The sequence below is a fragment of the Rhodanobacter sp. FW510-R10 genome (assembly GCF_058781105.1).
In genome coordinates this window covers 1-115343 of record NZ_JBYSWL010000001.1, presented here as the reverse complement: position 1 = coordinate 115343, position 115343 = coordinate 1, and the positions used below count along the sequence as shown (strand labels likewise).

Below are 115343 nucleotides of genomic sequence, written 5' to 3'. Positions count from 1 at the left end.
GCGCGCTTGCTGGATACCGGCGCCATGCCGGCAACCGACCACGTGTCGGTGCTTGGTGCGGAAGCATTCTGGGTAGCCGGTAGCGTCAAGTTGCAAGGGGAGTACATGTGGGCCAACGCGCATCGCCGGGTGTCCGGCGATACCCGTTTCCAGGGCGCAGGCGGATATGTAAGTGCCCTGTGGAACCTTGGCGGTGAGACCTGGCGTTACGTGGATGGCCTGCCGACAACCCCGGTCGCTGCCGTCACCAGCGCTGGCATGTGGCAACTCGGAGCGCGCTATGACGCGATCGACCTGGACGACGGCCCGGTACACGGCGGTCGCATGCGTACCTGGACGCTTGGCGTCAACTGGTACTGGACCGCGCACCTGAAATTCGTCCTGAACTACGTCGCCGTCCGGAGCCGGCGCGCCGCCGTCACCGATGACCCAGCGATCACCGGCGTGCGCCTGCAGTTCCATTGGTGATGGGATAAACCTTATCCGCGACCACTCGCCCCGCGCGACAGCCGGGCTGTCACCTGCTTCCAGTGCGCCGACCACGCCGCCTGCGCGGGACGCAGGCGGTCGCGTCGCAACTGATGCTCGCGGGTAAACACGACGCGGAAAGCGGACATCACCACGCCAAGCGCACCGAGCGCCGTGGCAGCCGCGATCATGAACATGATCACGATCTGGTAGCGCACGGCCGAGGCGGGTGGGGCGCCCGCCAGCATCTGGCCGGTCATCATGCCCGGCAGGCTCACGATGCCCATCACCATCATCGAATTGACGGTCGGGATCATCCCGGTGTGCAGGCTGGCCGTGACGAGCGGATGTGCGGCTTCCCAACGGCTTGCGCCAAGCGCCAGGTCGGCCTCGATCAGGCCGGCGTCGCGGACCGCGCCGTCCATGAAGCGGTCGAGCGCCAGGGACACGCCGTTCAGGATATTGCCGAGCACCATGCCCAGCAGCGGTATGGCGTATTGCGCGCGATACCATGGCTCGACGTCGATGATGCCGACGAGGGCCGCGCCGGTCACGACATAGGAAGCCGCGAACACACACAGCACGCTGTCAAGGTAGATGCCCGAATAACGGCGCCTGGTGCGGTTGACTGCGGCGATGCCGGCGAGGCTCGCCATGACCAGGCCAATACCGACCACCGGCAGCGGATGGTCGAGCGCGAAGATGTATTCGAGCACCAGCCCGACCAGCAGCAGTTGCACCGACATGCGCACGCTGGCGACGAGCAGGCTGCGCGTGAGCCCGAGTCGCAACCACGTCGACAGTGCGAGGTTGACCATGATCAGCAACGCGGCGAAGGCAAGTTGCCAGTTGCCGATGTCGAGGTACTGCTGGTTCATGGCCCGCTCCCGAGTGGGAGCGCGCGGTCGGTGACCCGCGCCAATTGCGCGGCATCGTGGCTGGTCCAGACACAGGCACGCGCAGCATCACCAGCCATCCAGTCGCGGACGAGCGCTTCGACCGCGGCCGTACGCGCCGGGTCGAGCGACGCGGTCGGTTCGTCGAGCAACAGGATGTCGGGCGCGATCAGGATGGCACGCAGCAGGTTCACGACCTGCGTTTCGCCGCCCGACAAGCGGTCGGTGTCCTGGTCGAGGAAGGCGGCACCGATACCTGCAGCAGCCAGGCAACGGCTGGCGGCGTCGCGTGAATACTTCCTGCCGTGGTGGACGCGGAAGCGGAAGGGTGCTGCCAACGCCGCGTCGACCGTGCCTTCCGGCAGCGCGGGTCGCTGCGCCACGTAGGCGACGCGTGCGCGGTAAGCGGGTCGCCACCAGGCGTCCATCGGCTTGCCATCGAAGCGGATCTCCCCGTCTTGCAATGGCGTGAGCCCGGCCAGGGTCCGCAGCAGTACCGTCTTTCCCGATCCGGACGGTCCGGTGATGGCCCAGCGTTCGCCCGGGCGCACCGACAACGCCAGGTCTCGCCACAGTGCACGACCGGCAACGGAACAGGACAAGCTGCGGGCCACGAGCAAGCCGGCATCGGAGGGGACGCGCATGGACTTCTCGGCGCCTGGCGGGAACGCCTGGATTATGGCAGTCGATATCGCCATCCGAAACCTGCTGCGCGGCCCAGGCAAGGGGGCCGTGCAGGCGCGCCCGCCGGCACGGGTGCGCGCTTGCCTGCGTTGCATTGAGTTCGCTACGATCGGCGGCGGGGAGCGGCCGTCCGGTCGTTACATCACACGCTGCTGGAGCAAAGATAGATGACATCCAAGGTATGCCCGTCACGGGCCCCGTTGGTATGCGCGTGCGCGGCTGCGCTCACGTTGCTTTTCTCTTCGATCGCCACGGCGCAGCAGGCGATCGACCAGGCGTATACGGATCAGGCCAAGAAAGTCCTGCAGGATTCGCGCATCACCACCGAGCTCGTCGATTACCTGCCGGCGTCGGACACGGTGCCTTCGCCGCTCAAGGTCCTGGGCCACGTCATCGGCGAGCCGGGCGTGCTCGACCGCACCACGGACATCTACAAGTATTTCGACGCGCTGGCGGCAGCCTCGCCGCGGGTCAAGGTATGGCGCATCGGCAAGACCGAGGAAGGCCGCGACATGATCATGGTCGCGATTGCCGACGAGGCGACGATCAAGGATCTGGAAAAGTACCGCGACATGGCCGCGGCCCTGGGTGATCCGCGCAAGACCACGCCGGAACAGGCGCAGCAGCTCATCAAGACCGCCAAGCCGATCTACTACATCACCAGCGGCATCCACTCGCCGGAATTCGGCGGCCCGGAGATGCTGATGGAACTGGGCTACCGGCTGGCGGTGGATACCTCGCCGTTCATCGAGAACATCCGCAACCACGTCATCACCCTGATCACCCCGGTGATCGAGCCGGATGGCCGCGACAAGGCCGTCGACACGTATTACTTCAACAAGAAACTAGCCAAGGGCGCGGCCAAGCTGCCGCTGATGTACTGGGGCAAGTACGTGCAGCACGACAACAACCGCGATGGCATGGGCCAGTTCCTGCAGCTGACCCGGCACACCACGCAGGCGGTGCTCGACTGGCACCCGACCGTGCTGCATGACCTGCACGAGGCGCAGACTTACCTGTATTCCTCGACCGGCACGGGCCCGTACAACGAGGCAATCGACCCGATCACGGTCAACGAGTGGTGGAAGCTCGCCACCAACGACGTGCTGCAGATGACCAAGCGCGGCGTGCCGGGCGTATTCACCTACGGCTTCTACGACGGCTGGACGCCGAACTACCTGTTCTTCATCGCCCATACGCACAATGCGATCGGCCGCTTCTACGAGGTGCAGAGCTACGGGCCCGACAACTATGTGGTGCGGCCGCCCAAGACCACCTTGAGCCGCGAGTGGTTCCGCACCAACCCGCCGCTGCCGACCATCAACTGGGGCCCGCGCAACAACACCAACATCCAGGAGTCGGCGATCCTGTTCTCGCTGGCCGACGTGGCCAATGACCGCGAAACGTATATGGATGACTACTGGCGCAAGAACCAGAACGCCGTCAACAAGGGCCACAACGGCCCGATCAACGGTTGGGTCATCCCTGCCCGGCAGCGCCGCAAGGCGGATGCCGCTGCCGCGGTGAACGACTTGCGCCGCCAGGGCCTGGAGGTTTCCGTCGCCAGCAGCGCATTCAATGTGGGCAAGCTCGTGGTGCAGCCTGGCGACTACGTCATTCGCGGCGACCAGCCGTATCGCACCATTGCGGACATGTATTTCGCGGTGCAACGGTTCTCCACCGCCAACCCCACGCCGTATGACGACACCGGCTGGACCTTCCCGCTGATGCGCGACCTCGTCATCGAGCCGGTCGGTGACAAGAGCCTGCTCGACCAGCCGATGACCCTCCTCACCGCTGATGCGGTGGCGGCGGGTGGCATCACCGGTTCCGGCAATGTCATCGTGGTGGACAATACCGCCGACAACAACGTCGCGGCATTCCGCTTCAAGTTCGCCAAGACGAAGATGGAAGCGGCCGAACAGGACTTCACCGCCGCCGGGCACAAGTTCCGCGCCGGCGCGATCGTCATCCGCAACGCAAACCGCGGCGCGCTGGAGCCCGAGCTCAAGCAACTCGGCCTGTCCGCCTGGGCCATGGCGTCGGCGCCCGCGGTGCCGACCCATGACCTGGACGTCCCGCGCATCGGCTACGTGCACAGCTGGCTGCGCACCCAGGACGAGGGTTGGGTGCGTGCGGCGTTGGACACCTATGGCGTGCCCTATACCTACTTCGGCGACATCAAGCTGCGCGAGGGCAAGCTGCGCAGCAAGTACGACGTGATCATCTTCCCGCACGTCGGCGGCACCGTGCAGACCATGGTGGAAGGCATCGCCAAGGTCGGCAACCGCGCCTTGCCGTACCAGAAGAGCAGCGAGTTCAAGTCGCTCGGCACGCCGGATTCCTCGCCAGACATCCGCGGCGGCCTGGGGCTCGACGGCGTGCAGGCGCTGGACGAGTTCGTACGCGCCGGTGGCACGCTGATCGTCGAGGGTGCCACTTCGGCGATCCTGCCGGCCTACAACCTCACTCCGGGGGTGAGCGTCGAGGAGCCGGCAAACCTGTTCGTGCGCGGCAGCGTGATGCGCGGCGTCATTGCCGACGCGCAGAGCCCGATCGTGTACGGCTACGGCACGCCCGAGGTCCCGGTGTATTTCAACCAGGCGCCGGTGATCCGTGCGGTCGATCCGAACAAGGCCACGTCCGGCTTCAGGATGTTCGCCGGTGCCGGCAGGCGCAGCGCCGTGGACGGACAGAACGTCACCCCCATGGCCCAGGGCCAGGAAGTTTCATCCTGGAACGCGGACACGACCGCCGCGGCGGCCGCGGCCGCCAAGCCTGCGGCAGCTTCCGATGAGCCGACGCTGCCACCTTTCATGCGGCCCTCGGGTCCGACGACGACGGATGGCCCGCGCGTCGTGCTGCGCTTCCCGGACAAGGCGGCGGACATGCTGTTGTCCGGCACGCTTTCCGGCGGCGAGGCGCTCTCCGGCCGCGCGCAGGTGGTGGATGAGTCGCTGGGCAAGGGCCACATCGTGATGTTCGCGATCCGTCCGTTCTGGCGCTGGCAGACCCAGGGCACCTACATGCTGGGCTTCAACGCCATCATGAACTGGAACGACCTGAACGCCGGCAAGGCTCCCGGTATTCCGGCCGCCAACTGACGCGAAACAGGCCGACCCACAAGCGACTGCAAGCATCCGCCCGGGCGTCGCGCCACTGACTTCCGGGCGGATTTTTCTGGGTGTACGCAACCTGCCGTGGGTTGCCTTGGCCTGGCGACGCGAGCACGACGTGGTGCTGGAGTCGCCGCGCCGCGCGTCGACCCGGGCGGACGATCTACAGGCCGACCTTTTTCTGCTGCGCTTCGGAGTAGCGCGCGCCCTGGATGTCGATTCCCGAAAGCGCGTCGTCGATTTCGCGCAAGTCCGTCGGCGTGAGTTCGACCTTGGCTGCGCCAGCGTTTTCCTCCAGGCGATGCAATTTCGTGGTGCCGGGTATCGGCACGATCCACGGTTTTTGCGCCAGCAGCCAAGCCAGCGCGATCTGGGCGGGCGTTGCCTGCTTGTGTCCGGCGATGCGGCGTAGCCGATCTACCAAGGCCTGGTTGGCCTCGCGTGCGGCGGGCGTGAAGCGCGGCACGCTATTGCGAAAATCGTTGCTCGCGAACTGCGTGCCGGAACTGATCGTGCCGGTCAGGAAGCCCTTGCCCAGCGGACTGAACGGCACCAACCCGATGCCGAGCTCCTCCAGCGTCGGCAGAATTTCACGCTCGGGTTCGCGCCACCACAGCGAGTATTCGCTTTGCAGAGCTGTGACCGGTTGCACCGCGTGCGCGCGTCGGATCGTCTGCGCGCCGGCTTCGGAGAGGCCGAAATGTTTCACCTTGCCTTGACGGACGAGGTCGTGCACCGTCCCCGCCACGTCTTCGATCGGTACCTTGGGATCGACCCGGTGCTGGTAGAACAAGTCGATGCGGTCGGTCTTGAGGCGCTTCAGCGAAGCCTCGGCCACCGCGCGGATGCGTTCCGGCCGGCTGTCCTGGGCCCTCGTGGAATCGCCGTCCTCGAAACCGAACTTGGTGGCGATCACGACCTGGTCACGGACCGGTGCCAGGGCTGCGCCCACCAGTTCCTCATTGGTAAAGGGCCCGTAGCATTCGGCAGTGTCGAAGAAGGTGAAGCCACGCTCGACGGCTGCGCGGATCAGCTTGATCGCTTCGGGTTTGTCGGCTGGCGGCCCATAACCGTGGGACAGGTTCATGCAGCCCAGGCCAATGGCCGAAACTTCCAGATTGCCAAGCTTGCGTGTTTGCATGTTTGCCCTCTCTTGCAGTTCGGGAATCAAGGCTTGACCATCACCTTGATCGATTCACGCTCGTGCATGGCGCGGTAGCCGTCCGGCACGCCGTCGAGGGTCACCGTGCGGTCGAACACCCGGCCGGGGTCGATGCGGCCTTCGAGCACATCGGGCAACAGTTCGTCGATATAGGCACGCACCGGCGCGGGACCGCCGCCGACGCTGATGTTGCGATAGAACATCGGTTGCGCTTGCGGCACGGTGTCGTAATGCGGTACGCCGACGCGGCCGATGGCGCCGCCGGGGCGGGCGATGCCGACGGCGGTGAGCATGGCCTGACTGCTGCCGACGCATTCGAGCACCGCGTGCACGCCGTGGCCGCCAGTCAACTCGCGTACGCGTTCGATGGCGCCATCGCCGCGTTCGCTCACTACGTCGGTGGCGCCGAACTGTCTGGCCAGCTCGATCCGATCGGGGTGACGGCCCAGGATGATGATTTGTTCGGCGCCCAGGCGCTTTGCCGCGATCACGGCGCATAAGCCGACTGCGCCATCGCCTATCATTGCCGCTGTCTTGCCCTTGCCGACCCTGGCGACGACTGCTGCGTGGTGGCCAGTGCCCAGCACGTCCGACAGCGTCAGCAGCGACGGCATCAGTGCATCGTCTTCGCCGACCGGCAGCGGGAACAAGGTGCCGTCTGCCTGGGGAATGCACAGTGCCTCGGCCTGCGCGCCGCCCACCTCGTTGGAACCGAAGAAGCCGCCATGCACGCACGCGGTCTGCAGGCCTTCTTGGCAAAAGTCGCAGGTGCCGTCCGAATACGCAAACGGCATCACCACCACGTCGCCCGGCTTGATCGTGCGTACGTCCTTGCCGATCGCCTCTACGACGCCGATCGCTTCATGGCCCATACGCCGGCCGTCCTCGCTGGGCGCCATGTCCTGGTAGGGCCACAGATCGCTGCCACAGATGCAGGCGCGGTTCACGCGGATCAGGGCGTCGGTGGTATTCCTGATCGTGGCGTCGGGGACGTGCTCGAGGCGAACGTCGCCGGCGCGATACATCACAGTGGCAAGCATGGGATTAACCTCATGGGGTGGCTGCGGCTTCCTCGAACAAGCGCCTTGCGATCGGCAGGGCGGTGCTCGCCGCCGGCCAGCCGGCGTAGAAGGCGAGGTGGGTGATCGTCTCGATTAGTTCGTCGCGCGTCACGCCATTTTCCAGCGCCCGCTTGAAGTGGAACGGCATCTCGTTGCTCCGGTACATCGATACCAGACAGGCCACCGTGACCAGACTGCGATCACGCGATGAAAGTTGTGGGCGCTTCCACACGTCCCCGAACAATACCTGATCGGTATAGTTGCCGAGCGCCGGCGCGATGTCGGCAAACGGGTTGCGTGGGGCGGGAGTTTCGCTGGACATGCTGTTCACCGGCTGCCCGTGGTGTCGCCGAGATACTCATCGTCGGTGACCTTCTGCAGCCACTCGACGACGCTGCCGGTGGCGTCGGCTTGCTGAATCGCGATGTGGGTCACGGCGGTCGTAGCGGTCGCACCGTGCCAGTGCTTTTTGCCTGGCGGGCAGGTGATCACGTCGCCGGGACGGATTTCTTCGCGCGGTTCGCCTTCGCATTGCGTCCAGCCCAAGCCGGAAGTGACGATCAAGGTCTGGCCGCACGGATGTGTGTGCCATGCCGAGCGCGTACCGGGCTCGAAGGTGACGCTGGCCCCGCTGACCGGTGCGGGGCCGGGGGAGCGGAACAGTGCATCGACCCGCACGCTGCCGGTGAAGTAGTCGGCCGGCCCCGTGCTGGAGGCCTGCGAGCCGTTGCGTTGGATGGGCATGGAAGGGTTCCTCCGTTGACCGGATGCGGTATGGCTTCGGGCCTATCCTCGCACCGCGTCGCCATGCGATTAAGTGGTATAAATCGCATGGACTGATGAATTGAATTCATGCATGCAGTGCACCAACGTCAATGACCTGTTGGCCTTCCTCGCCATCGCACGGGAGCGCAGCTTCACCAGGACGGCAGCCAAGCTGGGGGTGTCGCAGTCGGCGTTGAGCCACAGCCTGAAGCGGTTGGAATCGCAACTGGGATTGCGGCTCTTGAATCGCACCACGCGCAGCGTCTCGCCCACGGAGGCGGGTGACCGTCTGCTGCGGCGGGTCGGTCCGCACTTTGCGGAAATCGACGCCGAACTTGCGGCCTTGAGCGATCTGCGCGACAAGCCCTCAGGCACGTTGCGGATCACCGCCACTGATCATGTCGCCGACACGATCCTGTTGCCTAAGCTCAGGAAATTCCTGGCGGACTACCCGGATGTCAGGGTCGAAATCGTCACCGACATGCAACTGATCGATATCGTCGCGCAGCGTTTCGACGCTGGCGTGCGCGAAGGCGAGCAGGTCGCCAAGGACATGATCGCGGTACCGCTCGGGCCAGCCATGCGCATGGCGGTGGTCGGCGCGCCTGCGTATTTCAAGAAATACCCTGTGCCGAAAACGCCGCGGGAGCTCACCTCCCACCGCTGCATCAACCTGCGCCTGCCGACGCATGGCGGGCTGTATGCGTGGGAGTTCGAAAAGCGCCAGCGCGCCCTCAAGGTGCATGTGGACGGCCAACTGGTCTGCAACCATGCGGCGCAGTTGTTGACCGGCGCGCTGCAAGGATTCGGCCTGGCGTATGTGCTGGAAGACGCGGCGCTGCCCTTTGTAAGCGACGGCAAGCTGATCCGGGTGCTCGCTGATTGGTGCCCGCCGTTTCCAGGCTACCACCTGTATTACCCCAGCCGCCGCCAGCACTCACTGGCATTTGCCCGATTGCTTGACGCGCTCCGTTACCGCACTTGACTGGGTGCCCGCCCGCCGCTCAGCCATCTTCCTCGTCGGGCTCGCCGCGGGGCAGCGCGGTGACCAGGAGCTTGTCGATGCGAGCGCCGTCCAGGTCGACGACCTCGAATCGGTAGTTGCCACCGATGCAGCTCTCGCCAACGTGCGGGATGCGACCGAGCACCGCCATCACCATGCCGGCGGCGGTGTGGTAATCGTGTTCGTCCTCATCCGGCAACTGGTCGATCTGCAGTACCTCGCGCAGGTCCTCGGTGGACACGGCGCCATCGATCAGCCAGCTGCCGTCCTCGCGTTGCACCATCGGCGCTTCGCCACGCTCGCTGCCGGCGTGGCCCACCTGGCTGGCACCGACCACGGCAGCCAGCAGGTCGTTGACCGTGGCCAGGCCTTCGATGTCGCCGTATTCGTCGACGACCAGGGCGAGCGGCGTTTCCGCTTCGCGGAACTCCTCCAGCATGTCAAGTGCGCGTGCCGTGGCCGGGATGAACAGCGGCTTGGCCAGATGATCGAAGAGCTCGGTCTTGCCTTCCGTAAACCCGTACAGCAGGCGCTTGACCTCGACCACGCCGACCACCTCGCTCTCGTCGCCGCGGTAGACCGGGTAGCGCGAATACGGCGTGTCGCGCAGCACCTGGAGGTTTTCTTCGCGTGGCGCGGCAATGTCCAGCCAGGCGATGCGCATGCGCGGGGTCATCACGCTGTCGACATTGCGGTCACCGAGACGCAGCACGCGGTTGACCATGTTGTGCTCCTCGGCGTCGAGCACACCCTGCTCGGCGCTTTCGGCCACCAGCAGGCGGATCTCCTCCTCGGTGACCACGCCGCGGCGTTGCGGCTTGTTGCGCAGCAGCTGCAGCAGCAGGTTGCTGGACGCGTTCAGCAGCCAGACGAACGGTTTGGTGAGACGCGAGAGCAGCAGCATCGGCAGTGCGACCATCACCGCGACTTTTTCCGGCGCGGACAGGGCCAGGCGCTTGGGCACGAGTTCGCCCACCACGATCTGGATGAACGAGATCAGCGCGAAGCCGAGCACCACGCCGATGCCCCGCGTGTACGGCGCCAGCCAGGCCAGCGCGGTGCCCTGCAAGCCCTCGGCGATGTGCCTGCCAAGGGCGTCGCCGGCCACCGCACCGGTGATCAGGGTGACCAGGGTGATGCCGACCTGGATCGTGGACAGGAAGTATTCGGGGGCTTCTGCGTGCCGCAAGGCAATGCCCGCGTAGCGGCTGGTACGCGCCATGTGCTTGAGCCGGCTCTTGCGCGAGGCCACCAGAGCCATTTCGGACAAGGCGAAGAAGCCGTTGCACAGCGTCAACACGAAGACGAGCGCGAGTTGAATCAGCATCGCGGTGGCGCGGATCTTGGGGGCATGGGTTATAGAGTGTAAACGCAGGCGCGGCGCCAAATCGTGTTTTGGCCGTGTCGCGATTGGTGCGAAGCAGCACGCGCGTCCTGTACCATGGCCGACATTCTCGGCTGGCCTGGTCCCAAAGCATGTTCTCCCTGCAGGCAATGTTCGGCAAAGGCGAGCGGTTCTACGAGCTGCTCGAACAGAGTGCCATGGCGGCGTGCGAGAGCGCCGACGCCCTGCAGGCCTTGCTGACGAATGGCACCGGGGCGCCGTTGATGGCCGCGTTCAACGCCAGCCATGTGCGCGAGAAGGAACTGGCGATGCGGATCAGCGAAGAGCTGATGAACACCTTCGTCACCGCGCTCGACCGCGAGGACATCGAAGCGCTGAACTCGGCGCTGTACAAGATTCCCAAGACGATCGAGAAATTTGCCGAGCGCTACGAGATTGTCGCCGAGCGGGTTGCCGGCGTGGACTTTGCGCAGCGCGCGAAGGTCCTCACCCAGTCCACCAAGGTGGTGGCGGAAATGATCGCGCAGCTGCGCCGCAGCCTGCAGATCGACCCGATGAAGAAGCTGCAGGATCGCCTGCAGGCGCTGGAATCGGAAGGCGACCGCATGCTGCTGGCGCCGTATCGCACGCTGTACATGGAGGGTGGCGACGTGATGCGCGCGATGCTGGCCAAGGACCTGTTCGAGCTGATCGAGAAGGCGATCGACAAGTGCCGCGACGTCGGCAACATCGTGTATTCGATCGTGCTGAAGAACTCCTGACCGTGGCGGGTGCTGCCGGGGAACGCGCATGAGCCTCAGCCTGGTCATCGCCGAAGTGCTGTTTGCGCTCGCCTTCACCTACATCAACGGCTTCCACGACACGGCCAACTCCATCGCCACCGTGGTCGCCACCAAGGTGCTCTCGCCGGGACAGGCCGTGCTGCTGGCAGCGGTCACCAACCTGTTTGGCGCGCTCATAGGCACGGCGGTGGCGGCCACGATTGCCTCCGGCCTGCTGAATGCCGGCGTGGTCGACATGGGACCGCAGCTGATCATCTGCGCGCTGTCCTCGGCCATCATCTGGAACCTGGTCACCTGGCGATTGGGCCTGCCGTCGAGCTCCAGCCATGCGTTGATCGGCGCCTTGATTGGCGCGGCGCTGGCAGTCTCCGGCAACCGCATGGAAGCGGTGATCTGGGATGCCGGCGGCTGGTTCACCGGCACCGGGGTCATACCCAAGGTGATCCTGCCGATGGTGTATTCGCCGATCGGCGGTTTCATCATCGGCCTGCTGCTGATGGGGTCGTTGTACGCCTTGCTGGCGTGGTTTGCCGGGCGCCGCGGCTGGCTGCGTCGGTTGGGGCGCACGTCCTTCGTCAATGCATTCTTTGGCAAGGCGCAAATCTTCTCGGCCTCGGCCATGGGCGTGGCCCACGGCATGAACGATGCCCAGAAGAGCATGGGCATCATTGCCCTGGCGCTGGCCGGCGGCACCGCGGCGCACGAGTTCGACCACCTGCCGCAATGGCTCGGCTTCCTGCAGATCACCGAGGACGTGCACGGCGCCTTCATCATCCCCACCTGGGTAAAGGTGGTGGCGGCATTGACGATGGCGGCGGGTACGGCCGGTGGTGGCTGGCGCATCATCAAGACGCTCGGGCACAAGATGGTCAAGCTGCACCCCATCCACGGTTTTGCGGCGGAGACCAGTTCGGCCGCGATCATTTTTGCCGCCTCGGTATTTGGCATGCCCGTGTCGACCACGCACAACGTATCGGCGTCGATCATGGGCGTGGGCGCCGCCAAGCGCTTCAGTGCGGTGCGTTGGACCGTGGTTCAGCGCATGATCTGGGCCTGGGTGTTGACCCTGCCGATCACCGCCGCACTCGCCTATGCGCTCATCGTAGCGGTGTCGTTGATCAAATAAAGGAGACGGGACGGGTCAAGTCGCCACTTGATTTGCCCCGTCCTTTCACGTTCCTTCTACCAGCATGATGCCGGACAGCCATCGGCGTGTGTACGCCGCCATTGCCGCGATCCCGCGTGGTCGCGTCGCCAGCTACGGGGCCATTGCCGTGCGCGCCGGCCTGCCTGGCCGTGCCCGGCTGGTTGGGCACCTGTTGCGGCAGACACCCGATGGCATGCAGCTGCCATGGCACCGTGTGCTGCGCGCCAGCGGCCACATCGCGCTGGCGCCTGGCAGCGCCGGCTTTCGTGCGCAGTGCCGGCTGCTGCGCGCGGAGGGGGTCGAAGTCAAGCATGGACGCGTGGCATTGTGGCGGTTTGGGTTGGACGCGGACCTGGACCGGAAGTTGTGGGGGCTGCCGCCGGAATAAAGGGGCCCGTGGAGCGGAGCAAGGGCGGTGGATGGGAGTGGACTGACGCGGGGAAAGCGGGTGCGCCGGCTTGGCTTCGGGGGGTGGGGTGTCTAGCATGGCGGGGATGGATGCGGCGCTCGAACTGTTGCAACGTGTGTTTGGTTACCCGGCGTTCCGCGGCCAGCAACAGGCGGTGGTGGAGCACGTCAGCGCCGGCGGCGATGCGCTGGTGCTGATGCCTACCGGTGGCGGCAAGTCGCTGTGCTACCAGATTCCCGCCATGCTGCGTGCTGGCACCGGCATCGTGGTATCGCCCTTGATCGCCTTGATGCAGGATCAGGTCGATGCGTTGCGTGCGGCCGGGGTGGCGGCGGCGTACTTGAATTCCAGCCTGGATGCGCGCGAGCAGCGGGAGGTCGAGAGCCAGCTGCTCGCAGGCGGACTCGACCTGTTGTACGTGGCGCCGGAGCGTCTGCTCACCGGGCGCTTCCTCTCACTCCTGGAGCGCACGCCGGTGGCGCTGTTTGCCATCGACGAGGCGCATTGCGTCTCGCAGTGGGGGCATGATTTCCGCCCGGAGTATCGCGAGCTGGCGGTGCTGCCGCAGCGCTTCCCGCAGGTGCCGCGCATTGCGCTGACCGCAACCGCCGACCAGCGTACCCGCGACGAGGTGGTCGAGCGGCTGGCGCTGCAGCAGGCGCGGCGCTTTGTGGCCAGCTTCGATCGGCCCAACATCACCTATCGCGTCGTGCCGCGCACCAATGCCAAGCAGCAGCTGCAGGCGTTTTTGGACGGCCATCGCGGCGAGTCCGGCATCGTGTATTGCCTGAGCCGGCGCAAGGTGGACGACGTGGCGGCCTGGCTGGCCGAATCCGGTGTGGCGGCTTTGCCTTATCACGCCGGGCTGAATGCGGCCACGCGCGCGGCAAACCAGCAGCGCTTCCTGCGTGAGGACGGCGTGGTGATGGTGGCCACGGTGGCGTTCGGCATGGGCATCGACAAGCCGGACGTGCGCTTCGTCGCGCACCTGGACCTGCCGCGCAGCATGGAAGGCTATTACCAGGAGACCGGCCGCGCCGGCCGCGATGGCCTGCCTGCCGAGGCGTGGATGATCTATGGCCTGTCCGACGTGGTGACCATCAGCCAGATGATTGCGCAAGGCGAATCCGGAGACGAGCGCAAGCGCGTGGAGCGGCAGAAGTTGGAGTCCCTGCTGGCCTATGCGGAGGCGACCGGCTGCCGTCGCCAACGGTTGCTGGGCACGTTTGGCGAGACCTATCCCGGATCGTGCGGGCGTTGCGACAACTGCCTGGATCCGCCGCCGACCTGGGACGCCACGCTGGTTGCCCAGCAAGCCATGTCGGCGGTCTACCGCAGCGGTCAGCGCTTCGGGTCCGGCCACGTCATCGACATCCTGCGCGGGGTGGCGAGCGCGCGCGTGCGTGAGCTGGGACATGACCGGCTGGGTGTGTTTGGCATGGGCGCCGAGCTCGACAACCGACGCTGGAGTTCGGTGTTCCGCCAGTTGCTGGCGCTGGGCCTGCTTGAGGCCGATGGTGACGGCTTCGGCACGTTGCGCCTCACCGCGGCAAGTCGGGCCGTGCTTTCCGGCACGCGTCGGGTGCAATTGCGCGAGGACGTCTGCGCGCGGCGCCGCGCGAAGCGTCGCGGAAGCGGGCACGCGACCAGTGCGGCCGGCAACCTCGGTATTGCCGCGCACGAGCAACCGCTGTGGGAGGCACTGCGCGCGCTGCGCCTGAGCCTGGCCAGGCAGCAGGGCGTCCCACCCTACGTGGTGTTCCACGACGCCACGCTGCTCGCGATGCTGCGTGAGCAGCCCAGCAACGCTGGCGAGCTGGCTGCCATCAGTGGCGTCGGTGCCACCAAGTTGGCGCGCTATGGCGAAGACTTCCTCGCCGTACTCAACGCCCCCCACCTCGCCGCGCCTTTTCCTTGAGCTCGGCATCGACTGCGCGTGCGGGCGTATCCACCGGGCAGCCCCAGGGCAGCGGCTTGCCGTCGCGATAGAGCTTGATGCAGGTGGCCACCCCGGGCGCCGAGCCTGCTGCGACCGGCGCCGCCAAGGCCTTTGCCGGGGCCATGTTCAGGCGTTCGTCGCCGACCTTCGGCGAGACCGTGGGCGGCGGGACCATGCAATCGGGCGTAGGGATGCCAAGCACGGTCTTGCACTGCAGGTGGACGCCGCGTGGCAGGCTGACTTCCTTGGTCTTGACCACGGTATCAACCACGCGGCGCACGGCGGCGCCACCTGCCGATTCGTCGAGCGGCGGGAAATACGGTTCGAACGGCGTGGGCTCGTAATGCAGCGGATCATAGCCACGCATGATGTGCGTATCGCCTTGCAGGTTGCCCGCCACCACCGGCTTGCTGCTGGCCGCGGCGGCAGGGAGCAGGATGCGCCCATCGGTTGTGTACAGGCGCAGCGGACGCGGCGAGGCAGGTGCCGCGGCCGTGGCGGCTGGCGCCGGCGCGGCTGCAGGTGCCGCGGCGACGCCGGGGCGTGCCGGTGATTGGGTGCGGACTGGCGGCGTCGGCGGTGGCGGTGGCGGCATGAGTTCGATGGATACGAAGCGCACCTGCAAGGGCGTGTCGGGCGTTGCCGTGAGCTCCGCCCGCGAAGTGTGCAGGCTGCGCTGCGCGATCAGCGCAAACAGCACGTGCAGCAGGACCACGGCTGCCAACAGCCACCAGTGCGGGGCCTCCGGCGCATACCAGCGGTACCGCCAGCGACGGGCCCGCAAGCGTCGGGTCGTGGCTGGATTCCACAGTGCCGCGCCGTCGGCCTCGGCATCCGCGCGGGGCCAATCGTGGTCGGCATTCTCATGTGGCGGGACTTGGGCGATGGTCGGCTCTCGGTGGCGCACACGCCGGTGCAGCATGGCGCAAAGTGCTTGAACTGTGTACGACTGGCGCTGCCGGATGGACTGGACCCGGGACTGCCGGTGCCCAGTTTCGGCTCCTGGGCAGGAGGGATGGCGAGCCGTCCGGCGTACCAGGGCGATGCCGTTGCCTGACGCCGATTGCATTGGCGCCGTGCGCGCATGACACTAGGCAGCCGGGCATCGCCAGGTGCCCGTCCCGTTCCGTACCTCGTGGGTTCCCGTGACTGCAACCGTTGCCGCATCGCTGGCTGGCGATGCTCCGTGGATCGTGATGAAGTTTGGCGGCACCAGCGTCGCCAACGCGGCGTCCTGGGGCCGCATCCGCAGCTTGATGGAAAGTCGCCGGCGCGAGGGCGGACGCGTGCTGGTGGTGGTCTCTGCCGTGTCGGGCGTGACCGATGCGCTGCGCCAGCTCGGCAAGTGCGTCGAACACGGCGACCGCGAGGCGCTGGCTGCGGCCATTGCGCAGCGGCATCGGGATCTGCTGGCGTCCATGCAACTGGCCGAGCCCATCGGCTTGACCAAGCTGTTGGCGGAGCTCGCCGAACTGGCCGCGGGCGGCTCTCCCGCCGCCGAGGCGCGCGCCTACCAGGCGCGGGTCCAGGCCTTTGGCGAACTCCTCTCCAGCACGCTGGGGGCGGCGTTCCTCGACGCCCATGGCTGGCCCACCCGCTGGCTGGATGCGCGGGACTACCTGTGCGCGACCGCGTTGCCAAACCAGAACCTGCGCACACGCATGCTTTCGGCCACGGTGGCCACCGTGCCCGATCCGGCGCTGGCGGCGCAGCTTGCCGCGCAGGGCGATGCATTCATCACCCAAGGCTTCATCGCGCGCGACGAGGAAGGACGTACCGTCCTGCTTGGTCGCGGCGGCTCGGACACCTCGGCGGCATGCTTTGGCGCCCTGCTGGGCGCGCAGCGCGTGGAAATCTGGACCGACGTCGCCGGCATGTTTACCGCCAACCCGCGCCAGGTGCCGGGTGCGCGCCTGCTGCAGCGGTTGGATTACGAGGAGGCGCAGGAGATCGCTTCGACCGGCGCCAAGGTGCTGCATCCGCACTGCCTGCAGCCGCTGCGCGAGCCGCGCGTGCCGTTGCTGATCAAGGACACCAACCGGCCTGAGCTCGAAGGCACGGTGATCGGGCCCGAGGTGCGTACGCATGCGCCCAGCGTCAAGGCGATCAGCGCGCGCAAGGGCATCACCCTGGTGTCGATGGAGTCGGTGGGCATGTGGCAGCAGGTGGGCTTCCTGGCCGACGTGTTCGCCCATTTCAAGACCCATGGCTTGTCGGTGGACTTGATCGGTTCGGCCGAAACCAACGTCACGGTGTCGCTCGACCCCACCGAGAACCTGCTTGATTCCGATGCGATCGCCGCGCTGGCCACCGACCTCGCCAAAGTCTGCCGGGTCAAGGTGATTGCCCCATGTGCAGCGATCACCCTGGTCGGCCGCGGCATCCGCTCGCTGCTGTATACGCTGTCCGACGTGCTGGCCGAATTTGGCCACCTGCGCGTGCACTTGATTTCGCAGTCCTCGAACAACCTCAACCTCACCTTTGTGGTGGACGAGGGCGTGGTCGATACTTTGCTGCCGCACCTGCACGAGTTGCTGATCACCGCCGGCTCGCTGCGCACCGACGACGACGCGTTGTTTGGACCGAGTTGGCAGGCCTTGTACGGCGCGGGCGACACAGCCGCGACGGTGCCGGCGTGGTGGCAGGAGCGTGAGCGCGAACGGCTGCTGGCCCTGGCCCAGGAGTCGACCCCGCGCTACGTGTACCACCTGCCGACCGTACTCTTGCGGGCCCGGGCGTTGCAGGCGCTGGATGTCGTGGATCGCTGGCACTACGCGGTGAAGGCCAACCCCCATCCCGCGATCCTGCAGGCCTTGGCAGCGGCGGGCTGCGGCTTCGAGTGCGGCTCGCCGGGTGAGTTGCGGGCGGTGGCTGCCGCGGTGCCGGACGCGAGCAGCCTGCTGTACATCCCAAGCTTTGCCGCGCGCGCGGAGCTTGCCTTTGCGCTCGGCACCCGCGCCGTGGTCACGCTCGATGCGCTGCACCCGCTGCAGCACTGGGGCGAACTGTTCCGGGACCGGGAGATCATGCTGCGCCTGGATCTCGGCAGCGGCCTGGGCGATCACGGCAGGATCCGCGGCGGTGATTTCGGCAAGTTCGGCCTGCCGCTGGACCAGTTGCCGGCCTTCCTGCAGTTGGCGCAGCGCCATGGTGCCAGGGTGGCGGGCCTGCATGCCCATGCCGGCTCGGGCGTGCTCGATGCGGCACATTGGGGACGGATTTACGCGCAACTGGCCAGCCTGGCCGAGCATGTCGGCAGCGTCAGCGTGCTCGACGTGGGCGGTGGCCTCGGCGTGCCCGCGCATCCGGGCGAGCGCGAGCTCGATCTCGATGCGCTGGGCCGGGCGCTGCGTGAAGTCAAGGACGCCTATCCCCAATACCAGTTGTGGATGGAACCGGGACGCTACCTGGTCGCCGAGGCCGGCGTGTTGCTGGCGCGGGTCACCCAGCTCAAGATCAAGGGCAACCTGCATTACCTTGGCCTGGATGCGGGCATGGACAGCCTGATCCGCCCGACGTTGGACGGTAGCTGGTACCGCATCGTGAATCTGACCCGCCTGGCCGAGCCGGCGGCCATGCAGTACCAGGTGGTGGGGCCGATCTGCGACGGCGGCGACATCCTCGGCAGCGACCGCCGCCTGCCCGCGGCCCGCGAGGGCGATGTGATGCTGGTGGCCCAGGTTGGCGCGTACGGCAAGGCCATGGCCTCGCGCTACAACCTGCGTGACGCTGCCGACGAGATTGTGATCGAGTAGCGCCGTGCCGGAGAAGACCGTGGTGCAAACCCTGCAGCAGCTCCACCAGACCCGCGCCTTCCGCTTCGTGCGCTGCGCCTATGCCGATGGCGTGGCCGAGCTGGTGTACGCGCTCGACGATGGCCCGGAGCTGGTCGAGCGCGTGCGCTTCCCCCAGGCGCCGCTGCCCGCGCCGGAACGCCAGGCCGCGTTCGCCGCGGCGCTGCGCCTGCTGCACCTGGTCGCCGGCATCAGCTACTACAAGACGGCGGTACCGCCAGTCATCGAAATTGCCGACGGCGGCCTGGACGACGCCACCGCGGACTTGGTCGAGGCGTTGTACGTCCATGGCCTGGCCGAGTTCGCCTATCGCAACGGCCTGGACTTGCGCGGCAAGGTGGTCTTCCCGCGGGCGGCAGCTGCGGTTCGCCCGCCCGCCGCGACCGCGCCGGCCTTGCGCTTGCCGCGGCGCGCCCTGGTGCCCATCGGCGGCGGGAAGGATTCGCTGGTGGTGATCGAGGCGCTCAAGTCCATTGGCGCCGACGCCACCGTGGCCTGGGTCGGCACCTCGCCGCTGATTGCCGCCTGCGCCGAGCGCACCGGCCTGCCCCTGCTCAACATCGGGCGCGAGCTGGCGCCGGAGTTGTTCGAGCTCAACCGGCTGGGAGCCTGGAACGGGCATATCCCGGTGACTGCGGTGAATTCGGCCATCCTGGTGCTGGCCGCCATACTCTACGGCTACGACGCGGTGACGTTTGCCAACGAGCGCTCGGCGTCGGCCGCCACGCTCGAGTATGGTGGCCAGCAGGTCAACCACCAGTGGAGCAAGGGCTACGCGTTCGAGCGCTTGCTCGGCGCCTGGGTGCATGCGCAGGTGGCCGCCGACCTGGATTATTGCTCGCTGTTGCGGCCCTTCTCCGAATTGGCGGTCACCCGCGCGTTTGCCCGGCTGACGCCGTACTTCGATGTCTTCTCCAGTTGCAACCGCAATTTCAAGTTGCTTGGACCCAAGCCGGCCGACCGCTGGTGTGGCTGCTGTCCGAAGTGCCAGTTCGTGTTCCTGGCGCTGGCGCCGTTCCTGCCCAAGCCGCGGCTGCTGTCGATCTTTGGCCGCAACCTGCTGGACGATGAGGCCTCGAGTGCGGGCTTCGATGCCCTGCTCGAATTCCACGAACACAAGCCGTTCGAATGCGTGGGCGAGGCAGCCGAGGCACGCGCCGCAATGGCGGCGTTGAGTCGGCGGCCGGAATGGCAGGAGGATGCGCTGGTCGCGCGTTTCCGCCGGCAGATCCTGCCGCAGCTCGACCCGCAGGCGCTCGGCCTGGAGCCTTGGCTCGCCCCTTCCGCCGAGCACCGCGTACCACCCCACCTGCAAGCAGCCTTGACGGCCATCGCCGGATGATCCGCCTTCCGCCCGCGCCCCGTGGGCGCCCGCGCGCGACCGTAGGGAGTCCCTTGTGGGCCAGCGCTGCTCTCGTTTCGGCTGGCGCCCGGTCTTTCAGATCAAGAGCGTTTCGTGCGCCTCCGGCGCGCGAGTTACTTTTCTCTGCTTGGCCAGAGAAAAGTAACCAAAAGAGAGGCCACCCCGCTTGGCGCTTTCCACCCATCCCTGGGTGGAAAGTGCGTGAGCCGGAGCCGGGCTTTTCGGCGGTACGTCCATGTACCGTCGAAAAGGCATCGGCTTCCTGCCGATGCCCGCTACGCGGCCTGATCGTCTCCGTCTCACCGCCGCACAGGGGCCCCGAACAGCGGGCGCGCTCCTGCGCGCACTCCTCGAAAGACCGGCAAGGCTGCGGCATTCGCTCTTTGCGGCGGCGGAGCCGGCGCGCACCGAGTGCGGGCCAGGATGGGCCGCCTGCTTTTCGGGGTCCCCTGTGCGGCGGTGAGGCTGGGACGACAAGGCCCGCAGGGTGCTCGGCAGGCGAGGGCATGGATGCCCGAGTTGAGGCAACGCACGGAGCGGTTGCCCGAGGCCGAGCATTTCTCGACAGTACAGGGATGTGCTGCCGAGAAACCCGGCCCAGCCTCACGGACTTTCCGGGCAGGATGCCCGGAAAGCGCCAAGCGGGGTGCCCCTCTCTTTGGTTACTTTCTCTCGGGCAAGCGAGAGAAAGTGACTCGCCCTCCGAAGGAGCACGAAACGCTCTTGATCTGAAAGACCGGGCGCCAGCCGGAACGAGAGCCTCGCCCGTCCGCAAGGGACTCCCTACGGTCGCCAGCGCGCTCCCGCAAAAGGGAGCGAGAGCGATGATTGTGGGGGGATGGAAGGTGGGGAAAGCCGAGGCGGGGGCTGGAGGCGTGAGTGCGCATCGCTGAGTTGACCGGGCGGCGGGTGGCGGTGTGGGGCTTCGGCCGGGAGGGCCGCGCCGTGCTCCACGCGCTGCGTGCGCGCCTGCCGGAGCAGAGAATCACTTTGCTGTGCAGTGCCGCCGAGGCCGAGGCGGCCCACGCGTTCGATCCTGCACTCGAACTCCTGATTGGCGAGCCCGACGCTGCGGCGCTAGGTGCGTTCGACGTGGTGGTGAAGTCGCCTGGTATCTCGGCGTACAAGCCGGCGCTCCTGGAAGCACAGGCGCGTGGCACGCAGTTCACCTCCGGTACGGCGCTGTGGTTTGCGGAGAACCCCGACGCGCGTGTCATTGGCGTCACCGGCACCAAGGGCAAGAGCACCACCAGCGCGTTGATTGCCCATCTGGCCCGCGCCCTTGGCGTGCGCACCGCGCTGGCCGGGAACATCGGCTTGCCGCTGTTGCAGCTGCTTGGGCAACAGGCGGAGTTGTGGGTGCTTGAATTGTCCAGTTTCCAGACCGGTGATGCCGGTCCCATGGAGCTGGGGGTCGTGACCAGCCTGTATGAAGAACACCTGGATTGGCACGGCACGCTGGAGCGCTATATCACCGACAAGCTCAAGCTGGCCGCGGCGTCACGGCGCCTGCTGGTGAACGGTGGACAGGACTGGCTGTTGGAGCGCACGGCCGCCCATCGTGCGCGCAACACGTTTGGTCCGGGTTCGGCCTGGCATGTGCAGGGCGGTTTCATCTGTCGCGACGGGCAGCGCGTGTTTGCCCTGGCACAGTTGCCGATGCCGGGTGCGCACAATGCGGGCAACGCCTGTGCGGCGCTGGCGGCGCTGGAGCTGGTTGGCCTCGACGCGCTTGCCGCGGCGTCCGCACTGGCCAGCTTTCGGCCGCTGCCGCATCGCCTGCACCTGTTGGGCGAGCGGGAAGGTCGTACGTGGATCGATGATTCGATCAGCACCACGCCGCTGGCGACGCTCGCGGCCTTGGAGAGCCTGCACGGTCGCGCGGTCACCGTGCTGGTGGGCGGCTACGACCGCGGCCTGGACTGGGCGCCGTTCGTGGCGCGGGTACGCGCCGCGCCGCCAGCCGCCATCGTGTGCATGGGGGCGAACGGCGCGCGCATTGCGGCAGCCTTGCACGCGGCGCAGGTTTCCTCCCCGATGAGCCAGGCGGCGGACCTGGCCGGTGCGGTGAGGGCCGCCAGCGCCGCCACGCCGCCCGGGGGCGTGATCCTGCTTTCGCCTGGCGCACCGAGCTTCGACCAGTTTCGCAACTATGCCGAGCGTGGCCGGACTTTTGCCAGCCTCGCTGGCTTCAATGGCGAGCTCCTGGCAGACATCCCCGGCCTGGGCATCGCGTGAGGGGACCGCCATCGATCGGCTCAGGGGTCCGAGTCGCGCAGCTACCCCAGGCTCAAGCAGGCGTGCTGGTGGCAGCGTATCCTGAGCGCCCGTGATGCGTGGCCGGCCGCAGCCAACTGCCGGTTGGTCGGGGCGCAATGGTGGCGGACGCCCGAGGTGGCCGGCGGCGGGAATCCCCGCAGGCGCGAACGCCACGCCCGCCAGGGCCGCCAAGGTCGCGGCCCTGACGCAGCTCGCGGCTGGCACTCACGAACCTGGCAACTGGCATGGACGACATGGCATCTAAAGCACGACCCGCGATGACCGGGCCCGACCTGGCGCCCACCCTGGACGCCGCGCCGCCGATCGCTGCGCGACGCTCGCCCACGCGCTACGGCGTGCTCGGCGCGGTCAGCTTCGTGCATGTGCTGAACGACATGATGCAGTCGGTGATCGTCGCGATCTACCCGCTGCTCAAGGGTGAGTTCGACCTGACTTTCTTCCAGATTGGCACGATCACCCTGACCTTCCAGCTCACCGCGTCACTGCTGCAACCGGTGGTCGGCGCCGTCACCGACAAGAAGCAATTGCCGTACTCGCTGCCGGTGGGCATGTTCTTCACCCTTGCTGGCCTGCTGGTGATGTCGGTCGCGCCGACCTATCCCATCCTGCTGCTGTCGGTTGGCTTGATCGGATGTGGCTCGTCCGTGTTCCATCCCGAGTCTTCGCGCGTGGCGCGCATGGCCTCGGGGGGCAAGTATGGGCTGGCCCAATCGGTGTTCCAGATTGGCGGCAACGTGGGCCAGGCGCTGGGCCCCTTGCTCGCGGCCGGCATCGTGCTCAAGTTCGGGCGTGGCCACGTGGGTTGGTTTGGCCTGGCGGCGCTGCTTGCGGTCGTCGTCCTCCTGCAGGTCAGCCGCTGGTACAGCCGGCACATCAATGAGCGCGTGCGCAAGCGCCTGCCCACCGACCAGCCCTTGTATCCCAAGCCCGTGGTGCACCGCACGCTTGGCGTGCTGATGGTGTTGATGTTCTCGAAATTCTTTTACCTGGCCAGCATCAGCAGCTATTACGAGTTCTACCTGATCCACCATTTCGGACTGTCGATGACCGCCGCGACGAACCTGTTGTCGGTGTTCCTGGTCGCCGTGGCCGCCGGCACGCTGATCGGGGGACCGATTGGCGACCGCATCGGGCGCCGGCAGGTCATCTGGTTTTCGATCCTGGGCATTGCCCCGTTCACGCTGCTCCTGCCGCACGTGGGCCTGGCCTGGACCGTAGGCCTGACCGTGATCATTGGCGTGGTGCTGGCCTCGGCATTCCCCGCCATCATCGTCTACGCGCAGGACATGATCCCGCATCGCATCGGGATGGTCTCGGGCATGTTCTATGGCCTGTCGTTTGGCCTGGGCGGCATTGGCGCGGCAGTGCTTGGCCTCGTCGCAGACGCCTACAGCATCGAGTTCGTCTACCAGGTCTGCGCGTTCCTGCCCTTGCTCGGCCTGTTTGCCGTATTCCTGCCGGACATCCGGCCGTCCGAACCCATCTACGTGGTGAAGGGCGCTACACGCACCTGATTCGAGCCGCGGAACTGCGTGCAACCCAGGCTGGCCTGGTGCATGACCTCCTCATTCCAGGGCCACGGGATTGCCCAATCCAACGAGCCCACGCCCTGAGCTCCTCCCTTTCCTTCCGCCGCGGCGCGGTTCCGGGGGGCACCGCGGCGGAAGGATCCATGTCGCGCCTCAGGGGATCGCGATGATGCCGATGTTTGCGGCCTGGGCCTGGCTGTTGAACGCCGGGATCTCGGTGGCAACGAAGGCCTGGTACTGGGCCTGCAAGGGCGCCCAGCGCGCGTCCAGTGCCGCCAGCTGGGCCTTCATGCCGGCTGTCACGTTGGGCGCATTCGTGTCCATCTCACCCTTCAGGAAGATGTAGTCGGCGCTCAGCATGTTCACGTAGTTGATGATGTCGTCATTGCTCTCGGCCTTGCGCTGTACGAGCTGCCCGTCCCAGTCCGAGAGCCGCCTGGCCAGGGCCTTGCCCGCGGTGGCGACATCCGCGGCGGCGGATTTCTCCGCCAGGATGGCAACCAGGCCGTCGATCTGCTCGCGCGCCGAAGCCATCCGGTTGACCGCCGCGTGGATTTCGTTGAGGCGTGCCTCGATCGCCGACATGACGACGTGTTGCTCCTGGTATTCGGCGTCGGTCGCCTTGAGGCCCGGATGCGGGAGGACCGTGAAGGCGACGGTCTTCGCCTGCGCCCCCAACTTCAGGGTGGCGTGATAGACGCCCGGTGCGGCTTTGTGTCCGGCATAGCTGCCCTCGATGAAGACCTTGGGTGCGCCAAGCACGGTGGGCCAACGCATGTCCCAGACGAAGCGGTGCATGCCCTTGGTCTTGGGCAGGAGGGGATCGGCCTTCGGGCCACCCGGATAGGTGACGAAGTGGGCGTCCTCGGCCGCGGTGTAGCTGCGCACGAGCTGGTTTGCCGCATCGAAGATCTGCAGCGTCAGGGTATCGCCAGCCTCGAGGTCCTCCGGCAGGCTGTAATAGATCACCACGCCCGTGGGCGCATTGGTGCCGAACGGGTCGTTCTGCTTGACGTTGCCTTCGTCGAGCACGGCGTCGAACGTGCTGCGCCCGGAAACACGTACGGCGTCATCGGGCTTGAAGAGCTGCAGCCCCGTCGCCGCGGCATCGTATTGCCGCAGTACGTCGAGGTCGTCCAGGATCCAGAAGCCGCGGCCCTGCGTCGAGGCCACGAGATCACCCTGGCGGATCATCAGGTCTGTGATCGTGACGATGGGCAGGTTGAGCTGCAGCGCGCTCCAGCCTTGCCCCCCGTCGTAGGAGATGTAGAAGCCCGTTTCCGTGCCGGCGTAGAGCAGGCCGGGGCGCACATCGTCCTCGCGCACGACGCGCGTCGCGGCGCCGTAGGGAATGCCGCTGGAGATATTGGTCCAGGTCTTGCCGTAGTTGGTTGTCTTGTAGATGGCCGGCGTGAAATCGTTGAACTTGTAGCGCGTCGTCGCGATGTATGCCGTCGCGTTGTCGTGCGGCGACACCTCGATGCTGTCGATCAGGGTTTCCTTGAGCCCTGCCGGGGTGACGTTGGTCCAGGTCTTGCCGCCATCACGGGTCAGGTGCACCAGGCCATCGTCGCTGCCGGTCCAGATGACGCCGGGCTCTTTCGGATTGAGCTTGACGTAGGCCAGCGTGCCGTAGTTTTCACCGCCCGCGCCCTCATTGGTGTACGGCACGCCACTCATGCCCAGCGTGGCCGGATTGTTGCGGGTCAGGTCGGGCGAAACCTCCTGCCAGGTGTGGCCCATGTCGGTGGTCTTCAGCAGGTGGTTGGCGCCGTGGTAGAACGCGTTTTCGGCCGCTGACCACACCACGGGCGCGTTCCATTTGTAGCGGTATTTCATGTTCCTGGGCTGCAGCGCCTGATACTGGATCGGCGCGACCATGACCTTGCGGGTCTCGCCCGTATCGTTGTCGATGATCTCCACCGTGCCCTGGTAGCTGCCGCCCATGACATAGCGCGGATGATCCGGATCGAAAGCCAGGAACGCGCTTTCACCGCCAGCCGAGGGGTGCCAGTTGTGCTCGTCGATGCCGGCGCCGTCGATGTTGCGGCTCTGGATCTTGACCGTGCTGTTGTCCTGCTGGCCGCCGTACACGTTGTACGGGAACAGATTGTCGGTGTTGACGCGATAGAACTGCCCGGTCGGCATGCGGTTCTGGGGCGCCCAGGTGGCGCCCTGGTTGACCGTGATCGCCGCACCGCCATCGTTGGCGATGATCATGTTGCGGTTGTCGCCCGGATTGATCCACAGGTCGTGGTAATCACCGTGCGTGCCGGAGAGGTTGCTCCAGGTCTTGCCGCCGTCGATGGACCGCAGGCCTGGGGAGTTGAGCACGTAGACCGTGTTCTCGTTTTGCGGGTCGGCAAACACCTCGATGTAGTACCAGGCGCGTTGCGTCAGCCGGTGGTCCTTGCTGACGCGCGTCCACTTCCCGCCGCCGTTGTCGGACACGAACAGGCCGCCTTGTTCCTTTTGCGTGTCGCTTTCCACCAGGGCGTAGACTTTCTGCGGATTGCTGCGGCTGACCGATACGCCGATCTTGCCCAGCTCCTTTGGCAGTCCGTCCTGGATCGGGTGCCAGGATGCGCCGCTGTCGGTGGACTTGTACAACCCGCTGCCCTTGCCGCCGCTGATCACCTGCCAGGGCAGGCGCCGGTGGTCCCACATGGCGGCATACAGGACGCGTGGATTGCTCATGTCCATGCTGAGGTCCGCGACGCCGGTGTTTTCGTCCACGTACAGCACTTTCTTCCAGGTGGCGCCGCCGTCGGTGGACTTGTAGACGCCGCGCTCGGCCGTCGCGCCGTGCAGCGCGCCCTGCGCGCCGACGTAGACGATGTCCGGATTGTTGGGATCGATGCGGACGTCGGAAATGTGCCGGGTAAGCTCCAGGCCCATATGCTTCCAGGTCTTGCCCGCGTCAGTGGACTTGTAGACGCCATCGCCATACGAGGTGCTCACGCCGCGCACCGCGTGCTCGCCCATGCCCACGTAGACGACGTTTGGGTCGCTCACCGAGACCGCGACCGCGCCGACCGACCCGGTCTTGAAATAGCCGTCCGAGATGTTGCTCCAGTTCACGCCGGCGTCCGTGGTCTTCCAGACGCCGCCGCCGGTCGTGCCCATGTAGTAGGTCAGGGGGTCGCCGACGACGCCAGTCGCCGTGACCGATCGGCCGCCGCGGAACGGGCCGATGCTGCGCCAGACGACCGGGCGGAAGTGGTTGTCCAGGCTGGCGACCTTGCTGGCCGGCGTCGTGGTGCCCGGCCTTTGCTGGGCTTGCGCGTACGAGACCAGGCCCACGCCGAGGCCAAGGAGGAGGATCAGGGATGGTTTCATGGCCGTCTCTCTTGAGGAAGGTTCGCCTGGGTGCAAGCCAACCGACGTGGATGCACCTGTTGCGCCCTGGCGCAGGCCGCGGCCAGGCGCCGAGGTGGTGGGGTCAGAACTTGACCGTGGCGCGGGCCCAGTAATAGCGGCCCAGCATGTCGTACGTGTTCGTGTCGGTGTTGGTCGTGCTCAGCATGTTGTTCTGGTAGGTCAAGGGTGGCGCCTTGTCCGCCAGATTGTCCACGCCGATGTCGAAGCGCGCATTGATCGCGGGTACGGCATAACCCAGCTGGATCGAGTGGTAGAGCACCGAGGCCATGGTGATGTCCACGCCCGGGAGGACGGCGTCGGCATTGGATTCGGTGACGCGATGGATGTAGCGCGTCTGCGTCTGCGCGTTCCAGTTGCCGCGGGACCAGTTCAGGGTGAGCGTGCCGCGCCAGCGCGCGATGTTGCCGAATTGCTGGGTATAGGTACCGGCGTAGTTGATCGAGCGTGCGCCGGGCAGGCCGGGGGTGGCGCTGTTCTTGTAGGTGGAGGTGTAGCTGGAGTTGAGGCCGAGGCGGAAGTTGCCCGGATCGACGTCGCCCAGGTTGAAGTGCGGAATTGCGTAACGCAGGCTGTAATCGATGCCGCTGGTGCTGAGGTTGCCCAGGTTCACCGCCGGCGTGGCGATGTAGAAGATCTGCCCGGGCTGCCGCGTCGTGGTGTCGTAGCGGTGGATGAAGGGGCAATACGGGCTGGAGTTGTTGTTCCAGCACGCATTCAGCACCGTGCTCGACTGGATCGTGGTCAGCGTATCGAACAGGTAGATGTGCCAGAAATCCACGGTCGTGGACAGGCCCGGCAGCCACTCGGGATCGTAGACCAGCCCGACGTCGATCGATTTGCCTTGCTCCGGCTTCAAAGCGGAACCGGCGGCAATCGCGCCAGAGGTACGGGTCGGCAGCTGGAACACGACGTTGCCACCCCAGTTCACCGGCACGTACTGGCAGGCCGCGGCGTGTTGCGCGAGCTCCGCCGCGGTCCGGTGCGCGCAAGGATCGTTCGCGCTCGGGCTGCTGGTGGCCAGGCCGTCGTACAGCATGTTGAGGTTGGGCGCGCGGAACACCTCGGAGATCGTGCCGCGGACCAGCAGGTCGGCGACCGGCTTCCACTCGATCGCCACCTTCTTGTTGGTGGTGACGCCACTCAGCTCGTAGTCCGAGGTGCGCACACCAAGATCCAGGTTCAGCGAGTGCACGAAGGGCTTGTCGGCCAGCAAGGGAATCAGCGTCTCCGCGTACACCTCCTTGACGTCGGAGCTGCCGCGCCCGGGCGACTGGCAACCGCCGACCGCGCAGGTGAGCGTCACCGGGTCCAGGATGGAGCCCGCGCTCACCGTGTAGTTCATGAGCTCCTTGCGGTACAGGATGCCGGCGGACAATTGCATGGTGCCGGCCGGCAGGCTCCACAAGTCGCCGCTGGTCTCGAACTGGGCCTGCTTGGTGGCGCGGGTCAGGACGTACTTCGGCGTCTTCTTGGTCCCATCGAGCAGCTTGCTGACGGCCGGGTCGCCCTGGTTGAAGATGTTGGCGCCGTTGTTGACCGCAGCCTGGATTTCCTTGGCCACGAGGTTCCCGGGTTCGGTCATGGTCCGGTTGGTGTGGCTGTAGTTGAGCGTCGCATCCCAGATCCAACTGCTCTCGCCAAAGTTGCCGCGCAAGCCGGTGTTGACCTGGCCGGTGTCGGTGGTGAATTTGTGCGTGCGCGGGCCGATACCGGTCAGGCGGGTCTGGAAGCGATAGCCGCTGTTGGCGTCGCCGGGGATTGGATTCAAGCTGAAGGTGACACCAAACGGGTTGATCGGGTTGCTGGCCAGGATGCTGAAATTCGCACTGGTCTGCAACGGCACCGAGGCGTCCTGCCCGGCCGATTCGGTGTGGTTGTAGAACGCATCGACGAACGCCGTCACGTTGTCGGTGATGTTGTAGCTGCCGAGCACGAAGCCGTTGGAGCGCTGCTGGGCGGTCTGCAGGTAGCCTTGCGGCTGGTAGTTGAAGTTGTCCGCGGCCCCCTGGTAGCAGCGGTAGTCATCCAGGCTCTGGCCGTCGCCCCGGAAGCGCGTCACGTAGGTGGTGCCGGTCGAGTTGATCTTGCAGCCATAGCGGCTGGCGACGGCTGCGGGAAGCTGGATGCGGCCGTTGGGAATACTGCTCGAGCCCGATTGAACGACCTTGCCGCCGGAGAGGTAGAGCACCGTGTCGGTGTACGGGCGCCGCGAGTTCATCGACGGCAGGTACTTGTTGTAATCGATGCCGCCGACGATGTTGTACCGGTCGCCGGTCTTGCCCACGGTCAGGTTGGCGCCATGGCGCTGCGAGTCGCCATGGCTGGAGATACCGGTGTCCGCGCTGAGCTGGGCGCCGCTGAAATCCTTGCGCAGGATGAAGTTGACGACGCCGCCGATGGCGTCAGAGCCGTAGACCGTGGAGGCACCTTCGGCCAGCACGTCGGTGCGCTCGATCATGTTTTGCGGAATCATGTTGAGGTCGGCGTTCGCCATGCGCTGGCCGTTGACCAGGACCAGCGTGCGTTCGACGCCCAAGCCGCGCAGGGACACGCGCGAGGCGCCATTGCCGGCTTCGTCGTTCGGTCCGGCGGCGCCGCCGCCATTGCTGTTGTTCTGCGGGTTGGTGGCCTTGCCGGAGATGTTGGGCAGGGCCTGCAGCACGTCGCCCAGGGTCGGCTTGCCGCTTGCGGTGATGCTCGCGCGGTCCAGGGTCACCACCGGACTCGCCGTCTCGATGTCGACGCGTCGGATCAGCGAGCCGGTGACCACCACGCCCTGCAGGTTGCGGGCTTCGGCCGGTGCGGCGGGCTGGCTGGACTGAGGCGCATCCTGCGCAGTCGCGTCCTCCGCTGCGAGGGCGACGCCGGTCATGCCCAGCGCCCCGGCCGACAACGCCAGGCGCACCGCCAGGGAAAGACGCTTCATGTCGTGTTTCATGTGCTTGCCCCTATCTGAGGATGGCTTGGAAAGTGTGGAGTGGTTGGCTCTCTGCCCATGCCGCACGACGACTGCCTCGACCGGCGCCTTCGTCAGGCGTGGTGCGTACCGCCATTGCTGTCTTCGCCGCGTCCGCCTCGCCGGCTCGCCGGTCACGGTGCAGGCTCGCTGGTCGCATGATCATCCCCGTCCTTCAAGTGAACGCCCCGGTCGTTCCACTCGTTTGTACACGATGGGTAGGCGTGATGAAAGGTGCGACGCAGCACTTGTGTGTATACATATGGGGAGGATTGCGCGGGGGCACGTACGGCAGTCTGGACGTCTGGAGCAGACTGGCGGAACTGGGCTTGCGCGTTGGTCCATGACCGGACAGTGGGGTGCCAAACCCGCATGTGGAGGCGGTTTGGCCTGTCAGTCCCGGGCCCGCATGCGGCCTGTTCCGCCGCCGCCAGGCAGTCGTGTATTCCGGGGAAAAGTTACGGCGATGGCGCGTCGACAAGTCCCGCGGCGAGGGCGTGCGTCGCACGAAGGTTGCTGCGGCGTATTGCCGCAGGGTGACTGCTGGCCCTTGCCGGCAAGGCGCGAGCGGGGGCCACGCGCGAATGCCGTGGATCACTTCTCGATACGGTAATTGAAGCTGGCGCGGCTGAATTCGGTGGCTTGCTGCGCCTCGAAATTCCAGCGCTGGCTGAGCCGGTAGCGCAGCGAGATCACCTGGCCGGGCTCGAACAAGCCGACGCCGTAACCAAGGTACAGCCGCGGTGAGAGGAACTTGCCGACGGTGAAGGCCGAGTTGCCGCCCAGCGCCTCGTTGCTGGACACACCGATGTCGTCCACGCCGATCCTGGAGCCCACGCTCTTGGCCAACAGGTCGCCGGCAGCCGAGCCGAGCGCCTGCGCGGCGGCGCCGACCATGTTGCCCTCGCCGCCCTTCACCTGCGACAGGGGCTTGCCGGTGACCAGGTAGGACAGCGCATCGGATTGCTCCATCACCGGGTTGGAAAACACCGTGAGGATCGGCCGCTGCGCGGTGCCCGAGACCAGCAGCCCGACTTCCTGGCCCTCGTCGATGGTGGCGTTTGGATTGAGCTTGCGCACCGCGCGGATGTTGAGTCCGGGGTTGTCGATTGGCGTGCTGGCAAACAGCAGTTGCCCGCGCTGGATGTGCAGGTTCTGTCCGTACGCCTTGTACGTGCCATCCACTCCGATCTGTCCCTGGCCGGTGGTATCACGGCCGGGCCGCTCGCTTACCGTCAGCACACCGCTCAGGCGCCCGTCCAGGCCCATGCCGATCAGGTGCGTGCGGCGGCCGAGCTCGACCTTGACCTGCGCGCTGATCGGCAGCTTGCTGGCCGCCTGCTCCTGCTGCTTCTCGTCGACCACCACCACGTCCGGCGACGCCTTGGTGGAGCCCGCACCCGGCAGCTTTTCCAGGTTTACGTCGGCACTGTCCAGCGCCACCGTGCCGCTGACGCCGATGCCTTCGGCGTCCTGGCGGATGACGAGGTCAGGCGAGATCACCACGTTCGCGGCGGGGATGTCGGCCGCAGTGAAGGCGCTCCCCTTGAGCATGATCGCAGTCTGCGCGCTGGCACCGAGCCCGGTTTCGCCTGTGATCGTAAGCGTGCCCTTGCCCGACTGCACGCTGCCGTCGATGCGGAACTGGCCCGCGTCGCGGGTGGTGACCGCCAGCTGACCCTGGTTCAGCTTGAGGCCGGCGGAAGGTACCTCGGCGGCGAAGCCCTCGACCCGGGCCTGGCCGGTGATGGCCGGCTGGTCCAGGGTACCGGCAAAGTGGAAGTTGCCGTCGAGGTCGCCCTTCACGTTCGCCAGCTCGGCGGTCAACAGTTCCAGCGGCGCCAGGCTGTCCAGCTGCAGCGCGAGCTGGCCGCCCAGTTCGCGCTGCGCTCCGCTGACGCTGACCTGGCCGTCTAGACGGCCGTCGTCGTCGAGACCCGCGTGCACGCTGAGCAGTTGCTGCTGCGGTCCCAGCTCGGCGTTCAGGACGAGATCGCGCCAGCCGAGCAGGGGACGGTCGGCGCGGTCGACATAGGTGATCGTGCCGCGGCTGGAGGTGATCGAGGCCGTGCCGCTGAGCACGCCGGCCGCGCTGCGCCGGATCTGGCCGCTGCCTTCGAGGCTGCCGTCGGCGCGCATCGGCAGGTCGGCGTAGCCGCTGGCATTGAGCAGCAGGGCCAGCGGCATGGCTTGCATGCGGTAACTGGCGTCCAGAGTGCCGGCCCGGTCCCGGGTCGCGGCGACGCACAGCAACGGCTCGCCCGCGCTCAGGCACAGCTCGGACAGTGAAAGCGCGCCGCCGTCGTAGGCCAGTTGCGCCGGCCGCTGCAGGCGCCAGCGCGGCAGCCCCTGCGGTTCCAGATCCAGCGTGGACAAGGTGCCATGCCACGCCTGGCCCTGGCGGCTGCCTTCGAGGGCAAGGTCCCCGGACAGCTGGGTGCCGCGCGCTTCAAGCCGCAGACTGTGCCTGGCCTCGGTGCCGTTGGCATCCAGTCGGATGTGCTGGAACGCCAGGCCGCCGGCGTGGAGGCCCGTGGCTGCCAGGTCGAGTTTCCCTCCAAGCTGGCTGATGTCGGGCACGTTCGCGTCCAGTTGCAGGCTGTCGACCGTGTTGGCCTGGTAGGCCAGCGCCCGGCCACGCAGCTCGCCGTCGACGCTGAGCTTCGGCGGCAGGCCACGCACGTTGAAATGGCCGCCCAGATGGCCGCTGGCGCCCGGCAGCCAATCGCCGAGTGAGGCGATCGCCAGCTCGAGGTCGATGTCGTTGCGCGCACCGGGCCGGGCGGTGAGGTGCACCGTGCTGTCGCCGGAGGCGAGATCGAGCTTGCCGTCGAGTACCTGGTTTGGCGCCAGGTGCAACTTGCCGCTGCCGCGCAGCGTGCGATGGCGCAGGCGGCCGCCGAGCTGGCGGATCTCCAGGCTGGCATCGGGTTGGCCCTGGGGCAGCGTGCCGTGGGTGACGATGTCGGCGTCGAGCGCGCCGTTCCAGCCGGCAAACAACTGGCCTGGATCGAGCCGTTGTGCGGTAGCTTCAAGCTGCCAGCCCAGCACCGGCTGCAGGGTCAGCGTGCCCTGCGCCTGCAGGCTGCCCTGTGGCTGCTGCAACGCCAAGGTGTGCAGGGTGAGCTCTTGCGGCGTGCCGTCGAGCTTCAGCGTGAGCTTGGCCAACTTGCCCGGTGGACCGACACGGACGTTGCCATCGGCATGGAATTGCCCGGTGCTGCCCTTGACCTGCACGCTGCCCTGGCTGGCCAGCGCCTGGCCGGCGAGGTCCGGCGGCAGCAGCAGGTCCTGCCAGCGGATCGCCAGGTCGCCGCTGATCGGCTTGGCGTCAAGCTGCAGCGTGCCGCTGGCCTGCACTTGCCCCTCGATTTGCGGCGAGCCCAGCGCCAGCTCGTCCAGGTGCAGCGTGCCGAAGTCGTCGCTGAAGCGCGCGCGCAGGGGTTGCAGCAGCAATTGGTAGTCGTTGAGGTCGAGTGTGCCATGCAGCTTTCCGCCGTGGCGGTCGCCACTGCCTTGCAGGTCGGCGCCCAGCGCCGTCAGCGCGCTGTCGCCGAGCAGCGGCTGGGGGTCGAACTTTGGCGCCAGCAGTTTGGCCGTCCACGGATACGGCGCGCGCTGGGTGAGGTCCAGTTGCAGCTGGGCGACCATGGGCTGCTTGAGCGCCAGCTCGGCGTGGCTCTGCCGGCCGTCGCTGCGGGCGCTGAGCTTGCCGGCATATTCGGTGTCGCCGAGCTTCCAGGCGAAGTCGATGCCGCCGGTGCCCTGGTTGCGTGTGCCGACCACCAGGCGGCCGTCGAGGTTGGCATGGCCGTTCGGCGCGCGCAGCGCGAGCCGTTCCAGCACGACGCCGTCGGCGGTCCAGCTGCCGGCCAGCACGAGGCTGTCGGAGACAAAGAGCGGCTTGCCATCCTGCACGATCTCGAGCTTGCCGACCTGCCCACGGTCGAGCATCACGTCCACCGGCGCGGCCAGCGAAAAGCCCCCGCCGCCGGATGGCGTGTCCGCGCTGGGTGCAGGCAGGGCCAGGTGCACGTCCTCCGCCTGCAGTGCAAGGATGTGCACGCGCCCGGCCAGCAGCGGCCAGGGGCGCAGGTCCAGGTGCAGCTTGCCGACGCGGACGTCCAGTCCCTTGCCGTCGGCGTAGCGCACGCCGGCAAGATCCAGCGGACCGACCAGCTGTCCCCGTGCTTGCTGCACGCTGAGCGCGCCGTCGGTATAGCCGCTGGCGCGCGCCAGGGCAAAGCGCAATCCGGCGCCGGTACCAAGCAGCCACCATGCGCTGCCGCCGAGCAGGACCAGCAGCACCAGCACGCCAGCGCCGACCCAGCGCAACCAGTGGCGACGGGGGCGGGGTGCCTGGGCGGCAGTGTGGTCGGCGGTGTTCATCGCTCAGAAGTCCGGGCCGATCACGATGTGCAATTGCACGCCGTGCTCGTCCTGGTTGCGGATGGGCGTGCCCAGGTCCACGCGGATCATGCCCACGGGCGAGAGCCAGCGCACGCCGAGACCGGCGCCGATCTTTGGCCGGTAGTCGGTGCCGTTGAAGGCATTGCCGGCGTCGACAAAGGCGGCAATGCCCCAATTGCGCGTGAAGTAGTGCTCCACCTCGGTGCTGGCGACCAGCAGGTTGCGGCCACCAATGACGCGGTCGTAGCGGTTGCGCGGGCCGATCGACTGGTAGCTGTAGCCGCGCACCGACCGGTCGCCGCCGGCGAAGAAGCGCAGCTGCGGCGGCAGCGCTGCGAAATCGTTGGTCCAGGTGGTGGCGGCGCTGCCGCGCAGGATCAGGCGGTTGTTGCCGGCGAACGCACGGATCCATTTCGCATCCCCCAGCACCTGGCTGAAGCTGGCATCGGACAACAGCGTGCCGGCGGTCGTGCGCGCGGCGAGTGTCACCGACCAGCCGCGCCGCACGAAGCTGGGGTTGTCGCCCTGTTTGCGCGACAGCGAGGCCTCGGCAAATACCTCCGTGCTGTTGCCGCGCTCGATACCCAGCGTGTTGTCTGCTTCGCCGCCCCGCTTGCCCACGGTGAAGGTGCCCGAGAGCGCATGCACGCCGAGGGTGCGGGTCCAGCCGTGCCAAAGCCGTGCCTCATTGCCGACCAGCGCCAGCGTGCGCGACTGTGAGGTGGCGGTGTTGGCGTCGCGGAAGTTTGCGCCGAAGTTGTAGCTGCGCTGGTTGTCGCCGGGCATCGGAATCGAGTACAGCGAGGACAGCGTCTTCAGCTTCTGTGCCAGCACCAGCTCGTTCTTCCATTTGTGGCCGCGCTGGTTCACCCAGCGCCGCTCCATGCCGGCGCGCACGCCAAAGCCGGTGTCGGTGCCGATGAACGGACCACCCGTGTAGATCGAGCGCTTGGCCGGCGCGAGCTGGACGTCGACGTCGACCGTGCCATCCTTGGCGTGATCCACGTCGGGCAACACGTTGACCACCGAGAAATAGTCCGCACCGGTCAATGCCAGCTGCAATTGCAGGAGCTGGTTCTGGGTGAAATAGTCGCCCGGCTTGAACGGTACGTAGCGGTCGAGGAAACCGTCGCTGAACTGCGAGCCCGCGAAGTGCACCTGGCCGAAGCGGTAGCGCGGACCCACTTTCCAGGCGAGGTGGATCGCCGCGCTGTGGGCCCCCCGCGTCACTTCCACCCGGTGCGTGGTCAGCCGCGCGTCGAGGTAGCCGTACGCGGTGAGCTGGGCGCTCAGGGTATCGCGGGCGTCCTCGTAGGTGCCGTCGTTCAGGGGCTTGCCGCGCATCTGCTCGATGGCGCGGCGTGCATCCCGGATCCCCGGTATCTTTTCCGCATCGCCATCCAGCGCCACGTCCACCGTGGTGACCAGCACCGCCTCGCCTGCCCGCACATGCAGGGTGACGCGCCAATCATCGCCAGTCTGTTGCAGCTCGCCGGTGGTCTGCGCGTCGTAATAACCATAGGGCCGCAAGGCCTCACGCACCTCGTCCGGGGCGCGCTCGTAGAGGCGACGGACCTGCGCCGCGCTCACCGTGCGCGTGCGGTACGCGGACAGGCTCAGGCCGTCGATTGCGGCGGCATGCAACGGGTCGTCGATGCCGTCCACCACGAGCTGCACGTTGGCGTGGGCCAGGCCCGTCAGCAGGAGCAGTAGCACCAGCAGCAGGCTCCGGCGGCGGTGAAGGCGGTGCATGCGCGGCTTCTGGCCCCTGGCAAGGCGTGTCGACAGAGGCCTTACTTTAGCGGCTCCCCCGTCAATGACATATGACGGCGAAAACCGGGGTCGGAGTGCACTTTCGCCCGCGGGGACGTCGGGTTCCGTGAGCTTCAGAGGCGAAAGTGCACTCTCACCGCGGTTTTCAACCCGCCTTGTCGCCGGAGCGGTGGGCGATCCAGGCGACCGCCACGGCGGAGAGGTAGGGCAGTGACTGCGCGGCGAGGATGAACATCCACAGCGTGCCTTCGACGAAGCGCGTGCCGTAGCTCGTGGCCATGCCGACGATGGCGAGGATCAAGGCCACGGCCATCAGCAGTTCCTCGCGCGCCGGGGCAAACGCGGCGAGGCTGGACTGGCCGAGGCGGCGGCTCTTGGCGGTGACCACGAAGGCGGTCTTCTTGCGCGTCAGCCCATGCAGGATGCCGCGTGCGATTGCGTGCGACAGGCTCATGCTGGCGACCGAGGCCATCAGCGTGTCGCGCCAGCCGCAGGGCACGCGCGCGCGATAGAGCACGATGCCGAAGATCATCTTGGCGAAGAAGAAGCCGATCACCGGGATCAGGAACAACTGCATGGGCAGGCTGAAGAGTGCCGGGAATGCGATCATGCCCGCGGTCCAATACAGCGCCATCAGGGTGAAGATCAGCAGCAGCGCATCGGCAAACCAGCTGAACCAGCCGGTGAGGAAGTGGAAGCGCTGGCCGCTGGAGAGCGGTCCCTTCTGCGTCATCCAGTCCCAGCGGCCCTTCAGGATCTGCATGGCGCCGAACGCCCAGCGGTAGCGCTGGCTCTTGTAGGCCTTGAAGTCGGCAGGGGTGAGGCCCTTGCCCATCAGCTCGTCGACGTAGACGAGCTCGTAGCCGGCGTGCATCAGGCGCAGGCCAAGCTCGGCGTCCTCGCAGATCGTCCACTCCGACCAGCCGCCGGTGCCCTCCAGCGCGCTGCGCCGGACCATGGTCATGGTGCCGTGCTGGATGATCGCGTTGCGCTCATTGCGATGGTGCATGCCGATGCGGAAGAAGCCGTCGTACTCCCAGGCGGTCATGCGCCGGAACGGGTTGTTCTCGAATTCGCGGTGGGCCTGCGGGCACTGCACCACGGCCACCTTGGGGTCGTGGAAATAGCCGGTGAGGCTGGCGAGCCAGTCCTTGCGCACGACGTAGTCGGCGTCGATCACCGCCACCACGTCGGCGCTGGGCTCGGTTTCCTTCAGGCCGAAGTTCAAGGCGCCGGCCTTGTAGCCCGGCCAGGGTTCCAGGTGGAAGAAGCGGAAGCGCTTGCCCAGCTTTTCGCAATGTGCCTGCACGGGCTTCCAGATGTTCGGATCCTTCGTGTTGTTGTCGATCACCAGCACTTCGTAGTTCGCGTAGTCCAGCGCGGCCAGCGAGTCGAGCGTGACGATGACCATTTCCGGCGGCTCGTTGTAGCAGGCCAGGTGAATCGACACGAATGGCTGGTGTTCCGGCGGGTCGGGCTTGAGCATGCCGGCGTCGCGTATCCAGCGGCGCCGCCACAGCACTTCGGTGAACTCGAAACCGTTGATCAGCAGGATCGCGATGATCGCGATGGTCGCCGGGAACAGCAGCGTGAGCATGGTCCAGTCGATCCAGCTCAGGTAGAACGCGAACGGCAGCGTGGCAGCCCACACGACCAGCGCGCAGGCCAGCTGGATCAGCACGGCGAAGAACACCCGGCCCATCAGCTTGAAGCGCGCGAAGCGGCGCGCGAACAGGATCATCGGCAGCAGTGCCAGCAGGCTTGCCGCCAGTGCCTTCCACGGCCAGGCCGTGTCCTCGGTGACCGGGCCGGTGAACGGGAACTTCAATTGCCGGTCGGCGTTCCACATGCCCCAATAGGCGCCAGTGCGGCCCTCGCCGAGGTTCTCCTTCCACGGCTGGTCGAACGCCTCCATCACGTAATAGTCGATGTGGCTGCCCTTGGCGACGTTGAACCACTGGCGCAGGAAGATCGCCTCGTTGGATACCGACGGCGTGGCGAAGTGGAAGCGGTCGCCGTTGGACGGCCAGCCAATCTCGCCGACCACGATCAGCTTGTGCGGATACAGTTGCTGCAGGTGGTGATAGCGGGCCAACGCATCGCTGATGGCGTCCTTGCGCGCAATGCCGTTCCAGTACGGGAACAGGTGCACGGTGATGAAGTCCACGTGTTGCACCAGCTCGGGGTACTTCTCCCAGATGTGCCAGGGCTCGGCCGTGGATACCGGCTGGTGCAGGGCCGCGCGCACGCGGTCGAGGTAGGTCATGAGCTTCTGCGGCGTGATGTCCTCACGCAGCAGCACCTCGTTGCCGACGATGGCCCGGTTGATCGTGCCCGGGTAACGGCGCGCCTGGGCAATCAGGGCTGCGATCTCGTCCTCGTTGTTGTCGAGCCTGCGGTCGATCCAGGCCCCGGCCATGACCTTGAGGCCGTAGCGCTCGGCAAGCCGCGGTACCTGCGGGTTCTCCAGCATCGAGTAGGTGCGGATGCGCGGTGAGTAGCGGCTGATCAGGCGCAGGTCGGAATCGATCTGCGCATCGCTGGGAAAGTCACCGGTGAGCGGGTTCTGGTAGCGCCGGAACGGCGAGAACGCAAAGCCGCTGATCGGGCCATGCCAGTCCGCCGGGCCGTGTGGCAGATTGCTCCACCACCACAGGCCCATGTTGAGCGCGGCAATGAGCAGCGCCAGCACGAGCGCGCTGAACAGCGCGTAGCGGCTGGTAGAGGGGGTGGCGCTGACGCTCAACGAGTTTCCCGGACAAAAAAGCCTGCGCAACAGGCGGTACAGCCCCGCGAGCTTACCCAAAGCATGGCATCGGGCTCAATGAATTCCGCCAGCGGCGGTCAGCGCAAGGTCAGCGGACCTGGCGTGCAAATGGGCGACGCGTTGCCGGCAGTCATCCATTGCTCACGCCGCGCGGCGTACGCTACACGCAAGTCGACAATGGTGCCTATGAGACCCGCTCATGCCGGGATGCCTGCACTGGCCTGGGCAGCCTGAATGTACAGGCCTTCTGACCGCGCTTCAGTCCGATCCAGGCAAACTCGAACTCGAACCCAAGCCGTCGGGCACGGGTGGAGGGGGACATGAATGATGTCGACATCATCCAGGCGGCCTATGCCGACGTGCTGGCCCGGCTGTTCTCCGTCTACTTCGATGCACTGGTGATGGCGGCGGGTGATCCGGCCATGCAGGCAAAGGCAGCGAACGCGTTTCAATCCGGCCTGATACTCGCGCGCAAGGCGCGTGATGCGGCTGCTGCCGCAGTCACCCGTCCGGGCGCATCCGGCTGAGCCGTCACTCATCGTGGCGTCGCGAGGCGCCAGTGCGTTGCCGCAAGTCTGGCCAGGACGGCGTGGTCGCGATCCTGCGAGAGGCCGGCTGCGATGACCGGAACCCGCGCGGCGCGGCGGACGGGGGTCGGCAGTCCATCGTTGCCAGGCGCGCCGTGGTAGGCGGCTGGCCCTCAGTGGAAATCCCGTGAGCGCGTATCCAGCGTGCCGAGGAGCAGGCTGAGATCCTGCAGTCGCCGCGCGATCAGGTGGCTGACGCCATCCACGCTTTCCCACTGCCCTTCCACGACCAGCAGGCGCGCCTGCAGCAGGGCGCGGCGCTGCGTCTCGGCCACATGTCGCCACACGATGACGTTGATCGGCCCGTGCTCGTCTTCCAGGGTCACGAAGATGGTGCCGTTGGCCGTCTGTGGTTGTTGCCGCGAGATCACCAGGCCGGCCGCCCGCACGCGGCTCTTGGACGGCTGCCGGCGCAGCACCTGGCCGTCGAGGCAATGGGCCGCCCGCAGGCGCGTCCGCAGCTGCCGCAGCGGATGCGGGCCGAGGCTCAGGCCGAGGTGCGCGTAGTCGGCCTGGGTGTCTTCGGCCTGGGTGGGCAGCGGCAGGTTCACCGCCGGCTCGGCCGGGTTGACCAGGCCGGGTAGCGGCAATTGCGTCTCGACGCCAGCCACCGCCCAGCGGGTGCGGTGGCGATGGCCACTCAGGCCGCGCAGCGCCCCGGCGTCGGCCAGGGCATCGCGCTGCCGGCGCTCGAGGTCGGCCCGCGTGCACAGGTCGGCAAGATCGACGAACGGACGCTGTTGGCGCGCCGCGACCAGGCGTTGCGCCGTAGCCTGGGGACAGCCGGACACCATGCGCAATCCCAGCCGCAGCGCACGTGACCCGGTGTCGTGCGGGTCGGGTTCCAGCGTGCAATCCCAGTCGCTGTAGCGCACGTCCACCGGCCGCACGGTGACGCGGTGGCGCCGTATGTCCTGCACGATCTGGCTTGGCGCATAGAAACCCATCGGCTGCGCATTGAGCAGGGCGCAGGCAAACGCCGCCGGATAGTGGCACTTCAGCCAGGACGAGGCATACGCCAGGTTGGCAAAACTGGCCGCGTGCGACTCGGGAAAGCCGTAGGAGCCGAAGCCCTTGATCTGGTCGAAGAGGTGCGTGGCGAAGTCCAGGGTGTAGCCATTGTCCAGCATGCCCTGCACCAGCTTGTCGCGATGCGCTTCCAGGCCGCCATGGCGCTTCCAGGCCGCCATCGAGCGGCGCAGCTTGTCGGCCTCGGCGGCGGTGAAGCCGGCCGCCTCCATGGCCAGTTGCATCACCTGTTCCTGGAACAGCGGCACGCCCAGCGTGCGGCCCAGCACGGCCTCGAATGCCGGCGACGGATACTCGATGGCCTCTTCGCCGTTGCGTCGCCGCAGGTAGGGATGGACCATGTCGCCCTGGATGGGGCCGGGTCGCACGATCGCCACCTGGATCACCAGGTCGTAGAAATTCGCCGGCCGGTGCCGCGGCAGCATGGCCATCTGCGCGCGGCTCTCGATCTGGAACACGCCGACGGTGTCGGCGGCCTGGATCATGCGGTAGGTGGGTGCGTCGTCCCGATGGAGCGTCGCGATGCCGGCGATCGTTTCGGTCACGCCGTATGCGTCGCGCAGCAAGGTGAAGCATTTGCGCAGGCAGGTCAGCATGCCCAGCGCCAGGCAGTCGACCTTCAGCATGCGCATGTAGTGCAGGTCGTCCTTTTCCCACTGGATGACGGTGCGCCCAGGCATCGCCGCGTTCTCCACCGGCACCATGTCGCCCAGCGCGGTGTTGGAAATCACGAAACCGCCGACGTGCTGCGACAGGTGGCGCGGCATGCCGCGCAGCTCGCCGGTGAGCCTGAGCACGCGGCGGATGACCGGGCTGGCCGGGTCGAAGCCATGCTCGCGCAGGCGTTGCTCCAATCCGGCCTCGCCCCAGCCACGCGCGAAGACATGGCTCAACTGGTCGACCTGGTCCGGTGGCAGGCCCATGGCGCCGGCCACGTCGCGGACCGCGCTGCGGCTGCGGTAGCAGATCACCGTGGCCGCGAGTGCGGCGCGCTCGCGCCCGTACTTGGCGTAGATGTACTGGATGACTTCCTCGCGCCGCTCGTGTTCGAAATCGACGTCGATGTCGGGCGGCTCGTCGCGATCCTCGCTGATGAAACGCGCGACCAGCAGGTGGTTGACCTCCGGGTCCACCTCGGTCACGCCCAGCGCATAGCACACCGCCGAGTTCGCAGCCGAACCACGGCCCTGGCAAAGGATGCCCTGGCTGCGCGCGTAGCGGACGATGTCCCAGACGGTCAGGAAGAACGCTTCGTATTTTTTTGCCGCGACCAGCGCCAGCTCGGCCTCGATGAGCTGGCGCACCCTTGCGCTGGCGCCTTGCGGCCAGCGCCAGCGGATGCCCTCCTCGGCCAGTTGGCGCAGCCAGCTGGTGGGCGTGTGGCCTTGCGGCACCAGTTCGGCCGGATAGTCGTAGCGCAGTTCGCCCAGGTTGAACGTGCAGCGTTTGGCGATGCGCACGCTTTCGCGCAGCGAGGCCGCGGGATAGATCCCGGTCAGGACCTCGCGCCGGCGCAGGTGGCGCTCGCCGTTGCGGAAGAGCAGGGTGCCGGCTTCGGCAACCGGCACGTGGTGGCCGATCGCGGTGAGCGTGTGCTGCAAGGCCAGGCGACGGCGCACGTGCATGTGCACGTCGCCGCTGGCCACCAGCGGCAGGTCCAGCGCCTGGCCGAGCGCCTGCAGCTCGCGCAGGCGCGAGGCGTCGTCAGGTCCGCGGTGCAGTTCCACTGCCAGCCACGCACGCGCGCCAAAGGTCGCCCGCAGCCACCGGCCGTGGGCGGCGTCCAGGTTCGCTGGCGGCGTCCACAAGGCCAGCGTGCCCGGTAGCCCGTCCTGGAAGTCTGCGCGGGTGAGCCGGTAGCTGCCCTTGGCCGAGGCCCGGCGTCCACGCGTGATCAGGCGGCAGAGTGCGGCATAGCCCTGCCGGTTTTCGCAAAGCAGCACCAGCTTCGGGCCGTCCTCGAGCTGGAACTCTGCGCCGACGAGCAGTTGCAGGCCGGTTTCGTTGGCGGCCTGCCAGGCGCGCACGATGCCGGCCAGCGAGCATTCGTCGGTGATGGCCAGCGCGCGGTAGCCGCAGGCCTTGGCGCGCTCAAACAATTCCCTCGCGCTGGAGGCGCCGCGGCCGAAGGAAAAGTCGGACAGGCAGTGCAGCTCGGCGTAGTCACTCATGGCAAGGCGGTTCATGCGAACCAGCCATGCAGCATCCAGCCGGCTTGTTCGCCGGGTTGGCAGTAGGCCCAGGCCCGCTGGCCAAGCGAGGTCTCGATCACGTAGTAGTCGCGGCGCGCCTCGCCGCCATCCCACCAGCCGGTCTCCAGCCGCTCGGGACCGGCGAGGATGCGCGGCGGTGGCCCGCGCAGCGGCAGCGGGTGCTGCAGCAGCCAGGTTGGTCGCGGATGCGGTTCGGCGTGGACGTCGCCGGTTTCGGCAACGACCTGCGCGCGTTCGGGGCGCGGATCGGTGGTGCTGGCCAGCCGGTACACCGCGCGGTCGCCCAGCCGCGCGCGCAGGCGTTCGCGCAGTTGCGCGATGGACAGGGTCTGGGCCGGCCGTTCGTCGAACAGGTCACGGCCGGCAGGCACGAAGGCTGGCAGGTCGCGCGCGAGCAGGCGCAGGGCAAGCGCGGGTGCGGTCAACTGCAGTTGCTCCAGCCGCCCGCGCGCCAGTTCGAACAGCATGCCGGCATCGCGCTCGGGCGCCAGCAGGCCGACCGGCACGTCGGTCGACCCGTTGTCGCGATGCTCCAGGCGCAGGACGAAGCGTTGCACACCGCCATCCCGGGCGGCGAGGTAGGCGGCCAGGTCGCCGCACATGCGGCGCAGCGGAAACAGCAGCGCGGCGAGATCCTCCACCTCGTGGCTGAGCTCGATGCGCAGGTCAAACACATCCGGCGGACGGTAGGGGTCGAGCCCGGCCGGGCCCTCGCCGAGCAGCCGTTCGAGCGCCTGCAACAAGTCGGCACCGAAACGCCGGCGCAGGCCCGCACGCGGCAGCGCCAGCAATTGCCCCAGGGTGCGGATGCCCATGGCCGGCAGGGCCTCGAGCGCCGACGCCGGCAATCGACTCCTGGCGATCGGCACGTCGCGCAAGGCGTGCGCCAATTGCCCGGGCGAGTGCACCGCCAGGCCGTCGCCGATGCCGGCCAGCACGTGGGCGGCGTGGGGCGTGGGGGCCAGCGCAATGCGATGGCGAAATCCCAGCGCGGTGAAATCGGTCCGCAGCATGGCCTCGAAGCGCGGCCAGGGACCAAACAGGCGCAGGCTCCGGCTTGCCTCCAGCACGATGGCCTGCGGCAGCAGGCTGACCTCGGAGCTGTAGCGATAGGCTACCGCCGCCAGGAAGCGTTGCCAGCGGGCGGTCGCGCCGGCGTCATGGGGCAAGGCCTCGAATTGCGCCAGCAGGGCATGGGCTGCCGACAGGCGCTGGCCGACGCGCAAGCCGGCGGCGCGTGCCGCGGCATTGAGCGCCACGATGCTGCGCGCATGGACGGCGCCATCCACCAGCACCAAGGGGCCATCCCCGGTGCGGCGGCGAAGGATGCTGTCCAGCGCGACATGCGGCAGCAGGATGCAGGCCCACAACATTGTCGGCCGCCATCAATGCAGCGGATGCCACAGTGGAAACGGCTGCTCCGGTACGCTGCCGCCGCGACACTTGCGCACCCACACGCGGCCCTGTGGCCGGGCTTCCAGTTCCAGCCGCAAGGCGGCCGGCGAGGCATTGGCCAGGTGGCGGCGATCGCGGAAGGCAAAGGCCAGCGCACGACCGCCATCGGCGGCAACCTGCAGCCGGCGCAGTGCCCGGTCATTGGCTTGTTGTGGCCACGCCAGTACCGCCGCGCAACTGCCCGAGCGCAGGCATTGCTCCATGGCCCACAATCCATCGGCCCCACTGGCGGCGACGATCTCGACCCGTCGCATGTCGACGCCGTGCTGCTGCCAGCCGGCCACGCAGGGCGCATAGGGGGGCGCCACCAGCACCACGGGCCGCGGTCCGCGGGTCAGCCGGGCCAGGGTCGGCAACAGCAGGCGCAGCTCGCCGACGCCATCGGCCGGCAGCAGGATTTCCGACAAGGCGGCGTCGGGCCAGCCGCCGGCCGGCAGGGCAGCATCGAGCGCGGCCCAGCCCGTCGGCTGTTCACCGGCGGGCGGCGGCGCCGCCCGGCCACGCCAGACCTGGCGCGTCTGCAGCAGCGGCGACAAGGCGCCCACGGCAGTCATCAGCCACCCCGCAGCAGGCCTGCAAACAAGCCTTCGATGGCAAAGTCTTCGGTCGGGTCCACGTCGATGGGCGTGAAGCCGGGGCTGTTCGGCAACAGGCGGATCACCCCGCCTTTCCAGTACAGCCGCTTGATGGTGAAGCGGTCGCCCTCCACGCGCGCCGCCACCACCTGGCCGTGGCGGGCCACGGGCGTGGCGTGCACCGCCACCAGGTCGCCATCGAGGATGCCTTCCCCGCGCATCGAATCGCCGACCACCTTGACCAGGTAATCCGGCCGCAGCCGGAACAGCGCACGCGACACGCGCAGGCTGCGCTCGACCCGCGACTCCGAGTACAAGGGTTCGCCGGCGGCAATGCGGCCGATCAGTGGCAGTTCCATCGTCTCCATGTCCACGGGTTCGGACTCGTGCAGCAGGCGGATACTGCGGGCCTGGTTGGGAGCCATGCGCAACCGGCCCTTTGCTTCCAGCGCGCGGACGTGCTTGAGCACCGCGCTGACGCTCTCGATCCGCAATGCCTTGCCGATTTCCTCGAGCGTGGGTGCTTGCCCGTGGCGCCCGATGTGGTTGCGGATGCAGGCCAGGACGTCTGCCTGGCGCTGGGTGGGCTGGATGCTCATGGTCTCTATTTTCACCTGAAATGGTGAAAATGCAATGTGCGGGGCCCTGATGCCCGGGCGCCGCCGTGGATCGTCCATCGGGGTTGGCGAAGGTCGGTGCCGGGATATGCGGGACTGCCGCCCCGGCATCGCCAAAACCGTGCCGGCGATGCCGCAGGGAGGGCAGCGGTACGCACGGCGGCAGGAATGGCGGGACTTTCGGCATATTGTCCGCTACGCCGGCGGACGGCCATCATGCCGTGGACAGGATGACGCGCCTGGCATGCTTGCGGCTCGCGTATCCCGATCCGGGATGCGCCGCATTTGCCGGTTACACTCGCGGCGCTCGATTGCGTCCGTGGCTGTCGCTGGTGGTCACCTCAGCATGCGACAAACGCTGTGGCTTGGAGCGGTGCGCGGAGCATCGTCGCCCCACTGGCATCTACCTTGGCGTTGCAGCACTTCCCATCCATCTGGCAGGAGATCCCCGCCCCATGTCGATCCGAAAGTTTGCGCAGACCTGGTCGTTGACGTCGCTGGCGCTGGTGGCGCTGGCGTTGCCCTTGGTGCCAGTGCAGGCGCAGCAGTCCGATGCCGCGCTCTACAGTGGCGTGCAGTGGCGCATGATTGGCCCATTCCGCGGCGGCCGCACCGTCGGGATGTCCGGCGTGCCGGGCCAGCCCAACGTGTTCTACATGGGCGTGAACAACGGCGGCATCTGGAAGTCCGAGAACTTCGGGCGCACCTGGGAACCGCTGTTCAAGGGCGACGAAAGCAATTCAGTGGGTGACCTGGCGGTGGCCAAGTCCAACCCGAACGTCATTTACGTGGGCTCGGGTGAGGGCCTGATCCGGCCGGACTTGTCCACCGGTGACGGCATGTACAAGTCCACCGACGCCGGCAAGACCTGGCAGCACCTGGGTTTGCGCGACGGCCAGCAGATTGCCTCGATCGTGGTCGATCCGCAGGACGAGAACGAGTTGTTCGTGGCGGTGCTTGGCCATCCATACGGCCCGAACACCGAGCGTGGCGTGTACCGCTCGACCGACGGCGGCAAATCCTTCCAGCAGGTGCTGTACAAGAACCCGGACGTGGGCGCGGTGCAGGTGGCGCTCGACCCGGCCGACCCGCATACGGTGTATGCGGTGCTGTGGGCCACGCGGCATGCACCGTGGACGGGCCAGAGTGCACTCAATGGCGTGCCGGGCAGCGGCTTGTTCAAGTCCACCGATGACGGTGCCACCTGGAAGCAGATTGGCCAGGGCCTGCCCACGGTGGCGCAGGGCCTTGGCCGCATCGGCATTGGCATCGCGCCGAGCGACCCACAGCGCATTTATGCCCAGGTGGAGGCGCCGCCCGCATTTGCCGGCACGTATCGTTCCGACGACGCGGGCCAGAGCTTCCGGCGCGTCAACGATGAGCCGCGCATCCACGGCCGTGGGCAGGATTTTGCCGAGGTCGCGGTGGCGCCGGACAATCCCGACGAGATCTACGTCGCCAACACGTCGTTCTATCGCTCGCTGGACGCCGGCAAGACGTTCGAGGCGATCAAGGGTGCGCCTGGCGGCGACGACTACCACCGCATCTGGATCAATCCGGAAAACCCGAAGATCATCGCGCTCGGCGTGGACCAGGGCGGCACCCTGAGCGTCGATGGCGGCAAGACCTGGAGCTCCTGGTACAACCAGCCGACGGCGGCGGCGTACCACATCATCACCGACAACGAATTCCCCTACAACGTCTACGCCTCGCAGCAGGAAAGCGGCTCGGTCGGCATCACCAGCCGCAGCAATGACGGGCAGATCACGTTGCGCGATTGGCACCCGGTGGGCGTGGAGGAGTACGGCTACGTTGCGCCCGATCCGCTCAACCCCAACATCATCTATGGCGGCAAGGTGACCCGGCACAATCGCATCACCGGGCAGACCCAGTTCGTCGGCCCGCAGATCGGGCGTGGTGGTGAGTACCGCACGAACCGCACGGCACCGCTGCTGTTCTCGCCAGCCGATCCGCACGTGCTGTTCTACGGTACCAACGTGTTGTTCAGGACCAGCAATGGTGGCGAGACCTGGGACAAGATCAGTCCGGATCTCTCGCGTCCGAACGCGGGCAAGCCGGCGAGCCTGGCGCCGTTCAACGCCAAGGTGGACCCGCGTGACCATCGCGGCGTGATCTACAGCATCGGGCCCTCGTTCAAGAACGTGGACACGATCTGGGCTGGCACCGACGACGGCTACATCTGGGTCACCCGCGACGGCGGCAAGCATTGGGACAACGTCACGCCCAAGGGCATGACCGGCTGGAGCAAGGTCACGCAACTGGTGGCCTCGCACTACGACGACCAGACCGCGTATGCCTCGGTCAGCCGCTTCCGCCTGGACGACTTGAAGCCCTACATCTACCGGACGCACGACGGCGGCAAGACCTGGCAGCTCATCGTCAATGGCCTGCCGGACAACGCCTCGGTCAACGTGGTGCGCGAGGACCCGGTGCAAAAGGGATTGCTGGTTGCCGGCACCGAGCGCGCGGTGTGGTTCTCCGCCGACGACGGCGAACATTGGCAGTCGCTGCAGGGCAACCTGCCGCAGACCTCGATGCGCGACCTGGTGATCCACGACGACGACGTGGTGGTGGGCACGCACGGGCGCTCGTTCTGGATCCTGGACGACATCACCCCGCTACGCCAGATCGCCGCGGCCAAGGCGGCGGCGTCGGCCTACCTGTACAAGCCCGCCGCGGCCTACCAGGTGCTGCGCAACACCTATACCGATACGCAGATGCCGAAGGAAACCCCGGCCGGGCAGAATCCGCCCGACGGCGCAATCCTGGATTACTACCTGAAGACGGCCGCGAACGGGCCGGTCACGCTGGAAATCCACGACGCGGCTGGAAGACTCGCCTTCCGGTTGTCCTCGACCGACCAGCCCAGGGCTGTCGATCCCGCGAGCCTGAATTTCCCCACCTATTGGCTGCGTCCCCCGCAGCTGCTGTCGGCCGCCGCCGGCCGGCATCGTATCGTCTGGGATCTGCATTACCCGGCGCCCAAGTCCGACACCCATCGCGCGCCGATCTCCGTGATCCTGCACGACACGCCGCTGGGCCCGCTCGGGCCCACGGCCGTGCCGGGCCAATACACGGTGACCCTGAGCGTGGGCGGCCAGACGTATACGCAGCCGCTCACCTTGCGCATCGACCCGCGGCTCGACACGCCGTTGGCTGGGCTGACCAAGCAGTTCGAGGTGGCGACCCAGCTGGTCGCTGACATGGATCGCGTCTACGCGGCCATGCACCAGGCCGGGGCCGCAAACGCCGATGCGCTGCGCCAGTTGCACACGCAGCTGGGGGGTGTCTACGGCTCGATCTACGGTGGCCAGTACGGCGCAGTCTCCGCCTTGGCCGCACCGACGGCCGTACAGGTATCCACGGCAGCCGAGCTGCACCAGAAGGTCGCCGCTGCCCTGGGGCCCGGCAGCTGATGCATGAGTTTGGTTTGGATGACGGAGATGGAAGCCAGGACCATGACGATCGCGATGCATGAGTGGTACCAGACGGACCCGCAAGCGCATCGCCCGCCCGCAAGGGTCTGTCTGCCTCCGCAGGCAGGCCCGCGCAACGCCGGCGGTGCCGCCGCCGGCCGGCGTGGCGTGGCGCGTGTGGCATGGCTGGCGGCAGCGGCGTGCATGCTGTTCGGCATGGCCCCGCTTGCGGCCGGCGCCCAGCCCTACGACGCCAGCCTGGTCTCCGGCCTGCAGTGGCGGTTGATCGGTCCGTTCCGGGGCGGCCGCACCGTTGGCGTTGCCGGCGTACCGGGCCAGCCGAACGTCTTCTACATGGCCCCGAACAACGGCGGCGTCTGGAAGTCCGAAAACTACGGCGAGACCTGGGAGCCGCTGTTCAAGGGCGATGAAAACAATTCGGTGGGCGATCTCGCCGTGGCGCCGTCGGATCCGAACGTGATCTATGTCGGTTCAGGCGAAGGCTTGCTGCGGCCGGACCTGTCCACCGGCGATGGCATGTACAGGTCCGCCGACGCCGGCAAGACCTGGCAACACCTGGGCCTGCGCGACGGCCAGCAGATCGCCTCGATTGCCGTGGACCCGCACGACGCCGACCGGCTGTTCGTCGCGGTACTGGGGCATCCGTACGGGCCGAACGCCCAACGCGGCGTGTTCCGCTCGATCGACGGCGGCAAATCCTTCCAGAAGGTGCTGTACAAGAGTCCGGACGTCGGGGCGATCCAGGTTGCCCTGGATCCGGCGAATGCCCAGACCGTCTACGCCGTGCTCTGGGCCGGACGCACGCCGCCGTGGTCGATGAAGTCCGAGAACACCTCGATCAACGGCCCCGGCAGCGGCTTGTTCAAGTCCACGGACGGAGGCAATACCTGGCGGCAGATAGGCCAGGGCCTGCCGACGGTGGCGCAGGGCCTGGGTCGCCTCGGTATCGGTATCGCACCCAGCGATCCCAAGCGCATCTATGCGCAGGTCCAGGCATCGCCGGGCCTGGATGGGACCTACCGTTCCGACGACGCGGGCCAGACTTTCCGCCGCGTCAACCATGAGGAGCGCATTTACGGGCGCGGGTCGGACTTCGCCGAAGTGGCGGTCGCTCCCGACAATCCCGATGAGATCTATGTCGCCAGCACCTCGTTTTACCGTTCGCTGGACGCCGGCAAGAGTTTCGAGGCAATCAAGGGCGCGCCCGGCGGTGACGACTACCACCGCATCTGGATCAATCCAGCCAACCCGCAGATCATCGCGCTCGGCGTGGACCAGGGGGCCACCCTGACTGTTGACGGCGGCAAGACCTGGAGCTCCTGGTACAACCAGCCGACCGCGTCCTCCTACCACATCATCACGGACAACCAGTTCCCGTACCGCGTCTACAGCTCGCAGCAGGACAGTGGTTCGGTCGGCATCCTCAGCCGCAGCAACGACGGCCAGATCACGTTCCGCGATTGGCACCCGGTCGGCGCCGGCGAGCACGCCTACCTGGCTCCCGATCCGCTCAACCCGAACATCATCTATGGCGGCGATGTCACCCGCTACGACTGGACCACGGGCCAGGGCCAGTTCGTCGGCCCGCAGCTGGACGGCGAGTACCGCACCAACCGCACGGCCCCCTTGCTGTTCTCGCCGGCCGATCCGCACGTGCTGTATTACGGCACCAACGTGTTGTTCAAGACCATCGACGGCGGACACAGCTGGGAGAAGATCAGTCCCGACCTGTCCCGCGCCGATCCGGGGATTCCCTCCACCCTGGGGGTCTTCGGCAGGCGCGAACGCTCGCTCGACCACCGCGGCGTGATCTACAGCATCGGGCCCTCGTTCAAGACCACGGACACGATCTGGGCCGGCACCGACGACGGCTACATCTGGATCACCCGCGATGGCGGCAAGCAATGGGACAACGTCACGCCCAAGGGCATGACGCCGTGGAGCAAGGTGTCGATGCTGGTCGCCTCGCACTTCGACGACCAGACCGCCTATGCCGCCGTCAACCGCTTCCGCCTGGACGACTTGAAGCCCTACATCTACCGCACCCACGATGGCGGCAAGACCTGGAAGCTGATCGTCAACGGCCTGCCGGACAATGCCTCGACCAACGTGGTGCGCGAAGACCCCGAGCAGAAGGGCCTGCTGATCGCCGGCACGGAGCGCGCCGTGTGGTATTCGGCGGACGACGGCGAGCATTGGCAGCCGCTGCAGCTCAACTTGCCGCAGACCTCGATGCGCGACCTGGTGATCCACGACAACGACGTGGTGCTGGGCACCCATGGCCGCTCGTTCTGGATCCTCGACGACATCACGCCGCTGCGCCAGCTTGCGGCTGCCGCGGCCGCGGACCCGGTCTATCTGTACAAGCCTGCCGCCGCCTACCAGGTATTGCGCAACACCTACGCCGATACGCAGATGCCGAAGGAAACACCGGCCGGGCACAACCCGCCCGACGGAGCGATCCTCGATTACTACCTGAAGACACCGGCCACCGGCGCGGTGACCCTCGAGGTTCGCGATGCGGCCGGGCGACTGGCATTCCGCCTGTCCTCGACCGACCAGCCCGAGCAGGTCGATCCCACCAAGCTGAATTTCCCGACTTATTGGCTGCGGCCGCCGCAGGTGCTCTCGGCAAACGCCGGCATGCACCGGGTGGTCTGGGATCTGCACTATCCGGCACCGCAGTCCGGCAGCCGGCGGGGGCCGATTTCCGTGATCCTGCATGACACGCCGCTGGGCCCGCTCGGACCCTCCGCGGTGCCTGGCGAGTACCAGGTCACGCTGACGGTGGACGGAAAAACCTATACGCAGCCGCTGACCTTGCGCATCGACCCGCGACTCGACACGCCGGTGGCCGGGCTGGCCCGGCAATTCGACGTGGCGACGCAGCTGGTTGATGACATGAACCGGACGCACGCCGCCCTGCAGCAGGCCGGAAAGGAAAAGGTGGACGCCCTGCGGAAATTGCAAGCGCGGCTCGTTGCCGTCTACAGCGCCATTTATGGCGACCAGCATGGCGCGGTGTCGATCCTGGCCGCACCGACGGCCGTGCAGGTCTCCGCGGCAGCCGAGTTGCACCAGCAGGTGGCCGCGCTGGGTGGCGGCGGATGATGGTATGCGTTGAGGGCAGGGTGCTGGTGGCGGAGACCGAACGGGAGTCAAGGTGATGACAGAGCGCGAATGGTGCGGAACGGACGTTGTCGTGCGACATGGTGTGCTGGGTGCGGCATGGCTGGTGGCAGCCGCGATCATGGCGTTTGCCATGGCGCCGATGGCGGCCAGCGCGCAGGCCTACGACGCCAGCCTGCTGTCCGGGCTGCAATGGCGCCTGCTGGGGCCGTTCCGCGCCGGACGCACCGAGCCGGTGACCGGCGTGCGCGGACAACCGAACGTGTTTTATTCCGGCTCCGTGGGCGGCGGCGTGTGGAAGACCGATGATGCCGGGGTCACCTGGCAGCCGATCTTCGACGACGCACCGATCGCGTCGATTGGCGCGATCGCGGTGGCGCCGTCCGACCCGAACGTCATCTACGTCGGTACCGGCGAATCCGATCCGCGCTCGCAGATTTCCTACGGCGATGGCATGTACAAGTCCACCGACGCGGGCAAGACCTGGACCCACATCGGCCTGCCCAAGAGCATGCACATCAGCCACGTCATCGTGGACCCCGCCAATCCGCAGCGCCTGTTCGTTGCCGTGCTCGGCAACCTCTACGCCGCCAATCCGGAGCGCGGCGTCTACCGCTCCACCGATGGCGGCGCCACCTGGCAGAAGGTGCTGTACAAGAACCCCGACGTCGGCGCGATCGACGTGGTCTTTGCGCCCGACGATCCGCAGGTGATCTATGCGGCGTTGTGGGCGACGCGGCGCCCGCCCTGGAACGTGTATCCGCCGTCCAACGGGCCGGGCAGCGGGGTGTACAAGTCCACCGACGGCGGCAACACCTGGACCCATCTCACGCAAGGGCTGCCGACCGCCGGCCTGGGCAAGATTGGCTTGGCCGTGGCGCCGACCGACAGCAACCGCGTGTATGCGATCCTGGATGCCGACCAGGGCGGCCTGTACCGCTCCGACGACGCGGGCGCCACCTGGCACCTCGCCGACGGCGAGGCGCGCATCTGGGGCCGCGGCTGGTATTTCGACCGGGTGACCGTGGATCCGAAGAACGCCGACAAGCTCTACGTGATGAACACCTCGGTGTACCGCTCGACCGATGGCGGCAAGAGTTTCGCGGCGATCAAGGGCACGGCGGGCGGTGACGACTACCGGCGGTTGTGGATCGACCCGGACGACCCCGACCGCATGGTGCTCAGCAGCGACCAGGGCACGATCGTGAGCGTCAACGGCGCGCGCACCTGGAGCTCCTGGGACAACCAGCCGACCGGGCAGTTTTATCACGTGATTGCCGACAACCGCGATCCGTTCTGGGTATATGGCGCGCAGCAGGACAGCGGCCCGCGCGGCGTGGTCACCGATGTGGCTGAGGGGCGCCTGACCTACCGCGAGTGGGCATCGACCTGCACCGGCGGCGAGAGCGACATGCTGGCGGTCGACCCGGACAGCGTGGCCGACCTGTATGCCACCACGCTCCTCTACGACCTCAACGCCAACACACTGACCCGCTGCGACCAGCTCACCGGCGTCAAGAAGGTGATCACTCCGTGGACGGCCTATCCCGGCGAGCAGTTCCGGCACACCTGGACCTTGCCGACGGTGTTTTCGCAGGCGCCCGGGCATGCGCTGTATTTCGCCAACCAGTTCATGTGGAAGAGCACCGACAAGGGCGAGCACTGGCAGCGCATCAGCCAGGACCTCAGCCGCGCCAAGCCCGGCATCCCGGCCAACCTCGACCCCACCACGGCTGCCGATACCACCTACCAGCAAAAGACTGGCGATTCGCACTGGGGCGTAATCTATTCAATCGCGCCCTCGCCGCTGCAGGCGGACACGGTCTGGGCCGGCACGGACGATGGCCTCATTTGGGTGACGCATGATGGCGGCGCGCATTGGCAGGACGTCACGCCCAAGGGCCTGAGTGCGTGGAGCAAGGTCATCATGCTCGATGCCTCGCACACCGATGCCGGAACCGCGTATGCGGCGATCGACCGCCACCGGCTGGACGACTACACGCCGCACGTGCTGCGCACCCGCGACGCCGGCAAGACCTGGCAGGAAGTCATAGAGGGCCTGCCGGGCAATGCCTATGTGCAGGCGATCAAGGAGGATCCGGATCGTCCCGGGCTGCTGTTTGCCGGCACCTCGATTGGCGTCTACGTGTCGTTCGACGCGGGCGACCGGTGGCAGTCCTTGCAGTTGAACCTGCCGGTGACCGAGATCCGCGATTTTGCCTTCCGCGGAAATTCAGTGGCAATCGCCACGTTTGGCCGCTCGCTGTGGATCCTGGACGACCTCTCGCCGCTGCATGAGCTCAGCCCCGCGATCGCGCGCTCTGCCGTGCACCTGTTCAAGCCGGAAGTCGCCGTGCTGCGGCCGGGTGCCGACCACGACCAGCGCGACACCAATCTTGCCGTGGCCACGAACCTGACCCCGATCGAGGTGGCCTCGGGCGCGCCACGAATGAAGGGTGCGCTGCTCGACTATTACCTGAAATCCGCAGCCAGCGGTCCGGTCACACTGGATATCCTCGACGCCAGTGGCAAGGTGATCCGGCATTACTCCAGCGCCACGAAATATCCCGCGACCGATCCCAAGAGCCTGAACGTGCCGGCCGTGTGGATCAGCACCCCGCCGCCGCTGCTGGCCACCGCGGGCATGCACCGCTTCAGCTGGGATCTGCGCGCCATCGCTGCCGACGGTCACGAGTCGACCGCCACCGACGCGTTTGGCGGGCACCGCGTGCTGCCTGGCACGTACACGGTGAAGCTGACCGTGGATGGCCAGGGCTACACCCAGCCGCTGACCGTCGAACAGCACGCCGGCACACGCCAGGATCCGGCGGCGCTGCAGGCGCGCACGACGATGGTGCAGCAGGTCATTGGCCTGCAGACCCAGGTGGCCCAAGCCCAGCGCGACGTGGCGCAGTTGCGCAAGCAACTGGCCGCCTTGCACGGGCAGGCCGGGGCCTCGGCCGCGTTGGCCAAGGCCGTGGCCAAGGTGGATGGCCAGGCGCGCGAGATCGAGGGCCACGCGCCACCGCCGCTGCCGGATACCACCGGCGTCGGCGACGCGGCGCCGGCCTCCGACAGCCTGCTCGGCCTGGCACAGATGCTGGGCGGCTTGTCGCGCACCACGCAGGAGAGCAGCGGCACGCCGACGGCGGCTGGCCTCGCCGGCCTGGACAAGCTGCGCCAGGGCGTCGACGCCGCGCTGTCGCGCTGGAACCGGTTCCAGGACGAGGACGTGGCCCAGCTCAACACGAAATTGCAGAAGGCAGGCCTTCCAGCCGTAAAGACGGCTTTTGGTGGATAGGCAGGAATGGTGAAATGGCGAAATGGTGTCAGGGGCCAATGGCACTTATGTAAACCTGAGACCTTCATTGCCGTCATCCCCGCGAAAGCGGGGATGACGAAAAGTAGGGTCCTGCGCCTGTGTAAGTGCCATTGGCCCCTGACACCATTTCGCGCCCAAGTGTGGATGAGAGCGAGGACTGACCAATGAACAAGTGGATGCCGCGGTTGCTGCTCGCCATCATCGTGATGCTGGCGGCGGGTGGGGCCGCGGCCAGCGTTGGCCCCGGCGCTGGAGTCACGCGGGCGACGCTGGACAACGGCTTGCGCGTGGTCATCGTGCCCAATCGCCTGGCGCCGGTGGTCACCACCGAGATGAATTATCTGGCCGGCTCCGACGAAGTGCCGGCCGCCTTTCCGGGCACGGCGCACGCGGTGGAGCACATGATGTTCCGCGGCAGCCCGGGCCTGTCCAAGGACCAGCTGTCGGCGATCGCCGCCAGCATGGGCGGGGCGTTCAATGCCGACACTACCCAGGGCGTGACCCAGTATTACTTCGTCGCTCCGGCCCAGGACCTGGAGGTGGCGCTGCACATCCAGGCGCTGCGCATGCGTGGCGTGGACATGCGCGAGGACCAGTGGCAAAAGGAGCGTGGCGCGATCGAGCAGGAAGTCGCGCGTGACCTGTCCAACCCGGCGTTCAAGTTCTACGAACAGATGCAGGCGCAGTTGTTTGCCGGCACGCCGTACGCACACACGCCGCTCGGCACGCGCGCGTCCTTCAACCAGACCAGCGCCTCCATGCTCAAGCAGTTCCACGACACCTGGTATGCGCCGAACAACGCGATACTGGTGATTGCCGGCGACGTCGACCCGGCCGCCGCGCTGGCCCAGGTGAAGATGCAATTCGGCGACATCCCGCGCAAGACGATCCCGGCGCGGCCCGCATTTGTGTTCCAGTCGGTGCAGGCCAGGACCATGCAACTGCCGACCGACAGTCCCTACGGCTCGGTGTATATAGTGTGGCGCCTGCCGGGTATGCGCACGGCCGATTACGCGACCGCCATGGTGCTGGGCGATGCCCTGGGTTCGCAACGCGCAGCCTTGTTCGGCATGGGTGCTGACGGCACGGCGCTGTACGGCGGCTTTGGTACCCAGTTCATGCCGCAGGCGGGCTTCGGCCTGGCGGTGGGCATTTTCCCCAAGGGCGCGAATCCGCAACCAGTGTTGGCACGCATGCGCAAGATCATGGCCGACGCAGCGGCCACGGGCATCGATCCGGCCCTGGTCGAGGCGGCCAAGCGCAAGGCCATTGCCGGGCTGGAGTTCCAGAAGAATTCCGTGGCTGGCCTGGCCAATGCGTGGTCGAGCGCGCTGGCGTTCCAGGAGCTCGAATCGCCCGCGGCGATGAAGCAGGCGCTCGAGGCGGTGACGCCGAATGCCGTCAACGCACTGGCCAAGGCGACCTTCGTTCCGGAGCATGCGCTGACCGCGGTGCTCACGCCGGAGAGTTCCGGCAAACCGGTTGCCGGCAAGGGCTTCGGCGGCGCCGAGAGTTTTGCCTCCGCGCCCGACAAGCCGGTGACCCTGCCGGACTGGGCGCGCCAGGCCCTGGCCAAACTCGAGGTGCCGCGCTCCAGCCTGGCGCCGGTGTCCACCACGCTGGCCAACGGCCTGCGCCTGATCGTGCAGCCCGAGACGATCAGCGACACGGTCCAGGTCTATGGCGGAGTGCGCACCAACCAGGACCTGCAGGCGGCATCCGGCGAGGAAGGCGTGGCCGATGTGCTCGATGGCCTGTACCCCTTCGGCACCACCAGCATGGACCGGCTGCAGTTCCAGCAGGCCCTCGACGCGATCAGTGCACAGGAAAGCGCGGGCGCCTCGTTCTCGCTGGCCGTCCCGGCGCAGCATTTTGCCGAGGGCATGCAGCTCCTGGCGGAGAACGAGCTGCACCCGGCGCTGCCGCCCAAGGCGTTTGCCATCGTGCAGAAGCAGGTGGCGGGGATGACCGCCGGCCAGTTGCAGTCACCGGATTTCCTGATGTCGCTGGGCCTGGCCAAGGCGTTGCTGCCGGCCGGTGACCCGGCGCTGCGGCATGCGACGCCGCAAAGCGTGATGGGCCTCAGCCTGGCCAAGGTGCAGGCTTACATGCAGAGCGTCATGCGCCCCGACCTGGCGACCATCGTCATCGTCGGCAAGGTCGACCCGGAGGCGGCCCGGCACGTGGTGGAGCAGACCTTTGGCGGCTGGGCGGCCAGCGGTCCCCAACCGGATGTCGACTATGCCGCCGTGCCGCCAAACCGACCAGGGCAGCTGCACGTGCCGGACAGCAGCGCGGTCCAGGACAGCGTGGAACTGGCGCAGACCGTCGACGTCACCCGCGATGACCCGGAGCGCTTTGCGCTGGACCTGGGCAACGAGGTGCTGGGCGGCAGCATGTACGCGTCGCGCCTGTCCGACGACCTGCGCAAGAACGGCGGACTGGTGTATGGCGTCAACTCCAGCTTCTCCTTCGACAAGCATCGCAGCACCTACACCGTTTCCTATGGCAGCGATCCGGCCAAGGTGGCGGCCGCCCGTGCCATGGTCGTGCGCGACGTGGCGCAGATGCGCTCCGCACCGGTCACGGCCGATGAACTCAAGCGCGCCAAGGGCGTATTGCTGCGGCAGATTCCGCTCGGCGAGTCGAGCTTCGGCATGATCGGCCGGCAACTGTTGCAGCTCGCCCAGGAGGACAAGCCGCTGGACGAGGCGACGATCGCCGGCCGGCATTACCTGCAGCTCACCGCGGCCCAGGTGCAGCAGGCCTTTGCCCGGCACGTGCGCGACGACGCGTTCGTCACCGCAACCAAGGGCCCGGCGCCAAAAGACTGACCCCCTTTCGCCCCGTCGAACTGGCCCGTCGGCAGTCCTGCGAGAGCGCACTGCTGTCTGGAACAATTCCGGGAACCCATGTGCCAAGGTCGTGCCGCTGTCTTTGTTGTCATTCCCGTGGAGCGACCCCTCGGCGTCATTCCCGCTTGCGCGGGAATGACGCCAGGTAGGGTTTCGGCGTCCTGGCACGATACCGTAGATGAAGCAAAGGCGGTTCCGAAAACGTTCCGGACAGCAGTGCGCTTTCGCGGGAATGACGCCAGGTAGGATTTCGGCGTCCTGGCACGATACCGTAGATGAAGCAAAGGCGGTTCCGAAAACGTTCCGGACAGTAGTGCGCTTTCGCGGGAATGACGAGTGAGGGTCGCCGGAAGGCGAGCGCGCAGATGTGCAACAATCGGGGGCGCATGGGGGAGGGGCGGCTGCTCGCCGGCAATGACGGTCGACGGCCATGGGTTTGCAGCCAAGAGGGGATGAGCGATGTCGGCTATGAAGATGAGCGCGAAGGCGCTGGGGATGTTCGTCGTGGCGGCGGCCGCGAGCATGGTCGCGGTTCCTGCCGCGCATGCGCAGACGTCTGACCGCGCGGCCCTGAAGCAGCAGGCGGCGGCGTACGTCGACGCGAACGCCAGGCTGGTGCAGCAGATCGTCGACTCCACCTTCAGCTTCCAGGAGATCGGCTACCACGAGAGCGAGACCCAGAAGTACCTCACCGGCATCCTGCGCAAGCACGGCTTCGAGATCCAGTCCAACATCGCCGGCATGCCGACGGCGTGGCTGGCGACCTGGAGCCACGGCTCGGGCAAGCCCACGATATCGCTGAACAACGACGAGGACGGCCTGCCGGGCCTGTCGCAATGGCCCGGCGTGCTCAAGGAGGATCCCATGATTGTGGGCGGCCCGGGCCAGGCCGAGGGACACAACAGCGGCCTGGGCGGCATGGTCGTGGCGGCCCTCGCGCTCAAGGACGTGATGACGAAGAACAATGTCTCCGGCACGATCCAGGTCTGGCCCGGCATCGCCGAGGAGATCGTCGGCGGCAAGGCGTGGTACGTGCGTGCCGGCGTGTTCAAGGACGTCGACGCCGTACTTTCCACCCACGTCGGTTCGGCCTTGAAGACCGAATACGGGCGTACCGCCGGCACCGGCCTGATCTCCGTGATCTACACCTTCAACGGCAAGTCGGTGCACGCCGCCGGCGCGCCCTGGGAAGGGAAGAGCGCATTGGCTTCGGTCGAGATGATGGACGTCGGCATCAATTTCATGCGGCAGTTCTTCCGGCCGAGCTCGCGCACGCACAACGTGCTGCCGTTCACCGGCGACCAGCCGAACATCGTGCCGCACCTGGCCACCAACTGGTACTACTACCGCGAGGTGACGCCGGAGTGGATCCTGTCCGACTATGCGGCAGGCAACCGGGCGGCGAAGGCGGCGGCGGACATGTTCGGCACCACGTTCACGAGCAAGGTGGTGGGATCGGCCTGGCCGTCCTGGGCCAACAAGCCGTTGGCCGAGGCGGTGTACAAGAACATCCAGGCGGTGGGCTTGCCACAGTGGAGCGAAGCCGACCAAGCCTATGCCAAGGGCGTGCAGAAACTCGTCGGCAAGCCCGAGATTGGCTTGACGACCAAGCTCGATGAGCTTGGCACGGGGACGGAGCATCCGTCGGGTGGCGGCTCCGATGACATCGGCGATGTCATGTGGTCGGTGCCGAGCGTGCGGCTGATCTTCCCCAGCAATATTCCCGGCATTGGCGGGCACAACTGGGCGGCGGCGCTGGCCGGCGCGACACCGATCGCGCACAAGGGATCGGTGGCCGAAGGCAAGGTGCTGGCGATGACCGCGCTGGACCTGTACCTGGATCCCGGGCTCGTCGCGCAAGCCAAGAAGTATTTCGACGAGGAACAACCCAAGCTCGCCGAGAAGGCTTTTGGCGCGGACAAGCCGGTGGTGTACGCGTCATTCCTGCCGGCCGACGCCGCGCCCGCGATCCACATCAACGACGCCTCGATGAAGATCATGCGGCCGCTGATGCAGAAGTTCTATTACAACCCGGCCAAGTACGGCACGTATCTCGAGCAGCTCGGCATCAAATATCCGTGCCTGACCCAGGGTTCCACGTGCGGTGCACCGGCCTCGCTGACCCCCGACGCCTGACGGGATAAAGGGGTCAGAGTCACTTTTCGACGGTGGCGCCACCGGCGTGACTCTGGCCCCCTGGGTCGTGCACCGCATCGTGGCCGCATCAGAACCGCAGCCGCGCGCCGATGTTCAGGCTGTCGACGCGCTGGCTCGAATCCGAGAAGCGGCCGTCGTAGCTGATCCAGCCCGAGAAGTCGGGCGAGAAGTCGGCGGTCAGGCCGGCGCTCACGCTGCCCCAGTTCTTGTCCGGGGCGAAGCCCGGCAGCGTGAAGGTGCCCGACATGCTGACCAGGCCCGCGGTGACATCGGTCGGACCGGCGTCGTCGTGGTTCCACGCCACGCGTGCGAATGGATGCAGCTGCGTGCCGCCGGCCTGCAGGTTGGCCGTCATCTGCCAGCCCAGCGTGCCGATCAGCGAATGCCGATGCTGCCTGCCGAAGGTCATCGCGGCCGCATCGGTGCCGTTCTCACCGAAGCCGTTCACCGCGATGCGCTGCCAGGTCACGTCGGCATACGGGCCGGCCTTCCAGTTGCCGAAGTCTAGCCACCAGCCGCCGGTCAGCGCGAACCCGGCATGCGACCCCGAGGTGTCGCCACTCTCGTTGCGCACCGTGGGGCCGATCGGGATTTTGCGCTGGATGTCGTTGTAGCCAAGGTGCCCGAAGCTGCCGATCGCCCCGAAGTAGGCTCGTTGCCAGCTCCACATCGCGTAGCCGGTCGCCAGCAGGTCCTGCAGCCTGAAGCCGCCGGCATGGCCGGCGAAATCATCGCGCTGCCGGCCGACGCTGAAGGCGAGCCCCGCGGTTAGGGCATTGGACGGATGGACGTCGCCGCCGACGCTCAGGGTGTGGACGTCGTTGCTGCTCTTTGGCGAATCGACCTGCGCATCCAGCCGTTGGCGTGCATAGTCGTAATTGGCCCACACGCGCAGGCCGTTGCCGGGCGCATGCCCAAGGCTGGTCCTGGCCTGGTCGAGCACCGCGCGGTTGACGCTCGCATTCACCTGCAGCGGCGCCTCGCCCAGCAACGATATCTGGCCCGGCGCGATCACGATCGATTCCGCGTACTGCGCCAGCATCGCGTGGGCAGCGCTCGACGGATGCGCGAAGTCTGCGAACAGATGGGAATTTTCGGCACCGGGCGCATACGTGTACGGCGCACCTGAACCCTGCGGCCCGCACTGCAACGACTCGCCGCCGTCACTGCACGCCGCGGTGGTCACGTCGGTGAACCCGTAGCGCGCCGGGTCGGCGACAAATTCGTTGAACAGGACGAAGGTATTGACTGGAATGATGTCGAGGCCGGCATGGGCCAGTCCCGCATCGACCGCCTGGTTGTAAAGGCGGGTCATGTCGCTGAGCTCGGCGGCTATTTCCGGCCCGAACGCAATCACGTCCGGCGAGAGCCCGAGGTCCGGCAACGCAAACACCATCAGGTGGCGTGCGCCGGCCTGCTGCAACCGGCTGATCATCCCGAATTCGGCCTGTGCGGCTGCCTGCAGGTTGGACTCGGCTTCCTGCGGCAGGATCGTACCGTCGCCAACCTGCTCGAAAGCGGTGAACACGTCATTGGCGCCGGCCTCCAGCACATACAGCGCGCGTGGATCGGCTTTGCCCGCGGATGCCTGAAGGTGCGCATCGAGCTGTGCCGGTATCGAAGTCACGAACGACAGGTCATCGGGCTGCTCGAGCAGCACCCCGGCCATCGCGTATGCGTAATTGGTGCCGCCCAGCAGGGAAGGGCGAATGGGTGCGTCGAAATGGTTGGCGATGTGCTCGACGGCGACGAGTCCGGGATTGGTCGTGAAGCGTGACACTTCGGGGAAACCCAGCGCGGTGGAAAAATTGCCGGTGTCGCTGAAGCTGTCGCCGAAGACGACCACCTGCCCGAACAGGCCCGCAGGGGCCGTGGCCGCGGGTTCCGCCGCGGACGCGGCGCCGGTCCCCCACGGGCTCGTGAATCCGGCCATCGCTGCAAGCCCGATGGCGATCGAAAGTGCGATGCGTTGCATGGTGGTTTCCTCTTTTCATGGACGGTCCTGGCCGTCGGCAAAGCGCCGAAGGCATCCCCTTGGGCAAAGGCGCAAACGGTCAACCGATCCGGCCACGTTGTCGCTAGACTCTGCCTTGCGCAGGCAACGGAGTGGGCCGTGAACGCGGTTTCTTCAGACGTCACCAGACTCCTGAAAGCCTGGACCGGGGGCGACGAGGCCGCATTGGCCCAACTGATGGAACAGGTCTACGGGGAGCTGCACCGCATCGCGCACCGTTACATGCGCAATGAGCGCAAGGCCGACACCCTGCAGACGACGGCACTGGTCAACGAGGCGTACCTGCGCCTCACCGATGCCGCGGCGATCGAATGGCGCGACCGCGCGCAGTTTTTCGCCCTCGCCGCCCAGATGATGCGGCGCATCCTGGTGGATGCAGCGCGCGCCCGCGGCGCGCGCAAGCGTGGCGGCGGCGCCGTGCAGGTGGCGCTGGACGAAACGGCGGTCGTTCGCGGCGAACCCGACCAGGACCTGCTGGCGCTGGATGATGCACTCACCGCGTTTTCACGCATGGCCCCGCGCCAGGCCAGGATTGTCGAGTTGCGCTATTTCGGCGGTCTGACCGAGGACGAGATCGCCGCGGCACTGGATGTTTCGCCGCGCACCGTCAGGCGCGACTGGGAGCTCGCGAGGGCATGGCTGTTGCGGGAGCTGAGTCACTGACGGACGCCGGCGCATGATCCCCGATCGTTTCCAGCGGATTGCCGACCTGTACCATTCGGTACGCGAATGTACCGCCGAAGAGCGTCGCGCGATCCTCGAGCGCGTCGAACCCGAGCTGCGAAGTGAAGTGGAATCGTTGCTCGCGCAACCCGCCGGAGGCGGCTTCCTGGAACGCCCACCCGCCCTGCGTGCGCCGGCGTGGGTGGCGGACGCAGTGGACACGACGCTGGCCGAAGGCACCGAACTCGGCCCCTACCGCATCACCCACAAGCTCGGTGCGGGCGGCATGGGGGAGGTCTATCGGGCGGTCGACACGCGCCTGGGCCGTGCCGTGGCCCTCAAGCTCACGCGGGGCCGCTTCAGTGCGAACTTCCAGCGCGAAGCGCGCGCGATTTCTTCGCTCAACCATCCCAACGTCTGCGTGCTCTACGACGTCGGCCCCGACTTCATGGTGATGGAGCTGGTGGAAGGCACCATGCTCGCGGCGCGCATCGCGCAAGGCCCGTTGCCCCTGCACACGGCGCTCGCGTACGCCGCGCAGATCCTGGCCGCGCTGGCGGCAGCGCACGCCAAGGGCATCGTCCATCGCGATCTCAAGCCGGGGAACATCATGCTGGCGGCATCCGGCGTCAAGGTCCTCGACTTCGGGCTGGCGAAATTCGTCACCGACGATACCCTCACCGCGGCCGGCAACGCGATGGGAACGCCCGCGTACGTTTCGCCGGAACAACGGCAGGGCGGCCCCGCCGATCCGCGTTCCGACATCTATTCGTTTGGTTGCGTGCTGTACGAAATGCTGACCGGCAGCCGCGCAGGCGCGCGCCGCGGGCGCATCGCGCCGCGCAAGCTGGAACGCATCGTCGGACGTTGCCTGGAAGATGATCCCGCGCGGCGCTTCCAAACCGTCGCAGACCTGCAACTGGCCCTGTCGGCCCTGGGCGCGGGCGGCACGGCCGTGCTGCGGCCCGGTCGGGCCTGGGCGGTCGCCGCGGCTTGCGCCGCGATGGGTGCGGTGGCCGCCGCCGCGTGGTTGCAGTCCGGGTCGTCCCATGCACTGACCGACAAGGACACCGTCGTACTGGCCGATTTCACCAACCGCACTGGCGATCCGGTGTTCGACGGCGCGCTGCGGCAAGGCCTTTCGGTGCAGCTGGAACAGTCGCCGTTCCTCAGCATCGTCCCGGATGGACTCGTCCGGCAGACGCTGGCGTTCATGGGCAGGAAACCCGATTCGGCGCTTACGCCCACGGTGGCGCTGGATCTGTGCCAACGGGTGGGGAGCGCGGCGGTCATCGAAGGTTCCATCGCGCAGATCGGCACCCCCTATCAGCTTGCGGTCCGCGCCGTGGATTGCGCGAACGGCGAGACCCTGGCGAGCGTGGAGAGCCGGGCCGCGGACAAGGATCACGTCCTTGCCGCGCTGGGCAACGCATCCTCGCGGCTGCGCGCGAGGATCGGCGAATCCATGCGCACGGTGAAGAAATACGATACGCCGCTCGAACAGGCCACCACCGCATCCCTGCAGGCGCTGAAAGCGTACAGCGATGCGATGAAGCTCATTGCGAACGGCACCGATGCCCCGTCCTCCATCCTGCTTCTCCAGCGCGCCATCGAGCTCGATCCGCAATTTGCCCAGGCGTACGGAATGCTCTCCATCGCGTACACGACGCAGGGCGAATCGCGGCTCGCCGCCGACTACGCGCGCAAGGCCTACGCATGGCGCGACAAGGTCAGCGAACCGGAGAGATATTTCATCATTTCGCGTTACGGCAAGTCGGGCAGCGGCGACATCGAGATGGCGATACGCGCCTGCCTCGCCTGGATCCAGGCCTACCCGCGCATGGCCATGCCGCGCATGGAGCTTGGCGGTTCCATATATCCCGTGGCCGGTGAATACGAAAAGGCCGCGGCGCAGCTCATGGAATCGATTCGACTGGTGCCGAGCCAGACCGTTTCATACTCCTTCCTGATGGATGCCTACATCGCGTTGAATCGTTTCGACGACGCCAAAAACGTCCATGAACGGACACGCGAGCTGAACCTGTACTCGGGCTTCTACGTGTTCAATCGGTACCAGCTCGCGTTCCTGCTGCACGATCCTGCCGGGATGGCGCGCCAGCTCGAGGCCATCAAGGGCGAGCAGGGCATGGAAGGCCAATTGCTGGCCTGGGACGCCGAGACCGCCGGTTATTACGGACAGCTCGGGGTGTCACGCGACAGGTCGGATCGGGCAATCGAAGCAGCACGGCACGCAGCCGGGAACGAAAGCGCCGCGGCGTACCTCGCGATGTCGGCGCTGCGCGAGGCGCTGTACGGCAATGCGCAAGAAGCCGAACGTCGCGCTGCATCGGCCCATCGGCAATCGCCGGCCCGCGACGTGCAATTCGGCGCCGCATTGGCGTTCTCATACGCCGGCAACCAAGCGCGGCTCAGGGAGTCCATAGACCGGCTCGCCAACGACTATCCGGAAGACACGCTGGCGCAACGAAATTACCTGCCCGTGCTACGCGCCAGGCTCGCGCTCGGTCGCAGCAAGGCCGCCGAGGCGCTCGCGATCCTGAAGCCTGCCGCGACGTACGAATACGGCATGACCAGGTTCAGCGTATTCGGCTGGACGTCGATGTATCCCATCTACGTGCGCGGCGAGGCTTACCTTGCCATGCATGAATCCCGCAAGGCGGCGGCCGAGTTCCAGAAAATCCTGGATCATCCGGGGCTCGCGCTGAACTACCCGATCGGACCGATGGCGCGGCTGCAAAAGGCGCGGGCCTTGGCCGCTGCCGGCTTGCACACGGATGCCGTCAGTGCCTACGAGGATCTACTCGACCTCTGGAAAGGCGCCGACGCGGATCTGCCGGCGCTGAGGCAGGCCGTGGCCGAATCCGCCCGCCTGGACTGAAGCGGTCCCTTCTTCGGTGCCGGTATCATGTGCGGCCCGATGAAGCATTCACGCGCGCACGACGAACCCGGCCATCGCGATCCGCAGCTGCAGGCCCTGGGCCGACAGCTGGAGGCGGTCTCCAGCCGCGACCTGCACCGCCTGCGGCAGCGCTGGCACCGGCTCGCACGCGAGCCCGATGCGGGCAGGCTCGCGGCCCTGGCGGCGGACATCGAGCGCTCGGCGGCGCGGCGGCGCGGGCGCGTGGCGGCCAAGCCGCGCATCACGCTGGATGTGGCCCTGCCGATCAGCGCGCGCGGCGACGATATCGTCGCCCTGATCCGCAGGCACCAGGTGGTGGTGATCGCCGGCGAAACCGGTTCGGGCAAGACCACGCAGCTGCCCAAGCTGTGCCTTGCCGCCGGGCGTGGCGAGGCCGGCATGATCGGCTGCACCCAGCCACGGCGGCTGGCGGCGCGTTCGATGGCGCGGCGCGTGGCCGAGGAGCTGGGCACCGCGGTCGGCGACCTGGTCGGCTTCCAGGTGCGCTTCACCGACCAGGTGTCCGAGCGCAGCCTGGTCAAGTTCATGACCGACGGCATCCTGCTGGCCGAGACCCAGCATGATCCCTGGCTCGGCGCCTACGACACCCTGATCATCGACGAGGCGCACGAGCGCAGCCTGAACATCGATTTCCTGCTTGGGTATCTCAAGCAGCTGGCTGGCAAGCGGCCGGACCTCAAGATCGTCGTCACCTCCGCGACCATCGACACCGCGCGTTTCGCCGAGCACTTCGGCGGTGCGCCGGTGGTGCAGGTGGAGGGTCGCGCCTACCCGGTCGAGGTGCGCTGGCGGGGAAATGGTGTCAGGGACAATTTTCATCCGATGCGCGCCGAGGAGTCGACGTCTACTGAGACGAAAATTGTCCCTGACACCATTTCGGACACCATTTCGCACGTAGCCGCGGTGCTCGACGAGATCACCCGTTCCGACCCGCGCGGCGACGTGCTGGTCTTCCTGCCCGGCGAGCGCGAGATCCGCGATGCGCACTTGCTGCTCTCGCGCCGCCAGTACCGGGCAACCGAGATCCTGCCGCTGTATGCGCGCCTGTCGACCAAGGACCAGGACCGCGTGTTCAAGCCAGGGGTCCTGCGCCGCATCGTGCTGGCCACGAACGTGGCCGAGACCTCGCTCACCGTGCCGCGCATCCGCTACGTGGTGGACACCGGCACGGCGCGCATCAAGCGCTACAGCCGGCGCAGCCAGATCGAACGCCTGCATGTGGAGCCGATTTCCCAGGCGGCCGCCGAGCAGCGCAAGGGGCGCTGCGGTCGCGTCGGGCCGGGCATCTGCTACCGGCTGTACGACGAGGCTGATTTCGCCGCCCGGCCGGCGTTCACCGACCCGGAACTGCTGCGCTCCTCGCTCGCCAACGTCATCTTGCGCATGCTCGCGCTGAAGCTGGGTGCGGTCGAGGACTTTCCCTTCCTTGACACCCCTGATCCGCGCGTGGTGGCCGATGGCTATCGGCGCCTCGCCGAGGTTTCCGCGATCGATGACGAGCGCCGGCTCACGGCGATCGGCCGCACCCTGGCGCGCTGGCCGATCGACGTGCAGTTGGCGCGCATCCTGGTCGAGGCGCAGCGCCTGCACGGCCTGCGCGAGGCACTGGTGATCGTGGCCTTCCTGAGCGTGCAGGACCCGCGCGAGCGGCCAGCCGAGGCACGCGCGCAGGCCGACACGGCGCACAAGGCGTTTGCCGATACCCAGTCCGATTTCGCGGGGGCGCTGAACCTGTGGCGTGCCTACCGCACGGCGCATGAGGAGCTGACGCAATCGAAGCTGCGTGACTGGTGTTCGCGCCATTTCCTCAGCTTCCTGCGCATGCGCGAATGGAGCGAGCTGCATCGGCAGCTGCTGGCGATGGCGCGGGAGTTGGGCTGGTCCGTCGACCCGGCGACGCCTGCCGCTGACGGGCAGGTTGCCGGTCCAAGGCCAAAGGGGGGACAAAAAAAAGGTCAGAGTCATCTTTCTCCGGATGGGGCGCTGGATACATTGTCACCTCGGGCGAAAAATGACCCGGACCCCCTTTCCCAGGCGCGGGTCTACGAGGCGATCCACCGCAGCATCCTCAGCGGCCTGCCCACCCTGGTCGGGCGCAAGGACGAGCGCGGCGCCTACCTGGGGCCCCGTGAGCGCAAATTCCAGATCTTCCCGGGCTCGGCGCTGGCGAAGACCCCGCCGAACTGGCTGTGCTCCGCGCAGATCCTCGACGTCGGTGGCCGCGTCTGGGCCATGACCAACGCGCGCGTGGACCCACTGTGGATCGAGCAGCAGGCGGCGCACCTGCTGCGCACCAGTTGCCGCGATCCGCATTGGTCAAAGCGCCGCGGCGCCGTGCTCGCGTTCGAGCAGGTCAGCCTGTTTGGCCTGGTCCTGGCCGAGCAGCGGCCGGTCCTGTTCCACCAGGACGCGGCGCTCGCGCACCAGATCTTCGTGCGCGATGCCCTGGTTCGCGGTGAGGTCGCCGAGCATGCGGGGTCACGGGCCACGGGCGGCATGGCCACATTGCTGCGGGCCAACCGGCGCGTATTGCAGCAGGCCGAGGAGCAGGAGGCCAAACAGCGACGTGGCGGCCTCCTTCGGCACGAGGACGATCTGGTCGCGTTCTTTGCCGGCAAGTTGCCTGCCGAGATTTCTTCGGTGCGTGCGTTCGAAGCGTGGTACCGCAAGGCTCCGCCCGCCGCGCAGGCCGCCCTGCACTGGTCGCTCGAGGACGTGCTCGCCGGTGCGGCCGGGCCCGACGCGGCCGCGTTTCCGCCCCAACTGGTGGCGGGCGGACAAGCCTATCGGCTGGAGTACCGTTTTCTGCCCGGCGACCCCGCCGATGGCGTGACCCTGCACGTGCCGCTCGCCTTGCTGAATGCACTGCCGGCGGCGCGCTGTGAATGGCTGGTGCCCGGCCTGCTGGTCGACAAGGTGGCCGAGCTGATCCGCGGGTTGCCCAAGGGCCTGCGCCGCAACTTCGTGCCGGCACCGGATTTTGCCCGCGCCTTCGCCGCCGCCGAGGCGCCGCGTGACGAACCCCTGGCCCGGGTACTCGCGGCGTTCCTTGCGCGCACCACCGGCGTCGCGGTGGGCGCCGTGGATTTCGCCGCGGTGGGCTTGCCGGCGCACCTGCGGATGCGCTTCGAGCTGCATGACGAGGCCGCCCGGGGGCACGCGCCGCGGGTGCTGGCGGATTCCCGCGACCTGGCCGGGTTGCGGGCACGCTGGCAGGCGCGGGCGCGCACGGCGTTTGCCGGCAAGACCGACCTGGAGCTGAGCGGCACCGAGGCCACGAGCTGGGACTTTGCGCACATCCCGGATCAGGTGGCGGCTGCCGGCGGGCTGACCGCGTATCCCGCCCTGGTGGACCTGGGCGATGCCGTGGCCTTGCGGGTGTTCGAAGGCGCCGAGGAGGCGCGTGCCGCGCATCGCGCCGGGGTCAGCCGCCTGTTGCGCCACGCCCTGGCTGGCGCGGCCAAGGCAGCGCGCCGGCGCCTGCCGATCCACCAGTCGCTTGCGCTGCAATACCTGCCGCTCGGCACCCAGGAAAGCTTGCGCCACGACCTGGTCGAAGGCGCATTTGCAGACGTGCTGGCCATCCACGAGCTGGCCGGCGTGCGCGACGCCGATGCGTTTGCCGACTTGTGCGCGCAAGCGCAGCGCGAGCTGGTGGCGGCGGGCATCGAGCGCCTGGAACTCGCTGAGGCCATCATCGGGGCGCATGCACAGTTTCAAGCCTGGCGACGCCCAACGCGGCAGGGGTTTGCCCGCGAGAGCTACGCGGACCTGGAGGAACAGCACGATGCCTTGCTGGCGCCCGGCTTCCTGCGCACCTTGCCGCGCGCGCGCCTGGCCCAGCTGCCACGTTATCTCAAGGCGATGCGCCTGCGTGCCGAGCGCCTGCGCCAGGACCCGGCAAAGGACCGACAGCGCCTGTCCCAGGTCTTGCCGTACTGGCGGGCCTGGCTGCGGCACCAGGCCGCTGGCGCCGATGCCGAGGCGTTGGACGATTTGCGCTGGTTGCTCGAGGAGTGGCGCGTGTCGCTGTTTGCGCAGGAGCTCAAGACTGCCGAGCCGGTGTCGGCCAAGCGCCTGGCGCGCGCCTTGGCGCGGCTTACTTGACGCGTTGCACGTGGACCAGCAGGTTGCAGCTGGGCACGTCCATCAGCCAGTTGCCGAACAAAGTGGGCTTGATCTTGACCTGCGGGCTGTCGGCAGCGTTGCACATGGGCTTGTCATCGCCGACCTGCTGCCATTGCTGACCGTTGTCGAGGCTGAGCAGAGTGTCGCCACTGAAGCCGGTGAAGGAACCGACGACGCGCGCCTGGAAGGCCTGGCGCTTGGTACTGGGCCGCCTGGTTCCGGCTAGCGGCTGGATCGCCGGCTCGGCCGCCGCGGCGCTGCTGACGTCGGCTGCGGCTGCAGCTGGTGAGGCGGCGCCGGCACCGACGCTCGAGCCCTCGTGCGTGGCCAGCCACTGGTTGAGCGTCGCCAGTTCCTGCGCCGACAGTTTGTTCAAGCCCGCGTCATAGAACTCCGCTGCACTCATACGCTCCTGCAGGTTGCCGGCTTGCTGCGCGAAGGCGGGCAGCACGGCGGACGCCAGCAGCAGCGTCGCAATGGCGGTCACCGGGCGGAAACGGATCCTCATGGGCTGGTCCTCGGCAAGGATGGCGTTGGCAATACCGCGAAGTGTGCGCGGTAGCGGGCGTCGTGCCAAGCGCCCGCGCTCCCAGCCCAGCGTGGCATGGCGCGGGCTCATACAATGTCCGGGTGTGGGCAGGCGTCGAGGAGAGGTGGGTCATGGTGCGCGTCGCTATCCCGGCTACGGATCTGGAGCGCTGGCGCGCCAGTGCCGAAGACGGCCTGCCGCCGCTGCTCGCTGCGGCCTGTGACGCGGGCATTGCCGCCGGGACGCTCGACGAGCGTGAATGCTGCGACGTGCAGGAATCCCTGGCACGGCTCGGTTGTGACGAACCGACGCGCGCGGCCGCGCTGTGGTTTGCGCTGGCCCTGGCCGACCCGGTGCGCTGGCAGGCCGAGCGCGCCGCGCTGCCGGCCGAGGTGCAGCGCCTGGTCGACGGCCAGCAGGCGGCCGAGCGGGTGTGGGCGCTGCATGCACAGCAGCGCACGCCGCAGGCCGCGCTCGAGGGCTTGCGTCGCCTGCTGCTCGCCATCGTACGCGACCTGCGCGTGGTGTTTACCCTGCTGGCGCGCCAACTGGCGCAGATGCGCGTGGCGGACCGCCTGTCACCCGACCGCGCCCAGGCGCTGGCACGGCTGACCCGGGACATCCATGCCCCGCTGGCGAACCGCCTCGGCATCTGGCAGCTCAAGTGGGAGCTCGAGGACCTGGCGTTTCGTACCTTGCAGCCGGACATCTATCGGCGCATTGCCGGGCTGCTCGATGAGCGGCGCAGCGACCGCGAGCGCTTCATTCGCGAGGTGATCGCGCAGTTGCAGCAGGCGATGGCGGCCGCCGGGGTGCAGGCCGAGCTGGGCGGCCGGCCGAAACACATCTATTCCATATGGAAGAAGATGCAGCGCAAGGACCTGGGTTTTTCCGAGCTCTATGACATCCGCGCGGTGCGCATCCTGGTGGCCACGGTCACTGACTGCTATGCGGCGCTGGGCGTGGTGCATACACAGTGGCAGCACCTGCCGGCCGAGTTTGACGACTACATTGCCCGGCCGAAGAACAATGGCTACCAGTCGCTGCACACGGCCGTGCTCGGTCCCGGTGGCCGCACCCTGGAAGTGCAGATCCGCACCCATGAGATGCACCGGGCCAACGAGCTCGGCGTGGCTGCGCACTGGCGCTACAAGGAAGGCGGCAGCGGCGACGCCAGCTTCGAGGCCAAGATCGCCTGGATGCGCAAGCTGCTGGAGCCGCACGACGCGGCCGATGGCGAACTCGGCGAGGAACTCGCCACCGAATTGCTGGAAGACCGCGTCTATGTGCTGACCCCGAAGGGCGAAGTGTTCGACATGGCGCGTGGCGCCACCGTGCTGGACTTCGCCTACCTGGTGCACAGCGAGGTCGGCCACCGTTGCCGCGGGGCGAAGGTCAACGGGCGCATCGTGCCGCTGACCTTCCAGCCGCGCAGCGGCGACCGCATCGAAGTCCTCACCGCGAAGGTTGCCGAACCCAGCCGCGACTGGCTCTCCCCGCACCATGGCTACCTCAACACGCCGCGGGCGCGGGCCAAGGTGCGCTCCTGGTTCCGCCACGTGGCCATCGACGCGAATCTCGCCGTGGGCCGCGGCATGCTCGAGCGCGAACTCAAGCGCCTGGGCCTCGGGCACGCCGACATTGCCGGCCTGCCGGCGCAGCTCCGTGTCAGGAACCAGGATGAGCTGCTGGTGGCGCTGGCCTTGGGCGAGATCACCAGCGGGCAGATTGCGCGCGCCATGCAGGACCTGGTCGAGCCGCCAGCGCCTGCGGCGGCTGCCAAGAGCGCGCCCGCCGCGACGCCGGCGCGCAGCACCGCGCCGGAGGCTGCCGCGCTCAGCATCGACGGCATCGGCAACCTGCTGACCGCCCTGGCACGCTGCTGCCAGCCGCTGCCTGGGGATGCGGTCAAGGGCTACATCACGCGCGGTCGCGGGGTGACCGTGCACCGCGCCGGCTGCCGCAGCCTGGCGCGGCTGGCGCTCCGCGAGCCCGATCGGGTGGTCGACGTTACCTGGGGTGCGGTCGGCACGCGCGCCTACGAAGTGGAGATCGTGGTGCGCGGCTACGACCGCCGCAACATGCAGCGCGACGTCACCGATGTGGTCAGCAACTCCGAGGCGCGTATCGTGGCCTCGTCCAGCCGGGTGTTTGCCGACAGCGGCGAGGTCGAAGTGCGCTTTACGCTGCGCGTGCATGATTTCGGCCAGCTCTCGGAGCTGCTGGACAAGCTCGCGGCGCTGCCCAACGTGATCGACGCGCGACGTATCGGCACGGGCTGAAAGCGCGATGTCCGACAGCCCGGCACGGGTCTCGCACAAGCTGAATGGGCGCGTGCAGGCTGCGGTTGCCCTGCGCGGGTCGATGCTAAGCTCACCCGGCACCGTGCAACGAACCACCATGACGCGACGTCGAGATCCCTACGAAGAGCGCCCGGCCGGGCGGACCGAACCGACCCTTGGCGACTTGTCCGGCCTGGATGCAGAGCAAGCCGAGCCGGCGGCCAGCTTTTCCGCCACGGCCGGCGAGCGCCTGGCTCCGGCGCCACCACCGCCGCGGCATCGGCGCACGTGGGTGGTCGTCGTGCTCCTGCTGCTCGCGGCGGTGGTTGCCGTGGCCTGGATCAACCAGGGCCGCCTGCGCGGCATGGTGCCGCGCACCGCACTCAACGATGTGCTCGGCCGCGCCCAGCAGGCACTGCAGCAGGGTCACCTGGTCGGCAGCGACGGCAGCAGTGCGCGCGAATTGTTCCAGGCCGTGCTGGCCATGGAGCCGGACAACGACGCGGCGCTCAAGGGCCTGCAGCAGGTTGGCCGCGACCTGGTGGCCGATGCCGATGCGTCCTTGCGCGCCGGTCAAGTCCAACAGGCCGCGCTCCAGGCTGCGCAAGCCCGCGAGCTGCTGGGCGGCGGCAGCGACCTGGACCAGCTCGACCGCCGCATCCAGGCGGCACGCGCACCGGGCCCGGCAACCCCCGACCTGGTGGCGCGGGCGCAGCAGGCACTGGCGGCCGGCAAGCTCGGTGGGGCTGATGGCGCTGCGGCGCTGTATGCGGAAATTGCCCGTGCCGATCCGGGCAGCGCCGTCGCCCGGCACGGCTTGGACCAGGTTGGCGTCGCGCTGGCGACACGCGCGCAGCAGGCCCTGGACGCGCATGAGCTTGCTGCTGCCGATGCCCTGATCCAGCAACTGGCCACGCTGCAGCCAAGCAACGGCGCCTTGCCTGGGTTGCGGGCGGCGTTGACCCAGGCGCAGGGTGCGGCGCCCGCCGGCGCGACGACCGCGGCGGTAGCCGGTACCGCTGCGGCCACCGCGCCAGCGCCATCTTCGCCCTCCGCACCGCCGGCACCGGCGGTGGATGCGAACGCGCTGGCCGCCGAACTCGACCAGGCCCAGGCGGCCCTGCGCGCCGGCCGCATTGCCGGGGCCGGCGACGATACCGCGCTCGCGCATTACCGCGCCGCGCTCAAGCTCGATCCGGACAACGCGGCGGCCCGTGACGGGTTGCGCCTCGTGGCCAGGGCGCTGACCGTGCAGGCCAATGTAGCCATCGACCTGCATGACGGCGCGCGCGCCGCCAGCCTGCTTGACCAGGCGGCAGCCCTGGATCCGGATTCGGCCCAGGTGGCTGCGGCGCGCGCCCGGCTGGGGCCGCCGCAGCGCGGCGATACAGCGGTAAAGATGGCTGGCGACGACGCCAACGCCGGGCTGGCCATGGCCGCGCCCATGGAGTTGACGCCGCAGCAGCGCGCCGAGATTGCCGACCTGGTGCGCAAGGCCAAGGCCGCGACCCAGCGTGGCGACATCATGATGCCGCCTGGCGACAGCGCCTACGACCTGTATCGCAGCGCGCTCGCCATCAACGGCAATGATCCGTCGGCATTGCAGGGCATGCACGACCTGCCGGATCAGGTGCGGGCGCGCTTCCAGGGCGAGTTGTCGGCCGGCAGGCTGGCCGCGGCCAACAACGCCTTGGCCGATTATGCGGCCCTGAGTCCAAACGATGCGCGGCATGCCGCCATGGCGACGCGGCTGGCTGGTGCCTGGCTCGACCAGGCCCGCCAGCGGCTGGCCCAGGGTGATCGCGCCGGGGCAGCGCAAGCGCTGGATCGGGCGCGGCGGCTGGCGCCCAATGACCCGCGTGTGGCCGAACTGAGCGCGCAACTGGCGAGGTCCTGAAGCGGCATGGCCGTACTGGTGTTTGGGGCAAGCAGCCAGATCGGACATTTCCTGTTGCCGCGCCTGCTGGCCAGCGGCGAGCCGGTGTTGGCTGTCAGCCGCGCGCCGCGGACGTCGTCGGCAGAGCTGACCTGGCTGCAGGGCACGCTCCCGGATCGGGTGCCCGACGTGCCCGTGCTGTCGGCGGTGTTGTGTTGTGGCCCGCTGCCCAACCTGGCGGCCTGGCTGGAGCGCGCGCCGCTGGAGCATGGCCCGCGCGTCGTGGCGCTGAGCTCAATGAGTGCCGAGGCCAAGCGTGGTTCCAGCGTCGCCGCCGAGCGTGCGCTGGCGCAGCAGTTGCTGGCTGGCGAGGCGGCCCTGGCCCGGGCCTGCGACCGCGCCCACTATGCCTGGACCGTGCTGCGGCCGACGCTGGTCTACGGCGCCGGGCTGGACCACAGCTTGACCCCGCTGGCGCAGCGGGCCGCACGCACCCGGGTCTTTCCGCTGCCGGCCGGACGTGGACTGCGTCAGCCGGTGCATGCCGATGACCTGGCCCAGGCCATGTTGGCCGCGCTGGAGTGCCCGGCCGCGGCCGGGCGGGTGCTGGCCATCGGCGGCGGTGAGCGCCTGTCGGCCCGGGACATGCTGGCCCGCGTGCGGGGGAGCGTGCCGCGCCGCAGCGTGCCGTTGCCGCTGCCGCGCTGGCTGTTGCGCTGCGCCGGTGGCGTGATGCCGCGCTGGCGTGGACCGCTCGCCCGCCTGCAACTCGACCAGGTCGCCGACAATACCGAAGTGCAGCAACTGCTCGGCATCCAGCCGCGCCCGTTCCACCCCGACGCCGCCACGTGGGGCCTGCCGCCCTGAGCACTGCGTCATGCTCGACATGGGGGCTCGAAACGCGCAAGGTCACGCTTGGCCGGGTCCTCGAAAAACTTGTCTGCGTGTTACGATGCACGTGTTACGTAACACGAGAGGCGACCATGAATGAAGCAACCTTCACCTTTCGGGTTGACGAGGCGCTGAAAGCCGATTTCACCGACGCGGCGAAAGCGCGCGATCGTACGGGCGCGCAACTGCTGCGTGACTTCATGCGCGTCGTGGTGAGCCAGCAGCAGAATGCCGCTGAATACGACGCCTGGTTTCGGCGCGAGGTAAAGGCCGCCCTGATGGAAGCCGATGACCCGGCCACGCGCTGGATCTCCAACGCGCAAGTAGAACGGGATGGCGCGGCATGGCGCCGCCGCCTGCAGGCCGGCAGCAAGGGCAAGCGTTGAAGCTGGTCTGGCTGCCACTGGCGCAGCAACTGCGGTTTGCGCAACTGGACTACATCGCCGAACAGAATCCGCACGCGGCGTTGCGGGTGGATTCCGAAATCACGCGACAGGTGCGCAGCCTGCAAGACCATCCTGACATGGGCCGCGTGGGGCGGGTCAAGGGTACGCGCGAACTGGTGATCCAGCGCACGCCGCTCATTTTGGTATATCGCGTTCGGCCTGGGGACTCACGCATCGAAGTGCTGCGCGTGCTGCATGGGGCGCAACAATGGCCACCGGTGCGGGATCCAACGCTGTAGCGCAAGAGGCGCCGTTGCGCGCTTTGTCACCGCCGATGCGGCCGTCGGCAATGGCTATATGCAGGCCCCACCTGCGTTCACGGCCCAAATCGGTCGCGTTATTGATCGATCCGCCGTAGCTTGACTATGGCAAAAGTTGTACGCGACCAGCCGGGCGGTGCGCGGCGCAGGTTTCAGGTTGCCCTGGTGGCGAAGTGTGTAGCTCAGGGCAGAAGGTGGTTGCTGCCAGGCAAGGCGCCGTTCATCCGGGCGCGGGGCGGGTGGCCCTATCATTGGCGGCTGGTTTGCCGGGTTTTTCGACGTTGCTGACTCTCGAGCGCATCAGATCGATCGCGTCGCGCTGCTGGCGCTGGCTGCGCATTCCGGCGTGGATTGCGCTGGGCCTCGGTGTCGGCTTCGTGCTGCCGTATGTGCTGGTGCTCAACCAGCGCGTGCAGGATCGCTTCAACGACCTGGTGTTTGCCGTACCGACGCGGGTGTACGCGCGGCCGCTGCTGCTCGCGGCGGACACCCCGATGACGCCGGCGGCATTGAAGCTGGAGCTGACCTTTGCCGGCTACAGCGAGGACGGCCACGGCCAGGTGCCGGGCAGTTGGACTGCCAAGGGCGGGAGCTATCTCATCTCCTCGCGCGGCTTCGCTGGCCCGGACGGAGGCGAGTTGCCGCGGCGCATCCGCGTCGTGCTGGCCAAGGGCGTGGTGCAGTCGGTGCGCGATGCGGCCAATGGCAAGGTGCTGGCCGCCGTCCACCTCGATCCGGCGCGCATCGCCACGCTGTACGGTGCCAAGCAGGAGGAGCGCCGCTTTGTGCGCCTGGCCGACGTGCCGCCGCTGTTGCTCAGCGGCTTGCAGGCAGTGGAAGACCGCAATTTCAAGCACAACATTGGCATCGACTTTGGCGCCATCGCGCGTGCCGCGTTTGCCAACCTGCGCGCCGGACGCACCGTGCAGGGCGGCTCGACGCTGACCCAGCAATTGGTGCGCAACCTGTTCCTGAGCCGTGAGCAGACGCTCACGCGCAAGATCAACGAGGCCTTGATGGCAATCCTGCTCGAGGCCCACTACGACAAGGGGCGCATCCTCGAGGCCTACGTCAACGACGTGTTCCTTGGCCAGCAGGGCGCGCAGGCCGTGCATGGTTTTGCCGCCGCGTCGGAGTTTTATTTCGGGCGTCGGCTGCAGGATCTGCGGCCGCAGGAGATTGCCTTGCTGGTCGGCCTGGTCAAGGGACCGAGCTATTACGATCCGCGTCGTGCCCCGGAGCGCGCGCTGGCACGCCGCAACGTGGTGCTCGGGGAGTTCTCCACCACTGGGCTGCTCGACGCCGCCCAGCTCAAGGTGGCGCAGGCGGCACCGCTGGACATCGTCCGCGATGGCCGCCTGCCGCAGGACCGTTTCCCGGCATTCATGGACCTGGTGCGCAAGCAGATCACGGCGGACTTTGACGACGAGGCGCTGCGCGCCGGCCGGCTGTCGATCTTCACCACGCTGGACCCGGCGGCCCAACTGTATGCCGAGCAGGCGGTGGGCAGTGCGCTGGAAAGCCTCGGCAAGCGCGGCAACGGCATCCAGGCGGCTGGCGTCGTCACCGATGCGCACAGCGGCAGCGTGCTCGCCGTGGTCGGCAGCCGCGTGGCCGCCGATCCGGGTTTCAATCGCGCGCTCGATGCACGGCGACCGATCGGTTCGGCGATCAAGCCGTTCGTCTACCTGGTCGCCTTGACCCAACCGGGGCAGTGGAACCTGGCTAGCCAGCTCGACGATGCCCCGGTCAGCATGCGCCAGCCGGACGGGACGCAGTGGACGCCGCACAACGACGACAACGAGGTGCATGGCCAGGTGCCGATGGTCGATGCGCTGGCGCATTCGTGGAACCTGGCCACGATCCATCTCGGCCTTGCCGTGGGCGTGCCGCGGGTCAAGGCGTTCCTGGAGTCCTTCGGCCTGGCCAACGTCAATCCCAGCCCGTCGCTGCTCATCGGTGCGCTCGACCTGGCGCCGGTGCAGGTGGCGCAGTTGTACCAGTATCTGGCGGCGGATGGCCATGCCTTGCCGCTGTTGGCGGTGCGCGGCGTGCTCGACGGCAGCGGGCGCACCATCAAGCGCTACGAGGTGCAGGGCGGCAAGGGCGAATACCAGGAGGCCGTGCGCCTGGTCACCTGGGCCCTGCAGCAAGTGGCGGTGTACGGCACCGCGCATTCGATCGGCGACAGTGGCCTCGCCTGGCTGCATGCCGCGGGCAAGACCGGCACCACCAACGATATGCGCGACAGCTGGTTTGCCGGCTATACCGCCGATCACCTGGCGGTGTTCTGGATGGGCCGCGACAACAACAAGCCGACCACCTTGTTTGGCGCCACCGGCGCCTTGCGCGCCTGGCGGGAGCTGTTCACCCGGCTGCCCACGCGGCCGTTGCCGAGCGCGCCGGGTGACGGGCTCGAGATGGCCTGGGTCAATCCGGTCGATGGCAAGCGCATCGACCAGCAATGTGCCGGGGCGATCGAGGTGCCGGTGGTGGCCGGGTCCTTGTCGCCGGAGGCCGAGAACTGTTTCTGGCAACAGGTGTTTGGGATTGGTGCGCAGCCGGCAAGCCCCGCGAGCAGCGGGCCTGCGGCGGCGCCCGGCAATGGGGTGGAGCAATGAGCAGTTTGGGAAGGCTGGCGGTGCGCCCGCTGTTGGTCGCATCGATCGTCCTGGGCACGGTGAGCGGATGCGGTTGGTTCGCGGCGCAGCCGCCGCCACCCGCTCCGCCGCCGCTGGCGCCGGTGCCGACTTACGACCTGGTCGCCGCGGTGCGCGCGGCGGGTGAGCGCGAAAAATCGGTGATCACGGTCAACGGCCTGGTCGATCCCGGCGTCGCCGCATTGCAGGACACGGCCGCGCGCGAGGAGCAGGCGGGGCACTTCGACCAGGCGGCGGCGACGCTCGACCAGGCGCTCAAATTGAGCCCGGACGCGCCGGATGTGCTGCAGGACCGCGCCGAAGTGGCGATCCGGCAAAAGGAGTTCCCGCAGGCCGAGGCGCTGGCGCGCAAGTCCTGGTCGCTTGGGCCCAAGCTGGGCTCGCTGTGCGCGCGCAACTGGCAGACCGTCGTGGAGGTGCGACTGCAGGCGCGGGATGCCGCCGGCGCCGCTGCGGCGCGCAAGTCCGTCGCGGCGTGCCACAAGCCCGGGGTCACGCGGTACTGACGCGCTGCCGGGGCGATGACCATACGCGATGAGGTCGGCATGCCGGACCCCTGGCAACTGCTCGGGGCCGACGGGCCGTTTGCGCGCGAGCTGCCGAACTTCGTCCCGCGCGCCGCGCAGCAGGAACTGGCGCTTGCCGTGCAGCAGGCGATTGCCGGGCGCGAGATCCTGGTGGCCGAGGCCGGCACCGGCACCGGCAAGACCTTCGCCTACCTGGTGCCGACGCTGCTGGCCGGCGAGCGCGTGATCATCTCCACCGGCACCAAGACCCTGCAGGACCAGTTGTACTTCCGCGACCTGCCGCGGGTGTGCAGCGTGCTGGGGGTCAAGCCGCACACCGCGCTGCTGAAAGGGCGCTCCAACTACCTGTGCCAATACCGCCTGCAGCAGACCGTGGCGGACAGCGCGTCCTTGCCGCCCGAGCAGCTCGGGCAACTTGCGGCCATCCGCGCGTGGGCTGCGCGCACCGTGCGTGGCGAGTGCGCCGAATGCACCGAGGTGCCGGAGTCCTCGCCGCTGTGGCCGCGGGTGACGTCCACCGCGGAAAATTGCCTGGGAGCGGAGTGTCCGTTCTACGACCAATGCCATGTGTTCAAGGCCCGCCGCGAGGCGCAGGAGGCGGACGTGGTGGTGGTGAACCATCACTTGTTGTTTGCCGATCTGGCGCTGAAGCAGGACGGCTTTGGTGAGATCCTGCCCAATGCCGCCGCGTTCATCCTGGACGAGGCGCACCAGTTGCCCGAACTGGCGGCGCAATTTTTTTCGCGCAGTGTGAGCGCGCGGCAGTTGGCCGAGTTGGCGCGCGATGCGCTGGCCGAATGTGCCGGCGTGAGCGGCGCCATCAGCCTGCTGCTCGATCCCATCCAGGCCTTGCAGCTCGCCGAGCGGCGTCTGCGCCTGGCCCTGCGCGGCCTGCCGGCGCGAGGCCCGGTGCCCGCGCTCCTGGCTGACGCGGAGGCGGCGACGGCGCTCTCCACCGTACGCGAGGCGTTGCTGGGCCTGCGTGAGGTGTTGCACACGCAGGCCGAGCGTTCGCGCGGCCTGGCCAATCTCGACGAGCGCGCGACATCCTTTGCCACGCGCCTGGAGCAGGTCGCCGCGACCGCGCCCACAGGCGGCGAGGACGATGACGCGCAGGTCGATCATGGCGGGCAAGCAGCATCGGCCGCGGACGTGCGCTGGTACGAGCAATCGCCGCATGGCTTCGTCCTGCATGTCACGCCGCTGGACCTGGCTGCGCCGATGCGCGCCTTGCGCGAGCGTACGCAGGCGGCGTGGATCCACACCTCGGCGACGCTTGCCATTGGTGGCAGCTTCGAGCACTTCAATCGCCAACTCGGCCTGGATGCGCCGCACACCCTGCTCCTGGAGAGCCCGTTCGACTACGCGCGGCAGGGCCTGTGCTACCTGCCGCCGCAACTGCCTGATCCGCGTGCACCCGACTACACGGCGGCCGTGATTGCCGCCGCGTTGCCGGTGCTCGAGGCTTCCGCCGGGCGCGCCTTCCTCCTCTTCACCTCGCACCGGGCGCTGCGCCAGGCTGCCGAACTTCTGGAAGGCAAGGTGCCATGGCCGCTCTTCGTCCAGGGCAGCGCCCCGCGCTCACGCCTGCTCGAGGCGTTCCGTGCCAGCGGGCATGGCGTGCTGCTTGGCGCGGCGAGTTTCTGGGAAGGCGTGGACGTGGCTGGCGAAGCCTTGAGCGTGGTACTCGTCGACAAATTGCCATTCGCCGCACCGGATGATCCGGTGCTGGCAGCCCGCCTGGCCGCGCTGGAGCAGGCGGGCATCAACCCGTTCATGGGCTGGCAGGTGCCGAGCGCCGTCATCGCGCTCAAGCAGGGCGTCGGCCGCCTGATCCGCGACCGGCACGACCGCGGCGTACTGGTGCTCTGCGATCCGCGCCTGTCCGGCAAGGGCTACGGCAAGCTCTTCCTGGCCAGCCTGCCGCCCATGCCACGTACCCGCGAGCTCACCGACGTGCAGGCCTTCTTCGCCGACGATTCTGTCGCGATCGGCCACGGGCAATCTGACTAGGTCGCCGCCCTGACCCGGGTGACCCGCTGGTGGTGCAAGCCCATTCGCGGGCGACATACTCCGGTGCTTTGCGCGATTCATCTGCAACGGCTGGCCATGGCTACCTGTCCCGGAAAGGTGCGCTGGGACAAGCGCGACCAGTTTTTTCGCCGGCGTGCGCCTGGTCGAGTTTGATGAGTCGCAAGGGTGCTTTCCATTCCAGCGAGACTGGATGGGCCGCATTGGTGGGCTTGCCCGGTCATGCTACAGTGTGCATCGCAAATGCGATACATGAAGTTCCGCCATGAAGACCGCCACCCTGCCGTCACTGCGCGTTGAACCCGAACTGCGCAAGGCCGCCGAAGACGTGCTGCGCGAAGGCGAGAGCCTGTCCAGCTTCATGGAGCAATCCCTGCGCGACGAGGTGAACCGTCGCCGGATGCAGGCCGAGTTCATCGCCCGCGGGCTGGCGGCGCGGAAAGAAGCCAAACGCACGGGCGTGTACTACACCGTCGAAGAGTCGATGGCGGGGCTGGACGCCATCCTTGCCCGGCACAAGCCCCGCAAGTCGTGAGCCACCGCGTTCGGATCAGCAAGGCCGCGCAGGAAGATCTGGAGCGGTTGCTGGACTTTCTTGCGCCGGTGGATTACGCCGCAGCGCTGCGTGCGCGCGTGGCAATCAAACGGGGCTACCGTTTTCTTGCGGAGATGCCATTTGCCTGCCGCAAGGTGGACGTTGCCAATCCCTTGTTGCGCGAGTTGCTGATCCCATTCGGCAACGCCGGCTACGTCGCCCTGTTCGAGATCGAAGATGACACCACCCTCACCATCCTCGCCGTACGCCATCAGCGCGAAGACGACTATCACTGACCGGCGGGTGCAACCCATATCCAACGTTCGCAGAACCATCGTGATGCGGCCTGCGCAACTTCCCCGGCATCTGGAGCCGCCGCACTGCTGAAGCTCCGTCATCCCGCGCAAGTGCACTGCCGTGCGGAATAAGCGCATGGCCGGCAGTTTGCAAGCAGCCTTCATGACGACAGCCGCTCGATTGCCTGGGCGGGCGTGATGATGGCCAAGCCGCGCACTGGGGCAAGCACCAGCAGATCGGCGTCGCCGGTGACCAGCACTGCAGCTTTCGCGGCCAGCGCGAGTTGCAGGAACGACAGGTCCTGTGCATCGCGGCAGGTGGGTGTCCGGGGCGGCGGGTCGGGGACACGGAAGGTTTCCGCCCACGGCAGGTAGTCGGCAAGCAGCTCATGCTGCTCTTCGGGCAGCAGCTTGAACTTGGGGTAGGCGAGCACCCGGATCAATTCAGCCACGGTCGGGTGGCTGGCCAGTGGCATGAAGCGCCGCGCTTGCCATGCAAGCCGCAGTCGTCCACTGACGCCGCCGGGGCGTATCAGCGCCGACAGCACGACGTTGGTGTCGAGAACCCAGTGCAGCGTGCCGCGAACAGGCAGATTCACGGCTTGCGTTGCTTCGCGAGCCTGCGCTTGCGCGCAGGTTCCGCGGCGTATCCGGCTTTGGGTTCGGCGATGCGTGCAGCCTTGTTCGCCGATCCAGTCCCGCGCGCCCACGCCACTGCCGCGGCGAGGTCGGCCTCGCCGAGATCGAGTTTCGCCAGCTTGGCACGCACGGCGTCGGCGCGCTGGATGCGGACGGGCGTCAGCACGAGCTGGCCAGCACGCGCCTCCACTTCAAAATACTCGGGGCTGCCGGCAGCCTCGACGGCGGCCTTGGGCAGCGTCAACTGGTTCTTGCTGGTGAGCTTGGCGAGCATGCTGTAGGCCGCAAGTAAGATATCCTTACTCTATGGTCGTTGGCCGCCAGATGCAAGTCGGGACTGGGAGCGTGTCCGGTAGAAGCCGTCTGGGCTGTGAATCCCACGCCCGAACCCCTCTACCACGTTCCTAATCGAAAACCACAAGGTCGGAGACACTTCACGGGCTGATCCGTCTCTGCTCTTTTGTGCTTTGCCGCTTGGGCGGCCATGGCCTACAAGCGCCGTGGGGCCCGGCGACTGTCTGCGCATGGGGTCGCGCATTACCTTGCCGGCAATCGGTATTGGTGGAGCGCGCGATGTGGCGACGATGGCTGGCTTGGATGGGTATCGGCGGACTGTGCGTCGGCACCGCGTACGCACAGGATTGCCCGCGCTGGTCGTCGACGCGGGCGCGAGAGGAAATGACCGCGCTGGCGGCACGCGTCGATGCCTGGAACCACGCCTACCGCGTCGACGGCCGATCGTCGGTGGACGATGCGGTCTACGACCAGGCCCTGCGCCGGCTTGGCGAGTGGCGTAGCTGCTTTCCGGCACAGGCGCCGGACATGCCGTCCCAGCTCGCCGATGCCGGTGGTGCGACGCTGGCGCCGGTCGTGCAGACCGGCCTGGAGAAGCTCGCCGATGCGGCCGCACTCGATGCGTGGCTGCGCGCCCGCGCCACTGGCGATCTGTGGGTCCAGCCCAAGGTCGATGGCGTGGCCGTGACGCTGTTGTACGTGGATGGCCAACTGCGCCAGGCAACCAGTCGCGGCGACGGCGTCCATGGCAGCGACTGGACGGCCAAGGCCACGCGCATCGAGGCCATTCCACGACGCCTGCCGCACGCACTGCGACGCGTGGTCTTGCAAGGCGAGTTGTACTGGCGCGTGCCCGGGCATGTGCAGGCGCGGGACGGCGGCGCCCACGCGCGCTCCGCGGTGGCTGGTGCCCTGGCGCGGACCACCCTGGATGCGGCCACCGCGCGTCGCGTCGGCCTGTTCGTATGGGATTGGCCTGATGGGCCTCCCGGGATGGCGCAGCGCCTGGCCGGCTTGCGCGCCATGGGACTGGAAGGCAGCGTGGCCTGGACGCAGCGCGTGGCGACGCTGGCCGACGTGCAGCGCTGGCGCGAACGCTGGTACCGCCAGGCGCTGCCATTTGCCGCCGACGGGACGGTCGTGCGCCAGGGGCGCCGCCCGCCGGCGTCCACCTGGCAGGCGCGTCCGCCGACGTGGGCGGTGGCCTGGAAGTATCCAGCCGCGCAAGCGCTGGTCGAGGTGCGCGCGGTGACATTCAACGTGGGCCGCAGCGGTCGCATCACGCCTGTGCTGGAGTTGGTGCCGGTGCGACTGGGGGACCATCGCGTGCAGCGCGTCAGCGTCGGTTCGCTGCAGCGCTGGCAGCAAATGGATATTCGCCCTGGCGACCATGTGGAAGTCGCCCTCGCCGGGCTGACCATTCCGCGCCTGCAGTCAGTCGCATGGCATGCGCGCGAGCGCATGGCGGTGGCGGTGCCCGATCCGCGCACGCACGACGCATGGAGTTGTTGGCAGCACACGCGAGGTTGCGAACGACAGTTCCTCGCACGGCTGCTGTGGCTCGGCGGTGCGCAGGGTTTGCAGCTCGATGGCGTGGGCCGGGGCGCATGGCAGGCGCTGGTCGATGGCGGTGTGATGCATGATCTGCTGGACTGGATCGAGTTGACGCCGGCGCAACTGATGGCCGTCCCCCAACTCACGCCGGCCCAGGCGCAGGCCCTGCATCACGCGTTCGCCAGCGCGCAGCGGAAGCCGTTCGCGCGGTGGCTGCGTGCGTTGGGCGCGCCCGCGGTGGGCGTGCGCGACGGGGAGGACTGGCGCGCGTTGAGCTCACGCGATGTGGGAGCGTGGAAGCGCGTGGATGGCGTTGATGCGACCAAGGCCCGGCGGCTGGTGCAGTTCTTCGCCCAGCCCGCGGTGCGAGCACACGCCGCGCGCCTGCATGCCGCTGGCGTGCCGGGCTTTTAGCTTTACCGCCCGGTGCCCGCGCATCCGGGCCGTCAGCCGCTATCATGGGCAGTCATGAATCTACTTGCGATCGAAACCACGACTGAAGCCTGTTCTGTAGCGCTGGTCCACGGCGACGAGCTCCTGGCGCGCAGCGAGCTGGCGCCGCGGCGCCACACCGAGCTGGCCTTGCCGATGGCCGACGCGCTGCTCGCCGAGGCTGGCCTGGCGCGTACGTCGCTGGATGCGATCGCGGTGGGGCGCGGTCCCGGCGCCTTCACCGGGGTGCGCATCGGCGTGGCGCTGGCGCAAGGCATGGCGCTGGCGCTGGACCTGCCGGTGGTGGCGGTATCGTCGCTGGCGGCGCTGGCCCTCGAGGCCGAAGTCGACGATGCGGCGATCCTGGCCGTGATCGACGCGCGCATGGGTGAAATCTATGCCGGCGCGTACCGGCGCGATGCCGAGGGCGGACTGGTCGAGCTGATGCCCGAGGCCGTGCTCGAACCGGGGCGGTTGCAGTTGCCGGAAGCGCCGGCGTGGCGCGTGGTCGGCAGCGGCTGGGCCACCTATGCCGACGTGTTGCGGCCCTTGCTGGGCGATCGCTTGCGCCAGGCCGATGGCGCGCGCTATCCGCAGGCGGCGCGCGTGGCCGAGTTGGCGCTGCACGAATACCAGGCGGGCCGCGCCGTGGCGCCGGAGCTTGCCTTGCCGGTCTACCTGCGCGACAAGGTGGCCTTGACCCTGGCCGAGCAGCACGCGCACTGAAGCAAGGGCGTGCCCTCACCCCGGCCCTCTCCCCCAACGATGAAGCCGTCGGGAAGAGGGAGTCTACTGTGGCCGTCTGGACGGCTACAGCTGATGGCCCAGCCATTGCACGGCGAGGCTGCTGAGGGCCACCGCGACCCATGTGCCGAGGCCGAGCAGGATGGGCCGCATGCCGCTGGACACCATGCGGCGGATGTCGGCGGACAAGCCCACCGCCGTCAGCGCCACGATGATCAGGAACTCGGCGCCGGCGTGCAACATGGGCTGCATCGCAGCTGGAATCAGCCCGGTCGTGCGGATCGCCGAAGCGACGATGAACCAGAGGATGAACCATGGGAAAATCCTGGCCAGGCTGAAGGTGCTCCCGCTGGCCTGGGAGGTACGGCGCTCGCGCGCGGCGACGACCACGACCAGCACGAGGCATACCGGGATGATCAGCGTCGCCCGCGTCAGCTTGACGATCGTGGCGAAGTCCCCGGCGGCCTTGCTGTAGCTGTAGCCGGCAGCCACCACCGACGAGGTGTCGTTGATGGCCGTGCCGGCCCACAGGCCAAAGCCCAGGTCACTCATCTGCAGCAGGTGGCCGAGCAGCGGAAACAGCAACACCGCAATCACGTTGAACAGGAAGATCGTGGAGATCGCAAACGCGGTGTCGTGGTCGTCGGCGCGAATGATGGGCGTGGCGGCGGCAATCGCCGAGCCACCGCAAATGGCCGTACCTACGCCGATCAGGACCGCGAGCTTGCCGCGCACGTGCAGCCAGCGCCCCAGCAGCCAGGCGGCAAGGAACGCCACGCTCATGGTGACCAGGGTCACCGCCAGCGACTGGAAGCCGGTCTTCGCCACCTGGTCCAGGCTCAGGCCGAAGCCAAGCGCGATGATCGACCATTGCAGGACCTTCTTGCCGGTAAACGCGATGCCAGGAGCGCAGCTGGCGGGCAGGGCAAGCGTGTTGCGCACCACGATGCCGAGCACGATGCCAATCACCGGTCCGCCAATCAGCGGGGCGGCTTTTCCCAGGACCAGCGCCAGCACGCCGATGGCGGTGGCCAGCACGAGTCCCGGGGCAAGCATCCGGCCCGAGGTCTGCTGCACGGAGGTCGCGAGCGTAGGCGAAGCCATGTGTGGGTCCGGCAAAAGCAGGCATTGTGCGCAGCCCGTGGAATAAATAAAAGTTTCAATTAATTATTGGACATATAATTATCGCTGATGAACAGGATCAGCCCGCGCCAGCTCGAAGTCTTTGTCGAAGTGGCCTTGCACGGCAGCGTGCGGCGCGCGGCGGACAACCTTCATCTCAGCCAGCCGGCGGCGAGCATGGCGCTGGCACAGATGGAGCGCCAACTGGGAAGCCCGGTCTTTACCCGCGAGCGTGGCCGCTTGAGCTTGAACGCGCGCGGCCGCGAGCTCCTGCCGCTGGCCCGCGAGCTGCTGGACCGGCATGCCGAATTTGGCCGGCGCGCAGCGCAGGGCAGCCAGGCGCTGGGCGGGGAGCTGCACATTGGCACCAGCAATACCGTGGGCAATTATCGCGTGGGCGAGCTGCTCGGAACTTTCGTGCGCGCGCATCCGCAGGTGGCCGTCCGCCTGCAGGTGGCAAACACCGAGCGCATTGCTGCTGCCGTGCTCGAGCACGCCCTGGACGTCGGTTGCGTCGAGGGCCCGGTGGCGGATCCGTTATTGGAAGTGCGGCCCTGGCGCGATGATGAGCTGGTGGTCTGCGTGGCACCGGACCATCCGCTGGCCCACAGGCGCCGTCTCGCCGCTGCCGATTTTGCCGGCGCGCGCTGGGTGCTGCGCGAGCGTGGCTCGGCCACGCGGGCGATCAGCGAACGGGCGCTGTCCCGGCTGCCCCCGGGCCAGACGGTGTTGGAGCTGGACCAGATCGAGGCGATCAAACAAGTCGTGGTGGCTGGGCTTGGCATCGCCTGCCTGCCCAGGATCGCGGTCGAGGACGCGCTCGCCGCCGGCCGCCTGCGGGCCCTGAAGACGCCGTTCCTCGACCTGCGCCGGCAGTTGGCGCTGCTGCTGCATCGGCAGAAATACCGCGGCGAACTGCTCGACACCTTCCTGCGCAGCCTTGGCGTCTAATCGACGGGTGGCGGTGGCAACGCCTCGGTGGTGATCGCGTCCAGCAATTGCGCCACCGTCTCGTGCGTGGGTGCGCGCAGCAATTGCCCGGCATGGCGGCGCAGGCGCGCCTGGTCCAGCTTGGCCATGCGGTCGCGCACCTGCAGGATCTGCGCCGGGTGCATGCTGAACTCCTCCAGCCCGAGCGCGAGCAGCAGGGCGGTGAAGTCGACGTCGCCGGCAATCTCGCCGCACAGGCTCACCGGCTTGCGCGCGCGCCGCGCGCAGCTGATGACATGCGCGACCAGGCGCAGCAAGGCCGGCTGCAGCGGGTTGTAGATATCGTCCAGGGCATCGTTGTTGCGGTCGGCGGCCAGCACGTATTGGGCCAGGTCATTGGTGCCGATGGCCAGGAAATCGGCGTGTTCCAGCAGCGCGCGCACGTTGATGGCCGCGGCCGGCACCTCGATCATGGCGCCCAGCGGCATGCGTTCGGGAAGGTCGACATTTTCCTGGCGCAGTTCCTCGCGCGCCAGGTTGAACAACGCGCGGACCGCCAGCAGTTCGTCGGGCTGGGTCACCATCGGCACCAGCACGCGTACCGGGCCGTAGCAGCCGGCGCGCAGGATGGCGCGGATCTGGGTGGAAAACACCGCCGGGTAATGCAGCGACAGGCGCACGCCGCGCAACCCAAGCGCCGGGTTGTCCTCGCCGCGCATGGCCAGGCCTGCCGCGTCCGCCTTGTCCGCGCCCAGGTCGAGGGTGCGGATGGTGACCGGCGCGCCGCCCATGCCCAGCACCAGGTCACGGTAGGCGTTGAATTGCTCGTCTTCCGCTGGCGGCCGCTTGTGCTTGAGGAACAGGAACTCGGTGCGGTGCAGGCCGATGCCGTCGCTGCCGCGGGCGCGTGCCATGGCGATGTCGGCTGGGGATTCGGCGTTGGCCAGCAGGCGGATGCTGACGCCATCGCGGGTGCGCGTGGCCTGGTTGGCGAGCCTGGCCAGGCGCCGGCCTTCGGCGGCCAGCCCACGCTGCCAGCTGCGGTAGCGGGTCAGATCCTGCGCCGCCGGGTGGATCACGGCCTCGCCGCGTTCGGCGTCGAGCATGATCAGGTCGTCGTCGTGGATCGACGACAGCGCGTCGCGGGCGCCGACCAGCATCGGCAGCCCCAGGCTGCGCGCCAGGATGGCGCTGTGCGAATAGGCGCTGCCCGCGTTCGCCACCACGCCGAGCAGGCCGCTGCCAGCCAGTTGCGCCATGTCGGCCGGGGCAATGGAATCGGCGACCAGGACCTCGCCGACGCGGGCAGCCAGCTTGCGTTCCTCCGGGCTGGTTTGGCGTTGCAGGGCGGCAATGACGCGATTGATGACCTGCTCGACGTCCTCTTTGCGGCTGCGCAAATAGGGATCGTCCATGGCGGCAAAGGCAGCCGACAAGCGCTCGCGCTGCTTCTTCAGCGCCGCACCGGGGCGATAGCGACCGACCCGCACCATGTCTTCCAGGCCGCGCAGCAGCTCGGCGTCGTCCAGCAGCAGGCTGTGCGCGTCGATGAATTCGTTGACCTCGCGGGCGAGCGTGCCGGTGAGCTTTTCGCGCAGTTCGCGCAGTTCCTGGCGCGCGGTTTCCAGGGCGCGTTCCAGCATGCGCCACTCGGCTTCGATCTCGTCCTCGGCCAGCGGCCGGGTGTCCACGGCGTAGCGGCTGGGTTGCGCGAGCCGCGCGCGCCCAAGCGCCATGCCGCGGGCGGCCACCGTCCCGCTGAGCACCTGCCTCATGGCGCCCCCCATCCGACGCGGCTCGCTTCACCGCGTTCGCCGCCGCTCTCTTGAATCAAGAGCGTTTCGTGCGCCTTCGGCGCGCGAGTTACTTCTCTTTTGCTTGTCCAAAAGAGAAGTAACCAAGAGAAAACGACACCCCGCTTGGCGCTTGCCGCCCATCCCTGGGCGGCAAGTCCGTGAGCCGGAGCCGGGCTTTTCGGCGGCACGTCCATGTACCGTCGAAAAGGCATCGGCTTCCTGCCGATGCCCGCTACGCGGCCTGATCGTCTCCGACTCACCGCCGTGCAGGGGACCCCGAAGAGCGGGCGGGCCCTTCCTGGCCCGCACTCGGTGCGGCGGCTCCGCCGCCGCGAGAGCAAGAAAAGCGAGAAGTGCCGGAGAAACGGGAAGCCGCAGGCTGGCCGGTTGTTCGAGGAGTGCGCGCAAGAGCGCGCCCGCTGTTCGGGGTCCCCTGTGCGGCGGTGAGGGTCGGACGACAAGGCCCGAAGGGGGCTCGACAAGGATGTCGAGCCTTTTTCGACCGGACAGGAGTCCGGCCGAAAAACCCGGCCGGCCCTCACGGACTTTCCGGGCAGGAAGCCCGGAAAGTGCCAAGCGGGGTGGCCTTTCTCTTGGGTTACTTTCTCTTTGGCCACACAAAGAGAAAGTGACTCGGGCACCGAAGGTGCACGAAAGCTCTTGATCGACCACCAAGGTAGAACTCGAACGACGAGAGCATCGCCCACGAGCGGGATCCTGCGAAAGAAAGGGGTGGGGGGCGGGAGGCGAAGCATGTCAGGCACCCTCGTCGAAATTGCGGGTGAACAGCGCGAGCACCGCTTCCATCGCCTGGGCCTCGTCCGGGCCGTCGGCGCGCACGGTCAGCGTCGTGCCTGGCCCGGCCGCCAACAACATCACGCCCATGATGCTTTGCGCATTGACCTCGCGGCTGTCCCCGATCAGCCACACCGTCGAATTGAAGCCGTGTACCAGTTGCACGAGTTTGGCCGATGCGCGCGCGTGCAGGCCAAGCCGGTTGCTGACGGTGATTTGCTGCTCAAGCATGGTCGATCAGGATACCTCCGCGGCCACCGCTGGCGGCGATGTTGGCCAGCTCGTCCAGCGACTTTTCCGCATAGTTCAGTACCCGCAGCAGCATGGGCAGGTTGAGCCCCGACACGCAGCGCAGGTGCACGCCAAGGTCGGCCAGGGATAGGCCGATGTTGCATGGCGTGGCGCCGTACAGGTCGGCCAGCACGAGCACGCCGTCGCCATGGTCGAGCTCGCGCGCGTGCTGGGCGGTGGCGTGGCGCATCACCTCGGGGTCGGCGCCAGGGGCAATCTCCACCGCTTCCACGCGCAATGGCAGGTGCGGCATGACGTGGCGGGCCGCGCCGATCAGCGCCTTGCCCACCGCTTCATGGGTCATGAGCAGCACGCCTACGCTCAAGCCGGCGCACCCGCATCGAGGCCTGCAACTGGTTCACGCCGCATGCGCCCTACTCCAGTTCGCGATGGAAGGTCAGCACGCCTTCGCGCTGGCCACGATAGTGCGCGGCAAGCTTTTCCACCAGATACACCGAGCGGTGCCGACCGCCGGTGCAGCCAATGGCGACGGTCAGGTAGCTGCGGTCGTCCATTTCGAAACGCGGCAGCCATGCGTCGAGCCAGCGCCGTATGTCATCGAAGAATTCCTGCACCAGCGGCTCGCCTTCGAGGTACTCGCGCACCGGCGAGTCTTTGCCCGAGAGTGGGCGCAGCGCCGCTTGCCAATGCGGGTTGGGCAGGCAGCGCGCGTCGAACACGAAATCCGCGTCGGGCGGCAGGCCGCGGCGGAACGCGAAGGACTGGAACATCAAGGTCACGCCCTTGGTGACCTGGGCGTAGCCGGTCGCCACCAGGCGGCGCAGCTGGTGCACGTTGAGCTCGCTGGAGTCGATCACGGTATCGGCGATCGCCATCAGCGGTCGCAGCAACTTGCGCTCGACGGCAATGGCGTCGCCGAGCGACAGGCCGCGCGCGGCCAGGGGATGGCGCCGGCGCGTCTCGGAAAAGCGCTTGATCAGGATCGCGTCGCTGCAGTCGATGAAGATCAGGTGCAGCTTGACGCCGGCGGCAGCAAGAGCCGACAGCACGCTGGGTATTTGCGCCAGGTCGGTGCCGCGGGTGCGCACGTCCATGCCCACGGCGATGCGGCGATGCGCGTCGGCGCCGCCTTGCGCCACGGCGCCGACCAGCTGGGAGAGCAGGGCCGAAGGCAGGTTGTCGACGCAGAAGAACCCGAGGTCCTCCAACGTACGCAGGGCCACCGTCTTGCCGCCGCCGGACATGCCGGTGAGCACCACCAGGTGGGTTTCGTCGGCTCCCGCTGGCGTGAGGCGTGCATTGGGTTCGGTGCTGGACATGGGCGTCACCACGGTGGCAGCCGGCGCAGGTGGCGCGCCTGGCGGTCGATGAAGGATTGCGCCGGGTCGATGCCCTGGCTTTTCAAGGCATGGTTGCGCACGGCCGCCTCGACCAGCACCGCGAGGTTGCGGCCAGAGGCGACCGGGACGGTGATCAGCGGGATGGCGACGTCCAGGATCTCGCGCTGGCCGACGTCGCCGGTGAAGCGGGTCATGGCATCGGCGTCGTCCTCGTCGCCCTCCCGCAGCGGTTTCAGGTGGATGATGAGGCGCAGGTATTTGGACGCCTTGACCGACATGTGGCCGAACATCTGGCGGATGTTGAGCACGCCCAGGCCGCGCACTTCCAGCAGGTCCTGCAGCAGCTCGGGGCAGGCACCGTCGATGAGGTCGGGGGCGATCAGGGTGAATTCGGTGGCGTCGTCGGCGACCAGGCGATGGCCGCGGGTGATCAGTTCCAGCGCCAGTTCGCTCTTGCCCGAGCCGGCTTCGCCGGTGATCAGCACGCCGATGGAAAACACTTCCAGGAACACGCCGTGCAGCGTGGTCTTGGCTGCGAGCTGGCGCGCCAGGTGGTACTGCAGATAGGTCAGCAGCTCGTGGCCGCGCTTTTCGCTCGACCACAGCGGCGTGTCGGTCTCGTCGGCCACGTCGCGCAGGTCCGAGGGAATCGGCTGGTCCTTGGTGATGACCAGGGCCACTGGCTGGTGGGCGACGATCTTGTGCAGCACTTCCCAGCGTTGCCGCGAATCCAGTCCATCCAGGAAGCTCAATTCTTCCGAGCCGATGATCTGGATGTTGTTCGGGTAGATGACGTTGAGGTAACCAATCAACGATGGGCGCCGCTTGCGCGCCACGCCTGGCTCCAGGACCCGGGTTTCGCCGCGCATGCCGGATACCCAACGCAGCGCCATGCGTTCATGGGCGCTGTCAAACAGCTGTCGCGCGCTGATCCGATCCAAACCGGGGTCCTCATGCTGCGCGGTTCGCAGCGTTCCGCGCCGGACCTATTGTGCCAGCTTGCGGTCAGGCACGCCGCCGGGCCGGTCGGTGCCTGCAGACGCGGGCGCTGGAAAGGGTATGGGCGGCGCCCGCGGACAAGCCCGGATCAATCTTTGTGGGAACCCGCCAGCGGGCTCCCACGTTTCCACGCGTGTTTCAGGGAGCCCGCACGTCGGCTCAGCCGTATTCGCGTTCCTGCCGGGCTTCCCGCTGCCGCTTGTCGGCAACCTTGTCCCGGTATTTGCGCAGCTGCGCCGCAAGCTTGTCGAACAGCACGTCGATCGAAGCGTACATGTCGGCCTCCATTGCCGTGGCGTGCACCACCGTGCCAGTGGTGGTAAGCGTGCCGTCAGCGCGTTGGCGACCGCTGTCCATGGTCAGTACGATGGCGAGGCTGAGCAATTTGTCGTCGAGCCGGAGCAGGCGGTCGAGCTTGCTCGTCGCATGCTCACGCAAGGCCGGGGTTACTTCGATCTGCTGGCCGCTAAGCTGGAATTGCATGGAGGCGCCTCCTTTGGTGCTGCACTGCCGCATTGCGCGGCGGGTCTGCAGGCATCGATCAGGTCCATGCCTGCCGTGGTGTCAGCGTACGGTTCTGATCATGAGAACCCCGACAGCGGTGTCAAGTTCCCCGTAAGGGTGGCGGTGCTCAGCGGGCCCGCTGGCGTTCGCTGGAACTGGGGATGCGCAGGCCCTCCCGGTATTTGGCCACGGTGCGGCGTGCCACCTGGATGCCGCGCTTGTGCAGGGTCTTGGACAGGCTCTGGTCGGACAAGGGTTTGCGCGGGTCCTCGGCATCGATGAGCTTGCGCAGCATGGCCTGGATCGCGGTGGCCGAGGCGTTGCCGCCGTCTTCGGTGGAGACTCCGCTGGAGAAGAAGTACTTGAGCTCAAACGTGCCGCGCGGCGTGTGCAGGTATTTGCGCGTGGTGACCCGCGAGATGGTCGATTCGTGCATGCCGACTTCCTCGGCGACCTCGCGCAACACCAGCGGATGCATGGCCTCCGGGCCGTAGTCGAGGAAGGCACTCTGCCGGCGCACGATCGCACTGGCGACCTTGAGCAGGGTCTCCGCGCGCGATTCCAGGCTCTTGATCAGCCAGCGGGCCTCCTGCAGCTGGCCGCGCATCCAACTGGCGTCCTGGCCCCGGGCCTTGGCGATCAGCCCGCAGTAATGCTGGTTCAGGCCAAGCCGGGGCTGGCAATCCGGATTCAGGCTGACCACCCAGCGCGTGCCCTGCTTGCAGGCATACGCATCCGGTGCGACGTATTCCACCGGCACGGCGTCGATGGCCGCACCGGGGCGCGGATTGAGGCTGCGGATCAACCGTGCCGCCGCGGCGGTGTCCTCCTCGCTGGCGTGCAGCTTGCGCGCCAGGCGCGCAATATCGTTGCGGGCCAGCAGCTCCAGTTCGCTGTCGACCAGGCGGATGGCCAGGTCGCGCTGCGGCGTGTCGGCGGCGAATTGCTCGAGCTGCACGCGCAGGCAATCCTGCAGGTCCAGGCTGCCGACGCCCAGCGGGTCGAAGCCCTGCAGGTGGCGGCGTACCGCCTCGATCTCGGCTACGCTGGCCTCGAATTGGGCCGGCAGTGCCGCGAGCACCGGTTCCAGGCCACCTTGCAGGTAGCCATCTGGATTCAGGGCGTCGATCAGCACCGTGGCAATGGCTTGCTGGCGGGCGTCGAACCCGGCCAGGTTGAGCTGCCAGAGCAGGTGCTGCTGCAGCGTTTCGGCCGCGGCGTTTTGCGGCTCGAAATCCTCGTCGGCGTAGTTCCCGCCGCTGGTCGCCACGCCGCCACCGGCAAAGTCGACCGGCATTTCGACCTCGCCGCCGCCATCGGCCCATTCACCGGTGTTGTCGGGTGCGTCGTCGACGTTGGCGCTGCTGGAATTGTCGGCTGCCGGGGTCGCCGCGTACAGCTCGCCGTCATGCTCGCGCTCCACCGCCTCGGCTTCGGACTCGGCATCCTCCTCGTCCTCACCGAGTTCGAGCATGGGGTTGCCTTCGACGATCTGGCGCAGCTCAGCCTCGAGTTCCAGCTGCGACAATTGCAACAGGCGGATTGCCTGTTGCAGTTGCGGCGTCAGGGCCAGCTGCTGATTGATACGAATTTGTATAGCGGGTTTCATGCCAACTTCGTTCCAGGGGCATGGGTAATCCTAACCCGTGCTTCCGGCAGCGGCTACCGGGCCGAATGCGGCCCTAAATGGTGTCAGGGACAATTACGCGGGGAAACGACGAACCACCGTTGCCCAGGGTGTAATTGTCCCTGACACCATTTTCAAAGATGGAATTCGTGGCCGAGGTAGACCTCGCGTACCCGGTCGTCGGCAAGGATGTCCTGCGGCGAGCCGCGTGCCAGCACCGTGCCTTCGTTCAGGATGTAGGCGTGGTCACAGATACCCAGCGTCTCCCGGACGTTGTGGTCGGTAATCAATACGCCGATGCCGCGGTCACGCAGGTGCAGCACGATGCGCTGGATTTCCCCCACCGAGATGGGGTCGACGCCGGCAAAGGGTTCGTCCAGCAGCATGTAGCGGGGACTGGCGGCAAGCGCACGGGCGATTTCCACCCGGCGTCGCTCGCCACCGGACAGGCTGATGCCCTTTTGGCCGGCAATGTGCTCGATCTTGAGCTCGGCAAGCAGGCTGGCCAGTTCCTCGCGCCGCTGCTTGTCGCCCAACCCGCGGCGCAGCTCGAGCACGGCCATGATGTTGTCGGCGACGCTGAGGCGGCGGAACACCGAGGGCTCCTGTGGCAGGTAGCCGATGCCCAGGCGCGCCCGCGTGTGCATCGGCAGCGCGGTGATGTCGCGGTCGTCCAGGGTGATGCTGCCGGCGTCGGCGGCGATCAGGCCCACGACCATGTAGAAGCAGGTGGTCTTGCCCGCGCCATTCGGTCCCAGCAGGCCGACCACCTCGCCCTCGTCGATGGCGAACGCGAAGTCGCGAACCACCTGGCGCGTGCGGTAGCTCTTTTGCAGGCCCTGGGCCGAGAGCATGGCGTCAGCCCCGGCCGCGACCGGCCGGGATACCGGCGGCCGCAGCCGGTGCGGCGCTGCCGGCCGCCGCCGGTGCGGGCGTGGCCGGCGGCTGCACCGAGCCGCTTGGCTTGGGCAGGAAGATCATGTGCACCATGCCGTCGCCCGCGCTGTCGCCGGTCATCTGGCTGGTCTGGGTGTTGTAGGTGAGCTTGTCGCCGCGCGCCGTGCCGCGGCCCTGCTGGCTCACCATGGCGTCGCCGGCGAGCACGGCGATGCCGCGCACGCTGTCGTAGTCGATGCTGGCGGCATGGCCTTGCATCAGGTTGCCGCTGTCGTCGAGCTGTTGGATACGTGCCGGCGCACCGGTGACCAGCACATGGCTGATCTGCGTGTTCGCATCCAGGAACACCTTGGCCTGGTCACCGGTGGCACGCAGCGTGCCCTGGGTGATGACGACGTTGCCGGCCAGGGTGCTGACGCTGTTGGGTTTCTGGTAGCCGTCAAAGTGCCGTGCCTGGACCTGCATCGGCTGGCTCCGGTCGCTTTGCCTGGCAAGTGCCGGCCACATCAGCAACGGGCCCAGGAGCACACACGTGAGCCTAATTCCGACGCTGGCGCGGCGGGAACGTGGCGTGGACATCATCAAGCAGCTCCAGGTGTTGTTGGTTGAGGTCGGCGCGCATGCCGACCCCACGGATTCTAGTGGCGCCCTCGGTCAACTGCGCTGGCGCCGCAGTAGCGAGCTTCTTGTCCTGCGGCCAAAGCTTCACGTCCGCGGTGTGGATTTCGGTCTGTGGGGTGTCGTCGTAGGCAGCGCGCCGCACGACCACGGCTCCGCCCAGCGTGGCCAGGGTGGCGCCCTGGTTGACCCAGCCGCGCTCGGCTTGGCCCTGCCAGTCCGGGATCCCCGGCCGGCCTGCCGGCAACTGGAAAACCGGCGTGTCCAGGTACAGCGAGGCATCGGCCTCGCGCCGCTCGATGCGTGGCGACTGCAGGTGCAGGCTGGGCTGGCCGGTCTTGTCGTAGGTGCTGATGCGCGCCTCGTGCAGGACGTAGCCCGAGCGCGGTGGGCCTTCGAGGGCGGTCCCGGCCGGTGCCGGGCCAAGCCAGTGCAGCAACCATTGGGCGAGCCCGGCCGCCACGGCCAGGCCGAGAGTGGCGGCCGGGATGCGCCGGTCGCGCAGCCACGCGCCCGGCTTCACTGCCACCGGGCCAGCTCGTCGGTCACCTTGCCCTGCGCCTGCAACAGCAGGTCGCACACTTCGCGCGCGGCGCCCATCCCGCCGGGACGGGACGTTTGCCAGTGCGCGTACGCGGCGAGCCACGGGTGCGCATTCGCTACCGCCACCGCGAGTCCAACCGCGCGCATCGGACGCAGGTCGGCCAGGTCGTCGCCGACGTAGCAGGCCTGGGCCGGTTGCAACCGCAGACCGTCGAGCAGTTCCAGCAGGCAGGTACGCTTCTCCGCCTGGGCCTGGAGGACGTGGCGGAGGCCGAGATCGGCTGCGCGCATGGCCACGGCCTCGCTCTGCCGCGCGGTGATCAGCGCCACCTCGATGCCGTGGGCCAGGAGGCACCGCAGTCCAAGGCCGTCGTGGACGTGGAACTGCCTGCCGTCGTGGTCGCCGCCGCCATAGGGCAGCTTGCCGTCGGTCAGGGTGCCGTCGACATCGAAGACGGCCAGACGGACGCGGGCTGCGCGGGCAAGCACGTCAGCGGATACGTCAGCGAGGTAGGGAGGATTGGGCACAGCCTTGGTGTCTGCGGCTTCAGGGGGCGGGAGCGGGCGTGCCTAGACCACGCGCGCACGGAGCAGGTCGTGGATGTTGAGCGCGCCGACCACGCGGTGTTCGGCGTCGACCACCAGCAGGGCGTGGATCTGGTGCTTCTCCATCAGTTGCGCGGCCTCGGAGGCGAGCTTGTCGGCGTTGATGGTCTTTGGCCCGCGGGTCATCAGCTCGGCCACGGTGACCCCACGCAGGTCGATGTCCTTGTCGTCCAGCGCGCGACGCAGGTCGCCGTCGGTGAACACGCCGAGCAGGTGATCCTGCGCGTCGACGACGGCGGTCATGCCCAGGCGCTTGCGGGTCATTTCCATCAGCGCATTGGCCAGGCTGGCATGGGGCGGGACGCTCGGGATGTCGGCGCCGGTATGCATCACGTCGCCGATGCGCAGCAGCAGGCGCCGGCCCAGGGCACCGGCCGGGTGCGAACGCGCGAAATCGTCGGAGGTGAAGCCGCGCGCCTCCAGCAACGCGATCGCCAGGGCATCGCCCAGGGCCAGCGCAACCGTGGTGCTGGTGGTGGGCGCGAGGCCCAGCGGGCAGGCTTCACAGGAAATGCTGCCATCCAGGCAGATGTCGGCCAGGCCGGCAAGCGAGGAGGCCAGGTTGCCGGTGATCACGATGAGCGGAATGCCCTGGCGCTTGATCACCGGCAAGATCACCAGCAGCTCGTCGGTCTCGCCGGAGTAGGACAAGGCCAGCACCACGTCCTGGGGCATGATCATGCCCAGGTCGCCGTGGCTGGCTTCGCCCGGATGCACGAAAAACGCCGGGGTGCCGGTCGAGGCCAGGGTGGCGGCAATCTTGCGCGCAATGTGGCCGGACTTGCCCATGCCGCTGACCACGACCCGGCCCTTGCAGGCCAGGATCAGCCGGCAGGCCTCGACGAACTCCGGGCCGATGCGCGAGCCCAGTGCGACGATGGCGGCCGCCTCGGCTGCAATCACGTCGCGTGCGCTGGCGGCGACGAGCTCGGGGTTCAGCAGGCCGCTGGCCGGGCTGTCGATCACGGGGGTGGCGCGTGCGTTCATGCTGCCTCGGGGTAGGTTGCCTGGTCCGACGTTCCAAGCGCCGGCCAACTCCATTACCATTGGCCGTTGCACATTTTAGCGTCATCGGCACGCACTTTCCGCTTTTGCCGGCGCCGCAAGGGCATCACCGATGGATTCGAAGAGTATCCAGGCAATGATCGAGCGCGGCTTGGCTGGCGCGCAGGTGCAGGTGCACAGCGCCGACGACGTGCATTTCGAAGCCACCGTGGTGTCCAGCCAGTTTGCCGGGAAGCTGCCCCTGGCGCGGCATCGGCTGGTGTATGCCACGCTCGGCCCCCACATGGGAGGTGTGATCCATGCCTTGGCGCTGCGCACCATGACCCCCGAGGAAGCGGCGCGACGCCCTTGATGCGGCCGTGGCGCGCCGATCCCACTGAAGGAACACGATGGCCAAGATCCTGATCAATGGCGGCACGCCGCTGAACGGCGACGTGAATATTTCCGGCGCCAAGAACGCGGTGTTGCCGATCCTCGCCGGCTGCCTGCTGGCCGACGAGCCGGTATGCATCGGCAACGTGCCGCACCTGCATGACGTCACCACGTTCATCGAGCTGCTCGGCCAGATGGGGGTGCAGCTCGAGCTGGACGAGCGCATGGGCATGCACGTCGATCCACGCACCACCAATACCTGCGTGGCGCCGTATGACCTGGTGCGCACGATGCGCGCCTCGATCCTGGTGCTGGGGCCGCTGGTGGCGCGCTTCGGCCAGGCAGAGGTGTCGCTGCCCGGCGGCTGCGCGATCGGCTCGCGCCCGGTCGACCAGCACATCCGCGGCCTGCGGGCGCTCGGCGCGGAGATCAGCGTCGAGGGCGGCTATATCAAGGCCTCGGCGCGACGCCTGCGCGGGGCGCGCATCGTCATGGACCTGGTCACCGTGACCGGGACCGAAAACATCATGATGGCGGCAGCCCTGGCCCAGGGCACCACGATCATCGAGAACGCGGCACAGGAACCCGAAGTGGTGGACCTGGCGCATTGCCTGATGGCCATGGGCGCGCACATCGAGGGCGCCGGCACCTCCACCATCGTGATCGACGGCGTCGAGCGGCTGCATGGCGCGGAGTACGCCGTGCTGCCCGACCGCATCGAGACTGGCACCTTCCTCGCCGCGGCGGCGATGACCGGCGGGCACGTCCGGGCGCGGCACGCGCGCCCAGAAACCCTGTCGGCGGTGCTGGGCAAGCTGGAGGAGGCCGGGGCGCAGATCAACGTTGGCGAGGACTGGATCGACCTGGACATGCAGGACCGCGAGTTGCGCGCGGTGGACATCAGCACGGCGCCGTACCCGGCCTTCCCCACCGACATGCAGGCCCAGTTCACCGCGCTCAACTGCGTGGCCAAGGGCACCGGCGTGGTCACCGAGACCGTGTTCGAAAACCGCTTCATGCATGCCCACGAGCTGCAGCGCCTGGGCGCGGACATCCACCTGGACGGCAATGCCGCCGTGGTCCACGGCGTGCCGCAACTGAGCGGTGCGCCGATCATGGCCACCGACCTGCGCGCCTCGGCCTGCCTGGTGCTGGCCGGGCTGGTGGCGAAGGGCGACACCGTGGTCGACCGCGTCTACCACATCGACCGCGGCTACGAGAACATCGAGGAGAAGCTCGGCGCGCTCGGCGCCCACATCCGCCGCCTCCCGAACTGAGCGGCGACGGCAGCCCGCTGGCCGTGGTTCGTCGCGCCTTTTAGCGGCTGGGTCGCCCCCCCAGGGAAGCTCTGAACAATTCGCTCTTGATCGTCATTACCGCGAAAGCGCACTGCTGTCCGGAACGTTATCGGCACCGCGTTTGTCTTATCCCCGGAATCGCACCGGGACGTCCAAACACCGCCCGTCGTCATTCCCGCGAAAGCGCACTACTGTCCGGAACGTTTTCGGAACCACACTCGCCCCACCACTCCGGCGTCATTCCCGCGAAAGCGGGAATCCAGCGCCTTGGCCCTTACGGACACCTAAGGGCACTGGATCCCCGCTTTCGCGGGGATGACGATGGGGAGGTTGAGGTCCAGGGTAAGACAACAGGGGTGAGCCGTCATTTTTGAGTCCGGGTTGCACGCGACAGCTGTCCAGCCTTGCGTGGCAACGTTTTCGGTGGCGAGGTACGAATTTATTCCGGACAGCAGTGCGCGAAAGCGGGAATCCAGTGTTTTGGCTCTTGCGGGTCGCTTGAAAGCACGGGATCCCCGCTTTCGCGGGGATGGCGCCGGGAGATAACGTTGAGGGCAAGGTGGACGGGTAAGCCAGCGTAGTTTGCCGCCATCAAGCGGTTGACGCGCGGCGACATCAAGATTTCCACCTCGGAACGCAACGCACTGAAATACATGATCGAGAAGATGGCTAAGGCCGGCTTTGAGCTGCCCAAGGCGACCGATCGGTAGAACATCACCTGAGACTCCAGGCGCCCTGGCTTATTGAATCGCCCTGGTAATCCCCCGGAAATTTGCAGAGGCCAGAAGTGGAATTTTCTCGTAGTCTAACCCGAGGGAATTCCTTACGGCCCATGTTCGACCAGATCGGCAATCTCGACCAGCAAAACTAAAACTCGCCCAAGCCCGCCATCTGCTGCTGCCACGGCTGATGAGCGGCGAGCTGACCGTTTGAACGCGGTTGCGGCGCGATGAAAGCGCGGCACAAGCCGTTGCTGCGTGGTGATAAAGTACTTAGGGAAGGTCTGAATAATTGCCGTCATCCCCGCGAAAGCGGGGATCCAGTGAGGTTAAGTTGTTGAAATCAAAGACACTGGATTCCCGCTTTCGCGGGAATGACGATCAAGAACGAATTGTTCAGAGGTTCCTTAGGGGCAGATGCCGCCGGGTGATCCGATGAACCAAGCTGCCAAGAATGTCGAAACCGCCGCGCTGTTGCTGCCGGAACCGCAACGCACGGCGCTGGTATTGAAGCTGCTGGACAGCCTCGAGACCCGGCCGTCGGCGGATGCCGGTCAGGTTGAAACCGCGTGGCTCGAGGAGGCCAATCGACGCTATGCGGCCTATCTGGCGGGGGACGAGCCGGCCATCCCGGCGGAGCAGGTGTTTGCGGAGCTGAAGGCCGAGGACCGTTGAAGCCGGTCGCATTCCTGGCTTCGGCGCGCGCCGACCTTCGCGCTGAACGCAGCCATTACCGACGATCGCCCCGCGCCTGGCGCGCCGCTTCCAGGCGGCGGTGGAGATGGCGGTCAAGCGCATGTCGCGCCAGCCCCTGCTCATGGAAGCAAAGGATCACGATATCCGGCGCTGGCCGGTAGGCGAGGGATTTCCGCATGGCTTGCTTCATCGCGATGGCCGCGAAGTCATCCTTGTGCTCGCGGTGTTTCATCCGCGCCGCAACCCAACGATCTGGAAGGACCATGTCCCTGGCTGAGTCCATCAGGGGCCCATGTTCCCGAGCCCGGCGAGGGCTGAACCACCCCTCCATGTGCAAGCTGCCCCGACCGGCGCGCGCTCAGGAAGACTTGAAGCTCACCAGCACCATGACCAGGTCGCCGCCGTCGTGCTGGGCGAGCTTGACCGGCAGCGGGTAGCGCTTTGGCGCATACCACGCGGTGAAGCCACGGTCGGCATCCGTGCGCTCGACCTGCAGGGCATTGAAATGGCCGGCGGGCACGTCGACGGACTGCGTAGCGGTCACCTTGAACTCCTGGCGCTGCACGGTCTGGCGCACCGCCACCGGCAAGGCCACCTCGCGCTGGCCCTGGCGCAGCGCCAGCCCCAGCGCCAGCGGCAGGGTGTTGCGCTCGACCATGCCGGGTTGCGCGGCGTACCGGGAGTCGCGCTTGCCGTCCTGTACGGTGACCTGGCCGCTGGCCCAGTCCACCTGCAGGTGGCGTTGCTTGCGCTTGACCGCCGCCTGCATCTCGTAGTCGTAGCTCAGCGCCTCGGGCATGCCGTTGCGCCAGCGCAGGCGCGAGCTTTCGTGCACGCTGGCATTGAGCAGGGCGGCCAGGCCGCTGGTGCCGCTGACGTTCTTGCTATAGACCCAACTGCCGTCGTCGGCGGGGCGCAGCGTGACTGTGGCCACGCCCATGTCCTGGCCATCGCGCGAGACCTGGTAGGTGGCGGTGAAGGCTTGCGGCGCCGTGGGTGCGGCGTGCGCGCCGCCAGCCAGCGGGGCGATGCCGAATAGGCCAAGCAGCAGGGCAGGGATTTTCATGCCGCCAGTGTGGCAGTGACCAACTGAACGTCGACGATGTCCACGGCCTCATCCGGCGACATGCAGCCCGTCAGGCCCGAGCAGCAGCGGCGTGGGCAACGCCCTGCCGTCCAGGCACACCTGGCCATCCAGATATTGCAGGCGACCGCTGAGCAGCAGTGCCAGTACCGCCGGCAGCAGCCGGTGTTCCAGGGGCAGCAGGCGCGCGGCCAGCGCGTCCTCGTTGTCGCCGGATTCGACGCGCAGGAGGGCCCGGGCGATCACCGGGCCACCATCGAGCTCGGCGGTGACGAAATGCACGCTGGCGCCGTGTTCGAGATCGCCTGCCTCGAGCACGCGGCGGTGGGTGTGCAGGCCGCGGTACTTGGGCAGCAGCGACGGGTGGATGTTGATCGTGCGGCCGACCCAGGGGCGCAAGGCGTCGCCATCGAGCACGCGCATGTAGCCGGCCAGCACCAGCCATTGCGCGCCGCTGCCGGCGACCTGTTGCAACAACGCGGTGTCGTAGCTGGGGCGGTCGGGATAGCTGGCCGGGCTCAAGGCCACGGTCGGCACGCCGGCGGCTTCGGCCAGGCGCAGCGCGGGCGCGCCGACCTTGTCGCTGCCGACCAGGACGAAATCCGCGGCCAGCTCGCCGCGATCGCGTGCCGCCAGCAGCGCAGCCAGGTTGCTGCCGCGGCCGGAGGCCAGCACGGCGACGCGCGGCCGGGGTTGGCTGTTGTCTGGGGGCATTGCTTCAGTCGATCCGCACGCGTTCGCCACCTTCGCCTACCGGCACCACGCTGCCGATCACCCTGCTGGCGAGCCCGTGCGCCGCAAGCTCCTGGCCGACCCTGGCCACGCTGGTGATGGGAACGATGAGGGTGAAGCCGATGCCGCAGTTGAATGTGCGCCACATCTCCTCGCGCGCCACGTGGCCTTCGCGCTGCAGCCAGTCGAACACCGGCGGCAGCACCAGGGCGGACGCGTCCAGGTGCAATCCGAGCGTGGCCGGTACCACGCGGATGATGTTCTCCTTGAGCCCGCCACCGGTGATGTGGGCCATGCCATGGACGTCGCCGGGGTGGCTGCGCAGGAGCTCCAGCATGGCCTTGACGTAGATCGTGGTCGGCGCCAGCAGGGCCTCGCCCAGGCTCACGCCGCCGAGGTCCAGGTCCAGCCCGCCGCTCGCCGGCGTGCAGCCGGCGCGCTGCAGGATCTTGCGGATCAGCGAGTAGCCGTTGGAATGCGGCCCGGACGAGGCGACGCCGAGCACCACGTCGCCGGCAACGATGGCCGCGCCGGTCAGCATGGCGGATTTCTCCACCGCGCCGACGGTGAAGCCGGCCAGGTCGTACTCGCCGGCGGGGTACATGTCCGGCATCTCCGCGGTCTCGCCGCCGATCAAGGCGCAGCCGGCCAGCTCACAGCCACGCGCGATGCCGGCCACCACGGCCACGGTGGTGTCCACGTCGAGCTTGCCGGTGGCGAAGTAGTCGAGGAAGAACAGCGGCTCGGCGCCCGGCACCAGCACGTCGTTGACGCACATGGCGACCAGGTCGATGCCGATCGTGTCGTGCCGGCCGAGCGCCTGGGCCAGCTTCAGCTTGGTGCCGACGCCATCGGTACCGGACACCAGCACCGGTTCCCGGTAGCGGCCGGAGAGGTCGAACAAGCCGCCGAATCCGCCCAGCCCGCCCATGACCTCGGGGCGCGCGGTGCGCTGCACCAGCGGCTTGATACGTTCGACCACCGCGTTGCCGGCATCGATATCGACGCCGGCCGAGCGGTAGGAGAGGGCATCTGACATGGCAGGCACCGCCAGTGAAGAGCGTGTCAGTTTATCAGGGCCGGGCCGCCGGGCCGCGGCGGTGATGGACGCTGGCGATCCGATTGGGCAGACTGCGGCATGAGTTTTCCTGGAATCCTGCTGCCCATGCGCTGGTCGTGCCTGTTGCTGGTTGCCCTGTTGCTTGGTGGCGGGTGGTCTTCCACCGCCCGCGCCCAGGTCCAGGCTTCGGTTTATTCGGTGGTGGTGCCGGCACTGGATACCAGCGACGCGCAGCGCAACGACGCCTTTGCCAACGCCCTGGCCCAGGTGCTGGCGCGCGTGGCCGGCGGCCAGGACCTGCGCGACCGGCCCGGCTATGCCGAGGCCCTGCAGGACGCTTCGTCCATGGTGCAGAAATACCAGTACCAGCGCGCCAGCGACGGCATCAGCCTGCACGTCGACTTTGCCCCGGCCGCGGTGCAGCGCCTGGTGGCGCAACTTGGCTTTGCCAGCGTCGGCGCGCGGCCACCGGTCTTGCTGCTGGTGCAGGGTACGGGCGGCGCGCTGTTCGACCAGGCGGCGCTGGCAAGCCTCGCCGCGGCGGCTGAAGCCAAGGGCATCACGGTGGCTTACCCGGAAGCGGGGGCGGCGCCGGACCTGGTCAAGCTGGCCGGCGCCGACCCCAAGGCCTTGGCCCAGGTCGACCAGCGCTATCACACGGGCCTGGTGTTGCTGGGCAAGCTGCGCGCCAGCGGCGCGGACTGGACCCTGGTCGCCGGCGGCCAGGTCCAGCGTTGGAGTGACCGGGGCACGACCGAGGATCAGCTGCTGGCGGCGGCCGGCGCGAGCGTGGCTGCGCGCGTGAACGCGCAACTCAACGTGGTCGGGGCCAGCGTGAGCGAGGGCAAGCTGTGGGTGGATGGCCTGCATTCGGCCCTGGATTACGCCAGGTTGCTGGCCGCCCTGCGCGCCGATCCGGCGGTACGTGAGGTCGATACGCTCGGCGCACAGGACGACGGCGTGCTGCTCAAGGTCCAGGCCGCCTTGCCGCTTGACAGCCTTGCCGCCAACCTTGCCGCCAATGGCCATGTCCTGCTGCAGGGGGCGCCACATGCCGGCGCCGACGTGACCGTGCGCTGGCTGCGTTGAGGCATGTCAGCCCATCAGGGATGCTGGCGATGAGTGCCGACCTGCACGTGACAGAGACGCCGGCAGTGCGCCACGCTTTGCGCCATGCCCGCTGCCTGGGCTCGTCCCGCCTGCCTGGAGCGTCAGCATGAATCAAGAAGCCGCCCGCCGTTGGCAACTCCTTGGTATTGCCGCCTGCATCGTGTTCCTGATCTGGCTGCTCGGACCGGTGCTGATGCCGTTTGCCATCGGCGCCATGCTGGGCTACCTGGGCGATCCCCTGGCGGACCGCCTGGAACGCTGGGGCCTGGGCCGCAACTGGGCCGCCACCGTCGTGTTCCTGGTGCTGCTGCTGGTCTTTGCCGGCGTGCTGCTGCTGCTGATCCCGCTGGTGGCGCACCAGATCGAGCGCGTGATCAACAACCTGCCGGCGTATGCGGCGTGGGCGCAGAATACCGCCTGGCCATGGGTGCAGGCCCACTTGCACCTGGATGCCGACGCGCTTAGCGGCGAGCAGCTGCTGGCCTTCCTCAAGGCCCACCTTGGCTCGGCCGGCAACCTGGCCGGTGTCCTGCTCGGCACGGTCACCAGCTCCAGCGTGCACGTGGTGCTATGGCTGACGAACCTGGTGCTGGTGCCGGTGGTGGCGTTCTACCTGTTGCGCGACTGGGATCGGCTGGTCGCCACGATTGACCACATGCTGCCGCGCTCGATGCAGCCGACGGTTGCGCATCTGGCGCGCGAGTCGGATGCGATTCTCGGCGCGTTCGTGCGCGGGCAACTGCTGGTGATGCTGGCACTGGGTGCGTTCTACGGCGCCGGGTTGGCGCTGGTCGGCCTGAGCGTCGGGCCATTGATTGGCATGGTCGCCGGCCTGTTGAGTTTCGTGCCGTACCTGGGCTTCATCATTGGTTTCGTCGCGGCGATCGTGGCCGTGCTGGTGCAATACGGGGACTGGCTGCACGTGTTGCTGGTGTGCGGCGTGTTTGTACTTGGCCAGCTGCTCGAAGGCTACGTGCTGGTGCCGAAGCTGGTCGGCGACAAGATCGGCCTGCATCCAGTGGCGGTGATCTTCGCGGTGATGGCGGGCGGCTACCTGTTCGGCTTCCTCGGCGTGCTGCTGGCCCTGCCGGCGGCCTCGGTGATCATGGTCCTGCTGCGCTACCTGCTGGAGCGCTATCGGCTGAGCAACCTGTATACCGAAAGCGGCCGCGGCGACCCGGTGGTGGCGGAGGTCGATGTCAAGCTGCATGGGGGTGGCAAGGTCGAGGTCGAGGGAACGAACGACCCGGCGACCGGGCCGACGACGCCGTCCACACCGGGGAAACCGGGCACGACGTGACCGCCCAGCTGCCCTTGACCCTGCGCTGGCCACGACGGCAACGCTTCGAGCATTTTTGCCCGGGCCCCAATGCCGCCGCGGTCGCCGCCGTGCGCGCGCTGGCGCTCGGCGAGGGCGCGCCCTGGGTTTACCTGCACGGTTCGTCTGGCAGTGGCCGTAGCCATCTGCTGATGGCTGCCTGCCAGGCGCACATGGACGCCGGCGTTGCGGCCGAGGTGCACCCGGCGGCGGCGACATCGCGCCGCGCGCAATACGTGCCGCTGGCGACGCTCGTCGATCCGGTGGACGCGTTGCAAGCGGTAACCGGGAATACGCTGCTGGCGCTGGACGACCTCGACGCGGTGGCCGGGAACGCCACCGCCGAACATGCCTTGTTCGATCTGTACAACCAGGCCCGGGCCGGCCAGCTCGACTTGCTGTTTGCGGCGTCGGCGGCGCCGGACCAGCTTGGCATCCAGTTGCCCGACCTGCGCTCGCGGCTGGGCGCGTGCACCCGGTTTGCGCTCAAGCCATTGGATACCACCGCACGCCGCGCCGTGCTCAAGCGCTACGCCACCGAGCGCGGTATCCAGCTCGAGGACAGTGTGCTGGATTGGCTGTTCACCCACCATGCCCGCGACCTCGGCGCACTGCTCGACCTGCTCGACCGCCTCGACCGCGCGTCCCTGGCCGCGCAGAGGCGCATCACCGTGCCGTTCCTGCGCGATTTCCTGCGCCAGGAGGCCGCCGCCCCGGACTGATACTTGAGCAAGGCGAAGGCGTTGCCTACTCCCTCTCCTCCGGCAGAGCCGGGGGAGAGGGAGTCAAGGCCGGGCGGCGGCTGGGCTTCCACTCCACCAGCACCATGGCCGCGACGATCAGGCCGCCCCCGGCGAGCATGCGCCAACTGAGCAGGTCGCTGCCGAAGGCCACGGCGAACGCCGCGGCAAACAGGGGCTCGCCGGTCATCATGATGGCGCTGCGCGTGGCCGAGAGGTGGGCCTGCGCCCAGGTCTGCAGGATCATGGCCAGCGCCCCGGCCACCAGCGCCATGTACAACACGGCGAGCCAGGCGCCGGCATCCGGCGGCAGGGCCGGTCCGTGTGGCACGGTGGCGGCGCCGCAAACCACGGCGATCGCCAGCATCTGCACCGCCGACAAGCCCAGGGCATCGCCCGGTCTCGACCAGCGGCTTAGGCCGAGGATCTGCAGCGCATAGAGCACGGCCGCGGCGAGCGTCAACCAAACCCCGAGGCCCACGGAGACGCCGTGCAGGGTGAGCAGGCCCAACCCGGCGGTCGCCATGGCGACCGCCGCCCACACCACGGGTGCCATGCGCTGGCGAAACAGCAGTGTGGCCAGGAGCGGAGTGAAGATCACATACATGCCGGTGGCAAAGCCGCTGACGCTGGGCGCGATCAAGTCCAGCCCCCAGGTCTGGAGCAACTGGCCCAGGCCGTAGATCACGCCCAGCAGCAGGCCCCGCAACCATTGTGTGCGCCCGAGCCGCCACGTCGGACCGGCAAATACCGCCAGCGCCACCGCCGCGCCAATCGCGTAGCGCACGGCGAGGAAGTCGACCACCGCCATGCGTGCCAGCAGATCCTTGATCAGCACGAACGTCGAGCCCCAGACCGCGGTCACCGCGAGCAGGGCGACGGTGGCCAGCAGCGTCGCGCGTTGTGGGTGGGCGGTTGTCATCAGCAGCCGTCCACGCGCATGGCGGCATGCCGCGGCGGCGGCCCGGGTAAACCGGCCGTGCGGGAGCGGGCCTGCGGGCGGGGCGAGGGTTGCGGTGGGTGCTTCATTTGCCGGGGCCGGCGCCACCCTGCTGGTTGCCGAATCGGCGATGCCGCAGTTTGCGTACGAACAGGGCCGGCAGCTGCAGCGTGAAGTGGGTCCAGATGCCCAGCCACACCAGCCCCGCCAGCAGCGGATTGTGCGCGGCCGGATCGAACTTGCGGAACCAGCGCCACATGCCGCGGTGCTTGTGCCGGCTGACGAAGATCGGGCGATGCGCGCTGGAACCACCCTTGGCGTGCAGCACGCGAACATCCGCGGCAAGCATCACGCGCAAGCCCGCATCGCGGACCCGGCGGCACAGGTCAAGATCCTCGCAATGCAGGAAGTATCCAGGATCAAAGCCGCCGACGCGCTCGAATACCCGGCGAGGCAGCAGCATGACCGCACCCGATACCGCGTCGGCATCGACCGGGTGGTCGGGCAGCGGCCGGGTGATGTTGACCCCGGCACGGGCAAGGCCGAGCATGCTTGCCACCGCGCGCCCGAGCAGCGGGTCGCGGCGCCATGACGCCGGGTCGGGCCTGCCGTGGGCATTGCAGGCGACAGCGCCGACCAGGCCGATGTTCGAATCGCCGTTCAGCACCTCAAGCAATCGCGTGGCGCCAGCCGCCTCCAGCATGCAGTCGGGATTGAGCACCAGCAGGGCCTCGCCGTTGGACTGCGCAGCGCCACGATTGACCGCCGCGCCAAAGCCGAGATTTTCGCGGTTGTAGGTCACCCGCAGCCGTGGATCGTGCGCCCAGGCGCGGGCGGCGGCTTGCGGCACACCATCGCTGGAGGCGTTGTCCAGCACCAGCAATTCCAGGTGCAGCGGCCAGCCGAGCACGTGGCGGATGCATTCGCGCAGGGCCGGCCCACTGTCGGCGGCCACCACGATGACGCTGAGCGCGGGAATCGCGTTGAAGGGGGAGGGTGACGGCATGATCAGCGTGGGGCACGCACAGCGTAAAAAAAGCAGCCAGTGTAGTGAGTGTCAGGGAAGCTCTGAACAATTCGCTCTTGATCGTCATCCCCGCTTTCGCGGGGATGACGGCAATTATTCAGACCTTCCTCAGCGTTCGGCATCGGCCACCTCGTCGGTACCCAGTACCTGGTGCAGCGCGCAGGGCGGGGTCTCGGGACGCCGCTGCAGCCAGGGTTGTTCGCGGTACCAGCCGGCCAGCAGCCAGCGGCGCAGGCGATGCTCGCGGTCGTGCCGGCGATCCCACAACAAGACGCCCGGACCGCGCGTGACTTGGGCGGCAAACCAGCGCCCGTCGGGGGAAAAGCAGGCGCGGTCGGCGACGCCCTCGAGCCGTCGCCGACCGGCAAACTCGTAGCCGCCGTCGACGTAGCGTGCGTGCCCGCCCCAGGGATCGGGCAAGTCATCATCCGCATCCTGCCACTGCGGGGCGTCGAGCTCGATGAGTTCCACGGGCGGGCCGAGGGCCGATTGCATGATCCGCGCCGGCCATTCCGCCGCGGTCGCGCCGGTTCCCTGCGTGCCTGGCGGCTGCAGCGGCTCGCGGACCAGGTCACGATCGAGCCACAGCTCCAGGCCGACCACGAGCATGTAGCCGGCGAGCGCCCCGAGCAGCGCGATGGTCCAGGCCAGCGCATCGCCGCCAAGCGCGCGCTGCAGGGACAGCAGCATGCCGGGCAGGCCCCAGCGCAGGCCCCAGCGCAACCAGTGGGCGTGTTCGTCCGACAGGCGCGCGCGCAGCGACAGCAGCATGACGGTCATGGCCAGCAACAGCGACAAGCCCAGCCACCAGGGCAGCAGGGCCAGGACCAGCAGCCAGGCCACCAGCCCGAGCACCACGTTCCACGGCGGCAGGTCCAGCAGGCTCATGGCCGCGTGCGGCGCACAGCCTAGCCACACCAGACGCGGGCATTGCGGAACATGCGCAGCCACGGCGAGTCCTCGCCCCAGCCCTCCGGGTGCCAGCTCATCTGCACGCTGCGGAACACCCGCTCCGGGTGCGGCATCATGATCGTGACCCGGCCGCCGGCCGCGGTGAAGCCGGCCAGGCCACCCGGCGAACCGTTGCTGTTCAGCGGGAAATGTTCGGTCGGCTTGCCGCGATTGTCGACGAAGCGCAGTACCGCCGAGGCCTTGGACGGGCTGCACGCCAGCGGGAAGTTGACCCGTCCCTCGCCATGGGCCACGGCCACCGGCAGGCGCGAACCGGCCATGCCGGTGAACAACATGCTTGGTGAGTCCAGCACTTCCATGGTCACCAGTCGCGATTCGTACTGCTCGGAGGCATTGGTCAGGAACTCCGGCCAATGCTGGGCATCGGGAATGATGTCCTTGAGCTGGGCCAGCATCTGGCAGCCGTTGCATACGCCGACGGCGAATTTGCCCGGGTCGGCAAAGAATGCGGCGAACTGCTCGCGCAGCGCGGGGAGGTAGAGGATCGAGGCGGCCCAGCCGCGTCCGGCGCCGAGCACGTCGCCATAGGAAAACCCGCCGCAGGCGGCAAAGCCGTGGAAGCCAGCCAGCTTTTGCCGACCCTCGATCAGATCCGACATGTGCACGTCGACCGTGTCGAAGCCGGCCCGGGTGAACGCAGCGGCCATTTCCACCTGGCCGTTGACGCCCTGTTCGCGCAGCACGGCCAGTCGCGGCCGCGCGCCACGGGCAATGAACGGCGCGGCGACGTCCGCGGCCGGATCAAAGCCGAGCTTGGCCGTGATGCCCGGATCGGCATCGTCCAGTCGCCAGGCCAGTTCGGCGTCCGTGGTCAACGGGTTGTCGCGCAGCCGCTGCATGGCGTGGCTGGTTTCGGCCCAGGCGGCAAACAGGTCACGCCAGCGCCACTTGAACAACACTTCGTCGCCCAGGAAGAGCTTGATGCCGAGCTTTTCCTTCGGCCGCCCGATGCGGCGGCTCATGGCGCCGAGCTTGTGCCGGTCGAGCAGGACCGCGAACTCCGCACGCCGCTCCGTCGGCACCTGCAGTACTGCGCCGAGTTCCTCATTGAACAGCGCGCGCAGGCTGGCCTCGGCCCAGCCGTCCAAATGGACCTCCAGCCCGCAATGGCCGGCGAACGCCATTTCCAGCAAGGTGGTGATGACGCCGCCGTCGGAGCGGTCGTGGTAGGCGAGCACCAGGCCCGCGGCATTGGCCGCCTGCACCAGGTCGAACAGCGCGCGCAGGCGTGCGGGATCCTCCAGGTCCGGGGCCACGCCACCACCACGGTTGAACACCTGGGTGAGTGCCGAACCGCCCAGACGGTCACGCCCGCCACCCAGGTCGATCAGCCACAGGTCGGACGGACCGCGATCCAGGCGCAGCTGTGGCGTCAGGCTGCGGCGCACGTCCTCGACGCTGGCAAAACCGCTGACCACGAGCGACACCGGTGACACCGTGTGTTGCTCGCCTTCGCCATCGTGCCAACTGGTCTGCATGGACAGCGAGTCCTTGCCGACCGGGATGGAGATGCCCAGTGCCGGGCACAACTCGAGGCCGATCGCCTTGACCGCGTCGAACAGCGCCGCGTCTTCGCCAGGGTGGTTGACCGCGGCCATCCAGTTGGCCGACAGCCGCACGCGACCCAAGTCGGCGATCGGCGCGGCCGCGAGGTTGGTGATCATCTCGCCCACGGCCATGCGTGCGGCACCGGCGCTGGAAAGCAGGGCCACCGGGGAGCGCTCGGCGAGCGCCATGGCCTCGCCGGCATAGCCGTCGAAGTCCGCGAGCATCACCGCGCAATCGGCCACCGGCACCTGCCAGGGGCCGACCATCGGGTCGCGGTGGCTCATGCCACCCACGGTGCGGTCGCCGATGGTGATCAGGAAACTCTTGCTGCCCACGCCGGGCAGGCGCAGCACGCGCAGCAAGGCCTCGTCCATGCCGATGCCGCCGAGGTCCGGCAGCAGCTCCACGCGCTGCGGCACGCGGCGCGCATCGCGGTGCATCTTGGGCGGCTTGCCAAACAGCACGTCCATCGGCAGGTCGATCACGCTCAGCTGGCGTTGCGCATCGGTGACCAACAGGCGCCGGTCCGCGGTGGCTTGGCCGACCACGGCATGCGGGCAGCGTTCACGCTGGCACAGCGCGGCGAAGCGGGCAACGTCCGCGGTACGCACGGCGAGCACGTAGCGTTCCTGCGCCTCGTTGCTCCACACCTGCATGGGCGAGAGCGCCGGATCGTCGCAGGGAATACGCGCGAGGTCGATCTGGCCGCCCACGCCGGCATCGTTGAGCAGCTCGGGAATGGCGTTGGACAGACCGCCGGCGCCGACGTCGTGGATGCTGACGATCGGCGTGTGCTCGCCCAGCGCGCAACAGGCGTCGATGACCTGCTGGCAGCGCCGCTGCATCTCGGCGTTGTCGCGCTGCACCGAGGCGAAATCCAACTCGGCCGTGGAGGCGCCCGAGCCCAGTGACGAGCTGGCGCCGCCGCCCAGCCCGATCAGCATGGCTGGACCGCCGAGCACGATCACGGCGTCGCCCGGCTGCAGCTTGTGCTTCAGCACCAGACCGGGGCGCAGGTTGGCCAGGCCACCGGCCAGCATGATGGGCTTGTCGTAACCGTGGCGCAGGCCAGGCTCGCCGGTTTCCAGCTCGAAGCTGCGGAAATAGCCACCCAGGCATGGACGGCCAAACTCGTTGTTGAACGCGGCTGCGCCAAGCGGGCCGTCGCGCATGATCTCGAACGCGCTGGCCACCCGGGGCGGCAGGGGCCGCGAGAGCTCCCAGGGCTGCGCATGCCCGGGGATACGCAGGTCGGACACGGAAAACCCGGTCAAGCCCGCCTTGGGCTTGCCGCCGCGGCCGGTGGCACCTTCGTCGCGGATTTCGCCGCCGGCGCCGGTGGCCGCACCGGGCCACGGTGCAATCGCGGTGGGATGGTTGTGGGTCTCCACCTTGATGGCGAAATCGATGCGCTCGGCATGGCGGCGCCATACCCCGTCTTCCGGGTCGGCAAAAAAGCGCTGCCCATCCCTGCCCTCGATCACCGCGGCATTGTCGGAATACGCCGAAAGCGTACGCGCCGGTGCCATGTGGTGGGTGTGCTTGATCATGCCAAACAGGGTTTGGTCCTGGTCCACGCCATCGAGCGTCCAGCTGGCGTTGAAGACCTTGTGCCGGCAATGTTCGGAATTCGCCTGCGCGAACATGAACAGCTCGGCATCCGTGGGATCGCGGCCCAGCTCGGCATAGCGGGCCACCAGGTAATCGATCTCGTCCTCGGCCAGCGCCAGACCCAGGTGCCGGTTGGCCTGCGCCAGGGCAGCATGGGCATCACGCCCGAGCGCGATGTGCGCGAGCGGGCCGGGGCTGCCGGCACGAAACAGGTCCTGGGCTTGCTCGATGCGCTCCAGGAGCGATTGGGTCATCGCATCGTGCAGCAGGGCGGCGACTGCGGCCCGCTCGGCCGGGTCATGTCCGTTCCAGCCCACCAGTTGCCACGCCAGGCCACGCTCCACCCGCCCGAAATTCAGCCCGGCGTGGCGCAGGATTTCGGTGGCCTTGCTCGACCATGGCGAAATGGTGCCCAGCCGCGGCACCACCCACAGCGTCGCCGGCGCCGGTGGCCCGCCCTTGGCGCCGAGCAGGTGCAACAGGCGTGCATACGGCTCGGCCGATGGCAAGGTGCCGGTGTCGAGGAAATATACCGCCCACGCCGCCTGCACCTGTGCGCCGTGGTGCAGCGCTTCCAGGCGTTGGTTCAAGCGTTCCAGGCGGAAGGGGGAAAGGGCGCTGCGCCCGTCCAATGCGATCATGCGGGAATAGCGTCTGGCGCGGCCGCGGGAACCCGGTATTGTAGCGGATTGGCTGCGCGCAGGCAGGTGCCGCCAAGTTCAGCGCCCTTCCGGCAGCCATACCCGGAAGCGGCTTGCCTTCACGCGGCGAGGTCCATACTTTGTGTAGCAGTGGGGTGCTTGCGTGCAGTCGCGTAGGAGGCTTGCATGATCCGTGAAATCCTGAAGATGGGCGATCCGCGGCTGTTGCGCATTGCCCCCCCGGTGCCGGAATCCCTGTTGGGCACCGCCGA

At 67.7% G+C, this 115343-nt stretch carries 82 protein-coding genes (1 of these 82 running past the window's edge); 39 read left to right on the top strand and 43 right to left on the bottom strand.

Features of this window, described 5'->3' with window-relative positions:
• Nucleotides 1–468 carry the end of an OprO/OprP family phosphate-selective porin gene (locus AC3WJB_RS00410; protein ID WP_492677591.1) on the top strand. 729 nt of this gene lie to the left of the window's left edge, so 468 of the gene's 1197 nt are visible here — the last part of the coding sequence; the start codon falls outside the window, past its left edge; it ends in the stop codon at nucleotides 466–468.
• Between the two features lie 11 nt (nucleotides 469–479).
• On the opposite strand, the gene AC3WJB_RS00405 is transcribed toward AC3WJB_RS00410, so the two are convergent.
• Together AC3WJB_RS00405 and AC3WJB_RS00400 are read right to left on the bottom strand one after the other, a co-directional pair.
• The gene (locus tag AC3WJB_RS00405; RefSeq protein WP_492677589.1) at nucleotides 480–1346 is read right to left on the bottom strand and encodes an ABC transporter permease; all 867 of its coding nucleotides are present in this window, start codon (nucleotides 1344–1346) and stop codon (nucleotides 480–482) included.
• The gene (locus AC3WJB_RS00400; RefSeq protein ID WP_492677587.1) at nucleotides 1343–2008 is read right to left on the bottom strand and encodes an ABC transporter ATP-binding protein; all 666 of its coding nucleotides are present in this window, start codon (nucleotides 2006–2008) and stop codon (nucleotides 1343–1345) included. The genes AC3WJB_RS00405 and AC3WJB_RS00400 overlap by 4 nt, the downstream gene beginning before the upstream one ends.
• A gap of 207 nt (nucleotides 2009–2215) precedes the next feature.
• Here AC3WJB_RS00400 and AC3WJB_RS00395 point away from each other — a divergent pair, with 207 nt between their 5' ends.
• A complete protein-coding gene (locus AC3WJB_RS00395) occupies nucleotides 2216–5152 on the top strand; it encodes a M14 family zinc carboxypeptidase (RefSeq protein ID WP_492677585.1) in 2937 nt (978 codons plus the stop codon).
• 175 nt (nucleotides 5153–5327) lie between these two features.
• Here the strand turns inward: AC3WJB_RS00395 and AC3WJB_RS00390 are convergent, their stop codons facing one another.
• From AC3WJB_RS00390 to AC3WJB_RS00375, 4 genes are read right to left on the bottom strand one after another with little or no spacing between them, the layout of a single operon-like run.
• Nucleotides 5328–6305, bottom strand: a complete 978-nt coding sequence (locus tag AC3WJB_RS00390; RefSeq protein WP_492677583.1) for an aldo/keto reductase — start codon at nucleotides 6303–6305, stop codon at nucleotides 5328–5330.
• Between the two features lie 26 nt (nucleotides 6306–6331).
• A complete protein-coding gene (locus tag AC3WJB_RS00385) occupies nucleotides 6332–7366 on the bottom strand; it encodes a zinc-dependent alcohol dehydrogenase family protein (protein ID WP_492677581.1) in 1035 nt (344 codons plus the stop codon).
• Between the two features lie 10 nt (nucleotides 7367–7376).
• A complete protein-coding gene (locus AC3WJB_RS00380; RefSeq protein ID WP_492677579.1) occupies nucleotides 7377–7709 on the bottom strand; it encodes a carboxymuconolactone decarboxylase family protein in 333 nt (110 codons plus the stop codon).
• Nucleotides 7710–7714: 5 nt separating this feature from the next.
• Nucleotides 7715–8131 carry a (R)-mandelonitrile lyase gene (locus AC3WJB_RS00375; protein ID WP_492677577.1) on the bottom strand — a complete coding sequence of 139 codons (417 nt, stop codon included), beginning with the start codon at nucleotides 8129–8131 and terminating at the stop codon, nucleotides 7715–7717.
• Between the two features lie 112 nt (nucleotides 8132–8243).
• On the opposite strand from AC3WJB_RS00375, the gene AC3WJB_RS00370 reads away from it, so the two are divergent.
• Nucleotides 8244–9137, top strand: a complete 894-nt coding sequence (locus AC3WJB_RS00370; RefSeq protein ID WP_492677575.1) for a LysR family transcriptional regulator — start codon at nucleotides 8244–8246, stop codon at nucleotides 9135–9137.
• 19 nt (nucleotides 9138–9156) lie between these two features.
• Here AC3WJB_RS00370 and AC3WJB_RS00365 read toward each other — a convergent pair whose 3' ends face one another.
• A complete protein-coding gene (locus AC3WJB_RS00365; RefSeq protein ID WP_492677573.1) occupies nucleotides 9157–10482 on the bottom strand; it encodes a hemolysin family protein in 1326 nt (441 codons plus the stop codon).
• 149 nt (nucleotides 10483–10631) lie between these two features.
• Here AC3WJB_RS00365 and AC3WJB_RS00360 point away from each other — a divergent pair, with 149 nt between their 5' ends.
• The 4 genes from AC3WJB_RS00360 (at nucleotide 10632) to recQ (ending at nucleotide 14756) form a co-directional block, all read left to right on the top strand.
• Entirely contained in the window at nucleotides 10632–11261 is a 630-nt protein-coding gene (locus AC3WJB_RS00360) for a DUF47 domain-containing protein (RefSeq protein WP_492677571.1), read from the top strand.
• Nucleotides 11262–11289: 28 nt separating this feature from the next.
• Nucleotides 11290–12408: an inorganic phosphate transporter gene (locus AC3WJB_RS00355; RefSeq protein WP_492677569.1), complete on the top strand. Its 1119-nt coding sequence runs from the start codon at nucleotides 11290–11292 to the stop codon at nucleotides 12406–12408.
• 67 nt (nucleotides 12409–12475) lie between these two features.
• Nucleotides 12476–12817, top strand: coding sequence for an MGMT family protein (locus tag AC3WJB_RS00350; RefSeq protein ID WP_492683016.1), 342 nt, complete (start codon nucleotides 12476–12478; stop codon nucleotides 12815–12817).
• Between the two features lie 97 nt (nucleotides 12818–12914).
• The gene (recQ, locus tag AC3WJB_RS00345; protein ID WP_492677567.1) at nucleotides 12915–14756 is read left to right on the top strand and encodes a DNA helicase RecQ; all 1842 of its coding nucleotides are present in this window, start codon (nucleotides 12915–12917) and stop codon (nucleotides 14754–14756) included.
• On the opposite strand, the gene AC3WJB_RS00340 is transcribed toward recQ, so the two are convergent.
• Nucleotides 14722–15699, bottom strand: coding sequence for a hypothetical protein (locus tag AC3WJB_RS00340; RefSeq protein WP_492677565.1), 978 nt, complete (start codon nucleotides 15697–15699; stop codon nucleotides 14722–14724). The two genes, recQ and AC3WJB_RS00340, sit on opposite strands and share 35 nt — an antisense overlap.
• 223 nt (nucleotides 15700–15922) lie before the next feature.
• Between AC3WJB_RS00340 and AC3WJB_RS00335 the strand changes: the two genes are divergently transcribed.
• From AC3WJB_RS00335 to AC3WJB_RS00320, 4 genes are all read left to right on the top strand, one after another.
• A complete protein-coding gene (locus tag AC3WJB_RS00335; protein WP_492677563.1) occupies nucleotides 15923–18532 on the top strand; it encodes a bifunctional aspartate kinase/diaminopimelate decarboxylase in 2610 nt (869 codons plus the stop codon).
• Between the two features lie 4 nt (nucleotides 18533–18536).
• Complete coding sequence (gene murL, locus AC3WJB_RS00330; RefSeq protein ID WP_492677561.1) at nucleotides 18537–19913, top strand: UDP-N-acetyl-alpha-D-muramoyl-L-alanyl-L-glutamate epimerase; 1377 nt, start codon at nucleotides 18537–18539, stop codon at nucleotides 19911–19913.
• Between the two features lie 900 nt (nucleotides 19914–20813).
• Nucleotides 20814–22172, top strand: a complete 1359-nt coding sequence (murD, locus tag AC3WJB_RS00325; RefSeq protein WP_492677559.1) for a UDP-N-acetylmuramoyl-L-alanine--D-glutamate ligase — start codon at nucleotides 20814–20816, stop codon at nucleotides 22170–22172.
• A gap of 275 nt (nucleotides 22173–22447) precedes the next feature.
• Nucleotides 22448–23728: an MFS transporter gene (locus AC3WJB_RS00320; RefSeq protein WP_492677557.1), complete on the top strand. Its 1281-nt coding sequence runs from the start codon at nucleotides 22448–22450 to the stop codon at nucleotides 23726–23728.
• A 168-nt stretch (nucleotides 23729–23896) separates the two neighbouring features.
• Here the strand turns inward: AC3WJB_RS00320 and AC3WJB_RS00315 are convergent, their stop codons facing one another.
• The 5 genes from AC3WJB_RS00315 to AC3WJB_RS00295 form a co-directional block, all read right to left on the bottom strand.
• A complete protein-coding gene (locus tag AC3WJB_RS00315; protein WP_492677555.1) occupies nucleotides 23897–27082 on the bottom strand; it encodes a WD40/YVTN/BNR-like repeat-containing protein in 3186 nt (1061 codons plus the stop codon).
• Between the two features lie 103 nt (nucleotides 27083–27185).
• Complete coding sequence (locus AC3WJB_RS00310; RefSeq protein WP_492677553.1) at nucleotides 27186–30050, bottom strand: TonB-dependent receptor domain-containing protein; 2865 nt, start codon at nucleotides 30048–30050, stop codon at nucleotides 27186–27188.
• Between the two features lie 624 nt (nucleotides 30051–30674).
• Nucleotides 30675–34469, bottom strand: coding sequence for a translocation/assembly module TamB domain-containing protein (locus AC3WJB_RS00305; RefSeq protein WP_492677551.1), 3795 nt, complete (start codon nucleotides 34467–34469; stop codon nucleotides 30675–30677).
• 3 nt (nucleotides 34470–34472) lie between these two features.
• On the bottom strand, nucleotides 34473–36242 hold the full coding sequence (locus tag AC3WJB_RS00300; RefSeq protein ID WP_492677549.1) for an autotransporter assembly complex protein TamA: 1770 nt from the start codon (nucleotides 36240–36242) through the stop codon (nucleotides 34473–34475).
• A gap of 166 nt (nucleotides 36243–36408) precedes the next feature.
• Entirely contained in the window at nucleotides 36409–38925 is a 2517-nt protein-coding gene (locus tag AC3WJB_RS00295) for a glycosyltransferase family 2 protein (RefSeq protein ID WP_492683014.1), read from the bottom strand.
• Between the two features lie 425 nt (nucleotides 38926–39350).
• Here AC3WJB_RS00295 and AC3WJB_RS00290 point away from each other — a divergent pair, with 425 nt between their 5' ends.
• Complete coding sequence (locus AC3WJB_RS00290; RefSeq protein ID WP_492677547.1) at nucleotides 39351–39557, top strand: hypothetical protein; 207 nt, start codon at nucleotides 39351–39353, stop codon at nucleotides 39555–39557.
• A 173-nt stretch (nucleotides 39558–39730) separates the two neighbouring features.
• Here the strand turns inward: AC3WJB_RS00290 and AC3WJB_RS00285 are convergent, their stop codons facing one another.
• The 4 genes from AC3WJB_RS00285 to lexA are packed head-to-tail and all read right to left on the bottom strand — an operon-like array spanning nucleotide 39731 to nucleotide 45488.
• Nucleotides 39731–42817, bottom strand: coding sequence for an error-prone DNA polymerase (locus AC3WJB_RS00285; RefSeq protein ID WP_492683012.1), 3087 nt, complete (start codon nucleotides 42815–42817; stop codon nucleotides 39731–39733).
• Between the two features lie 11 nt (nucleotides 42818–42828).
• Complete coding sequence (locus tag AC3WJB_RS00280; RefSeq protein ID WP_492677545.1) at nucleotides 42829–44232, bottom strand: Y-family DNA polymerase; 1404 nt, start codon at nucleotides 44230–44232, stop codon at nucleotides 42829–42831.
• Between the two features lie 12 nt (nucleotides 44233–44244).
• Nucleotides 44245–44868: a translesion DNA synthesis-associated protein ImuA gene (gene imuA, locus AC3WJB_RS00275; protein WP_492677543.1), complete on the bottom strand. Its 624-nt coding sequence runs from the start codon at nucleotides 44866–44868 to the stop codon at nucleotides 44245–44247.
• The gene (gene lexA, locus AC3WJB_RS00270; RefSeq protein WP_492677541.1) at nucleotides 44868–45488 is read right to left on the bottom strand and encodes a transcriptional repressor LexA; all 621 of its coding nucleotides are present in this window, start codon (nucleotides 45486–45488) and stop codon (nucleotides 44868–44870) included. Before lexA ends, imuA begins: the two co-directional genes overlap by 1 nt.
• A gap of 473 nt (nucleotides 45489–45961) precedes the next feature.
• Here lexA and AC3WJB_RS00265 point away from each other — a divergent pair, with 473 nt between their 5' ends.
• From AC3WJB_RS00265 to AC3WJB_RS00245, 5 genes are all read left to right on the top strand, one after another.
• Nucleotides 45962–48943, top strand: a complete 2982-nt coding sequence (locus AC3WJB_RS00265) for a WD40/YVTN/BNR-like repeat-containing protein (RefSeq protein ID WP_492677539.1) — start codon at nucleotides 45962–45964, stop codon at nucleotides 48941–48943.
• 42 nt (nucleotides 48944–48985) lie between these two features.
• Nucleotides 48986–52075 carry a WD40/YVTN/BNR-like repeat-containing protein gene (locus tag AC3WJB_RS00260; RefSeq protein ID WP_492677537.1) on the top strand — a complete coding sequence of 1030 codons (3090 nt, stop codon included), beginning with the start codon at nucleotides 48986–48988 and terminating at the stop codon, nucleotides 52073–52075.
• Between the two features lie 55 nt (nucleotides 52076–52130).
• Nucleotides 52131–55394: a VPS10 domain-containing protein gene (locus AC3WJB_RS00255; RefSeq protein ID WP_492677535.1), complete on the top strand. Its 3264-nt coding sequence runs from the start codon at nucleotides 52131–52133 to the stop codon at nucleotides 55392–55394.
• Nucleotides 55395–55579: 185 nt separating this feature from the next.
• Complete coding sequence (locus tag AC3WJB_RS00250) at nucleotides 55580–58249, top strand: M16 family metallopeptidase (protein WP_492677533.1); 2670 nt, start codon at nucleotides 55580–55582, stop codon at nucleotides 58247–58249.
• 480 nt (nucleotides 58250–58729) lie between these two features.
• Nucleotides 58730–60406: a zinc-binding metallopeptidase family protein gene (locus AC3WJB_RS00245; protein WP_492677531.1), complete on the top strand. Its 1677-nt coding sequence runs from the start codon at nucleotides 58730–58732 to the stop codon at nucleotides 60404–60406.
• A gap of 88 nt (nucleotides 60407–60494) precedes the next feature.
• On the opposite strand, the gene AC3WJB_RS00240 is transcribed toward AC3WJB_RS00245, so the two are convergent.
• Nucleotides 60495–62402, bottom strand: a complete 1908-nt coding sequence (locus AC3WJB_RS00240) for an autotransporter domain-containing protein (RefSeq protein ID WP_492677529.1) — start codon at nucleotides 62400–62402, stop codon at nucleotides 60495–60497.
• Between the two features lie 138 nt (nucleotides 62403–62540).
• Between AC3WJB_RS00240 and AC3WJB_RS00235 the strand changes: the two genes are divergently transcribed.
• From AC3WJB_RS00235 to hrpA, 3 genes are read left to right on the top strand one after another with little or no spacing between them, the layout of a single operon-like run.
• Nucleotides 62541–63104 (top strand): sigma-70 family RNA polymerase sigma factor, encoded by a 564-nt coding sequence (locus AC3WJB_RS00235; RefSeq protein ID WP_492677527.1) that lies wholly within the window; start codon nucleotides 62541–62543, stop codon nucleotides 63102–63104.
• Between the two features lie 13 nt (nucleotides 63105–63117).
• Entirely contained in the window at nucleotides 63118–66003 is a 2886-nt protein-coding gene (locus AC3WJB_RS00230; RefSeq protein WP_492677525.1) for a protein kinase domain-containing protein, read from the top strand.
• 39 nt (nucleotides 66004–66042) lie between these two features.
• Nucleotides 66043–70152 carry an ATP-dependent RNA helicase HrpA gene (hrpA, locus tag AC3WJB_RS00225; RefSeq protein ID WP_492677523.1) on the top strand — a complete coding sequence of 1370 codons (4110 nt, stop codon included), beginning with the start codon at nucleotides 66043–66045 and terminating at the stop codon, nucleotides 70150–70152.
• Here the strand turns inward: hrpA and AC3WJB_RS00220 are convergent.
• On the bottom strand, nucleotides 70145–70681 hold the full coding sequence (locus tag AC3WJB_RS00220; RefSeq protein WP_492677521.1) for a hypothetical protein: 537 nt from the start codon (nucleotides 70679–70681) through the stop codon (nucleotides 70145–70147). The two genes, hrpA and AC3WJB_RS00220, sit on opposite strands and share 8 nt — an antisense overlap.
• 152 nt (nucleotides 70682–70833) lie before the next feature.
• On the opposite strand from AC3WJB_RS00220, the gene AC3WJB_RS00215 reads away from it, so the two are divergent.
• The 10 genes from AC3WJB_RS00215 (at nucleotide 70834) to AC3WJB_RS00170 (ending at nucleotide 82506) form a co-directional block, all read left to right on the top strand.
• On the top strand, nucleotides 70834–72984 hold the full coding sequence (locus AC3WJB_RS00215) for a RelA/SpoT family protein (RefSeq protein WP_492677519.1): 2151 nt from the start codon (nucleotides 70834–70836) through the stop codon (nucleotides 72982–72984).
• 118 nt (nucleotides 72985–73102) lie between these two features.
• Nucleotides 73103–74881 (top strand): tetratricopeptide repeat protein, encoded by a 1779-nt coding sequence (locus AC3WJB_RS00210; protein WP_492677517.1) that lies wholly within the window; start codon nucleotides 73103–73105, stop codon nucleotides 74879–74881.
• Nucleotides 74882–74887: 6 nt separating this feature from the next.
• On the top strand, nucleotides 74888–75727 hold the full coding sequence (locus AC3WJB_RS00205) for an SDR family oxidoreductase (protein WP_492677515.1): 840 nt from the start codon (nucleotides 74888–74890) through the stop codon (nucleotides 75725–75727).
• A 116-nt stretch (nucleotides 75728–75843) separates the two neighbouring features.
• Entirely contained in the window at nucleotides 75844–76137 is a 294-nt protein-coding gene (locus AC3WJB_RS00200) for a CopG family ribbon-helix-helix protein (protein ID WP_492677513.1), read from the top strand.
• Nucleotides 76134–76436 (top strand): type II toxin-antitoxin system RelE/ParE family toxin, encoded by a 303-nt coding sequence (locus tag AC3WJB_RS00195; protein WP_492677511.1) that lies wholly within the window; start codon nucleotides 76134–76136, stop codon nucleotides 76434–76436. Before AC3WJB_RS00200 ends, AC3WJB_RS00195 begins: the two co-directional genes overlap by 4 nt.
• 302 nt (nucleotides 76437–76738) lie before the next feature.
• Nucleotides 76739–79078, top strand: a complete 2340-nt coding sequence (gene mrcB / locus AC3WJB_RS00190) for a penicillin-binding protein 1B (RefSeq protein WP_492677510.1) — start codon at nucleotides 76739–76741, stop codon at nucleotides 79076–79078.
• Nucleotides 79075–79623, top strand: coding sequence for a tetratricopeptide repeat protein (locus AC3WJB_RS00185; RefSeq protein ID WP_492677508.1), 549 nt, complete (start codon nucleotides 79075–79077; stop codon nucleotides 79621–79623). Before mrcB ends, AC3WJB_RS00185 begins: the two co-directional genes overlap by 4 nt.
• 15 nt (nucleotides 79624–79638) lie before the next feature.
• Nucleotides 79639–81657 (top strand): DNA repair helicase YoaA, encoded by a 2019-nt coding sequence (yoaA, locus tag AC3WJB_RS00180; protein WP_492677506.1) that lies wholly within the window; start codon nucleotides 79639–79641, stop codon nucleotides 81655–81657.
• A 283-nt stretch (nucleotides 81658–81940) separates the two neighbouring features.
• A complete protein-coding gene (locus AC3WJB_RS00175; RefSeq protein WP_492677504.1) occupies nucleotides 81941–82210 on the top strand; it encodes a YlcI/YnfO family protein in 270 nt (89 codons plus the stop codon).
• Nucleotides 82207–82506 (top strand): type II toxin-antitoxin system RelE/ParE family toxin, encoded by a 300-nt coding sequence (locus AC3WJB_RS00170; protein WP_492677502.1) that lies wholly within the window; start codon nucleotides 82207–82209, stop codon nucleotides 82504–82506. The genes AC3WJB_RS00175 and AC3WJB_RS00170 overlap by 4 nt, the downstream gene beginning before the upstream one ends.
• A 161-nt stretch (nucleotides 82507–82667) precedes the next feature.
• On the opposite strand, the gene AC3WJB_RS00165 is transcribed toward AC3WJB_RS00170, so the two are convergent.
• On the bottom strand, nucleotides 82668–83105 hold the full coding sequence (locus tag AC3WJB_RS00165; protein ID WP_492677500.1) for a putative toxin-antitoxin system toxin component, PIN family: 438 nt from the start codon (nucleotides 83103–83105) through the stop codon (nucleotides 82668–82670).
• Complete coding sequence (locus AC3WJB_RS00160; protein WP_492677498.1) at nucleotides 83102–83419, bottom strand: hypothetical protein; 318 nt, start codon at nucleotides 83417–83419, stop codon at nucleotides 83102–83104. The genes AC3WJB_RS00165 and AC3WJB_RS00160 overlap by 4 nt, the downstream gene beginning before the upstream one ends.
• 299 nt (nucleotides 83420–83718) lie before the next feature.
• On the opposite strand from AC3WJB_RS00160, the gene ligB reads away from it, so the two are divergent.
• Nucleotides 83719–85407, top strand: a complete 1689-nt coding sequence (gene ligB / locus AC3WJB_RS00155) for an NAD-dependent DNA ligase LigB (RefSeq protein WP_492677496.1) — start codon at nucleotides 83719–83721, stop codon at nucleotides 85405–85407.
• Between the two features lie 54 nt (nucleotides 85408–85461).
• Nucleotides 85462–86151, top strand: coding sequence for a tRNA (adenosine(37)-N6)-threonylcarbamoyltransferase complex dimerization subunit type 1 TsaB (gene tsaB / locus AC3WJB_RS00150; protein ID WP_492677494.1), 690 nt, complete (start codon nucleotides 85462–85464; stop codon nucleotides 86149–86151).
• An 84-nt stretch (nucleotides 86152–86235) separates the two neighbouring features.
• Here the strand turns inward: tsaB and AC3WJB_RS00145 are convergent, their stop codons facing one another.
• Nucleotides 86236–87273 (bottom strand): YeiH family protein, encoded by a 1038-nt coding sequence (locus tag AC3WJB_RS00145; protein ID WP_492677492.1) that lies wholly within the window; start codon nucleotides 87271–87273, stop codon nucleotides 86236–86238.
• Nucleotides 87274–87360: 87 nt separating this feature from the next.
• Between AC3WJB_RS00145 and AC3WJB_RS00140 the strand changes: the two genes are divergently transcribed.
• Nucleotides 87361–88242 (top strand): LysR family transcriptional regulator, encoded by an 882-nt coding sequence (locus AC3WJB_RS00140; protein WP_492677490.1) that lies wholly within the window; start codon nucleotides 87361–87363, stop codon nucleotides 88240–88242.
• Here AC3WJB_RS00140 and ptsP read toward each other — a convergent pair.
• The 12 genes from ptsP to AC3WJB_RS00080 all read right to left on the bottom strand — a co-directional run bounded on the left by ptsP (nucleotide 88239) and on the right by AC3WJB_RS00080 (nucleotide 99185).
• Nucleotides 88239–89996: a phosphoenolpyruvate--protein phosphotransferase gene (gene ptsP, locus AC3WJB_RS00135; protein WP_492677488.1), complete on the bottom strand. Its 1758-nt coding sequence runs from the start codon at nucleotides 89994–89996 to the stop codon at nucleotides 88239–88241. The genes AC3WJB_RS00140 and ptsP overlap by 4 nt on opposite strands.
• A 777-nt stretch (nucleotides 89997–90773) precedes the next feature.
• A complete protein-coding gene (locus tag AC3WJB_RS00130; RefSeq protein ID WP_492677486.1) occupies nucleotides 90774–91043 on the bottom strand; it encodes an HPr family phosphocarrier protein in 270 nt (89 codons plus the stop codon).
• On the bottom strand, nucleotides 91036–91428 hold the full coding sequence (locus tag AC3WJB_RS00125) for a PTS sugar transporter subunit IIA (RefSeq protein ID WP_492677484.1): 393 nt from the start codon (nucleotides 91426–91428) through the stop codon (nucleotides 91036–91038). Before AC3WJB_RS00125 ends, AC3WJB_RS00130 begins: the two co-directional genes overlap by 8 nt.
• Before the next feature lie 49 nt (nucleotides 91429–91477).
• Nucleotides 91478–92383 (bottom strand): RNase adapter RapZ, encoded by a 906-nt coding sequence (rapZ, locus tag AC3WJB_RS00120; protein ID WP_492677482.1) that lies wholly within the window; start codon nucleotides 92381–92383, stop codon nucleotides 91478–91480.
• Between the two features lie 5 nt (nucleotides 92384–92388).
• The gene (gene hprK, locus AC3WJB_RS00115; protein ID WP_492677480.1) at nucleotides 92389–93345 is read right to left on the bottom strand and encodes an HPr(Ser) kinase/phosphatase; all 957 of its coding nucleotides are present in this window, start codon (nucleotides 93343–93345) and stop codon (nucleotides 92389–92391) included.
• A gap of 217 nt (nucleotides 93346–93562) precedes the next feature.
• Nucleotides 93563–93886 (bottom strand): ribosome hibernation-promoting factor, HPF/YfiA family, encoded by a 324-nt coding sequence (gene hpf / locus AC3WJB_RS00110; RefSeq protein ID WP_492677478.1) that lies wholly within the window; start codon nucleotides 93884–93886, stop codon nucleotides 93563–93565.
• 148 nt (nucleotides 93887–94034) lie between these two features.
• Nucleotides 94035–95516, bottom strand: coding sequence for an RNA polymerase factor sigma-54 (locus AC3WJB_RS00105; RefSeq protein WP_492677476.1), 1482 nt, complete (start codon nucleotides 95514–95516; stop codon nucleotides 94035–94037).
• Between the two features lie 152 nt (nucleotides 95517–95668).
• Nucleotides 95669–96388, bottom strand: a complete 720-nt coding sequence (gene lptB, locus AC3WJB_RS00100; protein ID WP_492677474.1) for an LPS export ABC transporter ATP-binding protein — start codon at nucleotides 96386–96388, stop codon at nucleotides 95669–95671.
• A 4-nt stretch (nucleotides 96389–96392) separates the two neighbouring features.
• Nucleotides 96393–96938 (bottom strand): lipopolysaccharide transport periplasmic protein LptA, encoded by a 546-nt coding sequence (gene lptA / locus AC3WJB_RS00095; RefSeq protein WP_492683010.1) that lies wholly within the window; start codon nucleotides 96936–96938, stop codon nucleotides 96393–96395.
• 31 nt (nucleotides 96939–96969) lie between these two features.
• Entirely contained in the window at nucleotides 96970–97578 is a 609-nt protein-coding gene (gene lptC, locus AC3WJB_RS00090; protein ID WP_492677472.1) for an LPS export ABC transporter periplasmic protein LptC, read from the bottom strand.
• Nucleotides 97569–98081, bottom strand: a complete 513-nt coding sequence (locus tag AC3WJB_RS00085; RefSeq protein ID WP_492677470.1) for a KdsC family phosphatase — start codon at nucleotides 98079–98081, stop codon at nucleotides 97569–97571. Before AC3WJB_RS00085 ends, lptC begins: the two co-directional genes overlap by 10 nt.
• A gap of 81 nt (nucleotides 98082–98162) precedes the next feature.
• Nucleotides 98163–99185 (bottom strand): KpsF/GutQ family sugar-phosphate isomerase, encoded by a 1023-nt coding sequence (locus tag AC3WJB_RS00080; RefSeq protein ID WP_492677468.1) that lies wholly within the window; start codon nucleotides 99183–99185, stop codon nucleotides 98163–98165.
• 130 nt (nucleotides 99186–99315) lie between these two features.
• Between AC3WJB_RS00080 and AC3WJB_RS00075 the strand changes: the two genes are divergently transcribed.
• Entirely contained in the window at nucleotides 99316–99555 is a 240-nt protein-coding gene (locus AC3WJB_RS00075) for a BolA family protein (protein WP_492677466.1), read from the top strand.
• Nucleotides 99556–99592: 37 nt separating this feature from the next.
• Nucleotides 99593–100852 carry a UDP-N-acetylglucosamine 1-carboxyvinyltransferase gene (gene murA, locus AC3WJB_RS00070; RefSeq protein WP_492677464.1) on the top strand — a complete coding sequence of 420 codons (1260 nt, stop codon included), beginning with the start codon at nucleotides 99593–99595 and terminating at the stop codon, nucleotides 100850–100852.
• A gap of 460 nt (nucleotides 100853–101312) precedes the next feature.
• Here murA and AC3WJB_RS00065 read toward each other — a convergent pair whose 3' ends face one another.
• Nucleotides 101313–101588, bottom strand: a complete 276-nt coding sequence (locus AC3WJB_RS00065) for a hypothetical protein (RefSeq protein WP_492677462.1) — start codon at nucleotides 101586–101588, stop codon at nucleotides 101313–101315.
• Nucleotides 101589–102027: 439 nt separating this feature from the next.
• Here AC3WJB_RS00065 and AC3WJB_RS00060 point away from each other — a divergent pair, with 439 nt between their 5' ends.
• Entirely contained in the window at nucleotides 102028–102267 is a 240-nt protein-coding gene (locus AC3WJB_RS00060; protein ID WP_492677460.1) for an addiction module protein, read from the top strand.
• Nucleotides 102268–102322: 55 nt separating this feature from the next.
• Here AC3WJB_RS00060 and AC3WJB_RS00055 read toward each other — a convergent pair whose 3' ends face one another.
• The 4 genes from AC3WJB_RS00055 to purM all read right to left on the bottom strand — a co-directional run bounded on the left by AC3WJB_RS00055 (nucleotide 102323) and on the right by purM (nucleotide 105143).
• Complete coding sequence (locus AC3WJB_RS00055) at nucleotides 102323–102520, bottom strand: hypothetical protein (RefSeq protein WP_492677458.1); 198 nt, start codon at nucleotides 102518–102520, stop codon at nucleotides 102323–102325.
• 126 nt (nucleotides 102521–102646) lie between these two features.
• Nucleotides 102647–103354: a DUF3108 domain-containing protein gene (locus AC3WJB_RS00050; RefSeq protein ID WP_492677456.1), complete on the bottom strand. Its 708-nt coding sequence runs from the start codon at nucleotides 103352–103354 to the stop codon at nucleotides 102647–102649.
• Between the two features lie 48 nt (nucleotides 103355–103402).
• On the bottom strand, nucleotides 103403–104086 hold the full coding sequence (gene purN / locus AC3WJB_RS00045) for a phosphoribosylglycinamide formyltransferase (protein WP_492677454.1): 684 nt from the start codon (nucleotides 104084–104086) through the stop codon (nucleotides 103403–103405).
• Between the two features lie 4 nt (nucleotides 104087–104090).
• Nucleotides 104091–105143 (bottom strand): phosphoribosylformylglycinamidine cyclo-ligase, encoded by a 1053-nt coding sequence (gene purM, locus AC3WJB_RS00040; RefSeq protein WP_492677452.1) that lies wholly within the window; start codon nucleotides 105141–105143, stop codon nucleotides 104091–104093.
• Nucleotides 105144–105242: 99 nt separating this feature from the next.
• Here purM and AC3WJB_RS00035 point away from each other — a divergent pair, with 99 nt between their 5' ends.
• From AC3WJB_RS00035 to hda, 3 genes are all read left to right on the top strand, one after another.
• Nucleotides 105243–106253, top strand: a complete 1011-nt coding sequence (locus AC3WJB_RS00035; RefSeq protein WP_492677450.1) for a DUF8605 domain-containing protein — start codon at nucleotides 105243–105245, stop codon at nucleotides 106251–106253.
• Nucleotides 106254–106380: 127 nt separating this feature from the next.
• On the top strand, nucleotides 106381–107574 hold the full coding sequence (locus AC3WJB_RS00030; RefSeq protein ID WP_492677448.1) for an AI-2E family transporter: 1194 nt from the start codon (nucleotides 106381–106383) through the stop codon (nucleotides 107572–107574).
• Nucleotides 107571–108314: a DnaA regulatory inactivator Hda gene (hda, locus tag AC3WJB_RS00025; protein ID WP_492677446.1), complete on the top strand. Its 744-nt coding sequence runs from the start codon at nucleotides 107571–107573 to the stop codon at nucleotides 108312–108314. The genes AC3WJB_RS00030 and hda overlap by 4 nt, the downstream gene beginning before the upstream one ends.
• A gap of 25 nt (nucleotides 108315–108339) precedes the next feature.
• Here hda and AC3WJB_RS00020 read toward each other — a convergent pair whose 3' ends face one another.
• The 4 genes from AC3WJB_RS00020 to purL form a co-directional block, all read right to left on the bottom strand.
• The gene (locus AC3WJB_RS00020) at nucleotides 108340–109254 is read right to left on the bottom strand and encodes a DMT family transporter (RefSeq protein WP_492677444.1); all 915 of its coding nucleotides are present in this window, start codon (nucleotides 109252–109254) and stop codon (nucleotides 108340–108342) included.
• A gap of 103 nt (nucleotides 109255–109357) precedes the next feature.
• The gene (locus AC3WJB_RS00015; RefSeq protein WP_492677442.1) at nucleotides 109358–110278 is read right to left on the bottom strand and encodes a glycosyltransferase family 2 protein; all 921 of its coding nucleotides are present in this window, start codon (nucleotides 110276–110278) and stop codon (nucleotides 109358–109360) included.
• Nucleotides 110279–110407: 129 nt separating this feature from the next.
• Nucleotides 110408–111187, bottom strand: a complete 780-nt coding sequence (locus AC3WJB_RS00010; RefSeq protein ID WP_492677440.1) for a hypothetical protein — start codon at nucleotides 111185–111187, stop codon at nucleotides 110408–110410.
• Between the two features lie 20 nt (nucleotides 111188–111207).
• Nucleotides 111208–115071: a phosphoribosylformylglycinamidine synthase gene (gene purL, locus AC3WJB_RS00005; protein ID WP_492677438.1), complete on the bottom strand. Its 3864-nt coding sequence runs from the start codon at nucleotides 115069–115071 to the stop codon at nucleotides 111208–111210.
• Nucleotides 115072–115343 lie beyond the last annotated feature (272 nt).

Bases quoted from the DNA above. Each gene is read 5' to 3' on its own strand.
- AC3WJB_RS00020 (WP_492677444.1), bottom strand. From the start codon at position 109,254: ATGACAACCGCCCACCCACAACGCGCGACGCTGCTGGCCACCGTCGCC.
- AC3WJB_RS00060 (WP_492677460.1), top strand. From the start codon at position 102,028: ATGAACCAAGCTGCCAAGAATGTCGAAACCGCCGCGCTGTTGCTGCCG.
- AC3WJB_RS00035 (WP_492677450.1), top strand. From the start codon at position 105,243: ATGAGTTTTCCTGGAATCCTGCTGCCCATGCGCTGGTCGTGCCTGTTG.
- AC3WJB_RS00055 (WP_492677458.1), bottom strand. From the start codon at position 102,520: ATGAAACACCGCGAGCACAAGGATGACTTCGCGGCCATCGCGATGAAG.
- AC3WJB_RS00140 (WP_492677490.1), top strand. From the start codon at position 87,361: ATGAACAGGATCAGCCCGCGCCAGCTCGAAGTCTTTGTCGAAGTGGCC.
- purN (WP_492677454.1), bottom strand. From the start codon at position 104,086: ATGCCCCCAGACAACAGCCAACCCCGGCCGCGCGTCGCCGTGCTGGCC.
- AC3WJB_RS00380 (WP_492677579.1), bottom strand. From the start codon at position 7,709: ATGTCCAGCGAAACTCCCGCCCCACGCAACCCGTTTGCCGACATCGCG.
- ligB (WP_492677496.1), top strand. From the start codon at position 83,719: ATGTGGCGACGATGGCTGGCTTGGATGGGTATCGGCGGACTGTGCGTC.
- ptsP (WP_492677488.1), bottom strand. From the start codon at position 89,996: ATGAGGCAGGTGCTCAGCGGGACGGTGGCCGCCCGCGGCATGGCGCTT.
- AC3WJB_RS00205 (WP_492677515.1), top strand. From the start codon at position 74,888: ATGGCCGTACTGGTGTTTGGGGCAAGCAGCCAGATCGGACATTTCCTG.
- AC3WJB_RS00010 (WP_492677440.1), bottom strand. From the start codon at position 111,187: ATGAGCCTGCTGGACCTGCCGCCGTGGAACGTGGTGCTCGGGCTGGTG.
- lptA (WP_492683010.1), bottom strand. From the start codon at position 96,938: ATGTGGCCGGCACTTGCCAGGCAAAGCGACCGGAGCCAGCCGATGCAG.
- AC3WJB_RS00175 (WP_492677504.1), top strand. From the start codon at position 81,941: ATGAAGACCGCCACCCTGCCGTCACTGCGCGTTGAACCCGAACTGCGC.
- AC3WJB_RS00215 (WP_492677519.1), top strand. From the start codon at position 70,834: ATGGTGCGCGTCGCTATCCCGGCTACGGATCTGGAGCGCTGGCGCGCC.
- AC3WJB_RS00210 (WP_492677517.1), top strand. From the start codon at position 73,103: ATGACGCGACGTCGAGATCCCTACGAAGAGCGCCCGGCCGGGCGGACC.
- AC3WJB_RS00305 (WP_492677551.1), bottom strand. From the start codon at position 34,469: ATGAACACCGCCGACCACACTGCCGCCCAGGCACCCCGCCCCCGTCGC.
- AC3WJB_RS00320 (WP_492677557.1), top strand. From the start codon at position 22,448: ATGGCATCTAAAGCACGACCCGCGATGACCGGGCCCGACCTGGCGCCC.
- AC3WJB_RS00370 (WP_492677575.1), top strand. From the start codon at position 8,244: ATGCAGTGCACCAACGTCAATGACCTGTTGGCCTTCCTCGCCATCGCA.
- AC3WJB_RS00280 (WP_492677545.1), bottom strand. From the start codon at position 44,232: ATGTTGTGGGCCTGCATCCTGCTGCCGCATGTCGCGCTGGACAGCATC.
- AC3WJB_RS00285 (WP_492683012.1), bottom strand. From the start codon at position 42,817: ATGAGTGACTACGCCGAGCTGCACTGCCTGTCCGACTTTTCCTTCGGC.
- AC3WJB_RS00360 (WP_492677571.1), top strand. From the start codon at position 10,632: ATGTTCTCCCTGCAGGCAATGTTCGGCAAAGGCGAGCGGTTCTACGAG.
- AC3WJB_RS00160 (WP_492677498.1), bottom strand. From the start codon at position 83,419: ATGCTCGCCAAGCTCACCAGCAAGAACCAGTTGACGCTGCCCAAGGCC.
- AC3WJB_RS00105 (WP_492677476.1), bottom strand. From the start codon at position 95,516: ATGAAACCCGCTATACAAATTCGTATCAATCAGCAGCTGGCCCTGACG.
- AC3WJB_RS00145 (WP_492677492.1), bottom strand. From the start codon at position 87,273: ATGGCTTCGCCTACGCTCGCGACCTCCGTGCAGCAGACCTCGGGCCGG.
- murA (WP_492677464.1), top strand. From the start codon at position 99,593: ATGGCCAAGATCCTGATCAATGGCGGCACGCCGCTGAACGGCGACGTG.
- AC3WJB_RS00315 (WP_492677555.1), bottom strand. From the start codon at position 27,082: ATGAAACCATCCCTGATCCTCCTCCTTGGCCTCGGCGTGGGCCTGGTC.
- tsaB (WP_492677494.1), top strand. From the start codon at position 85,462: ATGAATCTACTTGCGATCGAAACCACGACTGAAGCCTGTTCTGTAGCG.
- AC3WJB_RS00200 (WP_492677513.1), top strand. From the start codon at position 75,844: ATGAATGAAGCAACCTTCACCTTTCGGGTTGACGAGGCGCTGAAAGCC.
- AC3WJB_RS00130 (WP_492677486.1), bottom strand. From the start codon at position 91,043: ATGCTTGAGCAGCAAATCACCGTCAGCAACCGGCTTGGCCTGCACGCG.
- AC3WJB_RS00390 (WP_492677583.1), bottom strand. From the start codon at position 6,305: ATGCAAACACGCAAGCTTGGCAATCTGGAAGTTTCGGCCATTGGCCTG.
- lexA (WP_492677541.1), bottom strand. From the start codon at position 45,488: ATGAGCATCCAGCCCACCCAGCGCCAGGCAGACGTCCTGGCCTGCATC.
- AC3WJB_RS00375 (WP_492677577.1), bottom strand. From the start codon at position 8,131: ATGCCCATCCAACGCAACGGCTCGCAGGCCTCCAGCACGGGGCCGGCC.
- AC3WJB_RS00385 (WP_492677581.1), bottom strand. From the start codon at position 7,366: ATGCTTGCCACTGTGATGTATCGCGCCGGCGACGTTCGCCTCGAGCAC.
- purM (WP_492677452.1), bottom strand. From the start codon at position 105,143: ATGTCAGATGCCCTCTCCTACCGCTCGGCCGGCGTCGATATCGATGCC.
- recQ (WP_492677567.1), top strand. From the start codon at position 12,915: ATGGCGGGGATGGATGCGGCGCTCGAACTGTTGCAACGTGTGTTTGGT.
- AC3WJB_RS00300 (WP_492677549.1), bottom strand. From the start codon at position 36,242: ATGCACCGCCTTCACCGCCGCCGGAGCCTGCTGCTGGTGCTACTGCTC.
- AC3WJB_RS00350 (WP_492683016.1), top strand. From the start codon at position 12,476: ATGCCGGACAGCCATCGGCGTGTGTACGCCGCCATTGCCGCGATCCCG.
- AC3WJB_RS00395 (WP_492677585.1), top strand. From the start codon at position 2,216: ATGACATCCAAGGTATGCCCGTCACGGGCCCCGTTGGTATGCGCGTGC.
- AC3WJB_RS00250 (WP_492677533.1), top strand. From the start codon at position 55,580: ATGAACAAGTGGATGCCGCGGTTGCTGCTCGCCATCATCGTGATGCTG.
- purL (WP_492677438.1), bottom strand. From the start codon at position 115,071: ATGATCGCATTGGACGGGCGCAGCGCCCTTTCCCCCTTCCGCCTGGAA.
- AC3WJB_RS00260 (WP_492677537.1), top strand. From the start codon at position 48,986: ATGACGATCGCGATGCATGAGTGGTACCAGACGGACCCGCAAGCGCAT.
- AC3WJB_RS00065 (WP_492677462.1), bottom strand. From the start codon at position 101,588: ATGTTCTACCGATCGGTCGCCTTGGGCAGCTCAAAGCCGGCCTTAGCC.
- AC3WJB_RS00230 (WP_492677525.1), top strand. From the start codon at position 63,118: ATGATCCCCGATCGTTTCCAGCGGATTGCCGACCTGTACCATTCGGTA.
- AC3WJB_RS00405 (WP_492677589.1), bottom strand. From the start codon at position 1,346: ATGAACCAGCAGTACCTCGACATCGGCAACTGGCAACTTGCCTTCGCC.
- AC3WJB_RS00400 (WP_492677587.1), bottom strand. From the start codon at position 2,008: ATGCGCGTCCCCTCCGATGCCGGCTTGCTCGTGGCCCGCAGCTTGTCC.
- lptB (WP_492677474.1), bottom strand. From the start codon at position 96,388: ATGCTCTCGGCCCAGGGCCTGCAAAAGAGCTACCGCACGCGCCAGGTG.
- AC3WJB_RS00310 (WP_492677553.1), bottom strand. From the start codon at position 30,050: ATGAAGCGTCTTTCCCTGGCGGTGCGCCTGGCGTTGTCGGCCGGGGCG.
- AC3WJB_RS00080 (WP_492677468.1), bottom strand. From the start codon at position 99,185: ATGAACGCACGCGCCACCCCCGTGATCGACAGCCCGGCCAGCGGCCTG.
- AC3WJB_RS00245 (WP_492677531.1), top strand. From the start codon at position 58,730: ATGTCGGCTATGAAGATGAGCGCGAAGGCGCTGGGGATGTTCGTCGTG.
- yoaA (WP_492677506.1), top strand. From the start codon at position 79,639: ATGACCATACGCGATGAGGTCGGCATGCCGGACCCCTGGCAACTGCTC.
- AC3WJB_RS00265 (WP_492677539.1), top strand. From the start codon at position 45,962: ATGTCGATCCGAAAGTTTGCGCAGACCTGGTCGTTGACGTCGCTGGCG.
- AC3WJB_RS00255 (WP_492677535.1), top strand. From the start codon at position 52,131: ATGACAGAGCGCGAATGGTGCGGAACGGACGTTGTCGTGCGACATGGT.
- AC3WJB_RS00355 (WP_492677569.1), top strand. From the start codon at position 11,290: ATGAGCCTCAGCCTGGTCATCGCCGAAGTGCTGTTTGCGCTCGCCTTC.
- AC3WJB_RS00340 (WP_492677565.1), bottom strand. From the start codon at position 15,699: ATGCTGCACCGGCGTGTGCGCCACCGAGAGCCGACCATCGCCCAAGTC.
- imuA (WP_492677543.1), bottom strand. From the start codon at position 44,868: ATGACTGCCGTGGGCGCCTTGTCGCCGCTGCTGCAGACGCGCCAGGTC.
- AC3WJB_RS00075 (WP_492677466.1), top strand. From the start codon at position 99,316: ATGGATTCGAAGAGTATCCAGGCAATGATCGAGCGCGGCTTGGCTGGC.
- hpf (WP_492677478.1), bottom strand. From the start codon at position 93,886: ATGCAATTCCAGCTTAGCGGCCAGCAGATCGAAGTAACCCCGGCCTTG.
- AC3WJB_RS00050 (WP_492677456.1), bottom strand. From the start codon at position 103,354: ATGAAAATCCCTGCCCTGCTGCTTGGCCTATTCGGCATCGCCCCGCTG.
- AC3WJB_RS00030 (WP_492677448.1), top strand. From the start codon at position 106,381: ATGAATCAAGAAGCCGCCCGCCGTTGGCAACTCCTTGGTATTGCCGCC.
- hrpA (WP_492677523.1), top strand. From the start codon at position 66,043: ATGAAGCATTCACGCGCGCACGACGAACCCGGCCATCGCGATCCGCAG.
- AC3WJB_RS00295 (WP_492683014.1), bottom strand. From the start codon at position 38,925: ATGGGCCTGTGGTGGTGGAGCAATCTGCCACACGGCCCGGCGGACTGG.
- AC3WJB_RS00015 (WP_492677442.1), bottom strand. From the start codon at position 110,278: ATGCCGTCACCCTCCCCCTTCAACGCGATTCCCGCGCTCAGCGTCATC.
- AC3WJB_RS00365 (WP_492677573.1), bottom strand. From the start codon at position 10,482: ATGCTGATTCAACTCGCGCTCGTCTTCGTGTTGACGCTGTGCAACGGC.
- AC3WJB_RS00185 (WP_492677508.1), top strand. From the start codon at position 79,075: ATGAGCAGTTTGGGAAGGCTGGCGGTGCGCCCGCTGTTGGTCGCATCG.
- AC3WJB_RS00290 (WP_492677547.1), top strand. From the start codon at position 39,351: ATGAATGATGTCGACATCATCCAGGCGGCCTATGCCGACGTGCTGGCC.
- rapZ (WP_492677482.1), bottom strand. From the start codon at position 92,383: ATGTCCAGCACCGAACCCAATGCACGCCTCACGCCAGCGGGAGCCGAC.
- AC3WJB_RS00220 (WP_492677521.1), bottom strand. From the start codon at position 70,681: ATGAGGATCCGTTTCCGCCCGGTGACCGCCATTGCGACGCTGCTGCTG.
- AC3WJB_RS00240 (WP_492677529.1), bottom strand. From the start codon at position 62,402: ATGCAACGCATCGCACTTTCGATCGCCATCGGGCTTGCAGCGATGGCC.